At 52.1% G+C, this 110746-nt stretch carries 120 protein-coding genes and 5 pseudogenes (1 of these 125 cut by a window edge); 82 read left to right on the forward strand and 43 right to left on the reverse strand.

What is annotated here, in order from left to right; translation table 11 throughout:
* Window positions 1–183 precede the first annotated feature (183 nt).
* Both D5066_RS18200 and D5066_RS18205 read left to right on the forward strand, forming a co-directional pair.
* Window positions 184–477 carry a hypothetical protein gene (locus D5066_RS18200; RefSeq protein WP_119916887.1) on the forward strand — a complete coding sequence of 98 codons (294 nt, stop codon included), beginning with the start codon at window positions 184–186 and terminating at the stop codon, window positions 475–477.
* 16 nt (window positions 478–493) lie between these two features.
* Entirely contained in the window at window positions 494–1315 is an 822-nt protein-coding gene (locus D5066_RS18205; RefSeq protein ID WP_015572081.1) for a DUF932 domain-containing protein, read from the forward strand.
* 28 nt (window positions 1316–1343) lie between these two features.
* On the opposite strand, the gene D5066_RS18210 is transcribed toward D5066_RS18205, so the two are convergent.
* Complete coding sequence (locus D5066_RS18210) at window positions 1344–1883, reverse strand: lytic transglycosylase domain-containing protein (RefSeq protein WP_119916796.1); 540 nt, start codon at window positions 1881–1883, stop codon at window positions 1344–1346.
* Window positions 1884–2456: 573 nt separating this feature from the next.
* Here D5066_RS18210 and D5066_RS18215 point away from each other — a divergent pair.
* Window positions 2457–2852, forward strand: a complete 396-nt coding sequence (locus D5066_RS18215) for a relaxosome protein TraM (RefSeq protein WP_119916798.1) — start codon at window positions 2457–2459, stop codon at window positions 2850–2852.
* A 32-nt stretch (window positions 2853–2884) separates the two neighbouring features.
* Here the strand turns inward: D5066_RS18215 and D5066_RS18220 are convergent, their stop codons facing one another.
* The gene (locus tag D5066_RS18220; protein ID WP_119916799.1) at window positions 2885–3526 is read right to left on the reverse strand and encodes an Arc family DNA-binding protein; all 642 of its coding nucleotides are present in this window, start codon (window positions 3524–3526) and stop codon (window positions 2885–2887) included.
* Between the two features lie 197 nt (window positions 3527–3723).
* Here D5066_RS18220 and D5066_RS18225 point away from each other — a divergent pair, with 197 nt between their 5' ends.
* The 35 genes from D5066_RS18225 (at window position 3724) to D5066_RS18395 (ending at window position 37217) form a co-directional block, all read left to right on the forward strand.
* Window positions 3724–4077 (forward strand): type IV conjugative transfer system pilin TraA, encoded by a 354-nt coding sequence (locus D5066_RS18225; RefSeq protein ID WP_032645467.1) that lies wholly within the window; start codon window positions 3724–3726, stop codon window positions 4075–4077.
* A gap of 3 nt (window positions 4078–4080) precedes the next feature.
* Entirely contained in the window at window positions 4081–4383 is a 303-nt protein-coding gene (gene traL / locus D5066_RS18230) for a type IV conjugative transfer system protein TraL (RefSeq protein WP_032641335.1), read from the forward strand.
* 6 nt (window positions 4384–4389) lie between these two features.
* A complete protein-coding gene (locus tag D5066_RS18235; RefSeq protein WP_063444076.1) occupies window positions 4390–4971 on the forward strand; it encodes a TraE/TraK family type IV conjugative transfer system protein in 582 nt (193 codons plus the stop codon).
* An 11-nt stretch (window positions 4972–4982) separates the two neighbouring features.
* Window positions 4983–5723, forward strand: coding sequence for a type-F conjugative transfer system secretin TraK (gene traK / locus D5066_RS18240; RefSeq protein ID WP_119916801.1), 741 nt, complete (start codon window positions 4983–4985; stop codon window positions 5721–5723).
* Window positions 5724–5725: 2 nt separating this feature from the next.
* Window positions 5726–7129: an F-type conjugal transfer pilus assembly protein TraB gene (gene traB, locus D5066_RS18245; protein WP_119916888.1), complete on the forward strand. Its 1404-nt coding sequence runs from the start codon at window positions 5726–5728 to the stop codon at window positions 7127–7129.
* 7 nt (window positions 7130–7136) lie between these two features.
* Window positions 7137–7385, forward strand: coding sequence for a hypothetical protein (locus tag D5066_RS18250; protein ID WP_244288152.1), 249 nt, complete (start codon window positions 7137–7139; stop codon window positions 7383–7385).
* Window positions 7382–7804: a hypothetical protein gene (locus D5066_RS18255; protein ID WP_119916803.1), complete on the forward strand. Its 423-nt coding sequence runs from the start codon at window positions 7382–7384 to the stop codon at window positions 7802–7804. The genes D5066_RS18250 and D5066_RS18255 overlap by 4 nt, the downstream gene beginning before the upstream one ends.
* Window positions 7797–8264 (forward strand): hypothetical protein, encoded by a 468-nt coding sequence (locus D5066_RS18260; RefSeq protein WP_133300917.1) that lies wholly within the window; start codon window positions 7797–7799, stop codon window positions 8262–8264. The genes D5066_RS18255 and D5066_RS18260 overlap by 8 nt, the downstream gene beginning before the upstream one ends.
* Before the next feature lie 163 nt (window positions 8265–8427).
* Complete coding sequence (locus tag D5066_RS18265; RefSeq protein WP_119916806.1) at window positions 8428–8823, forward strand: hypothetical protein; 396 nt, start codon at window positions 8428–8430, stop codon at window positions 8821–8823.
* 58 nt (window positions 8824–8881) lie between these two features.
* The gene (gene traV, locus D5066_RS18270; protein ID WP_119916808.1) at window positions 8882–9436 is read left to right on the forward strand and encodes a type IV conjugative transfer system lipoprotein TraV; all 555 of its coding nucleotides are present in this window, start codon (window positions 8882–8884) and stop codon (window positions 9434–9436) included.
* Entirely contained in the window at window positions 9433–9687 is a 255-nt protein-coding gene (locus D5066_RS18275) for a hypothetical protein (RefSeq protein ID WP_119916809.1), read from the forward strand. Before traV ends, D5066_RS18275 begins: the two co-directional genes overlap by 4 nt.
* Window positions 9684–12293 (forward strand): type IV secretion system protein TraC, encoded by a 2610-nt coding sequence (traC, locus tag D5066_RS18280; RefSeq protein WP_119916811.1) that lies wholly within the window; start codon window positions 9684–9686, stop codon window positions 12291–12293. Before D5066_RS18275 ends, traC begins: the two co-directional genes overlap by 4 nt.
* The gene (trbI, locus tag D5066_RS18285) at window positions 12290–12703 is read left to right on the forward strand and encodes a type-F conjugative transfer system protein TrbI (RefSeq protein ID WP_119916812.1); all 414 of its coding nucleotides are present in this window, start codon (window positions 12290–12292) and stop codon (window positions 12701–12703) included. Before traC ends, trbI begins: the two co-directional genes overlap by 4 nt.
* Complete coding sequence (traW, locus tag D5066_RS18290; protein WP_119916814.1) at window positions 12700–13335, forward strand: type-F conjugative transfer system protein TraW; 636 nt, start codon at window positions 12700–12702, stop codon at window positions 13333–13335. The genes trbI and traW overlap by 4 nt, the downstream gene beginning before the upstream one ends.
* A complete protein-coding gene (locus tag D5066_RS18295) occupies window positions 13332–13724 on the forward strand; it encodes a hypothetical protein (protein ID WP_119916815.1) in 393 nt (130 codons plus the stop codon). The genes traW and D5066_RS18295 overlap by 4 nt, the downstream gene beginning before the upstream one ends.
* Window positions 13715–13993, forward strand: coding sequence for a hypothetical protein (locus D5066_RS18300; protein WP_119916816.1), 279 nt, complete (start codon window positions 13715–13717; stop codon window positions 13991–13993). Before D5066_RS18295 ends, D5066_RS18300 begins: the two co-directional genes overlap by 10 nt.
* Window positions 13984–14997, forward strand: a complete 1014-nt coding sequence (locus tag D5066_RS18305; RefSeq protein ID WP_119916817.1) for a hypothetical protein — start codon at window positions 13984–13986, stop codon at window positions 14995–14997. The genes D5066_RS18300 and D5066_RS18305 overlap by 10 nt, the downstream gene beginning before the upstream one ends.
* Window positions 14998–15100: 103 nt before the next feature.
* A complete protein-coding gene (locus tag D5066_RS18310) occupies window positions 15101–15316 on the forward strand; it encodes a hypothetical protein (protein WP_047650740.1) in 216 nt (71 codons plus the stop codon).
* A gap of 54 nt (window positions 15317–15370) precedes the next feature.
* The gene (locus D5066_RS18315; RefSeq protein WP_119916818.1) at window positions 15371–15694 is read left to right on the forward strand and encodes a hypothetical protein; all 324 of its coding nucleotides are present in this window, start codon (window positions 15371–15373) and stop codon (window positions 15692–15694) included.
* Window positions 15691–16689, forward strand: a complete 999-nt coding sequence (gene traU / locus D5066_RS18320; protein WP_032656090.1) for a conjugal transfer pilus assembly protein TraU — start codon at window positions 15691–15693, stop codon at window positions 16687–16689. Before D5066_RS18315 ends, traU begins: the two co-directional genes overlap by 4 nt.
* A gap of 10 nt (window positions 16690–16699) precedes the next feature.
* Complete coding sequence (trbC, locus tag D5066_RS18325) at window positions 16700–17323, forward strand: type-F conjugative transfer system pilin assembly protein TrbC (protein ID WP_119916819.1); 624 nt, start codon at window positions 16700–16702, stop codon at window positions 17321–17323.
* Entirely contained in the window at window positions 17320–19179 is a 1860-nt protein-coding gene (gene traN, locus D5066_RS18330; protein ID WP_119916820.1) for a type-F conjugative transfer system mating-pair stabilization protein TraN, read from the forward strand. Before trbC ends, traN begins: the two co-directional genes overlap by 4 nt.
* Complete coding sequence (gene traF, locus D5066_RS18335) at window positions 19176–19958, forward strand: type-F conjugative transfer system pilin assembly protein TraF (protein ID WP_119916821.1); 783 nt, start codon at window positions 19176–19178, stop codon at window positions 19956–19958. The genes traN and traF overlap by 4 nt, the downstream gene beginning before the upstream one ends.
* Window positions 19959–20077: 119 nt before the next feature.
* Window positions 20078–20296, forward strand: coding sequence for a hypothetical protein (locus D5066_RS18340; protein WP_119916822.1), 219 nt, complete (start codon window positions 20078–20080; stop codon window positions 20294–20296).
* Complete coding sequence (locus D5066_RS18345; protein WP_119916823.1) at window positions 20286–20897, forward strand: type-F conjugative transfer system pilin assembly thiol-disulfide isomerase TrbB; 612 nt, start codon at window positions 20286–20288, stop codon at window positions 20895–20897. Before D5066_RS18340 ends, D5066_RS18345 begins: the two co-directional genes overlap by 11 nt.
* A gap of 17 nt (window positions 20898–20914) precedes the next feature.
* Complete coding sequence (locus tag D5066_RS18350) at window positions 20915–21178, forward strand: hypothetical protein (protein ID WP_032641305.1); 264 nt, start codon at window positions 20915–20917, stop codon at window positions 21176–21178.
* Window positions 21175–21579 carry a hypothetical protein gene (locus tag D5066_RS18355; RefSeq protein ID WP_119916824.1) on the forward strand — a complete coding sequence of 135 codons (405 nt, stop codon included), beginning with the start codon at window positions 21175–21177 and terminating at the stop codon, window positions 21577–21579. The genes D5066_RS18350 and D5066_RS18355 overlap by 4 nt, the downstream gene beginning before the upstream one ends.
* Entirely contained in the window at window positions 21572–22936 is a 1365-nt protein-coding gene (traH, locus tag D5066_RS18360) for a conjugal transfer pilus assembly protein TraH (RefSeq protein WP_047650730.1), read from the forward strand. Before D5066_RS18355 ends, traH begins: the two co-directional genes overlap by 8 nt.
* Window positions 22936–26226 carry a conjugal transfer mating-pair stabilization protein TraG gene (gene traG, locus D5066_RS18365; protein ID WP_119916825.1) on the forward strand — a complete coding sequence of 1097 codons (3291 nt, stop codon included), beginning with the start codon at window positions 22936–22938 and terminating at the stop codon, window positions 26224–26226. The genes traH and traG overlap by 1 nt, the downstream gene beginning before the upstream one ends.
* A gap of 1 nt (window position 26227) precedes the next feature.
* Window positions 26228–26917, forward strand: coding sequence for a hypothetical protein (locus D5066_RS18370; RefSeq protein ID WP_119916826.1), 690 nt, complete (start codon window positions 26228–26230; stop codon window positions 26915–26917).
* 147 nt (window positions 26918–27064) lie between these two features.
* Window positions 27065–27796 (forward strand): conjugal transfer complement resistance protein TraT, encoded by a 732-nt coding sequence (gene traT, locus D5066_RS18375; protein ID WP_119916827.1) that lies wholly within the window; start codon window positions 27065–27067, stop codon window positions 27794–27796.
* Window positions 27797–27986: 190 nt separating this feature from the next.
* Complete coding sequence (locus D5066_RS18380) at window positions 27987–28298, forward strand: hypothetical protein (RefSeq protein WP_032641146.1); 312 nt, start codon at window positions 27987–27989, stop codon at window positions 28296–28298.
* 114 nt (window positions 28299–28412) lie between these two features.
* The gene (gene traD / locus D5066_RS18385; RefSeq protein WP_119916828.1) at window positions 28413–30980 is read left to right on the forward strand and encodes a type IV conjugative transfer system coupling protein TraD; all 2568 of its coding nucleotides are present in this window, start codon (window positions 28413–28415) and stop codon (window positions 30978–30980) included.
* Window positions 30977–36400 (forward strand): conjugative transfer relaxase/helicase TraI, encoded by a 5424-nt coding sequence (traI, locus tag D5066_RS18390; protein WP_119916829.1) that lies wholly within the window; start codon window positions 30977–30979, stop codon window positions 36398–36400. The genes traD and traI overlap by 4 nt, the downstream gene beginning before the upstream one ends.
* 28 nt (window positions 36401–36428) lie before the next feature.
* Entirely contained in the window at window positions 36429–37217 is a 789-nt protein-coding gene (locus D5066_RS18395) for a DsbA family protein (protein ID WP_119916830.1), read from the forward strand.
* A gap of 54 nt (window positions 37218–37271) precedes the next feature.
* Here the strand turns inward: D5066_RS18395 and D5066_RS18400 are convergent.
* A pseudogene (locus tag D5066_RS18400) lies at window positions 37272–37706 on the reverse strand (DDE-type integrase/transposase/recombinase); the annotation flags it as partial.
* A gap of 253 nt (window positions 37707–37959) precedes the next feature.
* Between D5066_RS18400 and D5066_RS18405 the strand changes: the two are divergent.
* Both D5066_RS18405 and D5066_RS18410 read left to right on the forward strand, forming a co-directional pair.
* Window positions 37960–38940 carry a thymidylate synthase gene (locus tag D5066_RS18405; RefSeq protein ID WP_119916831.1) on the forward strand — a complete coding sequence of 327 codons (981 nt, stop codon included), beginning with the start codon at window positions 37960–37962 and terminating at the stop codon, window positions 38938–38940.
* Window positions 38937–39881: an alpha-glutamyl/putrescinyl thymine pyrophosphorylase clade 3 protein gene (locus D5066_RS18410; RefSeq protein WP_119916832.1), complete on the forward strand. Its 945-nt coding sequence runs from the start codon at window positions 38937–38939 to the stop codon at window positions 39879–39881. Before D5066_RS18405 ends, D5066_RS18410 begins: the two co-directional genes overlap by 4 nt.
* A gap of 2 nt (window positions 39882–39883) precedes the next feature.
* Here the strand turns inward: D5066_RS18410 and D5066_RS18415 are convergent, their stop codons facing one another.
* Window positions 39884–40966, reverse strand: coding sequence for an ImmA/IrrE family metallo-endopeptidase (locus D5066_RS18415; protein ID WP_119916833.1), 1083 nt, complete (start codon window positions 40964–40966; stop codon window positions 39884–39886).
* Window positions 40967–41434: 468 nt separating this feature from the next.
* Between D5066_RS18415 and D5066_RS18425 the strand changes: the two genes are divergently transcribed.
* From D5066_RS18425 to D5066_RS18435, 3 genes and pseudogenes are all read left to right on the forward strand, one after another.
* Window positions 41435–41701: a MazG-like family protein gene (locus D5066_RS18425; RefSeq protein WP_119916835.1), complete on the forward strand. Its 267-nt coding sequence runs from the start codon at window positions 41435–41437 to the stop codon at window positions 41699–41701.
* A gap of 157 nt (window positions 41702–41858) precedes the next feature.
* Window positions 41859–41987, forward strand: a pseudogene (locus D5066_RS23140) (AraC family transcriptional regulator); the annotation flags it as partial.
* A 57-nt stretch (window positions 41988–42044) separates the two neighbouring features.
* A pseudogene (locus D5066_RS18435) lies at window positions 42045–42328 on the forward strand (GNAT family N-acetyltransferase); the annotation flags it as partial.
* 156 nt (window positions 42329–42484) lie between these two features.
* Here the strand turns inward: D5066_RS18435 and D5066_RS18440 are convergent.
* Both D5066_RS18440 and D5066_RS18445 read right to left on the reverse strand, forming a co-directional pair.
* A complete protein-coding gene (locus tag D5066_RS18440) occupies window positions 42485–43198 on the reverse strand; it encodes a hypothetical protein (protein WP_119916836.1) in 714 nt (237 codons plus the stop codon).
* 138 nt (window positions 43199–43336) lie between these two features.
* A complete protein-coding gene (locus D5066_RS18445; RefSeq protein WP_119916837.1) occupies window positions 43337–44326 on the reverse strand; it encodes a tyrosine-type recombinase/integrase in 990 nt (329 codons plus the stop codon).
* 247 nt (window positions 44327–44573) lie between these two features.
* On the opposite strand from D5066_RS18445, the gene D5066_RS18450 reads away from it, so the two are divergent.
* The gene (locus D5066_RS18450; protein ID WP_119916838.1) at window positions 44574–45722 is read left to right on the forward strand and encodes a hypothetical protein; all 1149 of its coding nucleotides are present in this window, start codon (window positions 44574–44576) and stop codon (window positions 45720–45722) included.
* Between the two features lie 99 nt (window positions 45723–45821).
* Here D5066_RS18450 and D5066_RS18455 read toward each other — a convergent pair whose 3' ends face one another.
* The 4 genes from D5066_RS18455 to D5066_RS18470 all read right to left on the reverse strand — a co-directional run bounded on the left by D5066_RS18455 (window position 45822) and on the right by D5066_RS18470 (window position 48632).
* Window positions 45822–46322 carry a DUF4411 family protein gene (locus D5066_RS18455; RefSeq protein ID WP_119916839.1) on the reverse strand — a complete coding sequence of 167 codons (501 nt, stop codon included), beginning with the start codon at window positions 46320–46322 and terminating at the stop codon, window positions 45822–45824.
* Window positions 46319–47461 (reverse strand): helix-turn-helix domain-containing protein, encoded by a 1143-nt coding sequence (locus D5066_RS18460; RefSeq protein ID WP_119916840.1) that lies wholly within the window; start codon window positions 47459–47461, stop codon window positions 46319–46321. The genes D5066_RS18455 and D5066_RS18460 overlap by 4 nt, the downstream gene beginning before the upstream one ends.
* Before the next feature lie 431 nt (window positions 47462–47892).
* Window positions 47893–48378, reverse strand: a complete 486-nt coding sequence (locus tag D5066_RS18465) for a GNAT family N-acetyltransferase (protein ID WP_119916841.1) — start codon at window positions 48376–48378, stop codon at window positions 47893–47895.
* Window positions 48366–48632: a type II toxin-antitoxin system TacA family antitoxin gene (locus D5066_RS18470; RefSeq protein ID WP_119916842.1), complete on the reverse strand. Its 267-nt coding sequence runs from the start codon at window positions 48630–48632 to the stop codon at window positions 48366–48368. Before D5066_RS18470 ends, D5066_RS18465 begins: the two co-directional genes overlap by 13 nt.
* Window positions 48633–49287: 655 nt before the next feature.
* On the opposite strand from D5066_RS18470, the gene repA reads away from it, so the two are divergent.
* Window positions 49288–50301, forward strand: coding sequence for a plasmid replication initiator RepA (repA, locus tag D5066_RS18480; protein WP_119916843.1), 1014 nt, complete (start codon window positions 49288–49290; stop codon window positions 50299–50301).
* Between the two features lie 887 nt (window positions 50302–51188).
* The gene (locus D5066_RS18490) at window positions 51189–51992 is read left to right on the forward strand and encodes a DUF4225 domain-containing protein (protein ID WP_119916844.1); all 804 of its coding nucleotides are present in this window, start codon (window positions 51189–51191) and stop codon (window positions 51990–51992) included.
* Here the strand turns inward: D5066_RS18490 and D5066_RS18495 are convergent.
* The 3 genes from D5066_RS18495 to D5066_RS18510 all read right to left on the reverse strand — a co-directional run bounded on the left by D5066_RS18495 (window position 51970) and on the right by D5066_RS18510 (window position 53971).
* The gene (locus tag D5066_RS18495; protein WP_015572034.1) at window positions 51970–52293 is read right to left on the reverse strand and encodes a hypothetical protein; all 324 of its coding nucleotides are present in this window, start codon (window positions 52291–52293) and stop codon (window positions 51970–51972) included. The genes D5066_RS18490 and D5066_RS18495 overlap by 23 nt on opposite strands.
* Before the next feature lie 14 nt (window positions 52294–52307).
* Window positions 52308–53078, reverse strand: a complete 771-nt coding sequence (locus D5066_RS18500) for a TraX family protein (protein WP_119916845.1) — start codon at window positions 53076–53078, stop codon at window positions 52308–52310.
* 368 nt (window positions 53079–53446) lie between these two features.
* The gene (locus D5066_RS18510; protein WP_119916846.1) at window positions 53447–53971 is read right to left on the reverse strand and encodes a hypothetical protein; all 525 of its coding nucleotides are present in this window, start codon (window positions 53969–53971) and stop codon (window positions 53447–53449) included.
* A 141-nt stretch (window positions 53972–54112) separates the two neighbouring features.
* On the opposite strand from D5066_RS18510, the gene D5066_RS18515 reads away from it, so the two are divergent.
* Window positions 54113–54373, forward strand: a complete 261-nt coding sequence (locus D5066_RS18515) for a type II toxin-antitoxin system ParD family antitoxin (protein WP_119916847.1) — start codon at window positions 54113–54115, stop codon at window positions 54371–54373.
* Window positions 54374–54504: 131 nt separating this feature from the next.
* Here the strand turns inward: D5066_RS18515 and D5066_RS18520 are convergent, their stop codons facing one another.
* On the reverse strand, window positions 54505–55260 hold the full coding sequence (locus D5066_RS18520) for a DeoR/GlpR family DNA-binding transcription regulator (RefSeq protein ID WP_007374403.1): 756 nt from the start codon (window positions 55258–55260) through the stop codon (window positions 54505–54507).
* 370 nt (window positions 55261–55630) lie between these two features.
* Here D5066_RS18520 and D5066_RS18525 point away from each other — a divergent pair, with 370 nt between their 5' ends.
* Genes D5066_RS18525 through hxlB form a run of 5 tightly spaced genes read left to right on the forward strand, consistent with a single transcriptional unit; the run spans window position 55631 to window position 58890 of the window.
* Entirely contained in the window at window positions 55631–56167 is a 537-nt protein-coding gene (locus D5066_RS18525) for an RpiB/LacA/LacB family sugar-phosphate isomerase (protein ID WP_004105507.1), read from the forward strand.
* Window positions 56168–56170: 3 nt separating this feature from the next.
* On the forward strand, window positions 56171–57541 hold the full coding sequence (locus tag D5066_RS18530) for a PTS galactitol transporter subunit IIC (protein WP_007374402.1): 1371 nt from the start codon (window positions 56171–56173) through the stop codon (window positions 57539–57541).
* A 21-nt stretch (window positions 57542–57562) separates the two neighbouring features.
* Entirely contained in the window at window positions 57563–57856 is a 294-nt protein-coding gene (locus D5066_RS18535) for a PTS sugar transporter subunit IIB (RefSeq protein ID WP_007374401.1), read from the forward strand.
* The gene (locus D5066_RS18540) at window positions 57856–58314 is read left to right on the forward strand and encodes a PTS sugar transporter subunit IIA (protein WP_119916848.1); all 459 of its coding nucleotides are present in this window, start codon (window positions 57856–57858) and stop codon (window positions 58312–58314) included. Before D5066_RS18535 ends, D5066_RS18540 begins: the two co-directional genes overlap by 1 nt.
* Before the next feature lie 54 nt (window positions 58315–58368).
* Window positions 58369–58890, forward strand: a complete 522-nt coding sequence (hxlB, locus tag D5066_RS18545) for a 6-phospho-3-hexuloisomerase (protein WP_007374399.1) — start codon at window positions 58369–58371, stop codon at window positions 58888–58890.
* Window positions 58891–59112: 222 nt separating this feature from the next.
* On the opposite strand, the gene D5066_RS18550 is transcribed toward hxlB, so the two are convergent.
* Both D5066_RS18550 and D5066_RS18555 read right to left on the reverse strand, forming a co-directional pair.
* Window positions 59113–60348, reverse strand: a complete 1236-nt coding sequence (locus tag D5066_RS18550; protein ID WP_007374398.1) for a MalY/PatB family protein — start codon at window positions 60346–60348, stop codon at window positions 59113–59115.
* A 131-nt stretch (window positions 60349–60479) separates the two neighbouring features.
* On the reverse strand, window positions 60480–61328 hold the full coding sequence (locus D5066_RS18555; protein WP_007374397.1) for a DMT family transporter: 849 nt from the start codon (window positions 61326–61328) through the stop codon (window positions 60480–60482).
* Between the two features lie 187 nt (window positions 61329–61515).
* Here D5066_RS18555 and D5066_RS18560 point away from each other — a divergent pair, with 187 nt between their 5' ends.
* Window positions 61516–62010 carry a thioredoxin family protein gene (locus D5066_RS18560; RefSeq protein WP_007374396.1) on the forward strand — a complete coding sequence of 165 codons (495 nt, stop codon included), beginning with the start codon at window positions 61516–61518 and terminating at the stop codon, window positions 62008–62010.
* A gap of 244 nt (window positions 62011–62254) precedes the next feature.
* Here D5066_RS18560 and D5066_RS18565 read toward each other — a convergent pair whose 3' ends face one another.
* The 4 genes from D5066_RS18565 to D5066_RS18580 all read right to left on the reverse strand — a co-directional run bounded on the left by D5066_RS18565 (window position 62255) and on the right by D5066_RS18580 (window position 65820).
* Window positions 62255–63007 carry an alpha/beta hydrolase family protein gene (locus D5066_RS18565; protein WP_007374395.1) on the reverse strand — a complete coding sequence of 251 codons (753 nt, stop codon included), beginning with the start codon at window positions 63005–63007 and terminating at the stop codon, window positions 62255–62257.
* Between the two features lie 87 nt (window positions 63008–63094).
* Complete coding sequence (locus D5066_RS18570) at window positions 63095–63868, reverse strand: SDR family NAD(P)-dependent oxidoreductase (protein ID WP_042936989.1); 774 nt, start codon at window positions 63866–63868, stop codon at window positions 63095–63097.
* Between the two features lie 62 nt (window positions 63869–63930).
* A complete protein-coding gene (locus D5066_RS18575; RefSeq protein WP_007374393.1) occupies window positions 63931–64632 on the reverse strand; it encodes a DsbA family oxidoreductase in 702 nt (233 codons plus the stop codon).
* Window positions 64633–64713: 81 nt separating this feature from the next.
* Window positions 64714–65820 carry an alkene reductase gene (locus D5066_RS18580; protein WP_045334647.1) on the reverse strand — a complete coding sequence of 369 codons (1107 nt, stop codon included), beginning with the start codon at window positions 65818–65820 and terminating at the stop codon, window positions 64714–64716.
* 370 nt (window positions 65821–66190) lie between these two features.
* On the opposite strand from D5066_RS18580, the gene D5066_RS18585 reads away from it, so the two are divergent.
* Complete coding sequence (locus tag D5066_RS18585) at window positions 66191–66754, forward strand: YbhB/YbcL family Raf kinase inhibitor-like protein (RefSeq protein ID WP_119916849.1); 564 nt, start codon at window positions 66191–66193, stop codon at window positions 66752–66754.
* Here the strand turns inward: D5066_RS18585 and D5066_RS18590 are convergent.
* Entirely contained in the window at window positions 66738–67583 is an 846-nt protein-coding gene (locus D5066_RS18590) for a helix-turn-helix transcriptional regulator (protein WP_165853356.1), read from the reverse strand. The two genes, D5066_RS18585 and D5066_RS18590, sit on opposite strands and share 17 nt — an antisense overlap.
* Window positions 67584–67871: 288 nt before the next feature.
* On the opposite strand from D5066_RS18590, the gene D5066_RS18595 reads away from it, so the two are divergent.
* Window positions 67872–68201 (forward strand): thioredoxin family protein, encoded by a 330-nt coding sequence (locus D5066_RS18595; RefSeq protein ID WP_007374389.1) that lies wholly within the window; start codon window positions 67872–67874, stop codon window positions 68199–68201.
* 109 nt (window positions 68202–68310) lie between these two features.
* Here D5066_RS18595 and D5066_RS18600 read toward each other — a convergent pair whose 3' ends face one another.
* Window positions 68311–69630 carry a 6-phospho-beta-glucosidase gene (locus D5066_RS18600; protein ID WP_007374388.1) on the reverse strand — a complete coding sequence of 440 codons (1320 nt, stop codon included), beginning with the start codon at window positions 69628–69630 and terminating at the stop codon, window positions 68311–68313.
* Between the two features lie 141 nt (window positions 69631–69771).
* Here D5066_RS18600 and D5066_RS18605 point away from each other — a divergent pair, with 141 nt between their 5' ends.
* On the forward strand, window positions 69772–70674 hold the full coding sequence (locus tag D5066_RS18605) for a LysR substrate-binding domain-containing protein (RefSeq protein ID WP_117500371.1): 903 nt from the start codon (window positions 69772–69774) through the stop codon (window positions 70672–70674).
* Between the two features lie 130 nt (window positions 70675–70804).
* Here D5066_RS18605 and D5066_RS18610 read toward each other — a convergent pair whose 3' ends face one another.
* From D5066_RS18610 to vapB, 7 genes are all read right to left on the reverse strand, one after another.
* Window positions 70805–71143, reverse strand: coding sequence for a carboxymuconolactone decarboxylase family protein (locus D5066_RS18610; protein WP_007374386.1), 339 nt, complete (start codon window positions 71141–71143; stop codon window positions 70805–70807).
* A 16-nt stretch (window positions 71144–71159) separates the two neighbouring features.
* Complete coding sequence (locus tag D5066_RS18615) at window positions 71160–71729, reverse strand: TetR/AcrR family transcriptional regulator (protein ID WP_042936984.1); 570 nt, start codon at window positions 71727–71729, stop codon at window positions 71160–71162.
* A gap of 183 nt (window positions 71730–71912) precedes the next feature.
* Entirely contained in the window at window positions 71913–72470 is a 558-nt protein-coding gene (locus D5066_RS18620; RefSeq protein WP_007374384.1) for an OsmC family protein, read from the reverse strand.
* Between the two features lie 208 nt (window positions 72471–72678).
* Complete coding sequence (locus tag D5066_RS18625) at window positions 72679–73701, reverse strand: DEAD/DEAH box helicase (RefSeq protein WP_119916851.1); 1023 nt, start codon at window positions 73699–73701, stop codon at window positions 72679–72681.
* On the reverse strand, window positions 73686–75248 hold the full coding sequence (locus D5066_RS18630; protein WP_119916852.1) for an ATP-dependent nuclease: 1563 nt from the start codon (window positions 75246–75248) through the stop codon (window positions 73686–73688). The genes D5066_RS18625 and D5066_RS18630 overlap by 16 nt, the downstream gene beginning before the upstream one ends.
* A 72-nt stretch (window positions 75249–75320) precedes the next feature.
* On the reverse strand, window positions 75321–75737 hold the full coding sequence (locus D5066_RS18635) for a type II toxin-antitoxin system VapC family toxin (protein WP_007374381.1): 417 nt from the start codon (window positions 75735–75737) through the stop codon (window positions 75321–75323).
* Window positions 75734–75964, reverse strand: coding sequence for a type II toxin-antitoxin system VapB family antitoxin (vapB, locus tag D5066_RS18640; protein ID WP_007853351.1), 231 nt, complete (start codon window positions 75962–75964; stop codon window positions 75734–75736). Before vapB ends, D5066_RS18635 begins: the two co-directional genes overlap by 4 nt.
* Window positions 75965–76282: 318 nt before the next feature.
* Between vapB and D5066_RS18650 the strand changes: the two genes are divergently transcribed.
* Window positions 76283–76543: a type II toxin-antitoxin system ParD family antitoxin gene (locus D5066_RS18650; RefSeq protein WP_013087106.1), complete on the forward strand. Its 261-nt coding sequence runs from the start codon at window positions 76283–76285 to the stop codon at window positions 76541–76543.
* A pseudogene (locus D5066_RS23250) lies at window positions 76530–76821 on the forward strand (type II toxin-antitoxin system RelE/ParE family toxin). Before D5066_RS18650 ends, D5066_RS23250 begins: the two are co-directional and overlap by 14 nt.
* Window positions 76822–77142: 321 nt before the next feature.
* On the opposite strand, the gene D5066_RS18660 reads toward D5066_RS23250, so the two are convergent.
* From D5066_RS18660 to D5066_RS18670, 3 genes are read right to left on the reverse strand one after another with little or no spacing between them, the layout of a single operon-like run.
* Window positions 77143–77451 (reverse strand): YciI family protein, encoded by a 309-nt coding sequence (locus tag D5066_RS18660; RefSeq protein ID WP_119916854.1) that lies wholly within the window; start codon window positions 77449–77451, stop codon window positions 77143–77145.
* Between the two features lie 24 nt (window positions 77452–77475).
* Complete coding sequence (locus D5066_RS18665) at window positions 77476–78087, reverse strand: FMN-dependent NADH-azoreductase (RefSeq protein WP_119916855.1); 612 nt, start codon at window positions 78085–78087, stop codon at window positions 77476–77478.
* Window positions 78088–78099: 12 nt separating this feature from the next.
* A complete protein-coding gene (locus D5066_RS18670) occupies window positions 78100–78885 on the reverse strand; it encodes an alpha/beta fold hydrolase (RefSeq protein WP_119916856.1) in 786 nt (261 codons plus the stop codon).
* Window positions 78886–79017: 132 nt separating this feature from the next.
* Here D5066_RS18670 and D5066_RS18675 point away from each other — a divergent pair, with 132 nt between their 5' ends.
* Complete coding sequence (locus D5066_RS18675; protein ID WP_119916857.1) at window positions 79018–80025, forward strand: GlxA family transcriptional regulator; 1008 nt, start codon at window positions 79018–79020, stop codon at window positions 80023–80025.
* 170 nt (window positions 80026–80195) lie between these two features.
* Here D5066_RS18675 and D5066_RS18680 read toward each other — a convergent pair whose 3' ends face one another.
* The 4 genes from D5066_RS18680 to D5066_RS18695 are packed head-to-tail and all read right to left on the reverse strand — an operon-like array spanning window position 80196 to window position 84170.
* The gene (locus tag D5066_RS18680) at window positions 80196–81194 is read right to left on the reverse strand and encodes a transketolase family protein (protein WP_119916858.1); all 999 of its coding nucleotides are present in this window, start codon (window positions 81192–81194) and stop codon (window positions 80196–80198) included.
* Window positions 81194–82039 carry a transketolase gene (locus tag D5066_RS18685; protein WP_119916859.1) on the reverse strand — a complete coding sequence of 282 codons (846 nt, stop codon included), beginning with the start codon at window positions 82037–82039 and terminating at the stop codon, window positions 81194–81196. The genes D5066_RS18680 and D5066_RS18685 overlap by 1 nt, the downstream gene beginning before the upstream one ends.
* Window positions 82040–82052: 13 nt before the next feature.
* Window positions 82053–82802, reverse strand: coding sequence for an SDR family NAD(P)-dependent oxidoreductase (locus tag D5066_RS18690; protein WP_119916860.1), 750 nt, complete (start codon window positions 82800–82802; stop codon window positions 82053–82055).
* 36 nt (window positions 82803–82838) lie between these two features.
* Entirely contained in the window at window positions 82839–84170 is a 1332-nt protein-coding gene (locus D5066_RS18695) for an MFS transporter (RefSeq protein WP_119916861.1), read from the reverse strand.
* A 213-nt stretch (window positions 84171–84383) separates the two neighbouring features.
* On the opposite strand from D5066_RS18695, the gene D5066_RS18700 reads away from it, so the two are divergent.
* A complete protein-coding gene (locus tag D5066_RS18700; RefSeq protein WP_119916862.1) occupies window positions 84384–85304 on the forward strand; it encodes a LysR substrate-binding domain-containing protein in 921 nt (306 codons plus the stop codon).
* Between the two features lie 168 nt (window positions 85305–85472).
* Here D5066_RS18700 and D5066_RS18705 read toward each other — a convergent pair whose 3' ends face one another.
* Entirely contained in the window at window positions 85473–88715 is a 3243-nt protein-coding gene (locus tag D5066_RS18705) for a P-loop NTPase fold protein (RefSeq protein WP_119916863.1), read from the reverse strand.
* Between the two features lie 277 nt (window positions 88716–88992).
* Here D5066_RS18705 and D5066_RS18710 point away from each other — a divergent pair, with 277 nt between their 5' ends.
* Complete coding sequence (locus tag D5066_RS18710) at window positions 88993–89514, forward strand: hypothetical protein (RefSeq protein WP_133300918.1); 522 nt, start codon at window positions 88993–88995, stop codon at window positions 89512–89514.
* A gap of 72 nt (window positions 89515–89586) precedes the next feature.
* Here D5066_RS18710 and D5066_RS18715 read toward each other — a convergent pair whose 3' ends face one another.
* Window positions 89587–90579, reverse strand: a complete 993-nt coding sequence (locus D5066_RS18715; RefSeq protein WP_119916865.1) for a type II toxin-antitoxin system RelB/DinJ family antitoxin — start codon at window positions 90577–90579, stop codon at window positions 89587–89589.
* A gap of 534 nt (window positions 90580–91113) precedes the next feature.
* Between D5066_RS18715 and D5066_RS22845 the strand changes: the two genes are divergently transcribed.
* From D5066_RS22845 to D5066_RS18725, 3 genes are all read left to right on the forward strand, one after another.
* Window positions 91114–91302, forward strand: coding sequence for a hypothetical protein (locus D5066_RS22845; protein ID WP_133300919.1), 189 nt, complete (start codon window positions 91114–91116; stop codon window positions 91300–91302).
* A 183-nt stretch (window positions 91303–91485) separates the two neighbouring features.
* Entirely contained in the window at window positions 91486–92307 is an 822-nt protein-coding gene (locus tag D5066_RS18720; protein ID WP_119916866.1) for a hypothetical protein, read from the forward strand.
* The gene (locus tag D5066_RS18725; protein ID WP_119916867.1) at window positions 92304–93086 is read left to right on the forward strand and encodes a site-specific integrase; all 783 of its coding nucleotides are present in this window, start codon (window positions 92304–92306) and stop codon (window positions 93084–93086) included. The genes D5066_RS18720 and D5066_RS18725 overlap by 4 nt, the downstream gene beginning before the upstream one ends.
* Window positions 93087–93235: 149 nt before the next feature.
* Here the strand turns inward: D5066_RS18725 and D5066_RS18730 are convergent, their stop codons facing one another.
* Together D5066_RS18730 and D5066_RS18735 are read right to left on the reverse strand one after the other, a co-directional pair.
* The gene (locus tag D5066_RS18730) at window positions 93236–93541 is read right to left on the reverse strand and encodes a ribbon-helix-helix domain-containing protein (RefSeq protein ID WP_119916868.1); all 306 of its coding nucleotides are present in this window, start codon (window positions 93539–93541) and stop codon (window positions 93236–93238) included.
* Window positions 93538–94164, reverse strand: a complete 627-nt coding sequence (locus tag D5066_RS18735; RefSeq protein WP_008502208.1) for a ParA family plasmid-partitioning AAA ATPase — start codon at window positions 94162–94164, stop codon at window positions 93538–93540. Before D5066_RS18735 ends, D5066_RS18730 begins: the two co-directional genes overlap by 4 nt.
* Window positions 94165–94396: 232 nt before the next feature.
* Between D5066_RS18735 and D5066_RS18740 the strand changes: the two genes are divergently transcribed.
* Window positions 94397–95755: a DUF8534 domain-containing protein gene (locus D5066_RS18740; protein ID WP_119916869.1), complete on the forward strand. Its 1359-nt coding sequence runs from the start codon at window positions 94397–94399 to the stop codon at window positions 95753–95755.
* Between the two features lie 300 nt (window positions 95756–96055).
* On the opposite strand, the gene repE is transcribed toward D5066_RS18740, so the two are convergent.
* From repE to umuD, 3 genes are all read right to left on the reverse strand, one after another.
* Window positions 96056–96811: a replication initiation protein RepE gene (gene repE / locus D5066_RS18745; protein ID WP_008502210.1), complete on the reverse strand. Its 756-nt coding sequence runs from the start codon at window positions 96809–96811 to the stop codon at window positions 96056–96058.
* A 443-nt stretch (window positions 96812–97254) separates the two neighbouring features.
* Complete coding sequence (locus D5066_RS18750; RefSeq protein WP_119916870.1) at window positions 97255–98526, reverse strand: Y-family DNA polymerase; 1272 nt, start codon at window positions 98524–98526, stop codon at window positions 97255–97257.
* Complete coding sequence (gene umuD, locus D5066_RS18755) at window positions 98526–98957, reverse strand: translesion error-prone DNA polymerase V autoproteolytic subunit (protein ID WP_119916871.1); 432 nt, start codon at window positions 98955–98957, stop codon at window positions 98526–98528. Before umuD ends, D5066_RS18750 begins: the two co-directional genes overlap by 1 nt.
* Before the next feature lie 231 nt (window positions 98958–99188).
* Between umuD and parM the strand changes: the two genes are divergently transcribed.
* From parM to D5066_RS18845, 17 genes and pseudogenes are all read left to right on the forward strand, one after another.
* Window positions 99189–100160, forward strand: a complete 972-nt coding sequence (parM, locus tag D5066_RS18760; protein ID WP_119916872.1) for a plasmid segregation protein ParM domain-containing protein — start codon at window positions 99189–99191, stop codon at window positions 100158–100160.
* A gap of 2 nt (window positions 100161–100162) precedes the next feature.
* Window positions 100163–100825 (forward strand): plasmid partitioning/stability family protein, encoded by a 663-nt coding sequence (locus D5066_RS18765; RefSeq protein ID WP_119916873.1) that lies wholly within the window; start codon window positions 100163–100165, stop codon window positions 100823–100825.
* Window positions 100826–100828: 3 nt separating this feature from the next.
* Entirely contained in the window at window positions 100829–101092 is a 264-nt protein-coding gene (locus D5066_RS18770) for a hypothetical protein (RefSeq protein ID WP_119916874.1), read from the forward strand.
* A gap of 145 nt (window positions 101093–101237) precedes the next feature.
* On the forward strand, window positions 101238–101618 hold the full coding sequence (locus tag D5066_RS18775) for a hypothetical protein (protein WP_023345614.1): 381 nt from the start codon (window positions 101238–101240) through the stop codon (window positions 101616–101618).
* 447 nt (window positions 101619–102065) lie between these two features.
* Window positions 102066–102533 (forward strand): hypothetical protein, encoded by a 468-nt coding sequence (locus tag D5066_RS18785; RefSeq protein WP_063442869.1) that lies wholly within the window; start codon window positions 102066–102068, stop codon window positions 102531–102533.
* A gap of 522 nt (window positions 102534–103055) precedes the next feature.
* Window positions 103056–103748 carry a DNA methylase gene (locus D5066_RS18790; RefSeq protein WP_119916876.1) on the forward strand — a complete coding sequence of 231 codons (693 nt, stop codon included), beginning with the start codon at window positions 103056–103058 and terminating at the stop codon, window positions 103746–103748.
* Entirely contained in the window at window positions 103745–103966 is a 222-nt protein-coding gene (locus tag D5066_RS18795; RefSeq protein WP_008502213.1) for a YubE family protein, read from the forward strand. Before D5066_RS18790 ends, D5066_RS18795 begins: the two co-directional genes overlap by 4 nt.
* A 55-nt stretch (window positions 103967–104021) precedes the next feature.
* Window positions 104022–104444 carry a DUF1380 family protein gene (locus tag D5066_RS18800; protein ID WP_063136902.1) on the forward strand — a complete coding sequence of 141 codons (423 nt, stop codon included), beginning with the start codon at window positions 104022–104024 and terminating at the stop codon, window positions 104442–104444.
* 356 nt (window positions 104445–104800) lie between these two features.
* On the forward strand, window positions 104801–105229 hold the full coding sequence (locus tag D5066_RS18805) for an antirestriction protein (protein ID WP_119916877.1): 429 nt from the start codon (window positions 104801–104803) through the stop codon (window positions 105227–105229).
* A gap of 42 nt (window positions 105230–105271) precedes the next feature.
* Window positions 105272–105469 carry a hypothetical protein gene (locus tag D5066_RS18810; protein WP_072050670.1) on the forward strand — a complete coding sequence of 66 codons (198 nt, stop codon included), beginning with the start codon at window positions 105272–105274 and terminating at the stop codon, window positions 105467–105469.
* Window positions 105470–105602: 133 nt separating this feature from the next.
* The gene (locus D5066_RS23230) at window positions 105603–105731 is read left to right on the forward strand and encodes a hypothetical protein (RefSeq protein ID WP_074166206.1); all 129 of its coding nucleotides are present in this window, start codon (window positions 105603–105605) and stop codon (window positions 105729–105731) included.
* 498 nt (window positions 105732–106229) lie between these two features.
* Window positions 106230–106502: a hypothetical protein gene (locus D5066_RS18820; protein WP_119916879.1), complete on the forward strand. Its 273-nt coding sequence runs from the start codon at window positions 106230–106232 to the stop codon at window positions 106500–106502.
* A 43-nt stretch (window positions 106503–106545) separates the two neighbouring features.
* On the forward strand, window positions 106546–106911 hold the full coding sequence (locus D5066_RS18825) for a hypothetical protein (protein ID WP_119916880.1): 366 nt from the start codon (window positions 106546–106548) through the stop codon (window positions 106909–106911).
* A gap of 67 nt (window positions 106912–106978) precedes the next feature.
* Window positions 106979–108991 carry a ParB/RepB/Spo0J family partition protein gene (locus tag D5066_RS18830; protein ID WP_119916881.1) on the forward strand — a complete coding sequence of 671 codons (2013 nt, stop codon included), beginning with the start codon at window positions 106979–106981 and terminating at the stop codon, window positions 108989–108991.
* Between the two features lie 37 nt (window positions 108992–109028).
* Complete coding sequence (gene psiB, locus D5066_RS18835; RefSeq protein ID WP_023345470.1) at window positions 109029–109463, forward strand: conjugation system SOS inhibitor PsiB; 435 nt, start codon at window positions 109029–109031, stop codon at window positions 109461–109463.
* The gene (locus tag D5066_RS18840; RefSeq protein ID WP_119916882.1) at window positions 109460–110191 is read left to right on the forward strand and encodes a plasmid SOS inhibition protein A; all 732 of its coding nucleotides are present in this window, start codon (window positions 109460–109462) and stop codon (window positions 110189–110191) included. Before psiB ends, D5066_RS18840 begins: the two co-directional genes overlap by 4 nt.
* A pseudogene (locus tag D5066_RS18845) lies at window positions 110169–110746 on the forward strand (efflux RND transporter permease subunit); its annotated part runs 337 nt beyond the window's last position; the annotation flags it as partial. The gene D5066_RS18840 and the pseudogene D5066_RS18845, both read left to right, overlap by 23 nt.

Below are 110746 nucleotides of genomic sequence, written 5' to 3' on the forward strand. Positions count from 1 at the left end.
GCTTGTAGCACCGTCGGGTCGTCATCCAAGGGGTGAAATGCACTCCGCCAAAACTTTTTGCGTGCCGCAAAAACTTTCGTCTCCGCCCCTTTCCTTCCTCCCTTCGCCGTTGCTCCTTTTGCCCTTTGCCGCGAGAGAACTCACCAGGGAGATGGCCAGCCATCACCACAGGAGAAAACCAGGATGCACACACGAAACGTCAACGTCAAAACCGCCGCTCAAGAATCTACCGGAAGATGTGATTCAAACCTCACCACGTCCCAGTTCACGGATCTGTTTTGCTGGGTCCTGGCTGCATCGGAGGGGGAGCCACAACCGGCAATTTTTACGCCGCCAGAGAATGCCACTGAGCTGACGTTAATAAATGACGAATGCCCGGATTATATCTCTGTCTGGTTTGTAGATGGTCGCCCGGTGGCAGCTGCAATGCCGCTGGATAATTTTCATCGCGTTATTTCTTCATCTCTAACTAAATAATCAGGAGTAAATAAAAATGGTCAGTTTCGCAAGCCGTTATCGTATGCCTACCTCGATCCGTAAAGACCGTCCGCTGACTAATGATGAATTACAGCGCATCGTTCCCAGCGCGTTCTCATCGGATAAACACGATTCACGCTCTGAACGTTATACGTATATCCCGACCATTAACATTCTTGATCGCTTACGTGATGAAGGTTTTCAGCCATATTATGCCACTCAGTCACGTACACGTGACCAGGATAAACGCGACTTTACAAAGCATATGCTTCGCCTGCGCCGTCATGACCAGATTAACGGAAAAGAAGTACCGGAAATTATTCTGCTGAATAGCCATGATGGTTCAAGCAGCTATAAAATGATCCCCGGTATGTTCCGTCAGGTTTGCAGTAATGGTTTGGTTGCATGGAAGGATTTTGGTGAAATCCGCGTACCCCACAAAGGGGATATTGTCGGGCAGGTTATTGAAGGCGCTTACACGGTGCTGAAAACATTTGACGCGGTTGATGAAAATATTGACCTCATGAAAAGCATTCAGCTCACTTTGCCTGAGCAGCGCCTTTTTGGTGCGACCGCCCTGGAACTTAAGTACGATGGAAAACCAGCGCCGATTACACCGGAGCAAATTATTAACCCTCGCCGCGTGCTCGACAGAGGCCAGGATTTATGGACCACGTTTAACGTGGTGCAGGAAAATGTGATCCGTGGGGGGATTCGTGGCAGAACGGAAAAAGGGAAGATGACCAGAACGCGGGAAGTCACCGGAATAGATGGTGACATCAAATTAAATCAGGTGCTCTGGAAAATGGCCGAGGAGTTTGCAAAACTGAAGGCCTGAAAATTAAGCCGCTCACCAGAGCGGCTTTTTACTGTCCGCTATGTGACGATGCTGTTTCTGCAATTTTAATCTCATGCTCCTTTCCAGCAGCTGGCGCGAGACGTTCAGATAGTAACTTTTTTCTGGCCAGTAATACGCGATATATATTTTTGATGTCCTGTGCATAGGCCTTGCGCTGCGCAATGAGCTTTTTGCTCGGCCCCGTATTATACATCCCCACGCTGTCCCAGTTTTTTCCGTATGACCTGAAGTTGTGCGCCAGTACCCATGCACCCGTATAAACGCAGATACATGGATCATTTAACAGGCGCTCACGGGTAATATTGAAGTTTTTAAGTTTACCGTAATGAGAGCTGTTCACCTGCATCCCGCAGACATCTTCTGTCCCATTCCGGTTTGATCCATTTATCGCATCTGGTACCAGATGGCTCTCTTTAATCGAAATTGACATAAGCAGAAGCGGATCAATTTGATAATCTTTCCCGGCCTGATCAAAGCACATCTGCGGAGCTGCGCCAGCAGAAAGTGAAAGAGTCAGCAAAGCAGCAGGCAGTAACGATATTTTCATGATTTGGCCTTTTAGCTAAATAAACGGGCTCTGGAGAGGCGCTTTAAAAAATACCCCGGCGGATCGTCGTAATCAAGTAAATTCACTACAAACGCGCGTGAGCGCTCTCCTGATGGGATTTAACACCTGTCCGAAATAAACATGTCAGAACAGTAGGCGGTATTAACATGCCGCTCTTTACTAACCCTTTAAAACATCACACCCCACGCAAGACTTCGTCTTGCAGATTTTTCTTTTAATTTCAGGTGGATGCCTGCAAGAAATTTGCGCGTTATTGAACTGTGACCGTTTAATGTCGTACATACCGACACTACTCTATCGTATAATCCTGATACCTGTTAGTGTCGGTATGTCACACATGTATCGTACAATTGTAGATATGCTTTAATTACATTGAATTATATATCGCACAGTGTCACACTGTCGCACATCATAGTGCTGGATTGTACTACTGTATAGAGCAGGAATTCACAGCAGTATCAACCCATTACACCTTTGCGCAGCAATCTGATAATCCACCAACAGGCTATATGTAGTGTCGGTTCCGACACTAACTTAAAACAGGTAAGAAATATGGGAAGAGTCGGCATCTACCTTAAAGATAAAATTGAACGTGAAGTTCGCGATATTGTTCAACAAGACCTGCAAAACGGCGCCAATGCTGGAGAAGCAAACATATCAGCCACCTGCAACGAATTAATCAGGCTTGGACTGCTTGTTTATAAGCGCGATGGCGAGGATGGCAACCAGTTTGATATTGAAGGATATCGCAGAGACCTCATAAGAAAAGCAGCCGGCTCACGTGAAGGCACAGTTCTCATTGCAACATTACTCGCTGAAATGTATTTAAAAATGACAGGAAAAGACGGCGATGGCAGCCTGGAAGATACGCTTGATATGATTATAAGCGGCATAAACACAGCTGAGAACGAAGCGGAAGCAAGGCACTTCATCAACGAAAAAGAATAAACCTGCGAGCCGGTCACTCCGGCCCGCATCGATCACTGAGACGGTTTTTCATCCCAGGGGAGGTCACTTTTTTCAACCTCCCTTATTTTTTCCTTAAGGAAAACTTCAAACTCCATACAGAGAACTTTAAGCGCCTGAGCATCCTCGTTCTGGTCAAGCAACCTTTCCGTAAAATAACCCAGCGTATTCATCAGGCGGGTGAGCATTTCGTCATTCAGGCTACGGTTATGCACCTTCGCCATTGCCCTGATTTCATCAGCAAGATTCTCGGGAATACGCATGCTATATCCGGTTGTTTTCCCTGGAAGCAAAATCCGCTCACCCTCACGCCACATCCACAATTGTTCCTGCTTGAGTGGTGTTTTAACTCCAGCCACAACTTCAACGGATTCACTATCAAGTAATTTTCCAAGCCACTCCTCGAATCTTACCGCTAGCGCTATGAGCCGCTCACCCTCCGCAGTTTTAATGACTGGCTTACCCGGCTGATAATTTAGCGACAATAAAAGCCTGGCAATAATTTCCTCATTCACACTCCTGTTGCCAGCTCTGGCACATATTCTCAGCTCCATAAGCAAATTATCCGGAGCACGCAATCGCCACTCCACCGCTTCACCTGGCTGGAACTTACGCGGACGGCCGCGACCATCCCACATTTTCTCTTTAACTTTCATAGCTATAGATCCCGAAGGCCATTTCCGAACTTACTGGTCAACAAAGCCTACTCACTTACATATTCGGATAAATCTGAATGATTCCAAAAAGTGTGACATGCGTCACAGTTTTTTTTTTTTTAGGGTCATGGGACAATTGCGCCCGCGTAAACAAGCACTTACGCGATTCACTTTTGTTTACTTCGGAGAAAACAAACATGTTAACCAAAGGCAGTGCCCTTAACGTCGGTAAGGGATGGGCGGTAGCGTCTTTATTCCGCAAAGCACGCGAAAATCGCAAAGCTAAATTTTACTTAAAGTCAGCAGGCGCTTTTTTAATTGCACTTATGGTCACTCACCCGGCATTCGCATCTGGTACTGACCTTCTTTCCTCACAAAACACCACGGTTAATTCAACCTTCGGTTCTGGTTCTTCACTGGTTAAATGGTTCTACATCGCCGAAATCATCATGGGCCTGTTTATTTACATTAAGGCCCGCTCACCACTGGTGTTCGTCGGTATCGTTATGGCAATCATCTTTACCCGTGTCGCCTTCGGCATCGCGAGCTAAATGATGAATGGGGAAGGAGATAAATATAACTTCCCGGAAACAATGAACCAGCAGGACCGTTATTTAGGCTTACCGATTGACGAGTTAATTGTTACCGCACCCCTATTGATTTTGGGGGTGCTTAACAACTTGTCACTTGAACTTGGTGTAATCGCGGGAATCCTCTGGTTTATCGTCAGATATCTGAAAAAAGGGCAGGGGTCATACTGGTTGCTTAATTTCTGTTACTGGCACCTGCCATCACTTTTATTCAAAGTAACCTTTCGCCAGATACCTGATTCAAGTTTCCGGCACTGGAGGGCATAGTTTTTCATGAAACTGAATATTAAAGGAGAGCGCGATAAACAACTCCGCTATGCGTTTATTGGTCTTTCAGCTTTAACTTTACTCATGGGCGTAGGGAATGTACTGACAGGGTCACTGGCATGGTATTTCGCCACAACCCAGAAAACCATCACCACGCCATTAACGTTTAACCGCCCATTTGCATCAGATTCTAAAAGTGTCGATGCCACCGGTCTGACACAGTTCGCCGCTTCCTTTATTTACTGGCGACTCAACGTTACTCCGGAAAACATCGAACATAACCAGAAAATGATTCTTGGATTTGTCCCTTCCGCCGAACGGGACGTACTCAAGAAAGCCCTGGACATAGAAACTGAGCGCATCCAGAAAGCGGGCATCACCACCCAGTTCGACACGAAAGAAATTCGCGTCATGGATGATGGCTCCGTGCAGTACAGCGGGGTACTGAAATCCTCCACCACAAACGGCGCAATCATCACGCCACTGAAAGACCAGGAAAAAACCTACCGACTGAAACTGAGCTATGACAACGGTGTGATTAACCTCCACAGCTTTGAAGAACTCAAGCCGGTATCTTCCACTAACTGACAGGACTGCCCATGAAATTTCGCATTTCACCGGCAGCTGCTGCTGTGTTTCTGGCAGCGGGATTATTTACCAGCGGCCTCCGGGCCGCTTCCGCACCCGCAGCCATTCCGTTTGAGAACGACGCCGCCTTTAACGTCACCCTCAGCAACACCAACCCGAGCAAGGTTGTTGTAGACGGAGAACTCATTACCAGCATCAGCGGACCAACCGGTGCGTATGACCAGAGCCAGACCGAGGACGGAGCGCTTATCCTGTCTCCGCTTGTCGGCCAGAACTTCACTCTGTTTATCCAGACTGACCACGGTTCATCGCTGAGCCTGAACGTCAGGCCGCAGCCGGGTAACGGCAAAACACTGCGCTTCACCCCGATGTCACCACCACTTCGCAAGAACGACGATGCGAAGGCATGGGAAGAAGGGCAGACCTATGAAAAAACGCTGGTTGCGCTATCCCGCGCCGTAGTCAATGGCCAGGTGCCGGACGACTACCAGGAATACCCGATCAGCCGCATGCCGGCTTACACACCCGCCAGTGATGTACGCCTGACGCCTGAACGCCAGTTTGTGGGCAACCACCTGCGGGTTGTTCGCTTCCGGATGAGCAACCCGGGCAGCATCACCCGCAGCCTCCGCGAGCGCGATTTCTGGCGCAAGGGTGTCCGGGCCGTAATGCTGTCGCAGAATCAGCTCTACGCTGGCGGCGAAGGCTATGCCTGGATTGTGTTTTCAGATGACGGAGACGCCCGCCCATGACCATAAGCCTGAATGAAAACCTGAAAACCCGCCGCAAGCAGCTGGCCATCCTGGCCGCCGTCATCATTGGCGGCGCAGCTGCAGCGGGCGGCGTAATGTGGTACGGGCAATACCAGCAAAAACAAAAGCAACCCGCACCGGTTGCAACACCAAACCTGACCGGCGTTGTGACCGCGACGTTTAACGAACAGGTCAACGATGCCGCGCTGACACAGCAGCAGGCAAAGACCTCCGCTCTTGAGCAAAACCTTGCCACGCTTGCTCAGCAGTTCGCGCAGAACAAGCTCACCACCGAGCAAAAGCTGGCTGAAAAGGATGCTGAAATTCAGCGCCTGAATGACCAGCTTACGAAAGCCCCCGGCAGCAACCAGACCACTGGCCAGCAGACACCACCTGCTGGCCAGAACGGAACACCACTCCCCGGTCCCGTTGCTGCCGGTCAGGCCCGACCACCCGAATACAATGTGACCCCCGCAGGTGCACCGGCCGCCACCGGTGTGAATATGGGGCAGGGCGCAGCGTTCTACCCGGGCGGCTCCGGCCAGCGCATGACAGGTGGCCTGTCGACAACAAAATTCAGCTACGACAGCCTGAAGAAAAAGCCAACCAAACTCCCCTGGATTCCGTCTGGCTCATTCTCTGATGCCGTCCTGATTGAGGGGGCCGACGCGAACGCCAGTGTCACCGGTCAGCAGAATACCAGCCCTGTTACCATCCGACTGCAGGGCAGCATTCAGATGCCCAACAACAAGGAGTTCAACGCTGACGGCTGCTTTATTGTGGGTGAGATGTGGGGCGATATCTCCAGCGAGCGCGGAAACGTCCGCACTCAATCCATCAGCTGCATCCTGAAAAACGGCAAGCACGTGGACATGGAGTTTCAGGGGCATGTCAGCTTCCAGGGTAAAGGCGGCATTCGAGGCAAGCCAGTCATGCGAAACGGCATGATTGTCGGCTACGCCGGTGCTGCAGGCCTCCTGTCAGGTTTTGGTGAAGGTATCAAATCTGCCGCTACACCATCCGTCGGCCTCGGCGCAACAGCGGATGTCGGTGCCGGCGACGTGTTTAAGCAGGGCATAGGCGGCGGGGCCAGCAAGGCGGCCGACACGCTGAGCCAGTACTGGATTAAACGCGCTGAGCAGTACCACCCGGTAATTGATATCGGTGCCGGCAATCAGGTGACCGTTGTATTCCAGAAGGGCTTCCGCCTTGAAACCATCGAGGACGCCGAGGACGCGAAAGCGAAAGAGGAACTGCAGAAAGCCGGCAACGCCGCGCAGAACTCCGTGACTCCTCAACCGGCGAGCCAGACCACGGCATCCAGTACCACCTCAGTCGGCAACATCAACCCGGATGACGTTCTCCGCCAGGCCAGCCAGCTGCGCCTCGGTGACACCATCAACTGATGAGAGAATGAAGATGAAAGCACGGAAAATAATGTTTCGGGCGGAAACCGGATTGATCCCAATGCTGTTATTCACAGTAACAGTATTCATTTTATGGTTCGCGCTGCACTTCAGTATATGGGTAAAGCTCATAGGACTTCTCATCTGCTTTGCAGGTGGTTACTTCCTGATTGAAACCATGCCGGGTGGCTGGATATGGCGTGAGCTGCACTCATCATCTTCAGACGTAACACCGGAAGAAAAGGAGAGCAAATGAAGGGACCACGCATAGATGACCGTATTAGTTTTCTGAGGGGTATTGAACGGGACTGGGAAGACTGGTCCGCAGGAAAAAACACAAAACCCCACTGGCTATTTTTGGTAGGGGGATTAACCGCTACAGGGATGTTGATTTTTAGCTTCTGGTCAGGCAATCAGAGGCTTACCGTGGCTTCCATTGCTGTTGGAATGGCTTTTCTTCTCGCCGCATTGCTACAGGCATGTGAAACACGGGAAGAAAAAATACAGCGGAAAATTCGGGCATATGAGCCGCTTGATATTGATGCCATGCGCACCCTGGCCGTTTCTGTTTTTCACAAGGATAAGCTGACACGGGAAGGACTCAGACAGTGGCTGGACGCGGAGTTCAGCGCCATTTCTGATGCTGCTCTTCGTGGGGGAAGCCGTAATGCGTGATGAAGAGCGTAATAACTCATTGCTCAGGAAAATGCGGATGCATATTGCTGAATGGGAGGCTGGCCGGCCCACTCCGCAAGGAAATAAGTACATTTTCCTTTGGCTTGCAACCTTCATCGTTGTACTGGTAGCTACGGTTTCAGTGTTCCGCCCGTCATTGTTTGCACTGTGTTTCCTGATTGCCTGGTTTTTTCTGAGTCAGGAGATATTTAAGCGAATTATCACGCGTTACAACGAAAGCTGGGAGGAGGTATTCGACAGGTTACTTTCTGATTATGAACCCCTGAACCTTTCTGCCTGGGAACACCTGAAGCACCAGGCTGAAACAGAAGGGCTGACGGCCAGAATTGTCAGCAACTGGCATCGTGAGGAAGCCAGGTCCGTCTGGCCAGAAAAGAAACCTGACCTGAAGTTCCTCCATAAAGTCACTGACGGTAACGAGAAAATCGGAGAGGAATGAAGCGTACCAGAGCCATTGCACTACTGGTAATAACAGCCGGAGCGACCGGTGTTTCTGTTTACAACCATACTGGAGGGCTCACTGTATTACTCACCCTGGTGACCATAGGCGCACTAGCTCATGTCATCAACGTCTTCCTGTAATTCATTTCACTGGAGTGTTTATGTCTGCCAGCATGGCAAGCTACCCATTACTCAAAATCCTGCACAACTACCGCTATATCCTGATTCCAGCACTGGTATTCACTACCGAACTGACAGTGTGGGCAGCGCTCAATCTTAAAGGCGTGGGTGATATGGGCTGGGTCTCCTGGCGAGTGTGCCTGCTCTTTAGCGTGTTCCTCGTATGCTTTAGCGACTCAGCCTTTAACAAACTCGATGGTGGGTTTCTTATGTATGGTTCAGTCGTTCCGTGGGGCGGAATGCTGATAGGGACCATTGCTTATGGCTTTATCCAGATGAACCTGAACTTTCTGACGCTGGATTTATTTTATGCCGGCGTGTTTTGCAGCCTTGCTGTGCAGTTGGTTTTCACTTTGATTCAGTGCAACTGCAAATAATCGAAATTAAGTATTACCCCTCCCTGAATACCGCTTAAATTAAAACCGGAGTTACCCCATGAAAAAACTACTGGGTGCTGCACTGCTGTGCAGCGCACTGACCGGCTGCGCCGGTCTCAATTCTGATTTCGACTGCAACAAGACCGCAACCGACCAGTGCCTGACTACCGGTGAGGCCAACAAGCTGGCCGCTCAGGGTAAAAGTCTGGATGACCTGACGGCAGAGAAAACCGCAAAAAAGCCTGCGGGTGAAACCCTGCCGGCACTGCGCAATTCAGCACCGGTCGTGAATCCCTTCCGTCCTGTTTCCGTCGCAGCAACCGGAACCACCGCCGCTAAGCCTGTCGCACCGCGCCCCCTGACCACTGCGCCGGCGAAATCGTCAGGTTCGCTGGTCACGCCGCTGGACACGTCCAGTCATGCAGCCCCTGTGCCGGTTAACACGGCGGGCCGCGTTCCGGTTCAGCGTATTCCAGACGCCACGCAGCGCCTGTGGATTGCACCCTGGGTGGACACGGACGACAACTTTCATCAGCCGGCTGTGGTCGAGTTCGTGAAAAACAAATCCCACTGGGATGAAAGCTACCGCGTCATCGGGGAGGGAGGGGAATGAACAGCCACTACATTTCCGGCAGGAACGGCGTCGAATATCTGGCGAAATCGTTAGCCCATTCACGGAAAGGAACGACGCAAATCACCGCCACACAGTCAGTCGATACCGATGATGAAACGCTGGCCGTTTTGAGCGTGAGCCGTGACTGGCAGATTAAAACTGCCGGTGATGCACCGTACACCGGCCAGATGAACGAAGAGAAGCTGCGTCGCCTGGAGTTGATCCGGGCCGCTGCGGAGGGCCGAAAATGAGTTTTGTCGACAGCCTGATGGATATGCTGAAAAACGGGAAAGAGGAAGACGGTGCAGCAACGGCCCGCAACAACCTTTCCCAGACCTGGGACTATCCGTCTCTGGTCGCTGCGCTGCCGTACCGGTATTACGACGACAGGAATGAAATTTTCGTCAATGCCGGCTCTGCGGGCTTCATTATGGAGGCCGCCCCGCTTCCTGGCGCGAACGAGCAGGTGATGGCCGCGCTCGATGACATGCTACGTAAGAAGCTTCCCCGCCAGACCCCTGTGACCGTCATTATGCTTGCCAGCAAGTGTGTCGGGGAACGCATCGATCGCGGCGTGAGTAACGACATGTGGAAAGGGGGGATGGCCGATCATCTCAATAAAATCACCCGCGCGTTCTGGCAGCGTTCCGCGCTGCACGGCCTGGCCAACGAACGGGAATACCCGCTCTACCTGCGTAACTACCGTATCTTTATTGTCTACGGTCAGCCCATTAAGCGCGCTTCCCAGGTGCAGCGGGTGATGGATGACCTGATTCAGATACGTAACACCATCCGCGTCTCACTGGGAGCCGCGCGCATCGACAGCATGAACACCGATGTGCACGCATTCCTGTCTGCGGTACGCGAGCAGATGAACTACCGTCAGGAACAGGTGCTGACGTCCTCCGGGGACTACAACGAGGATGAGAAGCTCAACCGCCAGGTGGTTGATCCCGGGATTGACCTGAAGGTGCATCCATCGCATATCCGGATGGAGCTGCCTGAAACCATTGACGCGCGCGGGACACGCCTGCCGGCATCGGCATGTCGCATCATCAACATGCAGCTTGCTAAAAATCCGCGTCGATTCGCGCTCTGGCAGGGGGCTGACAATCTGCAGAACCTGCGTTTTCCCGACCTCGGGATACCCTGTCCCTTTATGCTGACCTGGACGACGGCGCTGGAAGAACAGACCAAAAGTCAGAGCGAGGCTTTCCGTAAAGACCAGGACCTGTCTAAAAAGGCCAACTCAGCCTACGCTGCACTGTTCCCCAACACCAAAAAGGCTGCAGAGGAATGGCGGCGTACCCGAGAGCAGCTTCACAGTAATGAAATCGCGCTCTGCAATACCTACTTCAACCTGACCCTGTTCGCCCCGGATAACAATACCGAGGCACAGAAGTGTGAACTGGCCGCCGTCAACGTGTTCCGTAAGAACGAGCTGGAAATGGTGACGATACAGTACCAGCAGATGCGCAACTGGCTGGCCAGTTTCCCGTTCGTCATGCAGGAAGGGATGTGGGAAGACCTGAAGATGACGGGGGCAACGCTACGCTCCAAGTCATGGAACGCAGTGAGCCTGATGCCGGTCGTCGCCGAACGCCAGCTGTCCAACGTGGGTATGCCATTGCCGACCTACCGGAACCAGGTTGCATTCTACGACATGTTTGGTGAAGAGAACGGCAGTACCAACTTTAACATCGCCGTCACTGGCACGTCCGGGGCCGGTAAATCATTCCTGACGCAGGGCATTCTTCGTGACGTACTGAATGCCGGGGGATACGCCTGGGTTATCGACATGGGGGACAGCTACAAGAACTACTGTCACCAGGCCGGCGGGGTTTATCTCGATGGCTCTAAACTGCGCTTTAACCCGTTCGCCAACGTTAAGGACATTAATCATTCTGCGGAAGGGATTGTGCGCCTGCTGACGGTACTCGCCAGTCCGACGCAGCCGCTGGATGGCGTCTGTGAAGCGATCCTGCAAAAAGCGGTAATGGATGCGTGGGAGAAGAAGGCAAACAAAGCCCGTATCGACGACGTTCATAATTACCTGACAAATGAGGATGTGAACCAGGCGTTCGCAGACAAGCCGACCATCATCGCGCGCCTTGCTGAGCTGGCCATGTTGCTCGATACCTACTGCACCTGGGGGCCTGACGGAGAATACTTCAACGCCGACGCACCGACGCTCGATGGTGAAACCCGCTTCGCGGTGCTGGAGCTGCTGAGCCTGGAAGACAAGCCGAAGCTGCTCTCGTCCATCCTGTTCTCGCTCATTCTGGCGATACAGGAAAAGATGTACCACAGCCCGCGCGACCTCAAAAAAGTCTGCATCATCGACGAGGCCTGGCGTTTGCTGGGTGGCTCCAACCCACACGCGGCAAGGTTTATCGAAACCGGCTACCGCACCGTGCGTCGTCACCGTGGGGCGTTTATCACCATCACCCAGGGCATCAAGGACTTCAGCGCCAGTAAGGAAGCAGAAGCCGCCTGGAACAACAGCTCCACCAAAATCACCCTCTTGCAGGATGCGAAGGCGTTTAAACAGTACCTTGCCGATAACCCGGATCAGTTCTCGGACATGGAAAAAGAAGTTATCCGTGGCTTCCAGCCAGCCCTGCAGACCGGCTACAGCTCCCTGCTGATAAACGCCGGTGAATACAGCTCCTTCCATCGCCTGTTCGTCGACCCCGTGACGCGTGCCATGTTCAGCTCGCGTGGCGAGGACTTCGCTTTCATGCAGAAAGCCCAGAAAGAAGCGGGAGCGACAGCGGAAGAGGCGGCATATCTGCTGGCGGAGAAAAAATACGGTAGTGAACTTCGCGAACTTGAAGAGTGGGTGAAAGCAGCATGAGTGAACAACAGGACAAGCCGTATAACTGCGACACCGTCCGCGACGGTGTAACGATAGCCAGCAAGACATCCCGCTGGGTTAAAGCCAGCATGCTGGGGCTGGCGGGACTTCTGGTTATGACAGGCGTGGCATATGTGACGGCGAAAGCCGTCACCCCGGAGGTGGTGGTCTTCGACATGAAGGGGACTGTGGACCTCTTCATGCAGCAGTCCGCTCAGTTACAGCTCGATGAAAACAGGGCTAAAGCAATGACCCAGCAGTTCAACGCGGCACTGACCGGCAGCCTGGATGCATGGCAGTCCTCACACAACGCCATCGTTCTGGTGAAGCCGGCGGTGATGAGCCCGCAGCGCGATATCACGAATGAAATTCGTGCTGATATTGCCCGACGCATCCAGGGGGGCCAGTGAAAAAACGACTGCAGCTGACGGCCATGATGCTGCTGATGCTTTCCGCCGGCAGCGGGGCGAAAGATCTCGGTACCTGGGGCAACGTCTTCGAGCCTGCAGAGCAGGACATGCTGGCGTTTATCCAGAATCGCCTGAAGGGAGTGGAGCAGACGGGCGAGCTGGACCGCCTTCGCAAAGAGGCAACGGAAAGAGTGAAGGAGCATGCGGTACGTCCGACGCCGGTGGAAGGGCTCACGAAAGCGAAGGAATACCGCAGCTTTGCCTGGGACCCGACATTTACCGTGAAGGAAACGATCACTGACATGCAGGGCAAAGTGATCGCCCGCAAGGGCGATACGGTCAATCCTCTGGATAAGGTGCCCTTCAGCCAGGTGCTCTTTTTTATCGACGGCGATGATAAGGAGCAGGTGAACTGGGCACGACAGCAGCTCGCCGGTCAGACCAGCGTGAAGGTCATCCTGGTGAACGGCAACATCAAAGAAACCAGTGATGCGCTGAATGAACGTATCTACTTCGACCAGTCTGGCGTACTGACCCGTAAATTCGGTTTTGAACACATCCCCGCGCGGATATCGCGCGACGGCCGCGTGATGAAAGTGGAAGAAATTCCGGTATCAGGAGCGAAAAAATGAGTGCAACAACGTTAGGTGACCTGTTTCCCGAAATGCGTCAGGCGGTCACATCCCAACGACGTTACGGCAGAAAAACGCGTAAACCCGCTGAGATAACTCCTCGCATGGGAACAGCAGAACGGCTGAAGACGCTGTACCCCGAAATTGACTCCTGGCATCCGGTACTGGTGACCAAAGCCTGGCTCCACTGGTGTGTGCAGAACCAGCAGGACAGCCGGGAGCCGTCAAAACGTGATGAACGGTTTCCGGACTACATCATTCACCTCTTACTGGAGAACATGCGGGCCGAGGACAGCGCGAAACGTAAAAAGGGTCAGACGATGTCACTTTCCGAGCGCCTCGACAGGTTGTTTGCGGGCGAAGAGCAGGAGAGCGCCGAATGTCACTGATACACAATAGCGCTGTGCCGTCTGTGTCTCAGCATATGACAGGTCACAACGCTGATAACAAAGGCTGTGACGAAACCGTGAATCAACTCTGTCATCTGTACCCAGAAATCGCTTCATGGCAACCGGCGCTGATCGCCGGTGCCTGGCAGCAGTGGTGCGCTGAGAACCAGCTTCAGCCGATAGCGCCGGAAGTACGTGATGAGGCGTTTCCCCTGTACCTCGTCAGGCTTATCCGTAACAGAATGGAGGAGATGAACGCATGGCGTTAATCAGCTGCTTCACCAGCCCTCAGGGGCTGCAGGGGATGCTCACCTGTTTGCGTGATACTGAGGGCATGACCGGTATTCTAGTCGTCGTTGCGCTACTCGCTGGCTGGATTGTTGTTCAGCATCTTGCAGATGCACGCCGTGAACGCCGTGCGTGGGAGAGCAGACCGGGGATACCTGTCCCTCTGGCGCAATTTGGCAGTGCCCGACATGCCGAAGCGGTTCATGCATTTGCTAACCGGGAATACTACCAGTTGCTACTGGCTGAACTGGAAAAGGCATTGACTGAAGAGGGCTATGTACTGACGCGTGATGAATCACTGCGCGTGACGATGCCAGAGGTCGATCGGCAAAAAATCAGCCGCCGGATTTTCCGGGCGCGCCAGTGTTATACATCACCGAGAGTAACTGAGCAGACGATGCAGGACAGCGAAGATGCGGCAGTGAACGATGGGTACGCCGGCACGTGGCTCAGCGTACTTATCCGGGGCAGTGAGCGGGAAGGGTGGTACATCAGCCGACTGATGACAGACTGGCAAAAACAGATGTGGCCCGTCAGGCAGGTGATCATCAATGTGACGTCTGATACGTCGACAATTACACGTGATCTGGTTCGGGGATTGAAAGAGGCCGTGCAAATGGTGAGTCGCACACCGTTCCCTGAAAACGATAATGTTATCAGTCTTTGCACTGTGCCCGTAGCATCCCCGGATCTACAGGTAACGCTGCAGCGTCAGTTGTGCAGTACGCCTCCAGGGTTCTTTCCTGGATTTGCCGGGCGGAACGTACCAGAGGAGCTGGCGAAGTTGATTGCTGTACCACAGGACGAAGAAAAGCGGGTTGTTGCTGTCTTCGCGCAGATAACCTCCCCACATTCAACAGAGATGTTAGTCCGGTATCTGAATGCTGCCGCTGACCGTATTTCCGCCGGGGAGGAGCATACTGCTGAGTACGATGATGACAATGGTTATGCCTTAATTGTCACTCGTACTATCAAAGCTCACTGACTCAACCGCGCGGCCTTTCAGGATGTTCGGTGCTCACTGCGTTGCGCTCCGCCTCAGCCTGAATGCCCCCCCGGTTTCCGATTAACCCCGACCAGGTAACGCCATGAAAAAAGACCCTGTTACTGAAAAGGGCCGGAATGTCACCTCAGTACGTCACGATGAGGGTTCGGCCCGACAGATGGATGAAATCCTCAACGATAATCCACTGTACAAACCCTCGCATGTTCTGCGCGGCGCCATTCTTGCCCTGTACGAAATGAGCCAGGAAGAACGTCTGGCCATCATCATGAAAGCGGCCGGTAAAGCCAATAACCACTGATCCTTTTTAAGCCCTTCCGCCGTCCGGTGGCTGCGGCACTCCCGGAGATACCCCATGACTCACCCTGAACCTGTCAGGCCGGTGACGGTTACCCGTGACCGCAACGGCTTCTGGACGCACCCTCATTATTTTGCACCCGCCAGTGATAAGGCCACACAGACTGAATTTGGCGACTGGATGCGCCAGCACAATCTGACCTGCGCCACCCGCTGGATGGAAAACGACGCGCCTCCCCAGGTGATCGCCGACTGGGAAAAAGGGAAACAAAACATCATTGACTGGCTCCTTTCCGCGCCAGAGGGCGATGGCTGTTTCATTGGCTCCATTCATGACACTGAGGACGGCCCGGTCTGTGTGTGGCTGCGGGAGGTGAAATGAAGCGTTTCTCATGGCTTGCCGGCGTGATGCTGGTCCTGCTGTCCTGGATGCCAGCTCAGGCAACGGCCGCAGCCAGCAACGCGGGTGATGGCCGCTGGGTTAACCCGATAAGCGATGTCTGCTGGAAGTGCCTGTTTCCGATGACGCTCGGCAATATTCAGCTGGCCGCCGGTCCACAAAAGGATACCAACAACCCGGCTTCGCCGATCCAGATTTGTCCATATGGTGTGTTTTATCGTATCGGTCTGGCCATCGGATTCTGGGAGCCAATGGCGATGGTGGACGTAACCCGTGAGCCTGGCGTCATGGTCAACATGGGCGGCTTTAAAATCGATCTCGGACGAACGGGAACGGGAACCGCAGGGCAGAGTGACCGGCCCGCTGCCGGCACGTTCTACCATGTTCACTGGTATAAATACCCGCTGATTTTCTGGCTGAACATCATCACCAGTCTGGGGTGTCTGCAGACCGGCGACATGGATATTGCCTATCTCTCCGAAGTTGATCCTCTCTGGAATGACAGCACCCTCTCGATGCTGATTAACCCCGAGGCAGCACTGTTCGGCAACCTGATAGCTCAGGGGGCCTGTGCTGCTGACGCAGCCGCATCATCAGCTGGCCTTCCTCTGTCGCCGCTGTTCTGGTGCGCAGGTAGTCAGGGTTCTATCTACCCGCTAACAGGCTTTACCAGCGGTGAGTTTTCTCCGCTCGAGGCCTCTCTGCTGGTCGGAGAGCGAATGGCCTTCAAGATGCATCGTGAGGGGCTGGTATGGAACTCTGTGGGCGCGGACGTCGCCGTATGTAACCAGTATCCATCCCCGATCATCCCGAAAGAGCGATGGCGATACCAGATGGTGAACATGTACCCCGAACCGGGCAACTGCCATCCCTTCGGGGCCAGCACGCAGCTGTGGGGCACAACGCATAACTCTCCATCCTCCAAAAAGAACTTCGGCTACCTCTTCTGGCGCAAACGTAACTGCGTATTCCTTTAAGGACATGACAATGAAAAACGCTTATCTCCGGGCGCTGACGATCAGCGTCATGATTGCTTTCGCGCCGCTGGCCCTGGCGAGCGCCCAGACCGATATCTCCGTCTCCGACCATAGCTGGATCAAAGGTCAGCAGGATGCGCTGACAGCGATGAAGGAAGACCAGCAGGGGCATCCGGCGGCCGCACCCGTCTTACCGCAGCAGCAACTGGACCTGATTAACCGCCTGCAGGGCGATATCGCAGCCCAGACTAACAAGATGGGGGAAAAAGACACGTTCCCAGCTATTTACTTTGTGAGCCTCGGTATTCCACGTGAAGGTCTGCTGCCCATGCTGAAGGATGCCCGCCGTTACAACATTCCGCCAACGCTGCGCGGCCTGGTTAATAACGACATGCGACAGACCGCGGCGGCAATGTTTGAGCTGAGTAAGGAGGACAAGGACGCTGGCGTGCAAATCGATCCAACGTTGTTCACTCAGTACAACATCACCACGGTACCCGCCCTGGTGGTGACCTGCCCTGGCCACTATGACGTCATCAGGGGAAGTCTGCCCCTGCAGCAGGCTCTCGAAAAAGTGGCAGAAAGTGGTGATTGTGCGGCAACGGCACGCCATCTACTGGAGGCCGCAAAATGAAAAAACTACTTTCAACGGTGCTGATGCTTTTCCCGCTTCTGGCTGGCGCAGCTGATCCTGCCTTTGAGGCGGGAGCGAGCTTTGGCAAGGGCAATGCTTCCGCCGGGACGGGAGCCCTGAAAAATCCGGATACCGTCACGGGGGCAATACCAGGCTATACCGCTAACCCACCGGAGAAAGGGTATTACGGCGGCGTGGATGGCGGTGACGGTGGGCTCGCCAACAAAGGGCAGGCCGCTCTGCAGGGTAATGACGCAGCGCAGTCGGTTATCAACTCCGGAAAAACGAACCCGACGCCCGCCATCGACCCGAACGCACCTTTTATCACTATCGGTAAAAATGCGGAAGCTGGCGCTGACGGTGTGCTAAACGGGACCGCGAACCAGTGTAAGGAGGTGACGGTATCGAAAACCACCTTTGAAAATTATACCTGCGATAAGGATGTGGCCTCAGTGGAAGCCTGTTCAAGAACGGCAACACCTGGCGGACATACTTCCACCACGACAGTGCAGAAAACTTTCACACTGACGGCGGCCAATGGCGATGTTGTTTTTACGAATAACGGTACTTCCTTAAGTTTTAGTTTTAAAGCGCCGGCATCAGGACCGGTGATCAGCGCGCATTTTTACTGGGCGGATCGCGATGTCAATGCCGGGAAAATCTCCTGGTGGGGCGTCAGTCAGACGATTGTCGGAAAAGCTTTTAACTGGGAAATGCCGGACGCTCCGGGGACACCGTTGTCGCAGGGGGGCTCGTTACCTGCCGGTTCCTATCAAAGCACCGGATGTGTTAGCGGAAAGCAGGATGTCTGTAGAAAACATATCCGGGAGCAAATAGCTGACTTTCAGTCCGGCGCGTCAGGTTTCACGCTGGTCCTCGTCATGAACGCGGTCGAGACCACTTTTGTCCCGGAAGTGAACTGGACTTCATCCTGTGGCCTGGATATGTCGAAGGCGCAAAAAACCACGTCAACCTGCACCTCTCCGGGCGGAAATAAAACCATTGTGAACAATGGTCAGAGCTATGACGTCTACAGCGATTGCTGGGAGTACACCGATAACTATGTCGTACCGTCAGACTCCACGGGAACCTGCGGAACGCTGATGACGAATCCGTCCTGTACTGCGGCAGGAACAACCTGCACCGAGTCGACCGACGGGCAGTGTACCCATATGAGCTACACCTACCAGTGTCAGACCACACATCAGTCTGGCGGCCTGGTCTGCGGTGGCGATTACATCTGTAAGTCAGGTGAGTGTGATGAGACCAATGGTGCCGGAAGCAGTGGTTTTGATACGGCGGTGGCCAAACTGGCAGGTCTTGCCTCGGCAGCTGAAGACGCAAAAGGTGCCAGCAGCGCCATTGATGTAAAAGTTTTCACGGGTAAAGCCATGCGGTGCCGTAAGGCCTTTGCAGGGTTCTCTAACTGCTGTAAAGACTCAGGCTGGGGACAAAGCGCCGGTCTGGCCTCATGTGATGATGAAGAAAAGGCTATAGGGAAGGCGAAGGCGAAGAAAATCACCGTCAGCGTCGGCGAACGGTGTGACCGCCAGGTGCTGGGTGCCTGCATCCAGAAAAGTCAGGTCTACTGCGTCTTTGACGGCAAGCTTGCCCGCATCATTCAGGAGCAGGGGCGTCGCGACCAACTGGGTGTGAAGTTCGGCAGCGGAGACAGTCCGAACTGCCGGGGTATGACAGAAAAGGAATTGGAGCGAATCAACTTCGACAAAATCAACTTCTCTGACTTTTATGAGGATTTAATAAAAAACCAGAAAGTGCCGGACACAAGTACCCAGATTCAGCTTATAAAAGATCGTATCGCAGCGCAGGTGAACCAGCAGGGAGGTGGGAAATGAAGCGCGTCCTCTGTGGCCTGCTTATGGCGCTAACGAGCCATATGGCGCTGGCCGAGGAAATTGTGACGCCGGCAGAACCGTTCACCGGCTGGTCCTGGTACAACGAACCCAAAAAGCCGCCGGAGCAGTCCAGAAAGCCACAACAGCCTGCGCCGCAGGCCATTCCGGATCTCAGCAAAATGTCCCCGATGGAGCAGGCCCGGGTACTGAAAGGATACACCCAGGAGGCGCTTAATCGCGCCATCCTGTTCCCCTCTCGGGAAAACACGGCGACGTTCCTGCGCTGGCAAAAGTTCTGGACCGATCGGGCATCGATGTTCAGCCAGTCCTTTGCGGCGGCGCAGCTGAGCCATCCGGACCTCGACTACAACCTGGAGTATCCGCACTACAACAGCATGGCGCCGTTTATGCAGACCCGCGACCAGCAGACGCGGCAGAGCGCCGTGGAGCAGCTGGCGCAGCAGTACGGTCTGTTCTACTTCTACCGGGGCAGTGACCCGATTGACGTGCAGATGGCGGGCGTGGTGGCGGACTTTGCGAAAACCAACGGTATTTCGCTTATCCCGGTATCGGTTGATGGTCAGGTGGCAGCTTCCCTGCCTCAGAGCCGTCCGGACACCGGGCAGTCCCGGTCGATGAATATCACGCACTTCCCGGCGCTCTACCTTGTTGACCCCCGGAGCAAGAATTACCGCGCGCTGTCATACGGCTTCATGACTCAGGATGACCTGTCTAAGCGATTCCTGAACGTGGCCACCGGCTTTAAACCCAATTCCTGAGAAATTCCTATGCCATACAGACTTTTTACCCTCATCGGTGAAGCCTTGCGTGCCGCCAGGAAACGCATTTCACCAGACACGCATTCACTTTTGGCACGGCAGAACAAGGAGACACTCGAATGAAACCCGGTATTCTCGCAGGACTGATTTTCTGGGGCACGATGGCGCGCGTACTGAGCGAGCTGATGACCTGGTCCGTGGAGCATACACAGCAGGGGCTCTTATGGCTGTGCAATGGAATGTGGGCCGGTGCGGCTGGCATGGTGGTTTATGCCGTGTATCGCTGGTTCCGTTACGAAAGAGGTCAGGCGCATAAGGAAGCCGATCATGAACGTTAAATCCGTATTCACAGCGTTCCTGTTATCCCTGCCCCTGCTGGCTAATGCCGGTGCACGTGAGGAATTAATGGCGCTTGAAGCAACAAAAACGGTGCCATCTGCAGACGCTGCAGCCATAATCGCTTCCACCGTTCCCGTACCCGCGCCAGCCAGCCTGATGGCGCTGCCGGACGGACGTCGGGCTAACATGAAAGATTATGCCGTGGTGCTCTTTATGCAGGCGCACTGCCAGTACAGCGCTAAGTTTGACCCGCTGCTGAAGGGCTGGGCCGATGAGCATGCTATCAGGGTGTATCCGTACACCCTTGACGGGGGCGGGGACGTATCTTATCCGACCCCGATGGTCCCGCGTAAGACTGACCCTAACTCTCCCATCGCAGACGAGATTGTCACCTTCTTCGGAAACGGTTTGCCGATTGCGACACCGACGGCCTTTATGGTCAACGTCAACACCCTGAAAGCCTATCCACTCACCCAGGGCGTGATGGACATCCCCGCACTTGAGAGCCGAATGGCCAGCCTGATTCAGGCAGACATGGATAACGTCGATCCGAAGATGCTGCCGCCAATGCCGGCAAGCGCGCAGGTCACCCCTCAGTAATACAAACGGACTACAAAATGACGACAAATACGTATGCGTTATCGCGTACCGAGCGCGTGTGGCTGTTATTCAGCGTAACGCTGCTTGTGTCCGCAGCGTTCTATGGGGTGCTGGCCCACCGGGTGGTCAGCGTCATGGATCGCCCTGAACTGACAACCTGTCTGCAGGACTTCCCTGTGCTTTTGCTCATCTCGTTGAGCATCGGATTCTTTTTCACAGTTACCGGGTTGTACGTCTGCCGGCAGACCCTGGCCAGGAAACCCCGGGAGGAGATTGCATGAGGCTTATCAGACTGAAGACGCTTATCCGGAACCAGGCTTTCGCGATAGTGAAAGACTGTAGTGCGGATACTGAAACCCGAAAATGGACGGATTTGTTAACCCTGAAACTGTTTTATGCCTTAATTTTTACCGCCGTAGTCGAAAGGGTATACGTGAAATGCGCCATCACAACGCTCAGTGCGATGTCCGTTGAACGCTCCGAACAATTTATGCTCTCACTTCTCATCCACTATCCGCAGTACCTGTTGTGGGGCGTTTTGGCCGCGATTATCGCGCTCATTGCGTTGAATTTACTCGTCTGCGGCTGGCTCTGTCTGGCCAGATATCTTTGCCGCAAAATTAACCGTGCTGACAGCCCGGCAGGCAAGAATATGCAAGCTGTGGAGGTGCCAAATGATTAAGGCGCTTATTACGGCAGGAGTCGTGTTCTTCTCAGGCCTGGCTGCTCTGCCTGCTCAGGCGGACGTCAACGGCGATCTGAACGGTTTCTTCAATAATCTGGGCTACAGCGGCAACGTGACTCAGGCGCAGGCCTGGCAGGGGCAGGCGGCAGGGTATTTCTCCGGCGGCTCGGTATACCTCCGGAACCCTGTAAAAAACGTCCAGCTGATCTCGATGCAGCTGCCTTCCCTTAACGCCGGCTGCGGCGGTATCGATGCCTATCTCGGGTCGTTCAGTATGATCAGCGGCGAGGAAATCCAGCGATTCGTGAAGCAAATCATGAGCAACGCCGCAGGCTATGCTTTCGACCTGGCCCTGCAGACGATGGTACCGGAGCTGAAGCAGGCTAAAGACTTCCTGCAGAAACTGGCCAGTGATGTTAACTCCATGAACATGAGTTCATGCCAGGCTGCTCAGGGCATCATCGGCGGGTTGTGGCCAGTGACGCAGGTCTCCCAGCAGAAAATCTGTCAGGACATTGCCGGCGAAACCAACATGTTCTCCGACTGGGCGGCTTCCCGTCAGGGCTGTACCGTCGGAGGACAGGGCGACAAAGTCACGGCTAAAGCCGGTGATGCTGAGAAGGATCAGGTGCTGAAGAACAAAAACCTTATCTGGGACACCCTCAGTAAGAATGGACTTCTCGGCAATGACCGCGCGCTGAAGGAGCTGGTCATGAGTACCGTCGGCTCCATCATTTTCAACAAGAATGGCGATGTGACAATTCTGACGCCACTGGTTGATAACCGCGACCTGATTAAAGTCCTGATGCGCGGGGGAACGGCGAAGGTCTACGGATGTGACGAATCCGACCTCTGCCTGGGACCTGTTGTCACCAATCTGACGATTTCTGAGTCCAACGCTCTGGTCACTCTGGTTAAAAACCTGATGCTCTCAATGCAGAACAAGCTGGTCGACGATACTGCGCTGACCGATCAGGAAAAAGGCTTTGTGAACACCACCTCTGTACCGGTGCTGAAGTATCTGACTAACGCCCAGAGTATGGGGATGAGCGCCACGTACCTTCTGCAGGTTTCCGACTTCATTGCCCAGGACCTGATGATTCAGTACCTCCAGGAGCTGGTGAAACAGGCAAGCCTGTCTCTGGCTGGCAAGAACTTCCCTGAAGAAGCTGCCGCAAAACTACGCGACAACATTATTCATGCGCAGGGACTTCTCGCCGACATGAAGCTGCAGTCCGCAGCTGATCAGAACGCGCTGGACGGTATCGACCGCAACATGCAGTACCTGCAGCAGCAGGTATCCACCATTGTTTCAGGCTCCTATCAAAGCAACTATCACTGGGGTGATCGCTGATGCTTGAGATATACACCATTTATGGCGGGGGAATGTGGAAAACGGCGCTGGACGCCGTAGTCACCCTTGTCGGTCAGAATACTTTCCACACGTTAATGCGTATTGCCGGCACCTTTGGGGTGCTGGCCGTACTGCTCACTTTCATCAAACAACGTAACCCGATGGTTTTCGTCCAGTGGCTGGCGGTCTTCATGATCCTGACATCCATCCTGCTGGTACCGAAACGCTCAGTGCAGGTCATTGACCTGTCCGATCCAGGTGCAGTCTGGGTTACTGATAACGTACCGGTTGGCCTGGCAGCCATCGCGTCGCTGACGACCAGTATCGGGTATAAGATGGCGTCTGTTTACGACATGCTGATGGCCAGACCCGACTCGGTGACCTACAGCAAAACCGGGATGCTGTTTGGCTCGCAGATTGTGGCGGAAACCAGCGATTTCGCAACGCAAAACCCGGAGCTGGCGCAGATGCTGCCGGATTACGTGGAAAACTGTGTGATCGGCGACATTCTTCTGAATGGTAAATACACCATCAATCAGCTGCTCAATTCCACTGACCCGCTGACGCTGATAACCAGTAACCCAAGCCCGCTGCGGGGCATCTTTAAAATGACCTCCACTTCACGCCAGTTCCTGACCTGTCAGCAGGCCGCAACGGAGATACAGAAGCTGGCCAATACCGACGTCAACCCGGGCAGTGCGACGTTTACCTGGCTGACGAGAAAGGTCTTCGGCAACAAGCTGAATGGCGCGACGCTTCTGGCCAACGCTATGGGGGAAAGCTACGGATATTTTTATTCCGGTGGTATGACTGCTGCGCAGATCATGAAGAACAACATCACGAACAGTGCAGTACGGCAGGGGATCAAGGGGTTTGCCGCTCGCTCATCAGACACGGCTAACCTGCTTAATCTGGCCACCGAGAACGCGGCTACAAAACAGCGTCTCGCCTGGGCTGCAGGTAACGAGCTGGCCACCCGCACGCTGCCGTTTGCACAGTCCCTGCTGATGCTTATCCTGGTGTGCCTGTTCCCGCTGATGATTGCGCTGGCCGCGTCGAATCACACGATGTTTGGCCTGAACACCCTGAAAATATACGTTTCCGGGTTTATCTATTTCCAGATGTGGCCGGTGATGTTCGCCATTCTTAACTATGCCGCCAACTACTGGCTGCAGAGCCAGTCCGGGGGCACGCCCCTGGTGCTGGCCAACAAGGATGTGGTTGCGCTGCAGCATTCGGACGTGGCGAATCTGGCAGGGTATCTGTCCCTTTCCATTCCGGTGCTGTCGTTCTATCTGACCAAAGGTGCTGCGGCGATGGGCTCTCAGGTGGCAGGGAGTGTACTCAGCTCGGGCGCCTTCACGTCAGCTGGTGTGGCAGCAACCACAGCGGACGGAAACTGGTCGTTTAACAACATGTCGATGGACAATGTCAGCCAGAACAAGATGGATAGCAACCTGATGCAGCGTCAGGGTCAGCAAACCTGGCAGGCGGATAACGGCTCCACGCAGACTCAGACGGCCGGTGGCCATACGGTTATCGACGGCTCGGGTGCAATGTCGAATCTGCCGGTGAACATGAAGCTCAGCCAGCTGGCCAGCAGTGGTTTCCAGGAGTCAGCCCGCCAGTCGCAGGTTCAGGCGCAGACGGCGCTCGATGGCTACAACCACAGCGTCACCAGTGGCTGGTCACAGCTGTCCCAGCGTTCTAACCAGACCGGTACCAGCGACAGCCTGATCAAAGGCAGCGAAAACAGCCAGGCCACTAATGCAACACGCGGTGCTGGCATGATGTTGTCTGCCGCTGAAAGTTATGCGAAAGCGAACAACATCTCGACGCAGGAAGCCTATAACAAACTGATGGATATCAGTAATCAGGGGTCTATATCTGCAGGCATTAAAGGAACGGCCGGAGGGGGGCTTAATCTGGGTGTTGTTAAGTTAGGTGCTGAAGGAAGTATATCAGGAGATTTGCGGCATTCGACGGGCAGCTCAAGAGGAATCCAGAATTCAGATTCCCATTCGCAAGATATGCGGCATGATCAGAACAGCCAGGCAGTTAATGACTTCCGCCAGGGGATGGATATGGTTAAAAGTAGCCGTATCACCGATGGCGCGAATCATTCAGAGAATGCTGCAAGCAGTAATGTTCAGCAGCTGGCTGCAACGCTTAATGATGCTGAAAGCCAGTACCATCAGTACACCACCAGTTCGACGCAGAGTAGCGAGTTCAGCAGGATGGCCACCGTTGCTCAGAACCAGAGTGCAAGCCTCGATACGAACTATACACAGGAGTTTGTGGACTGGGCGGCCAATAAATACGGCGATAAGGCACAGTCCATGCTGACAAGTGCGCCGTCGGCGCGCGAAGCGGCGATGGAGTTCGTAAATGAACGGCTCAAACCAGAAATCATGGGGGATTATCAGCAGGGGCGTTCAGATCTTACCAGCGGTCAGGAACATGCAGCATTCAGTGGGGAGCATATCGTTCAGCCAGCGCGTGGCAGTCAAGAGGTATCAGGTTCATCTGGTCATAATGCTGGAGTCAGTTACAGCTCTCAGGATGGCGGTGCTCATAGATCGGGAGGTGTTGGCAGTGCCCAGACTTACGGAACGACTCAGGGCGCTGAATATGGAGGCCCGCAGGGTGGGAATTATTCTGCCAGAACAGACGATTCTGTTTCGCCGGGTATGGAGCAGTCAACTGTTCATCAGGGACAAGCAGCCGGACAGAGAAGCAGCTCGGGTAATATCACCTCTTCGGCAGGCATGGTTGTTGCCGGTGGACGCACCACTGCAGATGAAAGGACCGGTCACATTGCAGAATCGCACCCGGAGTTCCATCATTCAGGAGCCATTAGGGAGAAAGGAAACACGTATGGCCAGGAGAGTGAAGTTACTCATAGCCGTTCAGGAATTAATGTTGGCGGCGAAAAAGTACGTGGTGATGCTATGCAGGAGTCCTACAAAGAAAATCAGGCTAAGTTGCATGAACATTCTACTCAGGGTTTTGGTCCCCAGAATGAATTACAGCGCAGAGTGGCGGAACAAAGATCTGAAAATGAGCATAAAATCAACGAATCTGCTGGAGAAATTGATAAAAAACAATCCACTGTTCAGGCATCCAGTGATATCCTGAAAGGAGAAAACTTAATCGGTCAAGGGCGATTCAAGCTTGGTCGTGCCGAAGCTGAACTGGATCAATCAAGTAAACTCAATCCGTTTAATGATCTCCAACCAGATGAACTGCAACAGAGAGTGGCAGAATTAAGGAAGAAAACTGGAGGGTAAAATGAACAAAAAAGTAAGTGCTTATTGTTGTTTCATTCCAATCGGCATTTATGCAGCTTATTCTTTAAGCATGCAGGTACTTTTTGACGTGCCATTTATGGCTAAGAGCATGCTCTTATCAATTATCCCCAGCGCTATCTATCTGCTCTGCTTTTGGAAGTTACGAAGCAGCCAAAGAGGGATGGGTTTAAAAGCAACTATCCTGAGTAACGGGGTGCTTGCAGTCTTGCTAACCTTCCTGATGGCATTTGTAGGTAATGATACAGAAAGTGCTTTAATAGCAGGCATAGCTGTTCACTCGTTAATAGCTTTTATCCTAGTGGGAGCAGTATTGCGGCCTATTACTTACAAGGATAATACCCTTCTTAAGGATGAAGATAATGGGCGGATATACGTTATCCGGAACGGGATAGCTCATGTTTTACCAGATAATGAGGCTCAACGTCTTAGCGCTAGTGACAACAAAATTATCAGCTTTTCAAGCAGCCAAATGAGTATCCAGGATGCCGGTATAACCCCTGTTCCTTTAAATACTTCCTTCAACGATTCGTTCAGTAATGGAATAACGCTGAACCCAGCATCAGGAATGCCAATGGTTGGTGGCATCTCTGGCCTGGATATACACGGAAACAGTTGGGGAACAAACTTTAACGAACCTTCAAATACGTATGACCCTAACCGGGGATACTGAGAGTAAGGGGGCATTGGCCCCCTTAATTTTTATAGTAATCTAAGCAAACCATCTATTTAACCTAAATTCCCTTTCAAATCAGCCTATAACGTCTCTGTTAGCTATATCTCGCTAACGGGGACGTTTTTCTATGCACAGGATGAATTCATGAAATTAAAACAATTAGCCGTTGTTGGTCTGATCGCGTCTACTCTCGCTCTGTCTGGTTGTGGTGCCATGTCCACAGCGGTGAAGAAACGTAATCTTGATGTCAAAACCCAGATGAGTGAAACCATCTGGCTGGAGCCATCATCAGAGAAGACTATTTATTTGCAGATCCGTAATACCTCTGACAAGGACATGTCTGGTCTGCAGGCACAAATTACAAATGAACTGGCCGCGAAAGGCTACCGCGTCTCCAGCTCTCCGGACACGGCCTACTACTGGATTCAGGCAAACGTACTGAAAGCTGAAAAAATGGATCTGCGCGATGCCCAGGGGTTCCTCAAGACCGGGTATGAAGGTGCGGCAATGGGTGCGGCACTGGGCGCGGGTATTACGGCGTATAACTCGTCGTCAGCTGGCGCAACGCTGGGTGTAGGGCTGGCCACCGGGCTGATTGGTATGGCTGCAGATGCAATGGTTGAAGACGTGAACTACACGATGGTGACCGATCTGCAAATCTCCGAGCGCAGCAAAGCGGCCGTCACTACCGACAATATTGCCGCCCTGAAACAGGGCACGTCAGGTATTAAGCTGCAGACCAGCACGGAGCAGGGCAACCGTGCTAAATACCAGACTCGCGTGGTATCCAACGCCAACAAGGTGAACCTCAAGTTTGAAGAGGCAAAACCTGTCCTGGAAGCGCAGCTGGCCAAGTCCATCGTCGGCATCATGTAATACCCGCGGCTGCGGCGATCGTCGCAGCCGTTCTCCCTCACAGCTGATTTTTAACCGTGCTCATTCCGGGCAGGGTGCGTCGGTGCTTTCTGTCAGTTACCAGTAATTACGCTTCCTCGCATGACTGCGCCTGACGCAGCCCTGTCTGCGGCGAGCGTTGCGTCCTTAATTTCAAAGGAGTTTGTCCATCATGATGCATCAGATATATGAACGTGCAGATTACTCAGCTGAATTCTGGTCGCTTATCCATCTGGAAAGCGAGCTGATGGTGGCGAAGGCCTATCTGAATGTATTTGGTTCACTTCCGGAGGGGCAGGGAATGACCATCATTGCTGGCTGGGCTGGCTATGAATTCACCCTTTATGATCTGAAACCTCAGGAATGGCATTCAGCGGTTTATAAGGATGTGGCCTCTTCAGTCCGTTCTCTGGCCGCATGTATTAATGAACAGGACTGGGAGGACGGGTGCCAGCAGGCCAGATATGAGCTGAGCCTGATGTAATAAACCGGCGCTTTACCCTCGCGATACCACGTTTTACAGCAACCTTTTCAACTTTTCTTCTCTGATAACACACATCACCGCGCAGGTGATGCGATAACTGCCGGACAACACTCTATGAGCTTCGCAGGAAAAAACCTCACACAGGGCGGGCAGATGACCGCCTATCGCTGGCGCATGTTCATTCAGGTGAACAACTGGATAGGATTCTGGATCTTCATCCTGTTCGCCGTGCTGACTACCGCCATTTTTCTCTGGCGAATTCCACAGGAAGCCCTCGATAACGGCTCCCTGTGGTGGTTCGCCAGTATCAACAGCAGTTTTATCGATCTGATGCCGGCAACGGGGACGCCAAAAATTTACGACGTCCACTACTGGTATGCGCCAACGGCGACGATGATGGTGCTCAAAATGACCATGCCGCAGATCTATGCGGACCCGTACATGCAGGCTATGGGTGACCAGTGCCTGACTGAGCTGCAATGGGCGGGTGGCGCCAGTGGGTTGTTCAGTATGGTGGTGTTTATCGCCGTGACATGGTTTATCGCCAATATCGGTCGTAAGGAAAGTGAAGACGAATACATTTCCGGTATGCGGCTGACCGACAAACCTGCTGAAGTGAATAAGCTGCTACGTAAAAACGGTGAATTGTCCGATCTGCGGGTGGCTGATTTACACATGGTTAAACGGGCTGAGGTAATGAACTTCCTCATGCATGGCACCATTAACGTGGGTAAATCAACCATCATCCGCTGGCTCCTAGACTACATACGCAAACGTGGTGATCGGGCCATCATCTACGACTCTGGCTGTACCTTTACCGAAACCCATTACAACCCGTCCACCGATTTCATCCTGAATGCCCACGACGAACGCTGTGCCAACTGGCAGATGTGGGGTGAGTGTATTGATGCAGTCGATTATGACAACCTGGCTGCCAGCCTCATTCCGGTGGAAGGGGAGTCCGATCCATTCTGGGTTTCAAGTTCACGGACCATCTGCGCTGACCTCGCGATACGTATGTCGGTTGACCCGGACAGGAGTATAGAGAAGTTTCTCAAAACCCTGCTGTCACTCAGCATGAAAAGTTTACGTGAATATCTTGTCAATACGCCTTCAGCCAACCTGGTTGAGGAGAAGATCGAGAAAACAGCAATCTCCATTCGCTCGGTGGTGACCAACTACGCCAAAGCGCTGCGGTTTCTTCAGGGGCTGGATGACGGCACCAAACCACCTTTCACCATTCGGGAGTGGATGACGCAGGAGCGTTATGACAACAGCTGGCTGTTTATTTCCACTCAGGCCCGACACCGCAAGAGTGTGCGACCACTGATTTCACTCTGGGTGTCACTGGCCACATTGTTACTGCAGAGCATGGGTGAAAACAGCGAGCGCCGCGTGTGGTTCATTCTTGATGAAGCCCCGAGCCTTCAGCGCATCCCGGAACTGGCTGAAACGCTGGCGGAAGCGCGTAAATTCGGCGGGTGTTTTGTTCTGGGCATGCAGAACATGGCGCAGCTGGTTCACGTTTACGGCCGCGAGCTTGCCAGAAGCATCTTTGACCTGATGAACACCCGTATGTACGGCCGTTCGCCGAGCGCCGAGATGGCCGAAGTGGTGCAAAAGGAGCTGGGCAACCAGCGTAAGCGCAAAATCCGTGAGCAGAACAGCTACGGTCTGGACCAGGTGCGTGACGGTGTGTCCCTTGGCAAGGACGAGGTGAATAACCCGATTGTTGACTACGAGCAGATCATGCGTCTGCCAAACCTCAACTTCTACGTGCGACTCCCGGGTGAGTATCCGGTCGTCCGCCTGAAGCTGAAATATCGTCCATTCAAAAAACGTCATGCTGGCCTTATTGAGCGCAATATCCGTGATGCGCTCAGTCCGGAGCTGGAGAGGGTTATTCAGGAGAACGAGCGCGCAGCTGCAGCTGCAGGTCTGACGTTCCCAACCGGTGATGAAGTGCTGGAGAAGGGGAGCGAGACATCCTCTGCAGATGACGGTCCTGCTCCGGTTTCGTCTGCAGGGGCATCCGGCTCGCCGGCAACATCGGCCGTCGAAAAAGTGGCGCGTACTCCGGCGGAAGAAAATAAACCTTCGCGCAGCGCTGCACCTGAACGGAAGCCAGTACCAGCCAGGGAGCCCGTCACATCGCGAACAGCGCCTGTGGTTACGCAAGTCGTAACTGAAAATCACAGCGCGGTGATAGACCCTGTCACCGAAGACAAAAAAGACAACGTCGTTTCACTTCGGTCTTCTCCTCCTTCAGTAACTCGTCAAAAAGAGACTGCGCCCCTCAAACCGGAAATACCTGCAGCACTGCAAAAAATCCGCAGCAGAACCCAGCTGGATGCTCCCTCCGAGCCAGCTGCAGTCGGCGCGCTGGGGATGCTGAAACGGCGGCTCAATACCGGAGCGACCTCAGGCGGAGGCGAAGATCAGGCCAGCGAGAATGCGGGCGAATCAATGAACCTGGATATGAAGGTGACGGCACTGCCTGACGGCGGCCTGAGTCTGACGACGGCAGGGAATTCAGTGACACCGCAGACCCAGGATGAAGCCCACAGCACCCACCGTCAGCTGGCGCAGGAAGAAGAGAACATTTTACTTCACCGCCACGCGGACGACCCGGGTTACGACGAAAACGACCATCACTATTACGAGAGAGAGCATGACCTATGATGTCTGTCGCCCCAGTAGCGTCAGCCGGTGAGGCTGCAGGCTACTACAGCAATTCCGATAACTACTATTTTCTGGGCAACCTGCAGAGCCTCTGGATGGGGGAAGGTGCAAAAGAGCTGGGCCTTGAGGGCAATGTTCGTGGCGATGATCTGACGGCCGTGCTCGAGGGCCGCCTGCCGGACGGCTCACGGCTTGGCAAGGAGGTTAACGGACAGCACGTCCACCGCCCCGGCCATGACCTGACTTTTTCCGCCCCCAAAAGCGTGTCCATTCTGGCACTCATCGGCAACGATAAAGAAATGGTGGAAGCACATAACCATGCCGTCCGCGTGGCGGCTGGCTATGTGGAGAAGCTCATCTCGGCCCGCGACACGAAAGACGGCGTTACGTCCATCGTACACACCGGCAAGATGGTGGCGGCCGCCTATACGCATGATACCTCGCGCAATCTTGACCCTCAGCTGCACACCCATCTCCTGATTGCCAACATGACGGAGTATGCGGGCAAATGGAAAGCCCTGGCCACGGACTATATCCATAACGCCGGCTTTATCGAAACCGTCATGAAGCACCAGGTCACGCTCGGCAAAATCTATCGCAGTGCGCTGCGCGAGCGGGTTGAAGCGCTCGGTCATGAAGTGGAAGAAGTAGGCAAGCATGGCATGTGGGAAATCAAGGGCGTTCCGGAAGAAGTCAGGGACGAGTATTCCTCACGGGGCCGGGAAATTCAGGGGGCCGTGGGGGCTGAAGCCACGCTGCGCAGCCGGGATGTGGCTGCCAAAGACACCCGCAGGGCGAAAGTCGACCCTTCGAGGATGCGCCTGATGGAACGCTGGCTGGGACAGATGAAGGAGAAAGGATTTGACCTGAAGGCGTATCAGGAAAGCGTGGTGCCGCGTGATGCAGGTCTTCGTGAGACCGCGCCTCAGCCGGAACGAGATCACCAGGCTAAAGCGGTTCCCGCCGTGCCTGAACAGGCTTCTTTGCAGACGTCGTCCAGGGCAGAAAAGAGCGTCGATACACCTGCTCAACCCGCAGAACGGGAGAGCCTCTCCCGTCAGCCAGTACCACAACAGACTGACACGCTGAGTCAGCCGGCACAGACCGGTCCCGAAAAGACGTCGGCGACCAGGAGCTTTCCTGCCGCGCAGCTGGACACTGAAATACCCCGCCCGGAACTGACTGAGGCTGTCCGGCTGGCCATCTCGCAGCTCATCGACAGTAAAACGCGCTTCACCTTTGGCGAGCTGATGATGACCACCGCTGAGCTGAGTGAACGGCTGCCGGAGATTAAGGATATTCGTGTGGCCATCGATGCAGCGCTGAAGGACGGCATGATTGTGCCGCTGGACAGTGAGAAAGGGGTTTTCACCTCCCGTATTCACCTGCTGGATGAACTCTCGATCCAGGCGCTGAGTCAGGAGCATCTCAAATCCACAAAAGTCGTCAGTTTCACCCGCCCGGCGCAGTACGCGCCGGCGGCTCTTGAAGTTGTGGAGAAGGACGCCCTTGTACTGATGAATGCCCCGTCAGGCGTGGCGGGCATCCGTGACCTGACCGCGCAGCTGGCCGGTATTGCCGGCGCGAATGGTCGAGACGTGCAGGTGTTGGCCAGCTCTGCCGAGCGCGCCATTTCGCTGGCGAAATCCGACGATTTGCGTGAACGGATTATCAGCCGGCAGCATGTTCTGAGCGGTGATTTCCATCTTAAACCCCAGAGCACGCTGATTATCGAAGGGGCAGAGCGTCTGGGGCTAAAGGAGACGCTGGTACTGCTGGGCGAAGCGCGCGCGCAGGACGCACAGCTGGTCTTTCTCGACAGTGCCGGCCGTCAGGCGAACGGTAATGCCATGTCCGTACTGGAGTCCGCGGGGGTTGCCCGCTCCCGCCGCACTGAGCCGGCACCCGGGCTGGAAGCCGAAGTGGTCAGTATTCCGAACAAACGCGACCGTTACGAGGCGCTGGCCAACCGGTTTGCAGAGCTGAGCGGAGGAACTGATAACGTCACCGCCGTAGTGGTCGGCAAACGTGAACAGGCACAGCTGACGGGCCTGGTACGTGAGGCGCTGCAGAACGCAGGGCAGCTGGGCCGCGATGGCGTGGAGATAGAGGCCCGGCAGCCTGTGTGGCTCGACAGCAAAACCCGTCGCATGTCAGGTTCGTACCGTCCCGGCATGGTGCTTGAAGATCGCACGGACGCAAAAGAGCGTAAGTCCTATGTAATTGACCGGGTGCATGAGGACACGCGAGTCCTCTCGCTCATCGACGGGGATGGCGTGCTGACCCGGATGAAAATCGGTGATATCAGCGCTGACTGGCGTCTCTTCAGCCGTGAAACCCTCAGCGTGGCCACCGGCGAAAAACTGCTTTCCGTGGCGGGCGACCGCGAGCACAGCATGAAGGCCAAAGATCGTCTTGAGGTGACCGGGATAAGTGAAAAGGGGATTGAGGTTAAACGGGGGGAAGACACCCTGACGCTGCCAAAAGACCAGCCGCTCTATCTGTCACATGCTTACGTGACCGCGCCGGGCGGACGGGATAATGACACCGGCGTGGTACTGGCCGCGCTCAACAGCCGCGACATATCGACCCAGACCATGAACTCGCTGGCACAGAGTGGCCACCGGGCGGAAGTGTTCACCGCCGAAGTGCAGGACCGGGCTGAAGCCCGGCTGCAGCGCATGAAGACCAATGCCTCTCCTGTGCAGCTGGTCAGAAACCTGAGCGGTCACCAGGACGTCAGTCAGGCGGTTGATTCACTGCATGACCGCGTCCGGACGGACGCGGGCCTGGCCGTGTGGCGTGCCATTAACGACCAGCGCACCGTGGTGATCAACGAGCTTAAGCTGGCGGCGGAAGCGCAGAAATATCATCCCGACCTCGAGGCCATCGGGAATGAAATTGGCGCGATGATTAAAAATGGCGAGCTGTTGTCCGTATCCGCAGGGGGAGAGCCGGTACTGGTGTCCCGGTCCACCTGGGAGATGGAGAAAGCCATTCTGCGCGTGGTGGAGGAAGGAAAAGGTACACAGCAGCCGTTGCTGGAACAGGTACCGGAGGCAGTGTTGAACGGACTCACCGATGGCCAGAAAAAGGCGACCACCTTGGTGCTGGGTACCACAGATCAGTTTATCGGGATTCAGGGCTATGCCGGCGTGGGGAAAACCACGCAGCTGAAGGCGGTGATATCTGCACTGGAGACCCTGCCGGCGGATGTTCGTCCGGTGATGACGGGGCTTGCTCCTACGCACCAGGCGGTGAAAGAAATGAGCGACGTCGGTGTCCGGGCGCAGACCATCAAATCTTTTGTCGTTGAGCATGACCAGGTGACGGCCGCAGGCGGGAAACCTGACTATAAAGGACAGGTGTTTCTTATCGATGAGTCCTCAATGGCAGGCAACCAGGATACGGCGGCACTGTTCCAGGCCATTGCCAGCGGCGGCGGTCGCGCGGTCTCGATGGGGGATATCGACCAGTTTGAAGCGGTCGACGTGGGCGCGCCGTTTAAGCTGATGCAGGAGCGCAGCCCGATGGATGTGGCCATCATGAAGCAAATCGTCCGCCAGAAAGATCTGCAGCTGCGCGGTGCCGTTCACGACATCATTGATAACCGGATCGATGCTGCCCTGCAGCGGATAGAAACCCAGCCGGCTGACCGTGTGGCGCGTAGCGATTCAGCCAGGCTCCCCGGGAGTGCCATTCAGGAAACGGAGATGCCAGTTATCGATATCGTTGCTGACTGGACGGGCCGGACACCAGAGGCACGGTCCCGCACGCTCATCATTGCGCAGCTGAACGCCGACCGTAAGGCGATAAATGCCGGCATTCATGCCACGCTGGCTGAGCGGGGAGAACTGGGGGAGGAGGCCATTAAGGTGCCTGTGCTCGATAAAATCACCCATACCCGCCATGCGTTCAATAAAACAGAGGCCTGGGAGCCGGGAATGGTGGTTAAACGCGGTGACCGCTACCAGGATGTGGTGGCCGTTGACCTTAACGGCAGAACGGTGGCAGTACGAGATGAGGAGGGGAAGATTGGCTTGGTTTCACCGAAGGAGCTGATCACCGGTGACGTGCAGCTGTTTCGCCGCAGCGAGATGGAAGTTCGCACCGGCGATCTGCTTAAGTTCACGGCGACCGATCGCGAACAGGGGCAGATGGCCAACCAGCGCTATACGGTGGAGTCGGTCAGCGAGGAGGGAAATATCCGTCTGAAGGGGGAGAACGGTCGCGTCACCATCAATCCTCAGGCCGTCAGGGCGCAGCAGCATATTGACTACGGCTGGGCTGTCACCGGGTACGGTGCTCAGGGGGCCAGTAGCGATTATGTCATTGCGCTTGAGGGTACGAAGGAGGGACGTAAGGCACTGGCTTCCCGTCGTGCCTTCTACATTTCAGCCTCACGCGTGAAAGAGCACGTCCAGATATACACCGACGGGAAAGCGGACTGGGTTAAGGCGGTAAAAACGCCGGAGCGTGATATCAAAACCGCGCACGATGCGCTGGCGCCAGAAACGCAGCGTAAACAGGCGAAAGCCATCTGGGCAATGGGACAGCCGGTGAATAAAACGGCCATTGGTCGCGCCTGGGTGCGCCATCAGGGTATGCAAGACGCGTCACTGACGGCAAAAATCATCCCGGCCACCCGGCGCTTTCCCGAACCGGCGCTGGCGCTGCCGGTGTATGACAATAACGGCCGAAGTGCGGGCCTGGCCCTGGTTTCCCTGGTTGCAAGCCCGGAAGGACGGATGACGCAGGGTGAGACCCGGATGGTCATGACAGAGCGTGCCTGTGGCGCCGTGCTGCAGCGGAGTCAGTCCGGAAACACGATAGTGGCCAGCGAACTGACGGCCGCACTCGATGCAGTACGAAATCATCCAAAGGACGGCGTGGTCTGGCAGACCGGTGATGAACCGCCCTCAGCATGGCTGCTTAAGGTAAGCGGTGGGACAAAACAGGATGTTTCCCCGGGTATTGTCTCCACGCTGTCGGACGAACAGAACGTACAGCAGCTGCGCGAGCAAATGCTGGCAGACCAGGTTCGCAATGAAGAAGCCGGACGGCGCAGGCAGCCGGAGTCGTTGCTGGCGGAAGTTCCACATGAAGAGGTGATCAGACTGAAACCGGAAGACATTAACCCGCGTAAACCGGAACCACTCAACCCGGATGCGGATGTGATCGCCAGGGTGAGAGGTCAGGAAAACACCGATGGACAGGAAATGAAAATCGCTGCAGGCGTCAGAAGCGAGCTGGAAAGTGCTGACAAGGCATCCGGTGAACTGTCGCGGGCATCACGTGTGATTGCAGATCTGGCAAACGCGGAGCGCGACATGCTCAGGGTGGCAGAAAATACTGAACGCGGCCGCACGCTGGAGCGTGAAGAACAGACCCTCACCCGAACCATTCAGAAAGAACGTTAATCCCCCTTTTAACAATGAGAATCAGGCTATGAAAGCAAACAAATTAGCAGCAATAATAGTTACAACATACATTGGCTTTATTTCAATGGCACACGCTTCAGCCCCGCAGCCGGCATTCAGCCAGGAGCAGGAGGCACGTATCGGCGAAATCGCTGCTGACTACCTGGTGTCGCACCCGGAGATACTGGTGACGGTCAGTCGTAAGCTGCAGGAACAGCAGGAGACACGTAAGCAGAAGATGTTTGCACTCAGCGTGATGGAGAATCAGGCGAACCTTCTGCATGATCCGGACACCCCGGCTTACGGGCCTGATAATGCAAAGGTCGCGGTGATTGAATTCTTTGATTACCAGTGCGTGTTCTGCAGCCGCTTCGCGCCGGAGCTGGAGAAGGTCATGAAAGCGCAGCCGGACGTCCGCTACCTCTTTAAGGAGTGGCCAATATTTGGTGGTCGCTGGGAAGCTTCACTTCAGGCTGCACAGCAGGGGCTGACGGTCTGGCAACAGAAAGGGCCGCAGGCCTATGTCACCTATCACAATGCCATCTACGCCACCGGCCATAATGAAGGCAAACTGACGGCGCAGGATATTCACGGGGCAGCGTCAAAGGCGGGACTGGCCGCCCCAGGTCCTGGCGACCATACCGCGTCCATTGAGAAAAACAGTAACCTGGCAGAGGCCCTGGGACTCACCGGAACGCCGGGGATCATCGTCATGCCCGTTAGCGGGGCGACTACCTACACCATCACGGTTTTCCCGGAAGCCGTTACTGCTGACAGACTCCAGACAGCAATCCGTAAAGCCACCCCCAGTCAGTAAACCCCAACTGATAATTTGAGGGAGCCCGGATTGCTCTAGGCTCTTCTTTAGTGGTCAACTAAAATTGGCCACCACATTAGAGATTTTCCAGTATCGGCTTTGGGTGTAACCCACCATTATAATCATGCGGCCTTAGCAAGCTGTAATCACCGACGATATAGTCTGTGATTGCATTAGCAGTTTCGCTAAAGCTTATATAACCTGTCATTGGCACCCAATCCTTATTCCGACATCTGATAAAGCGTTCCATCGGGTTGTTATCCCAACAGTTCCTAAGTCGGCTCATATTCTGCCTGAGCCAGCAACGCCATAGTAACTGCTGGTACTGCCAGCTTGTATAGAGGCTACCCTGATCACTGTGGAGCATCACTCCAGCGGGTTTATCGCGAGTTTCCCATGACATTTCTAGCGTGTGATGGTCAGCTTACTGTCCGGTGAGAATGACACTGCCCAGCCTACCGGTTTCCTTGCGAACGGATCGAGAACAACAATGCGGCTGAATAGCTTGCGGATTGCCTTAGATGGTCAGGTTCTTCTTATACTTCATGCCGGCCCCGAAAACACTAGCAAAACAGGCTTTGTATATAGCGATCTCTTCTTTGGCGGATTGCCGGGAGTGAAAGGCACAATTATGCGGGATACTAACAATAGCATCTATAACCCTGTTTCTACCAATGTCATATTGACTCTTTATTATCCAGGTGGTAATGATTTGTTACATTCATAATATAACAGGCAGTATATGACTCTTCTGGTGACAGCTGAATGTGTTGACGATCTGTTAAACGATGCCCATAAGGCTATCCTGACTGACGGACTCTGGAATACTCCCACTAAAGGAGCAAATATTGAGATTCTGGGAGCACACCTGATTCTCACCGATCCTCGCCGCAGAATAAGCAGGACAGAATCCCGCGGTAAAATTATCAGCTGTCTGGGGGAATTGCTGTGGTACCTCTCAGCCCGGAACGATCTCGATTTCATCCGGCACTTCATACCTCGCTACGTAAAATACGCTGAATCCGATGGCAGAATACACGGGGGATATGGTCCAAGATTATTTAATATGCACGGGCTGTATAATCAGCTGGAAAATGTCATCAGTCTGCTGCAGGAGAAAAGAACTACTCGACGCGCACTGATACAACTGTTTGATGCCTCAGATCTGGTTGCGGATAATCCAGAACAGAAAGAATATGCCGATATTCCGTGCACAATATCGTTGCAATTTATTGTCAGACAAGACGCACTGCATCTTTTTGTCTGTATGCGCTCTAACGATGCCTTTATGGGCTTACCACATGATGTGTTCGCCTTCACAATGTTGCAGGAACTGGTTGCCCGCCTCACTGGGTGCAAACTAGGGCATTATCATCACTTTGTCTCAAGCCTCCATATCTATAAAGAACATCTTGAACAAGTAAAAGCGCTACAGCAAGAAGGCTTTATGAGTACCTTGCCGGTGATGGGTGATATGCCTGAAATTCAATCCTTAAAGGACATTACAGTCATCCTTGAAGCAGAAAAGGCTCTGCGGGAAAACAAGGAGTTTGATATCGATACTATGCCCCTGAGTGACTACTGGAAGGATCTGCTGCGCGTGATAAAGATCCATTTTTTGTTGCGTTCACATACGTCTGCACACGATGAACTGGCACGCCAGGAGCTTACTGCACTGAATAATCAGGAATACCTATTTCTTTTTGACGGGAAAATTGAATGAACAGACACAGTCAGGCCAGCCAGTTGGTCGCCGCTCTTCAAAACTTCAGTCGCTATAAGCACCCCCTGAACGGACTGAGTTCGCCGGCTCACTATAATGTATTAGCCTTTCAGATTATCGACAGTATTCGCCGCATCCGCTATATGGCAACTCTGACATCACAGACCGATTATATGAGTCCGCTAAGAAAAGAGCCGAACTCAGATTTATTTGATCCTCTTCGTGCTGCGTGTCTTCATCTGCGTGACAACAACTATGACGAAGCCTGCTGGCTGGTTTTCCTGGCCACTAATTTTGGCCGGAGTAATAAAACTGGCTGGGTTTTGTGCCGCGATATTTACAGTGGACTGGGTACACAGACGTGGACATGGGAGGCCATAACGGATGACTTTGATGCCTTTGAACAGTGGTTTGCCAGCGTATCTGATGAGCTTACTCAACATAGCAGTCTCAGACAGTATGGTAACCACCGCAAATATGAAACAAAAAAATATCATTCACGTCGTTCTATACCTGTCGTTTTTCGTTCTTATCTCGGATTCATTGGAACAACATACAGCCACGAGGCCCGGTTTGCAGAAGCAAGGAGTCTCGCGGCTACACCTGCTACTCTTTTCGAATTGCTGTATTCAGGTCTGAATGCGGTAGTTTCATTCGGACGAACAGCCCGATTTGATTACCTGACTATGCTAAAAAAAACCGGGCTCATCGAGGCAGAACCGGGGCATGCTTTTTTGAAGGGAGCTACCGGACCTCTTCAGGGAAGCCGACTGCTGTTCAGTAACAGCCGGAGCGCAGGTGACAGGATTGAGGCTCTGAATGATAAACTAGCAGAGCTTGCCGAAATTATTCCTGCACCTTATCTGAGGATGCAGGTCATTGAAGACGCGCTGTGTAACTGGCAGAAGTCACCTGATCGCTACGTCTATTTTGGCGGCTGAGCTTATACTATATCTTCTTTACTGAATCTCACCTTAAGTCGGTTAAGGTGAGAAAAAGGAATGTTGCCCTCATGCTGTAAGTACCCGAGCACAATCCCTTTTGATACGCCCATTTTCCGGGCAGTGCGGACGATATCCCGCCAGTGGCGAACTCCATATCGCCTGAGTTGCTGCCTGTATTCTTCCGGAATGAGGACGTCTACCGCAAACGTATCTGCTTCTTTTTCCTCTTCTGTCGTCAGACCTTCTTTACCTTCCGCACGGACCCGCACTGCCTCATGCAGAATGAGATGCCCGATCTCATGAAACAGCGTAAACCAGAAATGGTCATCGGTGAGATAACGGAAACTCATGACTAGCGTGGCGCGGTCTGGAGTGAAAAAGCAGGTGGCACCACTGGCCCGACATCCCCTGGGCGTTGGCAGCACGATCAGTGATACCCCGGCAGTCGCAAGTAGCCGGCGAATATGGGGGATAAAAATGCCCATATCAGGTTCGTTTGTTGCTCTGCGAAGTTCCGGCAAAAGCGCCTTCAGCGCCTGTTTATTCCATTCTGCGCAGACCTGCTTTGCACTCAGTTGTTTTGCTCGGGTCAGCCATACCAGATCTGCGACAGGCTCAGTTGTCAGATTCAGTGATTTACGAAAGGCGACCAGTGGAGCATCAGAATGTATTTTGTGAAAAAACTCACTTACGGAGTGTATACCGAAGAACGACAGACAGTGCTGGAGTTTACTTTCCCGCGTTGTGGTTCTCGGGATCCAGCCAAACTCCATCATATCGCGTACGGGTAATGAATCCAGCCAGTCACTGTTCACTTTCTGAATATGCTCTATTTGCTGTCGATAAGCATCTTCGCGCCTGATCCAGAAGTCCGTCGATACGCTGAACAGTTCTTCGAGTTTGTCGGCCAGGGACGGATTAAGTCGAAGTTTACCTTCAAGAAGTTGCTGACCCCGCTCAAGAGACAAGCCTATTTTCTTACTCAGTTCCTCATCAGAAATCCCGTGTTCATCCATCAGATCTATAATCGTATCACCGGGTGGAGATACCCAGTCAGGCTGGAAGTCCTGCATTACCATCATTTCACATCACCTATGAACACTAACCGTATCCGGCTCACCTGGGACCAGTCAATCGTATTGTCTTGATTTTTGGGCTGAACCGTATTCCCACAAACAAATCCCATTTTTTTATCGCCCAAAAGGGTAATTGTAATACACTCTTCCCCTTCCTCAAAGCATACCTCCGGCGAACCGACGGGCAACGCTAATATGTTGTCGGCCACGATGATATCGGAAAGGCGTGAACGTAGCCTAGATGCCAGTTTTTCACCAAGGTTCTCATTTGCATTGTGCATACTCTCACAAAGAGCTCTTAACTTTTTGCTTTGAAAGGTAATGAACAAGGTTATCCACTTATAATTTTTCTCATTGATACGTTTATAGCAAACTTACCGTTCAATCACAAAATGCGATGCGCCATCGCAATGGACTCAGCATATATTTAATGTTAATGATAGCGCTTAAAATGACGGATACGTAGCGGGAATCATGAAAGATAAACATCAAGAAACCGAAGCACTGAAAGATGTGTTAGCTGAAATGCAACGGCAGGATGTCAAATGGGGAGCGGACCGTAATATGGATCCTTTCATCTGGGGTGCCATCCTTGGGGAGGAAGTGGGAGAGTTTCATCAGGCCGTTCTTCATGACCGTTTTGGAGGAAAAGCAGCCGGTACCAGCAGAGAAGAAGCAGTGCAGATTGCTGCGGTAGCGCTGCAAATCATCGAATATTACGATCGCATAAAAAACCGCTGACCCGGTTCTTCACTGACCTTTAGAAGACATTCATTGCACAAATCAGTCCAAGCTTCACCGGAGTCCATCCAGTTGATCAGAGAGCAACTGTCGATCATGACTAGGTCATTGATTTTTTCGATGGATGACCTCTTAGTTCGAGGACTGTGAACAATACACATTGCTATCGCGCCTCGGCTATGCCTCACAGGCAGCGTTTAGCAGAGCTTTTAAGCGCATCAACGTATATCCACCGGGCACTATGCGGCAACGTTCAGCGAGAAGCGTTAATAACGTAAATGAGTGAACACTATATCTATCATTTTCTAGATTCGCTGCAGGGGGTCGTTGAAATCGCAGCAGGAAACAGGTTGACGGTTGTTACTCTCTGGCCACCGGTAGCGTCACCATACCGAAGCCACTGGCAGCCTCAGGCGAAACATGTCCGATCCCATTCCTATGATGCTCCTGACCCGTCTTGCGGTCGACGTATCATTACGTGGCACAGGGCTAGGCGCTGATTTACTGTAAGATGCGGTGCTTCGCAGCTACCGGGTTGCTGAGAATATCGGGGTACGAGCCATCATGGTTCTCGCTCAGACGTAAGAAGCCAAAAATTTCTATATTCACCATGGTTTCAGTATCTAAAAGACTCTGCAGCGGACATTGTTCCTGAAACTCCTCCAATAGTATCCAACAACTTGATGCCAAGAACTTTATAAGTAACGACGGGATGACGCACCTGTGGCTATTTAAGTTCGCCACGACAAAGAGTAACCGAGCCGTCTTGAGTCAAAGAATCACTTATCTGGAACCAAGGAATGTCAGAAGCGGTGTGGCCACAAATGGTATCCCCTGCGCCACTGTGACCGCGTTGGCAACCAGTGAGACAATATCCCCAATTTTTTTACCGATGCCCGTGTCCTTCAACGCTTTGCTGTATTCCTCATTAAGCGCGGCGCGGCCAATGATGGATTCCATTGCCTCCATGATCGGCTCCACGCCTGTGATCTGATAGCTCTCAATCGCACTGAGTATTTTATTAAGGTACTGCAGAATGGTGGTGCGCATCTCAATGGATAAATCTGCGGCGATAGTGTCTTCTTTGAGTGCTTCAATCTTCGCCTTAAATTCACTCATCTCACTTTGGTCTAAGAGGGCCACTTCCCCTTTGGTTCTGAAAAGCAGTGATAACATGTTGAGTTCTGACAGCGTTCTCTCATCAATCGGAGACATGATGCCTCCCCACATTGAATTCAGGCTAATCTGGTTAAACGCACGAGAAACTCTGTCATTCCAGTGAGATAAACCGTTATCAGGGAAGTGGTTTTCAAGCTCTCGCTGCACCTTTCCAGGTAGCTCAAGTAAACCCGCAAGACCCCGATAAAGTTCATGATCAGGTACCCCGGGCATATTCAGAAACTGCTGAAGTACCCAGCGGGTGTCTTTGCTAGTGTTGATATTGTGGGTTCGAATCAGAAAATCATGAAGTCTCGCGGCCGCGTTATCGATTTTCACATTCTGTCCTTACTGAGAATAGTCTGAAATTAAAAAGAATTTAACCACCTGATAGCCGCAAATCAAAGGAGTTTTTACGGATACTGGATTATTAACTTATTAAGTTGATAACCTGTTAAAAGATCATGTTATTAAATGTCACGTCAGGTTCAGGCGATCGCGGGCTTCGCGCAAGCGGTTTTCACCGCGGCGATCATACTGCTGAGTGGTGGTGACGCTGGCATGACCCATCGCATCCTTTACCGTGATTAAGTCCTCGCCGTTATCCAGCATGGCCGTGGCAAAGGTTCGCCTCAAATCGTGCGGAGCACACTTTGCAATGCCGGCCTGGCGCTGGCGCACTTGCAGGACATGGTACACCGCCTGGTCGGTGAGACGGTCGTTGGTCAGGGTGTCAAAGCGGCGGATGCGGGTGAATAGAGGCCCGTCTTTTTCCCCACGAACTTCTTCAATCCACTTCTGCAGCCGCTGCCAGGTGCCAGCCGGCATGTAGGCCAAGCGCTCCTTGTTGCCCTTGCCGAGCACCCGCAACGCCCGCTCATCTGTGACAACGTCACTAAAGTCCAGCCCCACGGCCTCGGAGCGGCGCAGGCCGCAGCCGAGGATAACGGCCAGCATCGCCGCATCGCGTACTCCGATGCTGGAGCCATCGTCCTCACAAGCACGGAACAGCGCACGGATCTCGTCCGGCGGCAGAGCCCGGCCGCGGGGCAGACGGCTGCCTCGCAGATTACGCACCGCCCGGATGTGCTGGAAGCTCTCCACGTCCATCAGTTGGAGCATCCAGGCTTCCTTTGCGACGCCCTTGAGCGCAGAAAGGTAGGTGTTGACGGTGGCCGTGGCCCGGCCGGTGTCGCGCAGAAGCTCGGTCACGGCCATCACATGATGACGCCGCAGGCTGCCCCAGCTGCAGGTATCGAGGGACGTGGCGCCGAGCATGCCGGCGACAATACCCAGGAACGAGGCCATGGTCTGCCGGCTCCGGGGAGAATTCAGGGAAAGCAGGTACGCCCGGGCGGGACTGACCGGACCCTCGCCGCCTGTCAGCGCCGGTAGGAAATCCCCATCAGGTGGAATGACCGCCGGCGACATGGACAGGTCAGGATCATCATCAGGCATCTGTGTCATCCGGGGCTCCGTCCGGGCCGGAAACCGTCCGGCGCGCTGCGTGAAAAATCGGGGGAAATGTACCGTCAGAGCGTACCGCAGAGAGTCTACTTTTTCAAAGATACATTTTAATAAGTAGAAGAAACTGAAACCATTCTTCGGACATCGCCGCACAAACAGCTGTTGACGGTCAGATTCGGGTAGGTGCCTGTACGCTGTAACGCTGCTAACTTAGCTTAACCACCATAATAAAGAGGGAAGGTTAACAATGAATCAGAAATGGAAGACGCTGTTAATTTCGGTATTAACTCCGTCTGGCATCATATCAGGGATCGCGCTGACTGTACTCTGGGGATATTTCAGTCGTCTGGACAGACTAGATGTTTTTTTTGAGGTCATGAGTATCAAGAGTATTTTTGTTCTGGTTTTCCTCGCAGCAATGCTTTCGTTAGCTCTCCTGTTATTTATATTTTTTGTGATCTCGCTGTTTATTCCTGTTGTTATTCCTCAGGAAATGAATAATTTACCTGGTTATGATAAAATACAAAATAACCTTTTAACGGTACTGATGATTGCCGGTATCCTTCCTGTTATCTTTATTTATTTTTTTTACTACGTACTCCATGTCAGTCAGACAGTTAAAGATTATTCCGGCTGGATATCCATGATAAGTATCGTTCTGATGGCCATCATCATTTCTGCTTTGATGACCAGAAAACATCTTGAACGGGATTTATCATTTAAAAACAGGAAGATAAAGTGGATTCGTAGAGGGCAGATTTACCTGTTAATCCCAGTGTGCATTGCCTTTCTTGCTCATTTACAGGTGTTCCCACTGGAAATAATATTCAAAAATATCAGTGCATCTGATGAGAAAGTTAACTTCTGGACACTAACCGGACTGGCCTTCATTTGTTACATGATATATTTCGTATCACTTTTACCGGGCCTCGTATATCTTCGCATGGATGCAGAAAGTAATCTCCAGAAGAAAATAACCACTTCCCTTATCGCCTCATTGATGGTTTTATTACTCATATCAATAAAAATCACCGTGGTCCCGGTAATTTTTACTCATGCTGTCATAAAACTTTCCGGTATAAGTGACTTCACTGCACACACTTATATCATTAAATCTGATGAATATCCGGAGGAATTTTTCAGTAACTCGATCTGGAAAAAGAATTCAATTAAGCCAGAAAAGTATTATTCGATTCGGGCTGTGTCCATGTTTACAACCAATCAGTTCAATCTTCTTTGTCCCGACGAAATCATGGATGCCTATCGTGAAAGCTGGAAATTCAACCCCTGGAATGCGGAGTTCGATAACGATGTAAGGCGGAAGCTTCAGAAAAAAGCTTCTTACTGTGTACCGCTATCAGCATCATCTTTAAAAAGATGGGATGTTCCGTTATAAAAGGGTATTCATTAAAACTGCGGCTGGTTAATGACAGGAAATCGGTCGCACATCCCTTTGCTTGTTATCAGATCATCTATCTTGAAGATAATCCAGTTTCTAACTGACCGGAGTTTCCAGAACAAAACGGGCATTCAGTTCACGCAAAAACTGAAATGTATTTATACAGGGAACTCCAAGCTGACGGCATATATTAGGAACTTTTACTTTTTTCGTTCCTTCACTCAGGAGTGCTTCGTGAGTGACGACGACTGCGCCTGTAGTTTTAGCTTTAGCAATTATCCATGGATCCGCTTTTGCGAGGAAATTATCCCTGTTGCCTGGATTATAATTTCCCTCCATCACTGACTGGACGAGTTCAATGTAAACCGCCTGGGTTTCATCATCATCATTTTTAATGAAATGTTCAGGACGCGACTTGACCCATTCTGCGAGTTCGTCATTGCCATCTCTCAGTTCGCGTCCAATCATATCAACACTGCAGAGATTTCCCAGTTCAAACTGAAGATCAAGCCAGTGCCAGTAAGCAGGGCAGATATCCATCCCATAATACTGATTTTTTGCCTGAATATATGTATTGGCATCCAGCAGGTATCTCATACACCAAGTTCCTTCGCAAACACAGGGATTTTAGCGGGTTTTATCCCATCAAGCAGAGCGCTGGCCTCCCGCAACAGAAGCTGGCCACTCAGAGCCTGTCCGACAACAGCACGAGAAAACGGCTGGCTGATTTGTGCCTTTTTGGTCCGGTAATATCCAGGACCTTTGCCTTTTTTTTCTCTTTCCATCCATTCTGCTTTAAGACGCGCAATGTAACGGGCATAATCTTCATGGGTTATGAAGTCCATTGTCAGCGCCCGGCGGGAAATAACCCAGCGGCTGACCCTGAATTGTTGTTCAAGTGGACCCAGATTTTCTTCCCAGAACTCAACGTCTTTTCGCCAGGACTGCACGAATTCATCTGCCGGTACAAGAAATTCTGCAGCCACGGCATTGCACAGGATTTCTTCCTTACGTGATGTCCGCGCATCCCCGTCCGAAATACCGGGCTGGCCAATCCATATATGACTCAATTCGTGGATGAGAGTAAACAGTCTTGCTCCAGGCGCATCCGCATGATTGATAAATATGACAGGGGCATAGTCATCAGTAAGAGCAAAGCCGCGAAACTCTTCAACCTTTAAGGGGCGGGTGAAATGCCCTAGGCTTGCCTGGCGCATAACTAAAATGCCGAGAGATTCAATACGGTTAACTAGATCACGGTAATATTCATCGCTGTGCCCGCGTTCAGGAAACAACTTGACGTCGAGTGCCTGCCGCATATCCTTCACGATAGCATCAGCACTATGTCGTACAGATAAGCGGCCAACAAAAGGATTAGGGCTTTCTAGCTGTTGCCGGAGGTAATCGCTGTACCATTCCTGTCGTTGCTGCATCAGTTTAATTAGATCAAGAAGTTCAGCACTCGGTTGCTCTACGGGCCGGCTGTCCTGAGTCCGCAAATCCGGAATAGGAAGGGACTCAACTGGGGGAGCCGGTAAAAACAGGTATCCGAAAGGAATATGAGATTTATCAGCAATAACCATTGCCTGGTTAAACGTTACCTGCTGTTCACCGGATTCCCACAGACTCAGGCGCTCCTCGGTCACGGAACATTTGGCTGCAAATACGGACAAGGAATAACCCGCACGCTGTCGCGCCCAGGTGATCATTGTATGGTTTATATTCGCGGCTGCCATGCGTTTTCCCTCTGACTTGAGTCACGCCTGAAGAGCGCGCAAGTCGTAATAGTTTTAAGCATAACCAAAGTAATCAAGAATTCGTAGTATTTTCTTGGATTTAAGCCTCGTCAATATAAGTATTCATCACACAATAGATCTTATCATGAGAAATTTAATAGAAAACATCAGCGATGCTCACAGCCATCAATCTGGCAATCTGGATGAGTTCTCCGGTGCAGGCCCGACGCGGTCGTGGCTGATGCACACGAGGCGGCCGTAACTTGCGGGGGATCCATAAACCAGCCTGTGTCATCAGCTTGCGTACTTGGACATCTCAATTTAGCTACTACACAGTAACTACGCATAACAAAGATTATGTTAAACCAATTAATTATACTCTTTAATATCAATGTCTTAGTGTAATGCGCATCCCTTTCTTGCCAATGAATCTATTGCGGCAGCTTGAGAAACAGAGTCCGTTCCTGGGTTTGCGATGCCTTAAAACCATGATGAAGATAAAACCCTTTGGCTTTTTCTGTCAGCGCATGAACCATAATTGCACGAACGCCTATATTTTCAGCCACACGATAACAGCGCAATACTGCATCGTGCAGTAAATCAGCCCCCAGCCCTTGTCCACGGAATGAGACATCGACAGCCAGGCGAGCAAGTATGATTACCGGGATTGGATCTGGCATATTGCGCCTGAGACTTCCCGTCGCTTCCACATGGTTAACGCTGCCTGTGGCCAGGGAGTAAAAACCGGCAACCTGTTTGGTGCTAGTTTTACAAACAACGAACGTTCTTGCGGCACCAAGAGTCTGATTTTTCAACCCTCGCTGTTTAAGCCAGTCATCGAGAACGGCCTCCCCGCTGACGAACTCAGCCAGTTGATGTGAGCTGGATAAAGGTTCCGGTGCTGTTACACGTCCCACTGAGGTTTCCTTGCCAGCAGTTTATTGATGGCAGCTTCATCCGCAACTGGCGCATCGAGCATATCGATAAACTCTGCATACTGCTCATCATTAAAATTAAATACACGCCGATCAAGGATCACATTCTCCGCAGCCTGGCATGCCATTTCCAGAATGAAGTCCGTACGTGATTTATGAAGTATCTCTGCAGCAGCATCGATGAGTGCTCTTTGAGATTCTTTGGCTCTGAGATTGAGCTGAACATCTGATTTCATTATTGCACCCCTTGTATAGCAATTGCTTTACAAGCATAACACAAGAATAGTGTATAGCAAATGCTATACGCATTTTTTCACTGTAGATATAAGCCGAAAGCATCACAGTGTAACGACCTGAGTTAAATGCCCTGAACGCAGATTTCTCTTCTCTCGGCTGGTTTCCCTGATTACACATAATGCCCTGACATTTCAGCGATCTCTGTCGGTTAAAAATATCTTAAGGACAATAAGCTCGCGCCGATGGATGGTAATCTGGCCTAACATCTGGAAAATTAACTTACGAGAAGGTAGTATTTGGAGCGTCAGCAATCGTCTTGTGGTGGGACAGATTGTTGATTCAGATTACTTTTGTGACCTAATTCAAACTGACGGTTTGACTGCTTTGTGGTGAGGCAGGCTGGGGACAAAGATGGTTTTACGGAAGAAATGCGGACTTCCGGAAACAAACAGGGACAGGACGTGTCCGTTAAAACGTTCAGGAGCAGGTAACGGGATTTCCCGGAGCCTGAATGCACAAACCCCCCGATAACTGTCATCATCTTGGCGGAAGACACAGGTATCAGGGGGTCCAAAAGCAGGCGCGTTGCCTGTGAAGGATTATAACGCATGCACCACATAACACAACACCCGGCCGCCATAAGAACAGGCCGCCGTGAATGACAATCAGATTTCTGTCCACTGGTCAGATCTACCGAAAGATGAGCTAACCCGTTTCTGGCAGGATGTCGATGCCGGCACGCAGGGTAATTTCCTCATTGCACCGGTCAAAAAACTGACCCGCCGCAAACGCGGTGAGCATTCCACAAAAGCCAAATGTGAGAACCCGGCCTGGTATCGCCCGGAGCATTATAAAAAGCTCTCCGGACAGCTCGGTTATGCCTACAATCGCCTGGTGAAAAAAGACAATGAAACCGGGCAGGTCAGCCTGCGCATGCATGTTTCTCGCCACCCTCTCTATGTCGCCGGACGCCGTAAAGCGGGACGTAAATATGGCTTCCGTCCGGAACGTCAGCGCCTGCTCGATGCGCTCTGGCCAGTGCTCATCAGCTTCTGTGATGCCGGCAAGCATACTGTCGGCATGTGTATCTCCCGTCTTGCAAAAGAGCTGAGTGCAAAGGACGCCAAAGGCAATGTCATTCCGGAAACGGAGGTGACGGTGTCACGCCTTTCACGGCTTATTGAGGAACAGGTACGGTTTGGCGTTCTTGGCCTTGCGGAAGAACGTACCTGGGATCGTGAATCCCGCTCCTGGCTGCCAACGTATGTCTATATCACCCCCGTGGGATTTCAGATGCTGGGCGTCGATATGGACAAGCTGTTTAAAGAGCAGGAAAAGAAGCTCCGCCAGAGCGCCGAGCGTGAGCAGCTGATCCGGGAAGGGATGATGAGCGAACATGATGATGTTCAGCCCCATTCCGCACGGAAATGCTGGTCCGGCCGTAAGCGCCGGGAGGCACTCGTTTACCGTCGCAAAAAAGGCGCGGAGCGTAAACGTGCTAACAATCTGATTAAGCTGCCGGCAGATGAACGACTCCATGCAATGTCTGAATGGATTTACCGCACCCTGCCGCCTGACGAAGCGTACTGGTGCACATCTGAGCGCCTGAAGGCTCTGGCCATCCAGCATCTTTACCAGCTGGATCTGGCGCTTTCTCCACCTGACTAGTCACAGACGAAACAACAGTTTTTCTGTTTACAGGCCCCTCACCGGGGCTTTTCGTGCTGGTTTTTTTCGGCCATTCTGCTCATTTTTCATCCTTTACTCCTTTCTCCTTCCGGTCACCATGACGTTCTGCCGGTCGTTATGGACCGCAATGGCCACCGTCTCTTTTTTTTACACAGAAATTCGCAAACGAATAAGTGAAGTAACCCGGAAATGAATAAAAGACATTCCGCAAAATAGTCTTACTTCACCGTTTTTATCTCTCTGTTCATTACATTCCAGAGTAGATCTTTGTCTTCGGCCACTCTGTGGATAACGTAAAATGCCTTCGCATGCACCTGCCTCACGGCCGCGCGCTCAGAACGAAATCAAAAGTACCTCCCGTCGCAGGCGCCGGGCCCCGTCCTGGCCAGAACCCGACACTGCATATTTACCTGACCCCTGCTAAACCGACGCCGCCCCGGCCCGAAGGGCCGGAACACCCTCGCTTTAAGAGGGATGTTGTAACTAGAGGTAAGAGCTGCTGCAGTTAGCGTCGCGGCAAGCCAGCTGTACACGCTCGTAAGCGCCTCACGGCGCTAACGCGGAGATACAGCCCGTCAGCGGCCTCTGGCCTCGACGTGCTAACTCCGACCGCGCACATCCTACCAGGCGTGGCGGTTAACGGGTATGGCTTTGCAGGGTAAGGGATGGGACAGGCAGAACTTTTCAACCCGCAGCGGCTTACGCCGGTCACGGCGCCCGTCGACTTTCTCTCCCTGTCTGGCCTCAGCTGGCGCCTCCATGCCGCGATGCGGCCTAGTGAGTTCTGCAGGGCAGCGTGCCCTTTTTTTGTTGTCAAAACTCGTTTCGGGAATATGCTTTCAGAAACATATAAGCGAGGCGATAAAATGGACACGTTGCTTTTACCCGGCCAGAATCCCCGTGCCTGGGCCGAAACCATGATAAACCTTGAGGCCCGGAAACTGGTGAATACGGCCAACACGGTGGCGGCTATGCATCTCCAGGATGGTTTTATCCGGATTCAGTTTGTGGATGAGATCAGGGCATTCATCATGGCCCAATTTGAGGCCGCGCGCCGGGCGAAAACGGATGATGACTGTATGGCCTGTCTGCGGGCCTTACGGGCTGAAAATACCAGCCTGCTGGAGCAGTCCCGATCGCTCAAAACCGGCTATGCAAAACTCTATGCTGAGGTGAAGGTTGTCCGGGACGAGAACAAAATTGTGGGCTACATCATTTCAGCGGTCGACGTCGTGGTGGCCGGTGCGGCCATCTTTGGTGGGATCGTCATGATGTCCTCAATGACGCCGGTGGGCGTGGTGGCCGGCGCGGTGATTGTCGTAAATGGCTTTAACACGATTTCACGGGAAGCCGCGCACAACCTCCTCGGTGATAAGCAGACGGAGGGAATATTCGCTGACGGCTCGATGGAGATCGCTGAATTTCTGGGCTTCAGCCGGCAGCAGGGGCTGGGGACGTATAAGGCTGTCACACTCTTCAGCGAAGTCTACGGCGCGTATGGCCTGAGGCTGAAACCCGAAGCACAACGGCTGTGGTACTGGACCAGGCCAGATTTCTTCAGGAAAGTATCCGGCACGCCCCATTCCGTAATGGCGCTTAAAATTGCGGGATGGGGGGTTAAAGCCAAAGTGGCGCTTGATTTACTGACTATTGAGCCTTCCGGGAAATAGTTTTCTGCAGGCGGAAAGCTTTCCAGCCCAGCGCAGGTGGAAAGGTCACCCAGGCAATGATCAGGACAACAAGGGAACTCATGCCCCCGGAAAGAATGTGTGTCCGGCTGCCGGCGATGAGGGTGACCAGCATAACCAGAACCAGCGCGACCGTGATCCATGCCGACACCCGGAAGCGCCGTGAGAGCGCTTCGATGAGATGCTGCATGGTGCCTCCGCCTGCTGCAAGCCGGCCCTGTAAGTTGTCCACTTCGCTCTTGCTGAAACCTGCCTCAAGCAGGTCTTTCTCACTGATAGCCATTACGTCCTCCCTAATCAGGCGAAAGTATACTGTATCAGACCAATAATCCCCAGGTGGCCAGCGTAAGCATAGTAAAAGAAATTACGCGGCATGAAACGCTGGCGGCCTTCCGGACAGATTTCCCTGCAGAAACAAACCACCACCAGGGGGAATACCAGAGTAGGCAGCGTGGCCAGTAATAATGTTTCTGCGGGCATATCCAGGAGATGCGATAACCCGTTTAAACAAATCTGTGACAGCACGGCAGTGATGGCTGCCAGCCGCTGCACTCCGGGTGTATCGCTGCCAGAAACCGTTGCCATACTGATGGCCAGCGTTATTCCTGCCAGCCCGTAGCTTGCCGGCTGCAGTGGCCAAATCATGAGGGCCAGGAGCAGATATCCGGCGAGCATTCCTTTCCGGCCGTGCCGGTACTGCAGGGCAAGCAGCTGCGTGACGCCGGCAAACACGAACAGAATGTTCAGGGCCCACCAGGGCTGGTGATGGCAGAAGGCCAGGCTGAACATCGGCTGCGTGATGACTGCCCAGACCCACAGACGACTGGCTCTCTTCTGCAGTCGTTCCGGGGTACGCTGTACGTTCATCGCCCATATAAGCGTGAACAGGGGGAAGGCCATCCGGCCAAGCGCATACATCACCGGCCAGGCTGGCGACAGAAACACCGTATTGGTGTGGTCGATAATCATGGCCAGAAGTGCGAGAAGCTTGACCATATCGAGAGCAGCGGGACTGAGCTGGCTGGCGTTCCGGATAGTGGGAAGAACGTCGGGTACTGAACGATTCATGCTGTATATTCCCCTGGCGACACGCGGTTAACAGCCAGCCCTGAACATAATGCCAGAATGCCCTGCCGGTTTGCGTTGTGACCCTGACCCTGAGTTTCTCCAGAATCTTGCGCACCGCAAATTCTGATTTATCACGCAGCACGCGCATTGCACCTGCCACATCCTTATTCTGAATACAGATATTTAAAAAATGAAAATCGTTCATCACTCTCCCTTCCTTACTATATATATCGGCAAAGATATTGATATATTTAGATTAAGGAGTGTAATTGGTTATTATTTTACCATATTTTGCAGGGGCAGATGTTTTATAATTATAAAATATGCTGCTGCAAAATAACTTCATATACATCTCAACCAAAAACCGGTTATACCTGGCTGATATCCGAAGAGGGAGCTGGATGAAGCTTTGCATAATCTTCTCGAAGCGATTTTGCCGCGGGTTTCCAAGCTTTCGCCCACTCATCATCCATTCTTCCTACACCTACAATCTTCAGTGCGACAGCATAGGGAGTACGCCCTTGCTGCTTTGAAAGCCACAGGATGTGATCATCAATTCTGTCATCAGGTAAATCGTCGATAATGGAATGGATAACATCGAGGTCCTCTGGCAGCCACGGCTTTCCTGTACGGGGAAACACCAGGTCCGGTTCGCGCGGTTTCTTTAACTTCTCGTTTTTAGCGATCTGCCTGGCTTCTTTCTCCGCAGAAACGAGTCGTAGTCGCTCCTTAAGCCCACCCAGTGTGGCAACCGTTTTAATTAAATTTTCTCGCTGTTCGCGAGTAATACTTTGCTCATCGCAGATAAGGTCGTTCAGGGTATCTATGAGTGTATCCACACGATTTTCTGTTAATTTCATTTCCAGCTCTCGCTTAAGGCTATAACTCAGCATTCTATTAGATATCTATCCGATTTCGCATCCCTGTTGATCTCTTAAATACAGTCCATAGTCTCGATCACTAAGCAGGCAATCCTGATGTAAAAATAATATACTGATGTAAGAACAAATCTTACATCAAGAAACGGAGGGGTTATGGCACGTACGATGACGGTGGACGTGGGTGAAAAGCTGCGCGAATTTATCGATTCTCTGGTTAAAGCCGATGATTACCGTATACAGAGCGAGGTCATGCGCGACGCGCTGCGGCTGCTGTGCGAAAAGCAGGCTGAATCCCGTCTTCAGGAACTGCGCGATCTGCTGGCCGAAGGGATAAGCAGCGGCAAGGCGAAACCATGGAACAAGGATGCATTCCTGAATAATGCCAGGGCCAGGGTGGTAAATGAAAGAGATTGAGCTGACTCCCAAAGCAGATGTCGGGGACGATTCCTTCTAAATGAAGGATTGTGTGGCACCGTCCCTTCCTGACTCACGAGATAACATCCGTTTCATCCTTATCGTAAATATTGAAATTATTGAATTCAGAATCAACAAGTTACAACTGTCGTATGCTTCGCAACCTCGGCAATACCGTCTTTATCAGCAATATCATTCGTTATCAGCGCGGTAATCTCAGACCAGTCGCAGATCTTAAATAAGCTACTTCGTTGGAATTTAGTATAATCGCCCAGGATATATTTCTTCTCGGAATGGGCAATGATCGTTCGATCCAGAAAGGCATCCGAGGAGGACGGAGTTGATGGACCTGTCATATTGTTGAAGCCATCAGTGCCGATGAAGCAGAGATCAACGTTAATATCATTAATCATTGACACAGCCCACCCACCAAAGACAGAAGAGCTTTTCTTCCTCAGTTCTCCGCCGAACAAAAAGACCTGGTTTTCTGACTCGATCAGCACGCTGGCCACGGGCAAAGAATCGGTAAAAATTTTAAAGCCAGATTTCATGCACAACAAATTGGCCAGTTCATAGTTAGAACTCCCGGTACCAATGATCATTGAGCTATTGGGGGGGATAAATTCCAGAGCTTTTCTGGCTATGGCTTGTTTGAAAGTACTGTTTTCCTTTTCCCTTACCTGGAAAGGATGCTCGACAGCGCCCTGTTTTAATGTCGCCCCTCCGTGGCTTTTAACCAGCAGACCTTTTTTTTCAAGATGGGTGAGATCTTTACGGATGGTTTCATAAGTGACCTCATACTTTTTGGCAAGGTCGCTAACATAAACGGTACCCGCCGAAATAATCTCTTCAAGGATCAACTTTCTCCTTTCTTCAACCAGGTACATCCTTCCCCCTATAACCTTTCAACTCAATGTAATGAAGCGAATCATAGCACATAAGATGCAAACTAAAACAAACCAAAGGGAAAGATGAGTAGTCAGAGTTCTGGGAACTGTCGTTCGTGAGAACAAGGGTTAAATCCATTAAAACTCATTAAAATCAGACAATTAATAAATTTACATCAATTTACATCAACACAGCCGGTAAATCTCTCCCTCCTGTATAACACCATCAAATTGGCTAATATTAGCTTTTATTGGTTTTTAATTCGATGTAAATCAATAAGTTAGAAATTTTGTGATTTTGATCTCAGTTGACAACCAATATATACCAACATCATACTTGGCTTAAGTTCTTAATGACAGGTTGTTTGAGATGAAAACGAAAATTGCAATCGCATGTGATGATGTTGGATTTGATCGTAAGGAGGAAATTAAAAAGTATCTCGAAGAAGAGAAAAATGCCGAGGTCGTGTACGATCCCGTGAAACGCAAAGAAGACGGTTTCAACAATTTCGCTCGTCTTGCGGATGAAATGGCAGGTGTGATTCAGCGGGACGAATGCCGCCTCGGTATCTACATTTGCGGTACCGGAATTGGCTTTACATGCCAGATAAATAAGCACTGGGGGATCCGTGCTGTCGCCGTCACCAATCCCTACTCGGCCAAGCGAGCAAGACTCAGTAACAATGCACAGGTGATTGGACTTGGCTGCAGAGTTAATGATCTTGAATACACAAAAATGATCGTCGATGCCTGGTATGACAACGCGTTCGACTTTGCAACTGCAAGGGAAAATTCCAAAAAGAATCTACTGGAAGCAGAACGGAGTGACAACGCATTACTGACGAAACCTGAAGATGTTCGATGGAATATGGGTTTCAGACCAGATGATGAGAAATCTGAGGGCTAAAAAATGGAACTGATCACACAGTTTATCAATGACCTGGGTAATTTTATTTTTATACCGGTCATCTTCCTTATTCTGATGAAACTTCTGGGGCGCCCCCTGTCAGAGTGTATATCATCAGCCATTAAAGTCGGCATCGGCTTTATTGCATTAACCATGACCATCAAGCTGATGCTTGAAAAAATGCAGCCAGCGGTTACGGGACTTGCTGAGGCTACCGGTTCCTCACTGAGCGCCATTGACGTTGGTGGCGCAGCCACCGCCGTAATGGGTTTTGGCTCAAACATGGGGGCGATAATTATTCCTCTGTGCGTTGCCGTGAATATTGCCATGTTGGTGGCCCGTCTAACGGACTGTGTAAACGTTGACGTGTTTAATCTTCATCAGAATGCCTCTATGGGAGCGATCGTTGGGGTTTATTCCGGCAGCTTCCTTTATGGTGTTCTTACGGCTGCATTGTTCCATGTCTGGGCACTTATTGCGGCTGACCTGGGTGCCAAAAACAACGAGAAATTCTTCAACCTGCCAAAAGGCGTTGCCATCTCCCATCCGGTTGCAAATACCTATTTGCTTTTCGCTTATCCGTTTAACTGGATTTACGATCGCATACCTGGGTTCCGTAATCTGAACGTTACAGCGGAAAGCATTCAGAAACGCTTTGGTATCCTGGGCGATCCGACCATGGTTGGTTTCATTATTGGTATTCTTCTTGGCTTCTGTGGTTATGGTTGGGAATCTCCGTATCACACCATTATCGCCAGCCTGCAGCTGGGTATGTACCTTGCCGCAGTGATGCTCCTGCTGCCACGCATGACCTCAATCATGATGGAAGGTCTGGTTCCGTTGTCCAACGTGGCGCGTAAGAAACTGGTTAAACGTTTCCCGGATCGTGAGATCACTGTCGGGATGGATACCGCGTTGATTGTTGGTCATCCTTCAGTTATTGCGCCTGCACTGCTGCTGATCCCGGTCATTGTTATCCTCGCCGTTGTTCTTCCTGGCAACCGCGTGATGCCGCTGGGGGACCTCTCACAGTTCGTATTCTTTATTGCCTGTATGGTGCCTGTTTTTAATGGCAACATTATTAGAACCTGGGTGACCTCCATCATCCTGTTTGGCAGCGGCTTATACATCGCTTCCTGGATGGCTCCGGCAACTAATGAAGTGTTCCAGAAATTCGGCACAAATCCTGATGCCAGCGTGATGTACTCATCGCTTAACCCGTCAGCTAACCCGTTCACCGGCCTTTTTGCTGGCCTCAGCCATGTTGGTATCGCAGGCTATGCTCTCGCCGCTGTGTTGTTGTTGTCCGTTGGCTACTTACTCAAACAGAAAGCGCGCCGTCAGTTGAAAACTGAGGCAGAAAAAACGGCTTAAAACCTCAGAAGGTACCTGAAAATGAAAAAGATTTTAGTTGTATGCGGAAACGGTATTGCCTCCTCTTCCATTATGGTTTCTGTCCTGCAGGACTATCTGAAAGAACAGAATATCGAAGCGCAGGTAGATAAATCCTCTTTAATGGCCTGTACCACGGACACGTTTAATAGCTATGACCTGATCGTTTCTTCAACCAAGCTGGATAACCCGGGCATCACCACGCGTGTGATTGTGGGAGCAGGCCTGTTAACGGGTCTGGGCGAAGATGAAATCTTTGATGCTGTTAAAGAAGAAATGCTTGGCCAGGTGAAATGATGAAACTTGAGATTCTGGTAAACGACGTCGAGGGTACGATCGCTGACTGGCATGCTGCAATTGAGTTTGCAGGCCAGAAGCTGCTGGAAAAAGGCTATATCACGCCCGTCTATATACAGGCCTGCCTGGAGCGTGAGAAGACTTATCCAACCGGTTTATTGATGGCGAATGGTCAGGGTATTGCCATTCCACATGCGGACTATACGCTGGTAAAAACCAACAGCATAAGCATTGTACGTTTTGATAAAGAGGTCGTGTTTGGTCAGATGGAAGATGCTGACCTCACAGTTGAATGCAGCATTATGTTTAATCTCGCATTCGCCACAAGCGATCAGCATATGTCTGTGCTGCGCCGACTCTTTACGCTCTTCCAGGATATTTCGTTCATCGAGTCGTGCCGTAACCTTAAAACGCACGAAGTCGGGAAATATGTTGAAGAAATGCTCGACGCATCCTGATAAACAAAAGGCAGATATACCCTGTCTGCCTTTTTCAATAAAAGAATGACCATAATGAAAAAGTACTCCCTCGTTTTGAAAGAGTTATCTTCACTTGTGGATAAAATCGATGAGAAAGAATTTAGCACACTTGTTGATTCTATTATTACTGCCGGTCATGTATTTCTTGCCGGTGCTGGACGTTCAGGGCAAATGATAAACGCTTTTGCTAACCGGCTGATGCATCTTGGCCTGTCCGTCAGTGTGGTCGGGGAAATCAGCGCTCCGCATTCCCGCAAAAACGACCTGATGATCGTTGGTTCAGGCTCCGGAGAGACCCAACGCCTGATCAACCAGGTGAAAATTGCTAAGAATAATGGCGTTTATATTGCGCTCATCACTACCTCACCAGATTCAACTCTGGCGACCCTGGCGGATTATGTGCTCACTATCCCGGCAGTCCATAGCGTTCAACCGATGGCCTCTCTCTTCGAACAGGCTTCCCTGCTGACCTATGACAGTATGGTTCTGGCATTAATGGCCAATCTTAATGAAACGAATGAGACAATGAAGGAACGGCACGCCGATATTGAGTGATTCAGACGAGGCGGCTATTACCCTAGGAGCCTAATAGCCGTATCAAAATCAGCAATCAGCACATTTAAGAGCGTCAATAATACCTTCGTCTTTTTCGCCCCCAACGACCCCAATCAGTTTCTTTGTCGCACACAATTGATACGCTGGCATGCTAAAATCAGAACTGTTCAGCGTCCTATCCAGTCTCTCTGGTCATAGTGTTTCGTCATCCTGTTCTCCTGGCTACATTGTTGTGGTTATGGTTCCGGTAGAACTGGCACTCAATGCGTTGCTTATGCGGCTAAGCCCTTCGGCAAGCACGGCGCGTGGACAAGCCAGATTAAGACGTATGTACCCGTCTCCGTTACTGACAAACATTTGTCCCCCTTCAAGCAATACACCCGCATGTCTGGCAAAAAATAGGGTTACTTCTTCCTGATTACTGACATCCAGCAGAGGAGAGATATCAATCCATGCCAGATAGGTCCCTTCCGGAATGATAAAACGGGCCAGCGGATGATATGTTCTCAGATAGTCCTGTAGAAAACGGAAATTCTCGTCAATGTAGAGCCTGAGCTGAGTCAACCACTCATCGCACTCGGACCAGGCGGCCTTGTTAGCCACCAGACTCAACGGTGAGATAAAATCATCATGCAGGCGAAGCCATTCTGCTCTCACTGAGGCATCAGGGATCATGATATTTGCAAGCAGATTACCCGCCAGGTTGAACGTCTTGCTGGTCGACATGCAGGTGATAATTTTATGATTTTCAGGAAAAACTGACGCGGCGGGGATGTGCGTGACGCCCGAGCGGGATAAATCACAGTGGATTTCATCAGAAATAACCCACACATCATGTTTAATGCATAACGCTATCATTTTCTGCAACTCATCACGTCGCCAGACACGTCCGGTCGGATTATGCGGGTTACAGAGGAAGAAGGCTTTAATTCGCAGCTGGTAATCGCACAGAGTTTGTTCCATTGCCTCAAAATCTACCGCCCATTCGCCTTCGTTGTTGCTAAGCGGGCAATCGACGACACGACGACCGCTATACTCTCCAGCTTTTTTAAACGGTGCATAAGAAGGGGTCAGGATGAGGATGCTGTCTTCTTCATGGGTCAGTAACGGAACAAGGCGGTTAAGCGCAGGGATAATACCAGGGGAGAAAACAATGCTCTCTTCCGGAAACCGATATCCGTAATTCCTTTCACACCAGGCCCCAAAAATATCATAGTAATCTCTGTCATAAACGCGGGTGTAGCCAAGAATTTTTTTATCTAACCGGGAACGTATGGCTTCAAGCACCGGATCGGGTGTGGGAAAAGCCATGTCTGCTACCCAGAGGTTTATAAAACCAGTGGCCGGTACTTCCGGCAAGGGGCTTTCATGGTCACCGAACATATATTCGCGCCAGCCGTCGACGGTTAAGCTATCTGTTCCAGTCCTGTCCACTACTTCATCAAAATCATATTTCATAGAGGTTACCCGGTTAGTTTATCAAATGAGGTTACAGCGCCACTGACTTTTGCTAACAATTAGATATTCCATTGCTTTAAAATCTAAAAAACCATTTGCAGAGTGATCAAGTCATGACTGGCACGTTAATATCAGTGCCGTATTTTCCGAACCGGAGCCTTGATCACCAACAGAATGCCTGCAAGAACTGCCAGGGTTGAAAAAGCCATTCTGAGGCTCATTGACTCGCCCAAAAATGTGACGCCTCCCAGCATCGCCAGACAGGGCACACTCAACTGAACCGTACTGGCTGTAACAGACTCAAGACGAGGTAAAAGTGAATACCACAACACATAGGCTCCGGCAGAAGCACCCGCACCAGAGAGTACTGCCAGGAGAATTCCAATACCGTCGAAGTGCGCTCCCTGGCTAATGAACGGCGACAACACCAGGGCAAAAGGTACAGCAAGGATGAAGTTTGCCGCAGTGGCCTGCGTAGCATCAGGAGAGCGCTTTCCGCAGAGGGTATAAGCCGCCCAGGCAAGGCCTGAAAGCGCCATCAGAACAGCGCTGCACAGGGGGGGCTCTTTGGCACCAGGTAAGAGGAGAGCAGCCATGCCGGCTACAGCCAGCCCAAGCCCCGTTGCTCTGGAAAAAGACAGCCTTTCCCCATGGAAAAGGCCATGGGCCACCATCGCCAGCTGCACAACGCCAAACAAGAGTAAAGCACCTGTTCCTGTATCCAAATGGATATAGGCAAGGGAGAAACACAGGGCGTAGGCCATAAGAAAGAACCCGCTTTTCAAGCTCCAGACGCCCTGCTTTTTCCCCTCACGTCTCAACAACAGTGGTAATAAGACCACCGCCCCGCTCATCAGGCGAAGGTCACTGAACGTCACCGGATCAATATGTTCGCCTTTCAACGCAATCCGACAGAGCACAGAATTGGCTGCGAATGCCATCATTGCTATCACTATCTTGAATCCAACAGACCGGCCCATTAGCTTGACGCCTCAAAATTAACAAATTACGTGATAATCTATCAATTAGTAGGTAGGATGACAATATCTACTTATGGCAGCCAGACACTAAAATGGTACGCTTTTTCAGGTCATGCCTGGAGAATTGTCCTTTATCATTGCCAGATTTATGTGAAGCCGTAGACCCGTTACTAACAAAGGAGAACATATGCAAGATTTCAACGTACTGCTCGAAGCAGCATCAGATTATAACGAATTTGTTGGCAGCGGAGCAGAAGAAGACCGCAATGCATTACGGCATTTTGAGGGGCTTGCCAACGAGGCATTACCTGACGATGTCATCAGTAAGCTCTCACAACTTCCGGGTTCGTACAGCATTCTGGTAGCTGCTGAAATGTGGTGCCCCGACTGCCATAAAAACCTGCCCGTTATCCATGCCATTGCCGCGTCAGCGCCGGCAATACGTCTGGGTATTATCACCCGCGACAAGGCTGAAGCCGTCTTTAAGGCACACTTTGGTGTCGATAAAGTCAAAATTCCGTTTGCCGTGGTACTGGATGAGAACGCGACTCCTCTGGGGCAGTTTATTGAACGACCTGAAAATGCTACCGGCAAGAACGGAGAAGTGAGCGAGATGTACAAAAACGGTGAGCTTCTGGTTGATACCGCCCGCGAATTGACTTCAATTTTTCCAGGAAAATAAGAGAGCGTTAAAGTTAAATTAATTGAATCTCAACCTGAAGGTAATAAACCTGGAAGTTGAGCAAGGCCAAGGAAATAATAAAAATAAACCGTAGCTACTGTGCCCTTAGCCCAGCATCTAAGCAGGGCTTTTTTCGCGTAAAGAAAGCATGCTACGCAGTTTTGTATGTGCAACCAAAATGCTATGCCCATTTATTCAGTGGCCAACGACAGCACCTGCAGCTTCACGAAACTTTACACGCCCTCTAAATGTAAGCAGAACTCCAGGCAACGATAATCCCGGCAACATATTCCGCATCCTGAGGATGCGTCAGAAGATGATCTGCTTCACCCAGTGAAATAAAGCTTTTGGGGTGTCTGGCGGCTTTAAAAATTTTCTCTGCCTGTTCAATCAGCACAGTATCATCATTGGGAGCATGAAAAATCAGCAGTGGCTTATTCATGGTAAATACCTTTTCCGCTATTTTATGCTCCTGAATGTTATCCAGCATTTGCTTTTTTAGCGTGAATACCCGACCTGCAAGCTCTACCGGGAAAGCGCCATGGTTCCTGATATCTTCGATATTGTCTTTAAACAACCGCTGTACATGCGTCAATTCGCCTGGCGAACCTATGGTTACGACCGCTCTGGCTTCAGGCACTTTGGCTGCAATAGAGAGGATTGCCGAACCGCCAAGGCTATGACCAATCAGCAGCGAAGGAGCCTCGTATTCCCGACGAAGATAATCGACCGCGCACAGCAGGTCAGAAATATTCGAGGAAAAATTGGTATTGGAAAAATCGCCTTCGCTGTTGCCTAACCCGGTGAAATCAAAGCGAAGCACCGCAATTGAATTTTCTGTCAGTTTCCTGGCAATGCGTGCAGCACCTTTCAGATCCTTCCCGCAGGTAAAGCAGTGCGCCAACAGGGCAAAGGCTTTTGGATTTTCTGGCAATTCAAGCAACCCGGCAAGTTCCTCACCTTCTGCATTTTTGAAGGTAAATTTCAATTTTTTCATTATGTTAACTTTCAAAATGGTTGAGTTACAAGCAAGATACCTGTCAGCCGCCCCATCATGGGGCGGCTTTGCGAGGTTACGACGAGCTTATCTGCGAACGGCCATGATACCGGCATCGACATCCCAGATTGCGCCTGTCACCCAAGAGGCTTTGTCGGACAACAGGAAGAAGATGGTATTGGCCACATCTTCCGGCGTGCCGACACGCCCCAGCGGATGGAAAGCGTTCAGCGATTGCATTGCGCCAGCAATGTCTTCTTTCGCCATAAAACCCTCATAAATCGGGGTATGCACGATCCCTGGCGAGACCGCGTTCACGCGGATACCCGCACCGGCCAGCTCAATGGCCAGATTACGCGTAAGCGCGTGCAGGCCGGCTTTGGCCATGGAATATGCGGAAGCCGGTGAGTCGCCGAGTGCTGCTTGCGCCCCAATGGAGCCCACGTTCACAATCGCCCCTTCACGGCCGTCGGCCAGCATGTTCTTCACCACGTCCTGCGTGATGAAGAAGGTTGCCCGGTTCAGAGTCAGGTACATGTCGTAATCCGCTTCCAAATGCTCGGTAAAGCCTTTTGGCATGAATATCCCGGCCGCGTTGACCATCAGGCTGATATCGCGATGATTGGCATTAATCTCCTGACGAATGGCGTTCATGCCCTCTTCGGTCATCAGGTTTGCCGCAATCACGGACACGGAACCCAGTGGGCTCAGTTCTTTCTGAACCGCTTCTGCCTTGTCTTTTTTATTGCCCGTCAGTACCACGCTGCCACCGGCTTTCAGCACCATACGCGCCGTTTCCAGACCCATACCGCTGGTGCCACCCACGACAAGCAGTTTTTTGCCTTTAAAATAATCGCTCATTTTGAACTCCGTTATTTGCAGGGTAGATTTGCCGGCAGTCATGCAGCCGGCTCGTTCAGGTGTCAGATGCTGCAACCGTCAGCGCCGCAGGTCTGGCCGTCAGTTTTTGCAAGTTCAGCCGCTTTTTCTTCCCAGACTTGCTTCAACACGTTCAGGAAGTTGTCCGCAGATTGCGCGCCGCTGATAGCATATTTTTCATTGAGCAGGAACAGCGGGACCCCGCTGACCCCGATCGACCGGGCATGGGCTTCATCTTCGGCCACCGATGCACGGAAGGCCTCATTGGCAAGGGCACTTACAGCGTCGGCTCTGGACATGCCCACTTCTGTAGCTAACGCAATGAGCTCCAGCGGATCGAAAATGGAACGCCCCTCAGTCACACTGGCCCGATAAAACCGTTCTGCCATGGCGTCGCCCATATTGGCGTGACGCGCAGCCGCGAGCAGCGTATGGGCATCTTCGGTATCGCCAAAAAGCATGGTGTCAAAGTTATACTGGAGCCCTTCTGTCTTCCCGGCCGTGCCCACCTGATTCATCATCAGTTCCGCCCCATGTTCCCCGCCAAACTTCTTGTAAAGGGCTTTGCGGAACGGCACGGCAGGCCGGTCGCCGGAAATACGGAAACTGTGGTGGCGGACCACGACCTGTTCCTTGTGTTCAAAGGCGGCAAGGCCCTGTTCGAAACGCTTTTTGGCAATCCAGCACCAGGGGCAGACCAGATCTGACCAGATATCTATCGTAATAATCGGCTTAAGGGTTTGCATATTGGCTCCTGAATACCCTATTAATGTAGTCTGGCGGTGCCTGTTTATGTGGGCACCGCAAATACCACCGGCTTCGTGGCGTTAGTTGGCTTCCCAGGCGGGATAATCGGTGTAGCCTTTCTCTGGTGACCCCGTCACGCCGTAATACGTCGTGCGATCGCTTTCGGCCAGCGGCCAGCCGTTCTGCATTCTTTCGACCAGATCAGGGTTGGCGATATACGGCACGCCAAACGCGACAAGATCCAGTTCGTCTGCCTCAAGTGCCGTTTCGGCAATCTCGCGGGTGAAGCCGCCGGCGGCAATAACCGTGCCCCCCAGAGTTTTACGGAACGCGGCTTTGAACCCGGCAGGTACCGGTGCCTGGGTATAAACAGGCTGATAATAGAGATGTACATAAGCCAGCTGACGCTGGCCGAGAGCCGCTGCGATACTGGCCCAAATCTCTTCTTCACCTTCATAAGGCGCCAGGTCGTAAATCCGCCCGAACGGTGAAATGCGCAAGCCCACCTTATTGCTACCAATAGCCGCAGAGATGGCATCAACCGTTTCCAGCAGGAACCGCTGACGGTTTTCCACAGAGCCACCGTATTCATCGGTGCGAGGGTTCAGCTCACTGCTGAGGAACTGGTCGAAAATGAAGCCGTTCGCCGCCATGATTTCCACGCCGTCAAAACCGGCCTCCATTGCCAGACGCGCTGAATGGACAAAGTCAGCAGTAACGCGTCGAACTTCTGCGGTTTCCAGCGCACGCGGCTGGCTTGGAACGACAGGTCCCGGTTCGCCAGACTCGGTCAGTGCAAAGACGGTGGTGTTAACCGCTTGTACGGTACCGGCGGAAACTGGCGCGATGTTGCCCGGCTGAATTGAGGTATGAGACATCCGGCCCACATGCCACAACTGAGCAAAAATACGCCCGCCCTTCGCATGTACCGCATCGGTCACTTTGCGCCAGCCCTGAACGTGTGCAGCGTTGTAGATCCCCGGGGTATACAGATAGCCCCGCCCTTCTTCAGAAACAGGCATGCCTTCGGTGATAAGCAGCCCCGCAGAGGCACGCTGGGCGTAGTAAAGTGCGACGACGTCATCCGGCACGTCGTTCATGGTGCGGGTGCGGGTCATCGGGGCCATGACCACGCGGTTTTTTAACTGCATGCCTGACAGATTGTAGGGTGTGAACAACTTACTCATCATGTACCTCGCAAGGCGAAAGAGAGAAAAGCCCCGCTGGGGCCGGAGTTAATACTTAGCGGGCCGGGGAGCTGACGATCGCTACCTGATGCCGGTTAAGAGTATGGTTGCACTATACCTACCTACTAGTTGATTGGTCAATAGGTAAAAGAACAAATCATGCTGTTCTTTTGTCACAGCAGACAGGCACCGGGAATACCGCGTAAGGTGAGCTGCCGTCGGCGAGATGGTCGTCATCCTGTGAAGTCAGAGAATTACAAATATCATTTTTGGGCGTTATGGAGCTAAGACTGGCCGGTTCAGGGCGGCGCGGGGTCTTTCTCTCCTCTTATCATTGGGATATTAATCACCCCCCTATGGAGAATAGTAAATGTCCAGCTATCACCTTACTTTTATCAGTACATTATGCCTGGCGTTGTCTAGTCAGGTCGCTTTTGCAGCCGGATTTACGCTGACAAGTCATGAGCTTGAAAAAAACCATTTCCCCGTGGCTCAAACCCTGAGTTCACCTTATGGATTTGGGTGCAGTGGTGGAAACCTTGCCCCCTCTTTTAACTGGAGTGGCGCGCCGGCAGGAACCCAAAGCTTCGCTCTCAAAATCTATGATCGGGATGCGCCGACAGGCCTCGGTTGGATCCACTGGCAGGTGGTTAATATTCCCTCATCGCTTCATTCGTTACCGGCGGGGATAACGGCGGATAACAAAAATCTCCCGCAAGGGGCTCTTCAGACCAGGACTGATTTCGGTATCCCGGGTTATGGCGGCCCTTGCCCGCCGAAGGGTGAAACGCACCGTTATGAGATCACGCTGACGGCACTTCGTGTCGACAAACTTCCGGGAATAACGGCGGACTCGACGCCCGCCCTGGTCGGCTTTATGGCAAAAGCGAACTCACTGGGCGAAGCGCATCTTCAGATTACGCAGGGCCGCTAACCGCAGCCAGGTTGCCGATAGCCTGGCCGGAAACCCGGACCAGGCTGGGGCTGAATCCGAAGCGAGTTCGAAATCTGGCGGCGAACTTAGACGGATTTTCATAGCCGACTTCCAGGGATATGCGGGTGACTGAAAGATCTGTCACCTGCAAAAGTGTCAGGGCGCGGCACATGCGAATGTCAGTCACCAGATGGGTGAATGACGTATTTTCGGCATGCAGATGGCGTCTCAGGGTGGTGGCCGACATACCAAATGCAGCCGCTACCTGCGCAGTATTCCAGTCTTGTGATATGTCTGCTGCAACGAGTTTGCGGATTTTTATCGCCAGTCCGGTATGTTGTTTCAGCGCGAAGAAAATGCGGTATTCATCCAGCCAACTCAGCATCTCTTCCATACGCCTGGCCACGATACTTTCAGGTATGTTTTCAGTATCTGTAATGGCCTGTGCAGTGTGATAAAAGGCCTGGCGAAAACTGTTGCCTGGCTCCGCCATTTTATTTGCTTCGCGCATGCTCATACGTGGGGCATGCATGAAGCAGTAGTTTTGGACGAAATCGGCACAAAAACTCAGCCATGATGCTTCGTACGTACCCGTTAAAGGTGATGGTGTATTGATGATATCAAAAGAGTGCCCCTCCCCGATGACCACCGCGTCACCCGCTTCCAGCGTTATCTCCTCTTGCGCCCAGCGGATTATTTTCCTGCCATAGCGGACCAGGATGATTGTGGGTTCATCTATAGTGATATGGCGCATCATCAGGGGCTGCGTATGCAGCACATGCGCTGTACTCCCCACATTAATACGACTGGATAATGTTCTTTCCATCATCGCCTTACGAAAAGGAATAGGCCAGCCCTGTAGGCCGACACTTTATGGATGGGCTTGCTTTTTTATAAAGTAATCCCGATGTTACAATACGTCAGTTTTCTCATTCAGATGGAGTGAAATATCACAATTCTCAGCACGCCGTCCACATAAGATGACGCTTAACCATTGATAAAACATGGCATTGTCTTCGCTTAAGTACCTTTCAATTAATGATAGCTTTTTATGTTAATCAGTTCTACCAACTGGTAGGTAGAATTGTTCACAAGTTACAACGTACTGGAGTGAATGATGCGTGAATTAGCCCTTTACAATGAAGATAATTTTAGAGAAATCGAGAGGCATGAAGGGGTTGCGGTGGTGCGCTTCTCTGCCCCCTGGTGTCCGCCTTGCCAGATGAGCGAAGACATTTTTAACCATTTTGCCGAGCAGACTGACAGCGACGTCAAAGTCGGCAAAGTGAATGTGGATCTGGCACCGGTGCTGACCACCAAATATGAAATTTGGGGGCTGCCGTCCGTACTGATGTTCAAGGATGGGCAGTTGGTCCAGCGTATACCGGGTGTTAAATCGGCAGGGTTTTATCAGCAAGCATTGTCAGAGCTGAAAAAAGGGCAGTAATGCCTTTTTATCTATCTCTTAGCGGTCTGATGCATCATCGGCAAGCGGTTCCCCCTCGTTCAGAGTGATAACCGCTTTGTTATAAAATAACCGACCAGTCTGCTTAGCGTTATTTATTGCGCTGGAAGGCCGGCATCAACGCTTTGTTATGTTCGATCACTTCATCCAATGCATTTTCAAGCAGTTGACCGCTTTTGACCAGGGGATTAATAACCAAGGCGCGCCATGCCGTATACCGATTACCACTGATGGCTGCCTCAATGGTCAATTGCTCAAAGCTTTTCATCAGTTGAATCAGACGAAGTACATCTTCCGGGAAAGGTTCGACATTCAGTGGTATAGGTCCTGAACGGGTGATCATTGAACTGACCTCAACCGCACAGTCATCCGGCAGGCCCGCAATCGCACCATCGTTTCGCGTATTGACATGCATGATGATGCGTTTGTCGTTATATATTGCGCTCATCAATTCACATGCCGCATCCGAATAGTACTGCCCTCCCCGACCTTCCAGCGCTTTCGGTTTCTCGGCGAGTTCCGGGTTTCGATAAATTTCGAATAGTTCTCTTTCGAGCTCCTTTACGATCTCACCACGAGTCCCTTCCCCTTGTGCTTCGCCAAGCTCCTGACGGTACATGTCGTCGCTCATGTAGTAATAACGCAGGTAGGGGCAAGGTATCATTCCCATATTCGCCAACAACCGATCCGGCCATTTGAAAGGAGGAATATTTTTAGGCACCAACGGATCATTCCCCTCTGAAATCAGCTCAATAACCTGAGGCAGCTTATCCTTACCTTCATGAAAAATATGGCGCGCAAAAATGAAGTGATTAAGTCCCGCGACCTGCATGATAAATTCATTGATGTCACTGACACCTAAGGCACTGGCAATACCTTTTTGCATGATAACAGGCACATTGCACAGCCCTACGGTTTTGACTTTGCTGTATTTCAGTATCGCTTCAGTGACCATTCCCGACGGGTTGGTAAAGTTCAGCAACCAGGCATCCGGGCACAGTTGTTCCATTTCTTTCGCTATAGCCAATGCAATCGGGATAGTGCGGCATGCATTGGCAAACCCACCCAGCCCATTGGTTTCCTGACCGATCATGTCGTATTTCAGCGATATCCTTTCGTCGCTGATCCGTGCTTCCAGGCAACCGGCCCTGAACTGAGAACAAACAAAATCGGCACCGGGCAGTGCTTCTGTGCGGTCAAGGGTTTCATAAACCGGTATATCCAGCCCATTTTTTTCCAGCATCCGTCGGGTGAGGCCCGCAATGATCGCCATTTTTTCACGGCCATCCTCAATATCAACCAGCCATAACTCGCGAATCGGAAATTCATTTTGACGCTTGATAATGCCTTCCATCAGTTCAGGTGTGTAGCTTGAACCCGCTCCAATAACCACTAACTTAAGACCCTTCATTAGATATTCCCCTCATCGTTGTTGTCAGGACGTCTGTTGGGCCAATTAAAGAGGACAAGGGGCTTAGTGGACAAACGATCAATTCCGGGGTATGCATTACTGTAAATAATGCATAAGAAAAATTAAGAAGGAAAATAATGAATGCTCGCTCAACAGAACATACTGGCACTATTGCATACGTTTGAAACGGCAGCACTGCATATGAGCTTTACTAAGGCGGCGACAACCCTCAATCTGACGCAAGGGGCCGTTAGCCAACGCATTCGTTCTCTTGAATCCATGCTCGGATTCAGACTGTTTATCAGAATGACCAGAAAACTTCAGTTGACCGATGAAGGGGAGCGTTTACTTGGCGTACTCGCGTTTTCACTTAAACGCATCAGTGATGAAATAGAAGATATTCGCGTGCAGGGGTTGAGAGGAACCTTGTCTGTCGGCCTTCCACCTACCTTCGCTTTTCTCTGGCTGATGCCGCGCTTACCGGTATTTACCGAACGGTGGCCAGGGCTGAATATCAATTTCAGAGTGAGGGCCGGTCTGGTAGATTTTAATCTTGAACGGGTAGATGTCGCTATCTACTACAGTAATCTGAAATACCCCGATCTCTACTGCGAACGGTTATCTGAAGAGATGCTGGTTCCCGTCTGTATTCCATCTCTTGCAAAAAAAATCAGGCAAGCAAACCATTGGTTAGCTGAAGTCCCGTTCATTCATACCTCTGAATCCGTTGACTCCCAGAATGTTTTTTCAGAATGGCGAGAATGGTGCAGGGAGTCTGGCAAAAACCTGCCCGTTGAAGATAATTTTTTAAGCTTCAACAATTGTCAGATGTCGATTGAAGCGGCACTCAATGGCGGCGGTATCATCATGGGCAGAAAACGACTCATTCGACATTACCTCGATGAGGGCCGACTGGTCGCCCCTTTTGAAATAGAAATACCCGCCGGGCGAGGATATGACCTCATTATGCCACGAGAAAACCTTAACCGACCGGGCGTTCGGGCTTTGGCCGAATGGGTGAGAAATGTGTTTAACGAGAAATAAAGTCTGTTTTCGTTCTGAAAAGGGGCAATGAAAGCCATATCAGACCTAATGCCAGAGAGCATGATGACAATGTCTGTCAGAAGTGAAAAAAGGGCAGTCATGCCCTTTTATATTTTCAGCGCGATAACTATTACGCTTTCAGTTGCTTAATCGCATCCAGCGTACGTGCTGAATAGACAACTGCAGCGCCTGCATTCAGGTTGATCGCCACACCCAGGGCTTCAGCAATTTCTTCTTCTGTGGCGCCAGCTTTAACGGCAGCTTCGGCATGGACGGCGATGCAACCATCACAGCGAGTCGTCACCGCACAAGCCAGTGCAATCAGTTCACGCACTTTCGCGCCCAGAAGGTTGGTCTTATTGCCGGCGTTGCCCAAAGCCATGACGCCTTTTAGCGTTTCCGGGGTCAGCTTACCCAGATCACCAACACGTTGCATCACTTCTGAGCGGTATTCATTCCAATCTAACATGGGGTCATCTCCAGAATTATTTTCTTTTAACAATCATTAGGATCTGTTCAAGCGTATCGTTGAAAAGCTCAGGCTTATTAATCGCCCGGGAAACAACGCTAGCGCCCTCGCATAAATTCAAAATAAGCAGCGCCATTTTTGATGGCGGCAAGTCAGCAGTCAGTTCCCCTGCATCAACGCCACGGCTGACAATTTTGGTCAACCAGGCAATCTGCATATCGAAATATTCGGTCGCCTGAACTCTGATATTCGGTGGCAGATTGGCCATTTCCGCAGACAAAGCACAGCACAGCGGCATACGCGACGTGCGATAGCTCTCGATGAAAAGCTCCACGTAAGCGGTAAGCATCTGCGCAACCGTATTCTCCGTCTTTTCAATCTGTTCAAATCGGTTTTTGGTATCGGTATGGGCCTGAATCACCACTTGTTCGCCCAAAACGTCTTTGGTTGGGAAGTGGTGATGAATACTGGCCTTAGTGATACCAATACTCTTTGACAAATCAGCATAGCTGAATGCAGAGTAACCCCGTTCGCGCATCAGATGGTCCGCTTCATTCAGAAGCCTTTCTCGTGTCATGACTGACATATAATCCTCACAATTATAATCTACTAGTTGGTAGATATTATCTGCGCCTGTTGTTCCCTGCAAGGGGACATCAGTTCACAACAGTAATTTAACCTTCTCTGATAACGCGTTTTGGTCGGAGTTAATAGCCATCAGGCAGTAGGGAAATGACAGTGTTCAGGCATTTCCCTCTCTGAGTTTTACCTACACCAACCGGGTATCAATACTGACCGGGTTCGCCAGGGTATCGTGGATCGGCGAGCTTTCTGGGAGAGCACGAACCATTTCTTCAAGCTGTTCACGGCTGGCGGTCGGACTGGAGAGCTTAACGCCAACACGGATCGCTTTCGCCCCATTGCGAACTTTTTCGTCAAGACCCAGGAAACCGTTCAGATTAATGTCGAAATTCAGGTCAAGTTCAATACCATCAAGTTCAATGCCCTTTTCTGCCGCCATCACAGTCAGAGTCGCGGTATAACAACCGGCAAGTGCCTGCAAAATGTATTCAGCTGGGCCCATACCGCTATCAGTACCCGATAAATCAGCAGGTTCATCGCCAACATTAGCAAATTTTCCGGAGCGACTGGTATCAACCTTGCCGTTCTGGATAGTCGCATGAGTTTCCACTCGGACGGATACTCCACCGTTGGATTTACTCTTCATGTTAAAGGTGAGATTGCCCAGTTCTGGATGCTGGCGAATAGCTTCTCGTGTACCGCGAATAACATTAGCGTCAGCAAAAGGTTTTTTTAAATCAGTCATTTTAACTCCTGAGATACAGTGCGGATTTAATTAATGATTAATTGAAAATCAACCAATCAACTAGATGGTAGATTACACGCAGAAACAGGCATTGTCTACTACATCCGGAGTGCTTATGAAATCCCTTCCGAATCTGAACGAAATACAGGTGTGTGCGGCCAAGAAGAGCTTGTTTTACTGGATATTGCGCAATGGAGGATCAACTGATTCAGACCCTGAATCGGCGCAGATGAGTTTCTGAGACAAAATAAATGTTGCCGCGCGCCCGTGAGCATGCCACGTACAGCCTGTTACGGGACGACGGCGGAAGGGCTGCCAGTTCCTGACGATTCAGAAGCTTCCAGTGTGTGGGTCCCATCACAATGCAGACATCCTGAAAGTGGTCGAGCCCTTTACTGACGCCCCAGTTCAGCGAGTAACAGCCGTAACGGTGATGTTCACGATAGAAGAGCTTAATCACCGTATTATCAGCGTGCAGGGTGGCAGCGCGCTCTGCATCTGCGATCGTTTCAATCAGGGTGGCATGTGTCCCATGGGCAGCGATACGGATGTTCAGCTGCCCGGTGATAAACTCGCACACTGAAGCCGAGCAACGCCATGTCCGGTTGAGCGTGTCCCGGTCAACCGTGAAACCGGCTGCATCGAAGCGGGCCTCATATCGCGTAATGTCATCGTGCAGCGTTGAATTAACGTTGCCGTCATGGCTTGTGTCAAAGGTATGCTGATAAAAATCGCCGCAACAGAGCACAGTGATTTCCGCGCGGCAGAGCTCCAGCAGAAAATTAAAGTCATGTCCGGCAAAGTCCTGGACTTCATCGACAAGCAGTTCATCGTAGTAACGGGCAAGCCGGGTACGGATATCCGGCAGCAGCCCCCGGGCTGTCAGCAGGTGTGCGAGCCGCCGGTGATACAGCCGTCCGGCGGGATCCTGATAATGCCGGGCATTCGTGCGCGGTATTCCGGGTGGGGGCTGGTCGAAGCTCAGGCCACGCGATGCCAGCTGCTCCTGCAGGAAAGGCCGGAAGCAAAAACCGTGCAGAAACTCAAACCAGGTCATCACCCTGATCCCGTCCGGGATAAAGCCAAAACGTCTGATAATCTGCGCCCGCAGATGCGCTTCATTATTCACTGTGAAGCTCAGGAGCAGCGTCCGCCGGTCCTCACTCAACCGTCGTATCAGCAGCGTGGTCTTGCCCGAGCCGGCAACCGCAAATATCACTCTCTTATCCATGCCAGTGCCCTCTGAATATAATCAGGTACTGTCAGCTCTTCGGCGTGCAGCTGTAACAGCCGGAATGCTGCTTCTGCCTTATTGGCCAGCATGTATTCCTGCACCGTGAGTGTCCGGCGGGTTCCGCGGAAAAGCGCATCACACAGACCAGCGTTATCCTGATACAGGCAGATTTCAAATGTGGATCGGGTGTTGTCGCGATCGGCAAATACCCGGGTGCGGGAACAAAGCACGTCAGCATAGCGTTCATCGCAATTTTGCTGGTAGTTGCCGTCATTATCACGAAGGGCCGCGACGCGATTTTCCAGAAGACGGGCCAGCTCAAGATAACGACGGAAACTCGTTCCGCCGATAGCGATGATGTGAACCCCGTCATCCTCCGGCGCCCTGCCATACAGGCGGCGATAAAAGGCCTCGATCAGAATAAACTCAGCATCCCCCTCCACGAGCAGCACACGTCTGGCCAGCGCAAATTCCAGCACGTTATTATCCGGTGCTTTCATAAAGAAGGCGGCAGTCTCAGCGGAAAGTTCATTCATCAGTACCGGCCGGGCAGGCCCGAGGAGGATTGCCTTACGCAGATCGAGGCGGGAGGAGATATGGCTGCTGTGTGTGGCAATAAACACCTGCGTCTGCCGTTCAGCGGCAAGCTGATTAACCAGCCTCTTCATACTGACATGGCTGAGATGATTCTCCGGCTCCTCAAGCAACAGTGCGTGGAGCTCTCCCTGCTGCTGATGCCGCTGCAGTGCAAACTCCGTTTTGATGAAGCACTGCCTTCCTTTTCCACGGTGACGAATGGAAATACCGTCCTCGGTAATGTCCAGATTCGCCTCAAGACCTGATTTGGCACCGGAACGCACGCCAAACTGATACGTTTCCAGCGTGTCGTTTATGGCGGACAGATGCCGGGTGCAGAAGTGCATTTTCTGTTGCCGGTAACTGTTTTCAAGCCGGTACCGATCGGCCACCGGCACATTGACGCTGTAAACCGTGCGCGTATATTCCTGTGCGGCGTGCTCGTTATCGATGCGTGCACTGTCTAACAGCAGATGGCGCAGATAGCGTCTGAAGCCGGCGAAATGACCGCCGGAGAAGGTGCTGAACCGCACGGAATAGTATTCATAGGGAAAATTATCGGGATCCTGCTGCAGGACATGGTGAATATCCTGAGCGTATTCCTCCGTCATGGGTGCAATGCGCATTCTGAGACCATCCGCATCGATACCCGCCAGATTTTGCCTGCCGTTCAGGTCAGGATCTCCCCCGTTACTCAGGAAAACGTCAGCTGTCAGCACGGGTAACCGATCGGCGCGGCGCTCACCTTCCTGAAACTGCCTGACGGCTGACTGGGACAGGAGCGATTCCACACCCAGTGCCTCGACCCGGTGCCGGCTGTCACTCAGCACAAGGTCAAGGGCCAGCAGAATCGTGCTTTTCCCGGACTCATTGTCCCCGACCAGAATGTTACGGTCATGAGTGAAGCGCAGGTCCAGTTCCGGAAACTTTTTAAAGTTTTGCAGCATAAGCCGCGTGATCAGAGGCATCTTTTATTCCTTTATATACCGCTGACTGAAAGAGTGTCCGGCAGCGCCAGACCGCCTGTTTTGTTTTCAGCGTTATCTTACCCAGTCTTCCAGCACAAGACCCGGCACCCGCTCAAATTCCCGCGTATTATTCGTCACCAGCACGGCGCCGGCGGCGATGGCGTGTCCGGCAATCGCCGTGTCGTTCGGGCCAATCGGCGTGCCGGCCATGCGCAGCGCCACCTTAATCTCCGTGGTGGCGTCCACCGCGGCGCGATCCCAGGGCAGGATGGCATCGAGGCGGGCGCAGAACGCGTCAACCAGCTGGACGTGACGCGGCGCGGCCTTCGGCCCGGTGGCGCCGAAGCGCATCTCGGCGTAGGTAATGGCCGAAACCACGATGCGGTGACCCCGCAGCACCGCCTGCTCCAGGCGCTTCAGCACGGCTTCCGGCTGCTCGCGCATGATGAACGAGCAGATGTTCGTGTCGAGCATATAGATTTTGTTCACAGGTTAACCCGTCCTTCGTCGCTGACAACGTCCTCGCGCTCCGCCATAAAGTCCGGGTCAGCTTTTTCGAGCTGCGCGAACGAGCCCCAGGTCGGCCGGACGGGACGCAGGATGATGCTGTCCCCTTCCCGGACGATCTCCAGCTCGCTCACCCCCTCAAAATCCAGATCGCGGGGCAGACGGATGGCGCGGTTGTTGCCGTTTTTAAAAATAGAGACTGTGCGCATGGTTTTTCCTCATATGCTGAGTGTGCCAGGGAGTATTCCCGCATAGGTGAAGTATATGCCTCCGGAACAGATCTGTATAGGTAAAGCATATGCAGATGGTGAGTATATGCGTATGCATTACCTATGCAGATGTCAGGCATATGGATATGCATGACCTATACGCTTTCTTCTCTTTTTCCGCTGAGATCCGAAAAAAGGTAAAGTCGGATCTCCAGACTACAGATGGGTTATTTTGGCTAACATGCCGGACATGGAAGCAGGGGAGTAAACTGATATAATGATGTAAGAACATATCTTACATAATGAAACGGAGGGGTTATGGCCCGTACAATGACGGTGGACGTGGGTGATGAGCTGCGTGAATTTATCGATTCCCTGGTTAAGGCCGGTGATTACCGAACCCAGAGCGAGGTTATGCGAGACGCGCTGCGGCTGCTGCGCGAGAAGCAGGCTGAATCACGCCTTCAGGAACTGCGCGATCTGCTGGCCGAAGGCATCAGCAGCGGCGAGGCGAAACCATGGAACAAGGATGCATTCCTGAATAATGTCAGGGCCAGGATGGCAAATGAAAGAGATTGAGCTGACACCAAAAGCAGAAGAAGATCTGGAGGCTATCTGGGACTACAGCTTCCGGCAGTTCGGGGTTGTTCAGGCGGATGCGTATATCGGCCGTATAGCAGCAGTGTTTGATGTGCTGGCCATGCATGACATCGGCACGCATCGCGCAGATGCTGGGAGAAGATATCTGCTCGCTGCCGGTGGAACAGCACATGATCTATTTTGTGCCATCACATTCGGTGGTTACGATCATTCGTATTCTCAGCCAGTCTCAGGATACGGTGCGGCATGAATCCTAGAGGTGATCGGCGCGCAATCAATTAATTTGTTATGTTTCAATAGCTTAATTCGTGTAATCTATCTTATGTTAAATGACCTGTTTGGGTAGATTATTTCATACGCCCAGATTCGCTGGCATCGATTTCCCGAAGTGAAAATGTTGATTCAGGCCCGGAACCGACGTAAAGACGCTGAAATACAAAATAGATATGGTCGTGAGTTTGTGAGCAGGCGATAAAATCTTGTTTCGGGACTTCGTAACGCCGTAGGTAATAATAATAGCCTCTGCCAGTTCAGGAATCAGCCCGGCAAGAGCTTTTCATTACCGGGCTGGTTTACAGTCAAATGACTGAGGCTGTGGGTGCAAGTTTTATGGGGAAATCAGGTGAAATCAGCGCGGGTTCGATACTCCTGAAATCAACCATGACTAATTCATTAATGACGAAAGGATCTTTATTAATATATTCAGCTACCACATCCTTTTTATCATGGTTAATAAGGATAAATCCGCCGGTGCTATCAATCAATGGCCCTGCCAGGACAACAAATTTTTGTTTAAAACCTGCCATCAGCCAGCTTTTGTGTTCTTCAAGATGGGCATTAAGCTCTTCTCTGGAACATAAGTAATTCAACGTTACCAGATGTAACATGTCAGTGTCCTCGGGTTGTCAGGGTTACAGAATTTCATTAATAGAAAGGCACGCCTTGGCAATTTCCTGCTGTTTTATCTCCTCGCCTCTGGATACCCCTTCAGCACGAATAAACACAACATCTGTAATACCCAGAAATCCAAAAAATGTCTGAAGATATTTTTCCTGAAAATCCATACCCGCCATGGGCGTTTTTTCATAAAAACCGCCACGTGCAGAGGCAATGATAATTTTCTTCCCGCCCGACAGTCCCTCCGGCCCGGTCGCTGTATAACGGAACGTTTTTCCTGGCTGTGCCAGCCTGTCCAGCCAGGATTTTAACTGAGTAGGAACGGAGAAATTGTACATAGGTGTCCCGATCACAACGACGTCGCTTTCGAGAAACTCTTTCAACAGTATTTCAGAAAGGAGGCGCTCATTGCCCTCTTCTTCTGTGGAATGTTCTTTCCCTGGCACCGGCCGGAAGCCGGCGGCAATGTTAGCGCTCAGATGATGGATCTCATCTTTAACCACATCACGATAAGTCACTTCTTCATAGTTCCCGGATTCCTTCAATTTACGCACCACCTCACCGGATAAGTGGCGGGTCACGGAAAACTCATCATTAAAACTTGAATCAATGTGCAGGATCTTCATCAGTTTTTACCTTTATCGGGATGTTTTATTCAGGTCACGGGCTGCTTTATCAATCATCTGAACAACGGCATCTGGTTGAGAAACCATGGACATATGGCTTGAGTTTAATGTGGTGACTGTCGCGTCCATCTGCATTGCAAATTCCCGCTGGACTGAGGGGTTAAGGGCATTATCATTTTCTGTGAGCAGATACCATGAAGGTTTGTAATGCCACGCGGCGCGTTTTACTTTTTCACTGAAAGCACCGGCTGCGACAGGCTGCTGAACGGCAGTAAGAATCTCCACCTTATCTGACGGGACATCGTTGGCCATCACATCATGAAAGGCTTGCGCGTTATCGAGCCAGATGAATCCCTCTTTATCCGGCGCCATCCCCTCCATGGGCGCTTTCAGACGAGCTAGTGCGTCAGCGACCGACTCACCGCTGTCAGGAGCCAGTGCAGAAAGGTATACCAGCCCCCGAACGTTAGCAGCATTACCCGCTTCGGTAATAACAGCGCCAGCCCAGGAATGTCCGACCAGCAATACATCACCCTGCTGACGGGCAAGTATGCGCTGAGTCGCCCTGACATCATCTCTGAGTGATGTAAGTGGGTTCTGTACGGCCGTGACATGATAGCCAAGCCTCTGAAGCCGTGTAATAACGTCATTCCAGGATGAACCATCCGCGAATGCGCCATGAACCAGAACGATATTTTTAATTTTGAGTTCCTCCGCATGCAGGCTGCTACTGAGTGTCATAAAAAGACAAAGGCCTGTAAGTGCTCTTCTCAACATCTCTCGGAATACTACGCCCATGATTAACTCACCCTGCCTGTAATAACATGTCTGAATTATTCCTATTCTAATTGGATCCCCTCCTGCTCTGGGAAGTGTCAATCCAGACAGGTATCATGCAAAATCTGACATTCTTACCCGAAGGACAATGAAATGCGTATTGCGCTCCTGGCGTTGCCCGGAAGTATGAAGTCATCGCTGGCAGGGATTTCGGATATGTTCTGGCTTGCAAATCAGATCATCACACAGAGCAGGTCCCACAGCGGCATCCAGCAAGAGAGGAAACCCTGCTTTTCTGTCAGCGTTATCACGGCCGATGGTAAGCCCGTCAGTGACGCTCAGGGACGGCATATCGAGAGTGACGGTGCTTTCACCGGGCTGCCAACATTTGACATGATTATCTCGGGGGGGATGCGACTTGATGAAGAAAAAAATCCACTCGCAAAAGAGGCCGTAAAAGAGGCTGCGGCATGGATACAGAACCAGTATCAACAGGGAGCGCGTATTGCCGGTGTCTGCGCCGGAGGCTTTGTTCTGGGGGAAGCTGGCTTACTGGATGGCAGAACATGCACCACAACATGGTGGCTTTTCCATACCCTCAAAGAACGCTACCCCTTAGCTAATCCGGTATGGGGGAAGTCGCTTGTCGAGCATGATAACGTCATGACATCAGGCGGCCCACTCTCCTGGGTCGATGTGGTACTGAAAGTCATCGGGCAGGAGGCCGGACCTGAGATCGCAAGGCAGACTGCAGATATAGCCGTTGCGGACAGCCAGCCCTTATCTCAGCATATTTATGCCCCTCAGGGCTTCCTCAATTCAGTTGATCCGATTTTGATGAAAGCAGAAAATCTGGTGCGTTATGTTAATCCCGCAATAACGGTTGAAGAACTGGCGGCAAGAATGAACATGTCCACCCGGACACTGCACCGAAAGATGGAAGGTCTATTGCGGGAAAGCCCAAAAACCTTTATCACCCGTGTGCGTATTGAGACAGCTCTGGTATTGCTCGAAAAACCTGATAAAAACCTGTCACAGATCGCCCATGAGATTGGTTACAGCGATGAAACGGCATTCAGAAGAGCCTTTAATAGCATAATGGGCATGTCTCCTGGCCGTTACCGGGAATGGATCAGGCATCGCCGGACAAACCATTCGTGACGGTGTATACCCGGAGGGCATACTGTGCCCGAATGATGTCGCGAACAGTATCCCTGCGGCGCCCCGTCGCGCTGGCATGTCGTCGCAGCAGGGAAGGATGCTATACGGGCGGGTTAACAACGTCGTTACTGAAATAATCAAGGGGCAAGTGGATATCCGCCCCTTAAAAATCAGAGCCTGCGCCGGATCTTCTCCACTAGGGCGGTGGTCGAAATCCCGTAGCGGTCGTGCAGAGTCGGCAGCGCGCCCGCATCAAGGAACACATCCGGCAGGGCGACGGTATCGAAATCTGCATTAATGCGGTTGCGTATCAACAGCGACGCAACAGCCTCACATAGCCCGCCCACGCTGCTGTGGTTTTCCGCCACAATCACCAGCCGTCCCGGCTTCGCCGCCTGGGCCAGTATTGTCTCTTCATCCAGCGGCTTAATCGTGGGCGAGTGCAGCACCGCCACGCTGACGTTATCCTTACGTAGCTGCTTCGCCGCCTCCAGGGCTCGCATGGTCATCAGGCCTGAGGCGATGATCAGGACGTCGCGCCCCTCTTCCAGCAGTGCGGCTTTACCAATCCTGAACTGGTAATTGTACTGGTCCAGCACAATCGGCACCTTACCGCGCAGTAGGCGCATATAAACCGGACCATCGTGCGTCGCCATCATCGGCACCGCCTGCTCGGTGTCTATCGCGTCACAGGGATCTATAATCGTCATGCCCGGAATACCGCGCATAATCGCAATATCTTCCGTCGCCTGGTGGCTCGGCCCGTAACCGGTGGTTAGTCCCGGCAGCGCCGCGCAGATCTTCACGTTCAGATGCTCTTCAGCAATCACCTGATGGATAAAGTCGTAGGCGCGGCGGGTGGCGAAGACGGCATAGGTTGTGGCGAAAGGAATAAAGCCCTCTTTCGCCATGCCGCCCGCGGCCCCCATTAACAGCTGTTCGGCCATGCCCATCTGGAAGAAGCGTTCCGGGTAGGCCCGGGCAAAAATGTGTAGATCGGTGTACTTCGACAGATCCGCCGTCATGCCGACGACCTCCGGTCGCTGTTCCGCCAGCTTCACCAGCGCGTGGCCAAACGGTGCGGCGCGCGTCTCCTGGCCTTCTTCTGCTATAGAGGCAATCATCGCCGACGTGGTTAAACGCGGTTTTTTCTCCGTGGTCTGGCTCATTACAGCACTCCTTCAGGTTTGTTGGCATCCAGCACGGCGAGTGCCTTTTGCCACTCGTCAGCATCCACGCGAATAAAATGATTCTTGTCACGCTTTTCGAGGAACGGCACGCCCTTGCCCATCAGCGTGTCGCACAAAATGACGCGAGGCTGGTTTTCCGGATAGCGTTTAGCATTATCAAACGCCGTCACCAGCGCCGTAACATCGTTGCCGTTTACACGCTGCACGTACCAGCCGAAGGAGGTCCATTTATCCTCCAGCGGCTCAAAGCCGAGGATCGCATGCGAGTTGCCGTCCGCCTGCTGACGATTAATGTCCACCAGAACGATCAGGTTCGAAAGGCCATGGTGTGCCGCCGACATCGCCGCTTCCCAGGTTGAGCCTTCATCCAGCTCGCCGTCCGACATAGAGTTAACGACCCAGGCAGGGTTCTGCTTGTGCTTCAGGCCCAGCGCCATACCAACACCAATGCTTAAGCCCTGTCCCAGTGAACCGCCGGAGATCTCCATACCCGGCGTATAGGTTGCCATGCCGGACATCGGCAGGCGACTGTTGTCCGCGCCGTAGGTCTCCAGCTCCTCTTCAGGAACGATTCCGGCTTCAATCAGGGCCGCATAACAGGCAATGGCGTAATGGCCGTGAGAGAGCAGAAAACGGTCACGGTCTTCCCACTCCGGCTCGCCCGGCTTGAGATTCATCCCGTGTGCAAACGCGGTGGCCAGCACGTCGGCATAGCCCAGCGCCTGCCCGATGTAGCCCTGCCCCTGCACTTCCCCCATACGCAGCGCGTAGCGGCGAATGCGCCAGGCCGCGGCGGCAACCCGTTGAACTGTGTTATCCGTCATCGTCGTTGTCTCCTTAATGGATTAGCATCCCGCCGTTCACGTCGAGCGTGATGCCGGTGGAGTAAGAAGAGAGGTCGCTGCCGAGGAACAGCGCGGCGCGGGCAATATCCTGCGCGTCCCCGAGGCGGTTAAGCGGAATGCCCGCCAGAATGGACGTTTTCATCTCATCGCTCAGCTTGCCTGCGGTGATGTCCGTCTGGATAAGACCCGGTGTGATGCAGTTTACGCGCACATTGTCTGGCCCCAGCTCACGCGCCATGGCTTTTGCCAGCCCCAGCACACCCGCTTTTGCAGCGCTGTAGTGTGGGCCGCCGAAGATGCCGCCGCCGCGCTGGGCCGATACCGATGAAATGCAGACGATGCTTCCCGACTTTTGCGCGCGCATAGTGGGAATAACCGCCTGGGACATTAGCAGCGTGCCGCGCAGGCTGACGTCAAGCACCGCATCGTAATTCTCACGTTTAATATCCATCAGCCTGATCGGCTGAGTAATGCCGGCGTTATTCACCAGAATATCGATGCGCCCGTATTTCCCCAGTACCTGCTCAATGGCGGCATTAACCTGTAATTCATTGCTGACGTTCGCCGCGAGGCCCAGATGTTCGTCGCCCAGGTTCGCGGCGGCGGCCCGGCTGGCTTCAGCGTTTAAATCAATAATCACCACTTTCGCACCCTGTTCGGCATATAATTTCGCCGTAGCGAAACCCAAACCGCGTACGGAAGCCGCGCCTGTAATAACGGCGACTCTATTTTTCAGTAACATATATTTACTCCATTAGGACAAGAGAGGTTCAATAATTTATTTCGGCTCTTCCAGAAGCATAATCATAATTAAGCCAATGGCTGCGCAAATACCGAAATAAATAAACACGGAATTAAAACTACCTGTTTTATCCAGCAGATAACCTGCCAGCATAGGGGAAACAAATCCGCCGAGATTACCGCCGCTATTGATGATGGACGCGGCAATGGGATAGGTTTTACTGTCCGCAACAGCCATGCCATAAGCTGTAAAAGCGGGCCAGCCAATATTCAGACAGAGGCCGACAAAAAATAGCCCGACGCAAACTGCCACGGTGCTTTGCGGAATATTCAGCATAATGACCATCATTAAAACGGTGCTGATGGCGGTAAACATCATGGTCGGTTTACGTCGGCGGCCGAGTAGTTTGTCGGAGACGTAGCCGCCAAAAATCGCACCGATCAATCCGCCGATACACGGCATGCTGGCGACCAGCCCCATGCTCATAAACGTAAAGCCTTTCTCTTTCACCAGATAGAGCGGGATCCACGTCAACAGTCCGTACAGCACGCTGACCATCATAAAATAGGCCAGGCAGTCGCCGAGAATATTCTTCGAGGTAAACAGCCCTTTCACCGTGCTTATAGGGGCTAACTCACGCACGCGGATCAGCCGATCAAAGCGTGCAAAGCCCGGTGAAATCAAGATGTTTTCACGTCTTGCGTCCGGCGTCTTCTGACCGGCGGTAATGGTCTCCAGCTCCGCTTTTGAGACGAATGCGCTCTCGGACGGTTTAGTGCGCACCAGTAAATACCACAGGACGGCAATAACCAATCCTGGTATCGCAAAGGAGAAGAAGACCCAGCGCCAGCCCCAGGTCATGGCGATCCACACGGCCAGCGGCGGCACGAGGATGGGTGCGAACATGGTAGCGGCGATGTAAACGCCCGTGGCCGTGGCCTTCTCCTTAGGCGGAAACCAGTTATTGATGGTGGAGGCCAGCCCGACCGGGCACGGCCCCTCGGTTAACCCCAGCCCCAGGCGGATACACTTCAGGCCCAGAACCGAAGTTGCGGTGCCCATCAACCAAGTAAAGGCAGAGAAGCCGAATATCGACAGCGCTACCATGCCGCGAATCCCCTTTTTGGCGATAAAAAAGCCCGCAGGAATTTGGCTCAGGGCGTATCCCAAAAAGAACATGCTGGCGATGGCTCCGGCTTCAAAATTATTGATATGAAATTCATCAATGATAAACGGGAGTACGGCACCAATATTTGTTCGGTCAGCATAGTTAATGGCATAAACAATAAAAATCATTGCCAGCACAACGAAACGGTAACTACTTTTTTTAGTACTTATGTAGGGGACAGCCTGTTCTATACGAGACATAACTTACCTCATTATTCGAACACTGTGAGTCGTTTATTATTGCGTTCCACATCAATATATCGGCTCACTCATCGAACACCATTCAATAAAACTCATTTATTGATGAGATAAATTTGATTCGCGATGCAGTTCAAAAAATAACATTGGGTTAAAATTGCCGGCAAGTAGTCACAATGTTATGTTTTTTATCATTAAACCGGTAAGGAGTAGGCTATGCCCGCGCAGGATCGCCAGACGTTATCACTGCCTTCGCTCAGAAATCTGCAGTCTTTCATTGCCGTCGCTAACGCATTGAGCATCCATCAAGCCGCTGAACAGCTCAATGTCACGCCCTCAGCGGTGAGCCATCAGATCGCCTCACTGGAATCGTGGATGGGCAAGAAATTGTTCATCCGCAGCGGCAAAGGCGTTCAGCTAACGCCGACGGGAGAAAAGTATCTGCGGGAAGTTTCTGCGGCAATGAGCGCCATCGGCCGTGCCACCGATCAGATCGTCAAAGAGAAAGATAACGCCGTGCTTCGTGTGCACTCCTCGCCTACCTTCGGCTTGTCATGGCTGTTGCGCCGTCTGGGCAGGTTCCGCGCTGAATATCCCGATATCACTATCATCCTCACCTGCTCCTATGAGAACCTGCAGTTCGCCAGAGACAATATTGATATTGATATCCGCCACGGCATCCCGGACTGGGATGCTTACCGGGTGATGACCATCAAAAACGACACACAGGTAGTGCTGGCCTCAGCGGAGTATGCTGAAAAACATCCCATCGCCACTCCCGGCGATTTGCTGCAGCAGTCGCTCATTTCGTCAACCAGCACTCTGGTGAACTGGGAAAAATGGTTCGCCTGGCACAATATAGACAGGCCGTGGCTCAACTTCAGCCTCAGCTTTGACCGCTCTTATATGAGCTTTGAAGCGGCGCGCATGGGGCTGGGATTTATTCTGGAGAGCAAAATGATGGCCACAGACCACCTGAATGATGGTTCACTGGTGCAGGTTCTTCCTGATGAGATGGGGATCGCCATTAACGCGCACCATCTGGTGATGCCGCATATGAATGAACGCGCATGGAAGATACAGCAGTTCGTCGAGTGGATGGACAGAGAGCTGAGGTTGTTGGGGTATCATCTGTAACGCCCTCTAACGACTGTGGTTTATCAGGATGTTAGTAGTTGCTGCTGATGCCTCCCTCTCTGCCTTAACCAACCTCTACATTTATCCTTTGCCCGCAGCACAGATCCGAATTCCATGATAACCGGAAATACCATCACAAGCCCCCGCAGGGGGCTTGTTTGTGCTGAGCTAAGAATTTTGAATTAAGCGTTTCTTGATGTATTGAGACGACTCCGTTAAGCCAGGGAACAGATCAAAATTTTCACATACGACATGACTGACGCTCTCGGCATCCTCGGCACTCCAGCTGCTCAGCGTCAGATTCTGCGCATCAAGCCATTCACGAAGAACAGCGTCATCGAGAGAGCGCGGGAACAGTGCGGCGATTGCCCGGCGCGATGTTTTCTTTTCTGGTTCGCTAAAGACAAGCACGTCATGAAAGTCACGTATAACTGCAATTCGTCTTTCAATGCTTCGGTCACCTTCGAGTAAAATGTCATGGAGTTCGCGAAGTATTTCTGTGCGCTGGACGGGATCCATAACTGACCATAAGAAGCGTATATTCTTACCGTTATCAGACTTGGACACGTCTGATGTACGATACCATTCGGCAAAAACATGCGTAACGGCGTTTGAAGAAACAAATCTCTCCGACTCTTTCATTCTGGAAAGAACGAGTTCTCTGTTTTTATTCAGCACACCGAAAGCAGTATGCAGGGCTTCTGCATCAGCAAAACAAGACTCACTCAGGGTGATGATTTTCTCCTGCACTAATGGCAACGATTGTGTTCTGAAGATATCATCGATAAACTGACGATCCAGCACCTCTAGGTTTTTTTCGTTAATATTGGCAGCCAGAGCCTCCTCCCTCTCGAACATCGGTCTTAATATATCTACGTCATCTGATAATGTATGAATGGCTTGGTAATATGTACTTACATACTGGACAGTATGAATATATCCAAGCTTGTTGTCGACGAAGATAGAAGTAATAGCCTTGCGTACATACGGCGCTGCGATATCATGGCTCAATGATTTTATCACCGTCTGGAATGAGTTCATATAGATGAAATAGTAAGAAAGGTATCTGTTAAAGTCTTCATTTTCGGTGAACTCATCGGCATAAATGGAAATTGATGTGTAGTCATTGATCGCCACCATATGTGCCACAACCTGAGCTGCAAATTCCTCTGGATGAGAAGCCTGAATCTCTTTCTGGTGAGGTATGAGCTGAAGGTATCCGGCTGAATACCATTCTTTGTTAAATATCAAATTTCTGAATTGATAAATATCATTAAGAGGTAAGTGTTGGGTAAAATCAGCATAATCTTTAGAAACCGCAACTGGTAAAAAACCGCTTTCATTTTCAATTAGTTCTTTAATAACTTTACTGCCTAAATCAAAGAACCGGATAACATTTTTGTTAAATATGTCACTATCGGTATGAGAGAGTTCAAAGCAAAGCATCTTATTGCTCTCAGATTCCACCAACGATAATGTGTTTATGTGTAAGTTGGGATATTTTTTTTCTCTGTTCAACAGATATATCGAGTAAACCTCACCAGAAAGATCAGCAGTGATCTCACTTAACAAATTTCGCCCGGTCATACCTGAATAAAAATCTGCTTCCGTAAGCAATTCGGTAACATAATTTTCATCGTTGCTGGGTGTGGCCTGCAGAAGCGTAAGCTCCCTTACCAAGTGTTCACTCTGACGAACGATAAAGGCTTCCTGTCCAATGTAACCACCCGCAACTAAATTAGCGACACTTTGACTAAAGTTCTGCCGGAAAGCAACGCGGTCTTTAATTGCATAAGTGGCATTCAGTATTCTTACTGAATCGCTAATTTCCTGGCGGATTTGATTGATACCTTCTGCAGTTAGTTTAGCGACGGTCTCCAGCCAGTCCTGCATTGAAATTTGGGCAGAGCAACGCCTCCATGCATGGCTGAAGCCATAAAAACCTGACAATTTTTCAAGGGCAACGGAATCGCGGTTTTTAATAGCTTCCGTCAATGGGGTATCAAACAACTCAGATCGTGCCAGTGCCACAGATGACTGGAAATGGATACTCATCAGGTATTCACTCCATCGCTGTGTGTCATTTAAAAACAGACGATTCAGCTGCTCCTGTGTCGCCTGCACTTTATCCTCAAAATCGTTTGGTGCTAAACCAGCATCGTTGCCTGTATTAGAACGAAGCAGGGAAGTTACCTCTCTTTCATTGTATCTGACAAACACGATATAAAGTGCGAGCAATACATATTCTTCCTGGCATGATGCAGATACCGTTAATTGAAGGATATGAATGTCATTAACCAGCTTTTTCAACAGCCTCGGTGTGATTCGCGGATATTCATTCGGACGCCACCGTTCAAGTATTAAAATGGCTTCTGAACATGATAATTCACCTTGTTCATATACTGTTTCTTTCCACATTTCCTGAAACGCATCCTGCCAACCGGCAGTGATTAATGGTGGCACAGTGAATGTAACGGGGATACGTTTTGCAATGAATTCGCGGCCAGAGTGTCCTTCAACAAGAAGTGATTTGGCCACCTGCCGTGCTGAATAGGGTACAATGATCCTGAACTGCTTGTGCGTGGTACCGGAAATAAGCTCCATATCACTCCACAGTTCCTTAACCTTATCTGAGTTAATTCGGTCCAGATTATCAATTATCAGAATGAATTTTGCATTATTAGGAACTGTTCCGCATTCTGTGAAACCTGCCAGCGCATTTATCAGTTCAATCGTTCCTATTTCTCTGCTGATAAGCCATGTCTCAGAAATTTTGTCCACACTATTCTGTTTAAATAGATCGCCGACGGTTACAATATCTTCTATTTTTCCGCGTTTTTTTCTTATTTTAGGATGAATGAGTTTGAGCCACAATAGTAGTAGACCGGGAGACAGTGCAGCAAGCAGTTCAAGGCCGATAATAGGCGGTGAAACTGCGCCCGTGCTTTTCAGATAACCATTCAGATCCAGGAGGAGATACCGAACCATCTGAACAGAAAGAAGGCACAAAAGTATGAAACTCACCGTCCACCAACTTAGCCTGCTTTTGACTTGTTTATCATATTCGACAATGTTACCCAAAGCTTTATTTTTGAGTGTTTCTAGTTTTTCCTTGTTCACGCCTCTGCTGTTGTTTATTCCCTCATAGATAACCTCTATTAATGCTTTTTTTGTATTTCCATAATGGTATAGTTCTGCATCAAAGTTAATAAATGTATACTCAGGAGATAGTGTTTTTTTCAGAAAATGAATGATGGTAGATTTTCCTGACCCTAACTCCCCTTCCAGGCCAAGAATATTTATGTCTTCTGTTTTAATAACTTTTGTCATCTGATCAGCAACTTTTTGGTGGCTTTCGCCCCGAAAAAGGTCGCTACCAGCTGGGATTTCTTGCTGAAGTTTAAGTGTCACAGGCTCTCCTTTTTGCCATTAATTTAATGAGCTTCTGGTAAGTTGGGTAAACGAGCAGCAGAGGAATTACAGACGTGCTTACCTTTTCATCATAAAACCACTGACGTGCATTTTTCCAGCACCTTCCTTCATATTTCTCTCTTGCGTCATAATCCAGATTACACGCCACCTGAAAACCCTTTCGCTAATCCGGAAAGCAATAATTTTTTCCTATCTGATCTTTTCGTTGCGTCTTTATGCGACCATCCACCTGTGCACATAGGGGGAGGGCCTATCAGTGACGCCTGAATCAGATGAGCTGGCTGCCCAGCTTGCTTGCAATAAAACAACAGCTAATAGGAACATGTGGATGTATCTAGAAAAACCAGTCAGTGAATGGCCTGCACTCCAGATTACGTGGAGTGAAGAACCAGATGAAAGGTATTGGGCTTTTGATGGGGATATTCCTGACTGGGCAGTTCCGGCCGGGAAGCTACGTCTGGGGTATGCATTAATATCTGAAATACATGCGCATCTGATCTTTGTCAGCAAAATCCACTCTGTCGAGGAACTCAGGGAGGGGGCCGTTGATGATAAGATTGAAGACATCATCAATTGCTGGAAAGAGGGTAAGGCCCTGACGCCGCCCGCGTTAAGGATAGTAAATGATGAAAGCGTTCAGAAAATCCACATTGCAGGGGGGAATCACCGGTTTAATGTGGCGTATCTCACCGGGCTAAAATTGATAGCTTTTCTTGCTTGTCCTGCGGATGCAGCATACCTGACGGCCCTGATTCCGTCATTAGTATGGAAGCCTTAAGATAGGACTCAGGGCGAACTCTAGGCCTGTTGATGCCAGATGTTCGCCCGTCATCACCGTCGGAAATATCGCTTAATCAGCCGACCCCAGTGAGTCAGAGTTACGGATGGATTCACCGTCCCCCGCGATAAGCTCCAGCTGATCCCCGGCCCGCGACCTGAAGGTTTCGAGTAACTCTCCCGCCAGCACAATAAGCTCATCGTTCGGTATATACCCGCTGATTTTACCGTGACGCAGTGCCTCATCCCGCTCCAGATACACATCGAGCGCTGTCAGCTTTTCACACAGGTCAGTCAGGGCTGCGGTGGAATCCGATGCACCGACCCGGAGCTGCATAGCCCGAACGCTTTCGAGGTGTTTTCTGAAGCGCTCAAACCACATGGTGAAAGTATAAAGCGGAATACCTTCCCCTTTGTCATCCAGCGCCAGCGCCTCTTTTGCGCACGCTATAGCTTCAGAGCTATCGCGGATGATCATCTGATTCAGAGTATGGTCGGACACGGCTCCACCGCCTATTTTTTGCAGCTCGTTAATATAGCCTGCGGCCTCTTCAATAAAATCTCGGGTGATCTGAAGATGCTCGCGGGTCAGGACCGCCAGGCTGGTCAGATTACCGATCGCCAGGCGCATAACCTCGGATAACCGGTTAATACCATCGAGGCTCACCGGGAAATGATTGTAGCCTCCGGCTGGTGAAGCTGTACGTTGTCCCGGCGCGGAGAGGATAAGATCTTCGTGGTTGCGGTAAAAGCTGTAAGCTTCCTCGATATCTTTCATGGCCATAGCGACAGCATTATCAGGGAGGGACTGGCCCGGCTGCACCGACTGAGTAAAGTGCTTCAGCCGTCCCCAGACAGTTTTAAACTTCTGCAGGGCTTCGGAGAAGACTTCCTGCGGATTGACCGCCGCCGGTTTGTAGCGGATCTGGAACGGCAGACTGCCGGTATCAGCGATATAGTCGGTGAGGGCAGAAAAATAACTGCTGAAGGTATAGCCGGCAGCCAGCAAAATAGGCTCAGCCTTTTCTTTGGATTCATCTTTGACGCGTGTATTCAACTGAGCCATGTTACTTCTCCGTTATCATGTATCCACTATCTCATCGTATATCGTTTTGCTATACATGTATACATATAATTGTTGATTTTGATTTGATTTACATAAAGCGAATCAGGTTTAAATCTCGTTTTGTTCTCCATCCTTCATTAGGATCCGAAAACCCCAAGTTCCGGATCTTCTCAGCTCCCTCCTGTCCGCAGCGGCGCAGAAACACAATATGTGCCACTCTCTCAGTTGCGGTTTCTGCTATATATAGTGTTTACCCCCTGCCCCGTGACCGCCCGATCAGCACCAAAAAAGGGCGGTGTGGTTATTCCCTGACCGTGTTACACTTCCGGAAATTGTAAAATTTAGGAAAAGTCGGATCATCATGAAGCGGCCATCCGGTAATTTATAGTTGTTGTTATATGGCTGCTTATAATCATTCCTGTGATATTTACAGTAGGAAAGATAAGCTGGGAAATATTAAGGCGGGTGACTGATATAATCCTGTACGCAGTCAGTTGTTCTGCCCATCTTAATTACTATGAGTGACTATTGCGGATGAATACATCATCACATGAAAGCGAGCGCGTCCAGGTTTCACTTGAAACCGTCTGGCGGGCGCTGACCGCCCTCGGTCATCAGCGGCTCTGGCTCCGCCCTCCGGATGAGCGGAGCGTGAACACCTGGCTGATCGTCACCTGGGACGGACTGACAGTGGCTGAGCGAATCAGAAATTCCGGAACGTAGTGGCTGACCGGGGATGCGAACGCCATCTACACCAATCCGGAACGGATCGTTCCGGACGGACTGGAAGAGCTCACCTGGCTGTCGGTGCAGCGGCGAATGAAGGACGGATTCTGAAGCCGACCAGGGACAAGCGGCAGGGCGGGATTTCTAACTTAAAGAACAACACAGAAGGGGACTGGCCTTATGGGAAGCATGAAAGAGCAGATGATGGATATTGAATCTGAACGATTTGATGAATGGCTTGCGGATAATTACCCGGATGTTGTCCCGAACTCTGAAGAATGGGAGCAGGCCGCGAACCTTTACTACTGGGAGCAGGAGGCGATTGCCGATCAGGCTCAGTGGGATCATGAACACGGTCTGTTTGTGGCTTCCCTGAACAATGTTCATCAGCGTTACCTGCACGCAAAGCAGGAACTGAAGAATCTATATACCTTGCTCGATAAGGAGCAGCCTGAACTGGTGTACAGGATGTCTTTCGTCCATGCAGTGACGGTCATGGAGGCGTACCTGATGTACTGTGCCAGGGCCCTGCTGGAGCATGACTGGCCGCTTACACGCTTCAGGGATGAGTTTTATATGAAGTCCGATAAAATCAAAAATCCGGTAAAACATGCTGCACGTGAAATGGATCTTTCACTTTTCCGGCCTGCGGCTCAGAATTTTGTTTCCCGGATGACCTTTCATAACGTGAAAACCATTGAGCGCTATTTCGGCGCCGTGCTGCACATTCCGCCCGTCTGGCCGGTTCAGCCGCTGGGTATCATCGCAGACTGGCGAAACGACCTAGTACACCGTAACGGTGTGGATGAACACGATGAGCCTCGAGTGATCTCAGCACAGCAGCTGCAGAACGCCCTGCAGAAAGTGTCAGAACTAATTGATGGTGCAGATCTGTCGATGCGGCAGGAAATTGACTTGTTTGGTAACTGGCGTAATGAAGAAAACCGGGAAATCATCGCGTCAGCACTGCGCATATCTCCGAAGGGAGAGTCATCCTCATGACCGGACTCGTTACCCTGGGAGGGCATTCGGCAGCAGGTGCTCAGTTACCTGTGTCTATCGACTATCCAGCCGCTCTGGCCCTACGTCAGATGGCTCTGGTCCAGGAGGAACTGCCGAAATACCTGCTGGCGCCGGAAGTGAGCGCCCTGCTCCATTACGTACCGGATCTGCACCGCAAGATGCTGTTTGCGACCCTGTGGAATACAGGTGCAAGGATTAATGAAGCGCTGGCCCTGACCCGGAGTGATTTTTCACTGGCACCGCCCTACCCGTTTGTACAGCTGGCCACGCTCAAACAACGGACCGAAAAAGCCGCCAGAACGGCCGGCCGCTCGCCTGCCGGCAGTCAGGCGCATCGCCTGGTTCCGCTTTCTGATGCGAACTATGTCAGCCAGCTGGAGATGATGGTGGCCACTCTGAAAATACCTCTTGAACGTCGTAACAAGCGAAGCGGCAGAACCGAGAAGGCACGTATCTGGGAGATTACCGATCGGACGGTCCGCACTTGGCTCAGCGAAGCGGTTGAAACGGCTGCGGCCGATGGGGTGACGTTCTCCGTGCCGGTGACCCCGCACACATTCCGCCATTCCTACGCGATGCACATGCTGTACGCAGGCATACCGCTGAAGGTGCTGCAGAGTTTAATGGGACATAAGAGCATCAGCTCGACGGAGGTGTATACGAAGGTGTTTGCGCTGGATGTGGCAGCACGGCACCGGGTGCAGTTCCAGATGCCGGGCGATGAGGCGGTGGCGTTGCTTAAAAAAACAGGTGACTAAGATAGAAAGGTAACAAGATGGTAAGTTACTATCTTACTATCTTACTATCTTACTATCTTACTATCTTACTATCTGATTAACTTAGTAACCATACCACCTTTAACTACCAACTTCACAAGTTAATCAGTTATTAAGTTATTAAGTTATTATTACTTTAATCTCGATTTTTCAATCAGTTGAGAGATTTCTTCTCGTGATAAATTTTCTAATGCCATCACTGCAGCTCTAACTACATCGGATCGATTTACTCTCCTGTTCCCTGATAACATCTCTTCCTTAATGACATTATCGATTGAGTTAAGATTCTCTTCAGCAAGAGAGATACTGACTGGTTTTGCTCTACTAGTCGCAGATTTATTACTTGGTTCATCTGGATTTTTTGCAGTGAGGCCAGCTGTGCCTCCGTTTATAAACGAAGCTTCGTCTCTTGGCGGTGTATGTGCTCTATTCCTCACAGAATGATCTCCTTAACCAGAGCTTCAATTTCTTCTTGGGCTTTGATGTTCTGTGTTTCAAAAATAGTCATTGATTCGGCCCAGGCATCCCTGTGAGCTTTTCTGTCACACACGCGAGCATTAGACAGATTCATTTCCGGAAAGTCTTTGAGAACATCCGCTGCCTGATTAGCTTCATTAACGAACATGTTAGTTGGTGTCATATTCAACACTAAATACCCACGTACAGACTCGTTGAAATCTTTAGCTGCAGTAAAAACAGAGCATGTATGTGGTACGACATCCAAATCCATTTGGGACGGTCGTAAAGGGGAAATAAACACATCTGCAGCCATTAATCCGCTTCGCATCTCTGCACTGTCACGGCCAGCACAATCGGCGATTACAAAGTCATAAGATTTTTCATGCTCTTTTAGCATGGCTTTGATGTTGCCGGACGCTCCAGTCACAGGCATATGAGGCAAGTTCTCTGGTCGATTGTTATACCAGGTCAGTACTGATTTTTGATCGTCGGCATCGACAATGAGAACTCGCTTTCCTAGCGCCATAAGATATGCAGCGATAGAAACTGCGAGCGTACTTTTACCTACTCCACCTTTTTGACTACCAAGAACAATGATCATATTCCGCACACCTTGTTTGTTATCTTATTAAGATAATAGGATATTAAAAAATATTTTTCAATATCTACGGCGCTTGCATTTTGCTATCATGTTAACTTGTTATGTTAATAAGTCAATGTAATTCAACAAGATATTATTAGTTTTAAAACGAGTTGCAACCTTAACAAGTTGTTATGATATCAAGATATTATCTTGATATCATAATCACACTTTTGAGTGAAGGAGTAAATCAATGGACCTTGTGTGGAAAAAAAATCCAAGGGGAAGGCTTGAAAGGAAACTGAATCTGGCAGAGAGAGAGGCATTGCTGCATGTTTTCAGCAACAGTCGAAAACCCGCTCAGGCTGATTTACGTATAGCAAATTCTGTGCTTGAAGAAATGGACCGCCGTAAGCTGTGGTTAAAATGTGATTGCGTCGAACATGACCCGAACATTGAAGGTCCTTTTAACTGCGAGGTTAACGTTGCCAGGTTACGCCACGTCAAGACGACAAGACAGCATGATGAACAGTGCCCTTTGTTCAGGCTAAAGAAAAGTAAGGATGCTGATAACACTATCACTGAAGGAAAAACCAGCCCATTAAATCCGGTTGGCGGGAATGACTGGTTACCTGACAAGAAGAAAGACAACAAAATCAACGCTGTGGAAGGGCCGGTAGTGCCCCGTAAGCGTCGACGCAAAACACTTAAACCCATTCCGGCTCTGGGCCGAAAATTGCTGACTCTCATTCAGGCAGCTGGCCTGAACCAACTTGAACTAGTACCTGAATATAAAAGTCCGGGGTTAGTCGGTTCGGTCAATAGAATAAAAGAAGTTCTGGATGAACATACAATGGGCAATGGAAGACAGCTTAATATGCTGTTCAGTTGCGCGCCCTGGCTGTCCCTCGAACGGATTAACGACATGCTGACTCAGCTGGAAATTTCACTGCAGACTGATAGCAGTGATAAGGAGGCATGCGTGTATATCATTGGTATTGCGACCGATGCCAATCGGGAAGAAGTAACCTTTAGCGTTCGTAGTAATACTTTTATCCATAGGCCTGAAGCCCGAGTCAGTATCAATGGAGAAAGCACCTACAACACTGGCAGTCGGGCCCCATACTGGGCAATTCTGGAATACCGCAGAGGTAGGGATGGTAAGGTTTACTGCCATGAGGGCTATGCGCATGCCGCGTATACGCTTGATAATCCTGTGCCTGTGGATAGCAACAAAGAACGCGATACACTGAAGGTAATAATAAACGCCAGCAGCTATGCTGGCCGTCAGGAAAATCATCCGGATGCTATCAGCCTCAGCAAGCCACTTTTTACGTCTAAAAGCACTAAAAATGGGGTGGAGGAGGTCATTCATCCTGACTTCATACTGAATGTGGTTCCGAGCAAAGAAAACACAGTTACCACTTTCATCATCGAAACAATGGGCTCTGAATCCGAGGAGTATGTCGAGCGTAAACTACAAACACATAGCTGGATGGAGCAGGAAGGTGTGCTCTTAACTGATCCTCCGGGCTGGCCAGAACATTCAGACAGGACATTTAACAGCTGCCTGCTCAAACACATTTTTAGTGCAGGGAAAATGCACCAATAGTTACAGGCAGCGGTTTTGAATTCAAATAGTGACAATACACCCTCAGCCAGAAGTGGAAAGGGCGCTCTTAAGTGTGACAAACGACACTCAGGGCTGAGGGGAAATGTGACAAGCTGCACTGAACTAAGTGTGACAAATTGCCCTTATTAAGTGTTTCTAAAGCACAAAATAGGTACCATTTAGTTCCTGAAAACCAGTCAGGGCAAAGGAAGGCAAACTTTTCTGTGACAAATCACCCTGAGAGCTTTAACTCTAGTGTGACAAACCACCCTGCTAATTGTGACAAATCACCCTCAAAGCTCACTCAGGTGTGATCGACATTATGTCGCTGAAAGAAAAGACTATATGAGTCGTCTGGCGGCCTTTCTTTTTCTCGATATAAGACAGGCGCATTGGCGTTCTGCTGTTAATCTCATCGACACTCGCCTGCAGAAACCGACGGCGAAAGTCCGGCATACGCTGATAACTTTGCGGAAGCTGATAGCGCTCCATGATCCAGTCTATTTTCAGGGATACCACGCCAGAGCCATCCGGCTTACGGTACTGGCATAGTGACTCGTACAGGCGCATGGCATAGGGATTTGTGATCTCTTTCGTTTCACTTAGTCGGAACTGTGTGAAACGGTTCTGAAGGCCAATAAAGAAAGGAATGAGGTACGGGTTAATATGGACGCTGTAAAGCCCTCTGGAGGGACTATGGGCACGTTTGATGAACCAGGGAAAGGACTCATAACCTTTTTCTTCCCCAGCATCCTCTTCAGGCCGATAAAAGACCACTTCTTTACCCGCGAATCCCTTGAGAGCCTGACGGATATCTTTGCTGGCCTCGGCGGAGGTCAACCCGAAGGTTTCCGCATACTTGGCGACCTGAATTTCACATATCCCGTCATGCTCCTGGAGCGTACCGTCAGATTTTCTGATCTGGTCCACAAAGAGATAAAGCATACGCTTTTGATCGCGAGAAAGACTGTATGCCGCCTCAGTCAGTTCGTTTGACTGGACAATTCGCGGGCTATTCTTACGTTTTTTATGGTTGATAACCGCAACTTCCGTCATGACAGGTCCGTGTAAAGTGTGACAGGAATTTAGATTGTCACACTAATTGAAAAAGAGTCAACAGGTTGGGATAACTTTGTGGAATACAGCAAATCATGAGGGCAATTTGTCACAGGGTTAAGGGCAATCTGTCACCCTTTAAGAGGGAGGTTGAGGGTGATTTGTCACACTGAAAGGGCAAATTGTCACAATGATCCTTCTCAAACCCGCATGAATAAAGGGCTGAGAGGAGTTCTAAAAAGGTAAACCTAACAATCTATTAAAAAGATCTTATAAAAATATGTCCGTGGATAAGTGGATAAACTTTAAGGAGCTAACCTTTAGAATTCGAGCGTAAGCAGAATTTGTCAGTGCAGTTACCTGGTGCTTCCTCGCTCACTCGCGGGCTTCGCCCTGTCGTTCGGCTGCGGCGAGCACTACTGGCTCTCTCTGAAAAGCGAAATTTAACTGATCCTCGCTATGGGGATATCTTTCCAGCGGGTGGTGTACGCAGGGGAGAGCATGTCGCGTTTCATTTGCCATGATGGCGCTATCCCTCGTCCGGCAAACCAGACCTGTCCCAACCCGGAATGATTAATGCCATCGAGAACCTTCATCAGCTCAGCGCTGTGAGGACGTGGAGGACGTTCGTCGAACAGCTGCAGCTGCGAAACGCCGGAGCCGGTGAAGTCATTCAGCATCACACCGGCTTTAGCATACCGGTGCCCATCCTTCCAGATACGCTCCAGAGCCGTTGTGGCGGCCGCAATGATGTCCCGGGTGTCCTGAGTGGGGGTAAGCAGTTTCTCCGTGGCCACGTTGCCGTAGTAAGGCTCTTTAACGGCGAACGGAGACGTTTTGATGAATACGGAAATATGCCGGCAGTACTGGCGCTCTTTACGCAGCTTTTCTGAGGCCCGCTCTGAGTACTGACAGACAGCCTGGCGGAGCGAATCGTATTCAGTGATCTTCTCGCCAAAACTGCGGCTGCAGACAATCTGTTGTTTAGTAGGCGGTGCTTCCTCAAGCGACATGCAGCTTTCCCCGTTCAGTTCGCGCACTGTTCGCTCGAGAACGACGGAGAATTTTTTGCGGATGAAGGCCGGGTTCGTCAGGGCCAGATCAAGCGCGGTCCTGATGCCAAGAACATTGAGCTTGCGTGCAATACGGTTTCCCACGCCCCAGATCTCTTCGACCGGCTGCAGTGAAAGCAGTTTCCGCGTTCGCTGAGGATTCCCCCGGGTCAGGGCGAGCACGCCACGAAACTGTTTCCACTCCTTTGAGGCCCACTGGGCTGATTTTGCCAGGGTTTTCGTCGGCCCGGCACCCATGCCGATGGTCAGACGGGTACAGTCATACACGTGCTGGCGCAGCTGCCGGCCGAAGTTCTCCAGGTCCATGCAGTGCTCAACGCCGGTCAGGTCGAGGAACATCTCGTCAATCGAATACTGTTCCACCCTGGGGGCCAGCTCCTCCAGGCAGTTCATCACGCGCGCTGACATCGAGGCATAAAGTTCATAGTTGCTTGAGAACGCGTATATTTTTTCCGGGTACTTTTCGTTTTTCATCTGAAACCACGGCGTGCCCATTTTGATCCAGGGCTTTGCCTCGGCACTTCTTGCGATGACGCAGCCATCGTTATTACTGAGCACCACAACCGGCTTTCCTTTCAAATCCGGGCGGAAAACACGTTCGCAGCTTGCATAAAAGCTGTTCACATCGGCCAGGGCAAACATCAGTACATCTCCCTCGGGCGGTGGATGATGTGCGTGACGACGCCAAAGATATCCAGATCGTCCGGGTCGGGATAAATCGGCGACCAGGCGGCGTTCATTGGCTGCAGCGTCAGTCGTGGCGTCAGCAGAAGCCGTTTAACCGTAAACTCTCCCTGCACACTGGCCACAACAATATCGCCGTGCCGGGGCTTCTCTGCACTGTCCACAACCAGCAGATCGCCATTGTAAAGGCTGCCGTCGGACATGCTGTCACCGCTGGCACGGAGATAGTAAGTCGCGCTCGGGTGCCGTATGCAGTAATCATGGAGATCCAGGTCGGACTCGACATAGTCAGCGGCAGGGCTGGGAAAACCGCAGCTGGCCAGGTCTGCAAACAACGGATGGGCCTGTGGCGGGAGTGCTTTCCCGGTGCAGAAAAGCTGCAGTTTCATCTTTCCTCCTGACGTCTAAATGCACTGGTTATGCATACAGTATATTTAACAGCGTGAGGATAATCCAGATCGCCTGCGCCATGAACAGGGTGAGTAACCTAAGTTACTCAAAATGCTAATTAATATCATTTTGAACCATTTATGCTTCTCATAATGAGAAATAAGGCTTTTGTTTTTCCATTTTGCTCTTATAATATGTATCAAATTGAGTTTAATTGATGGAGCATAATGATGAATATTTACTGCGATGATGGTTCAACTAATGTTAAGCTGGCATGGTTTGAAGGAAACGAGCTGCAGACCCGGGTTTCAGCTAACTCCTTCCGGCATGGCTGGAAAGTGGCGGAATTCAGTGCCGCAACGTTCAACTATCAGGTGGGCACGCTGAAATACACCTGGGACAGCGTCAGCCGGGATGCCATCCCGACGACAAACGTGGAATACCAGTACGGTGATCTCAACCTGCTGGCCGTGCATCATGCCCTGCTGAACAGCGGACTTGAGTCGCAGCCGGTGAGCCTGACCGTGACGCTGCCCCTGAGCGAGTATTATGACGGGGACTGCCAGCGGAACGAGGGGAACATCCGACGCAAACGGGAAAACCTGATGCGTGAGCTGGTTCTGAATAAGGGCAGGGCATTTACCGTAACGGACGTGAAGGTGATGCCGGAATCACTGCCGGCGGCGTTCTCCCGTCTCGCGGAGCTGAAGCCCGAACCCGCTGAGACCACCCTGATTATCGATCTCGGCGGAACCACGCTCGATGCCGGCGTGATTGTCGGACAGTTTGATGATATCAGTGCGGTACACGGCAATCCGTCTGTCGGCGTGTCACAGGTCACCCGCGCAGCTGCAGGCGCGCTGCGGGCTGCAGACAGCGAAACCAGCGCGCTTATTGCTGACACGGTCATCCGCAACCGCAATGATCGTCAGTATCTGCAGCGAGTGATCAACGATGCCGGAAAAATTGACGATGTTCTGAACAAAATTACAGAGGCAATCACTTCCCTGGGCGCGCGCGTCACCAGTGAGCTGACGGCCTTCAGGAACGTTAACCGGGTATTCCTGGTCGGGGGAGGGGCATCCCTCATTGAAGAGGCTATCCGTCAGGCCTGGCCTCTGGCTCCTGACCGTATCGAGGTTATAGGCGATCCGCAGCTGGCGCTGGCCAGAGAGATTGCCCTTTACAATAAAGAGGACTAAACGTGCCGGACGGCCAGTATTCTTTCTATCTGCACAGCGACGATCGCACCGACATCGCGGCGATGGCGACCATCAGCACCATCTCACAGCCCCTGCGCGGTGACTTCATCCGGACCGCCGCCACCGCCGGGGCGGTGATGTACCAGACGGATGCCCGTTTACCGGCATTGATCCCGGTGTTCTTTGACGGGCATCTGAGCACCATCCGGCTTTGCGCCGTGATGGCGCTGGTATCCGGCACCTGGTCTTCACTCTCAGGACTTCCTGATGAGCCTGACGGTGGCGTGGCGGCTCTGGCCATGTCACCGGATACGGAATACCAGCGCCGGCGTTACACCCTGACGCTTCAGGATGACCGGAGCAGTGAACGGGTTGAGCGTGTGCTGACGGGCGTGTCATCCCGTCTGCGCGGAGAGCTGCTGAGAAACCTGATTATCACCGGTCTGGCCCTGCATACGACCGCACCGGAGCTGCCGCGTCTGCTGGCCAGCATGCCGGTACCGCCCGGCACGGTCAGCGAGCTGCAGGTTCTGGTTCAGCAGATGGCCGGTACGGCTGGCGTGAGTAAAGCTGCAGTACCGGAGAAACCAGCAGAGCCTGCCGCACCGGTAACCGGTGAAGCGACCAGGATAAAGAAAAATATGCAACGGGCATTCGGAGACTAAAACATGTCAGTGGTTAAACAGAAGGCAGAGCAGTGCATTCATAACTTTCTGCGTGCCCGGAACGTGCCTGAATCTCAGTGGCCCGATCTGGTCAAAAAGACCGGCAGGGGAATGATACTGGCAGGCGTGGCCGTTGTGGTTCCCGGAGTTCTGGTTGATAACATCTCCCTGCCGGTGACAATCGCGATGCAGGTCTGCTACGCCTCACTGATCGGCCTCGGGGTTCTCCTGGCGTTTGACGATAAAAAGCCGAAGAACCGATCCTGAGCAGGAACATCATTCAGAATGGTAACCAGACAGCCCGGGAGGGACTGATGCAAAAGGTTAAGAGAGCGGGGCTGACGCTGGCGGAGGCCAGCGAGCTGTTGAACTGTCAGGAAATAAAGGAGATGAACAACAATGAGGAGGACAAATGAAGTGTAATACTGCAATTTTGTTTGTGGCGCTCACACTGGCAATACCCGGTGCGGTGAATGCCGCAGCCACAGTGGCGGTTCTTGACCAGATGGCCACGAAAAAGCAAAAGGAACGTGAAGACCAGCTCGAAGCCGTGGAACGTGATGCTTTAGCTCAGCCAGATGCATGGAAAGCATATCTACAGGTGTCTGACGCAGTGCCTGCTGATGCCCCCATCATGCTGCAAAACCGCTACCGCAGCCTCGCCATTTCACTGGCACTGAAGGCTGCAATGGCCTGTTCGTCAGACGCTCTCAAGCTTCTCGAGCGTAACGACGTAATTGAGTTTCGCGTACTCCGATCATCGTTAGTCTCAGCCTGCAAAACAGCTAAATAAGTTTCGTGCCAGCTGCCCACTTCCAGATTCCAATCTTCGGCTGGCATTCTCTCAATCCTGTAACCCTCTGTCCTGCATTATCCTCTTCAGGACAAAAAAAACGGCAGGGTGACATCTCATCCCTGCCGTCAAAACTAATCGCTTAATTTTTCGGCGATTATAATGTATTGTTTTGTGATGTAAATCACATTTTAATTTAATGTGAAATTTTCCCTCCGCTTTATATCTCCCGTAAGAAATTACCCGCCGTGCCTTCACGCTAACCCGGCCGCTGCGGTCGCAAGGGTTCACGTTGTCTCCGTCCTCACCCGTTCGCGCCCTGCACGGTGCATTCAGCCCGTGAAGGGCTTGCGCTGCGGCTTCGGCGTCGCCCTGGCGTCCTCCGCTTTACGCCGTGTTTTTGTGGCGGCACGGCGCAAGAGGGTGCCGGATGCTGAGGACACAACCATGTTCAGACTGACCTGTATTGAACTCGATAACGGCGAGTTTGCCGTCTATATCAATCACCATTACCTGGGGAGTGAAGATGCCAGCGGAGAGCGACTTTCTCTGGGGGAGGTTCTGGAGCAGCTCTCCCAGCTGCCGGGCGTGGAATTACAGACCCTGCTGGAACCCGTACCGGAGTGCGATGACTGGTGCTGGAACGACATCGCCGATCGCGTCCTGCCGTCGCGTCCTGCATGTCGTGATGATGTGACGGTGGCAGGGCTCATCGCCAGGCTGAAGCAGTACCCACCGGATGCACTGTGTATGGGGACGTTCTGGCTGGAAGATGATTTTCTGTCGCTCGATGACAGTCTGTCGGAGGAAGAAATTGCAGAAGCCATGCGTATCTGCGACCACAGCCACGATGCAGGCATCGGTTTTAACTGGGACACGCTGCAGTTCGCTATCGACCACGTGAAGGGGCGCTGAAAAAAAGGACACCATCCGGGGAGGGGGTGTCCTGAAGCCATGCAATTCGTTACAGGTGAAAACCCTTAAGATGTTTTCGGCGCTGATAATCACATAATCACTTCGCACTTTCACCTGCCATATATCCGACTCAAAAAAAAGACGTCTCCGGTTGGGGACGTCCTGAAATCAAAGGCACACATGTCAGATAACGGCGCGAATCCATTATCAGTGTGCATTCTGCCATACACTCACGGACTCATCAGCTACCAGAACCGGTACCGAAGGATGTCGGTTCCCTCCGCCTTATTGCCGCCAGCCGGCGGCGTGTTCAACGCCGTGCCTTCACGCTAACCCGGCCGCTGCGGTCGCAAGGGTTCACGTTGTCTCCGTCCTCACCCGTTCGCACCTTTCACGGTGCATTCAGCCCGTGAAAGGCTTGCGCTGCGGCTTGCGGCGTCGCCCCTGCGCCCTCCGCTTTTCGCCGGGTTTTTGTGGCGGCACGGCGCAAGAGGGTGCCGCATATCAGAGAGGAGTGTGTCTATGTCCCGTTTTATTCTGGGTGACTGCGTGCAGGTGATGTCCCGTTTTCCGGCGCGTGCCGTCGATTATATTCTTACCGACCCACCGTACCTGGTTGGCTATAAGGACCGTACCGGCCGCACCCTGGCCGGGGACAACTCTGCCGAATGGCTCCAGCCCGCCTGTCATGAAATGTACCGCGTGCTGAAAAATGACAGCCTCATGGTGAGTTTCTATGCCTGGAACCGCGCGGATCTGTTTCTGAATGCGTGGAAAACGGCCGGTTTCCGGGTGGTTGGCCATATCGTCTTTGCCAAGAGCTACGCCTCAAAATCGACGTTCGTGGGTTACACCCATGAGAGTGCCTACCTGCTGGCAAAGGGAAGGCCGCAAACCCCGGACCGTCCCATCCCGGACGTGATCCCCTGGAAATACACGGGCAACCGACATCACCCGACGGAGAAGCCGGTGCAGAGCCTGCGGCCGCTGATTGAATCGCTCACGCGTCCGGGGGCTATTGTCCTTGACCCGTTCGCCGGCAGCGGCTCCACCTGCGTGGCCGCCGCCGAAGCCAGCCGCCGCTATATCGGGATCGAGATGCTTGAACAGTACCACGCCGCCGGCGTTCGACGTCTGGCACAGGTTGAACGGGCAAGAAGGATGCCGGCGGCCAATGACGGCGCGTTTTACCCCGACTGGCCGGAGGCGGCATGAACTACCCGGGCCTTGAAAACCTGCGCGCGGACGTGGCCGCGCTCAGCAATGCCATGTGTGACGTGCGGATGCTGCTGAACCGCCTCGAATCGCAGCACCGGCACGACGCGGCAACGCTTACCGAACGTATGGCTGCGCAGACTCTGCGCCGGATCAACACCCTGCTTCTTGAAGCCTACCGCGAAGCCCTGGTGCTGGACGAAACCTTTCAGGACTGACTGACCCTGCCGGGCTGATGCCCGGCCTGTAACCCCTTACAAGAGAGAACAAACGATGTACGGAACCCGCGAAGAACTTTGTGTACAGCTTGAAAACATGTTCACGTTTGACGAACCCCTGGTCCTGCTGGTCTGGACGGAAGAGGGGATTAGCGTGGCCTGCCGTGAAGCCCAGCCAGAACCGGACGGGGCTGAAATCCGGAATCTGATGAAGGCGATCGGCGAAATGAAAATGACGCAATACCGCCAGGAGGGGGTAAATAATCTGACTGTCAGCGACCTCCTGGCCCGTCAGCGGGAAGCGGCAAACCGTCAGGTGAGTGTTCCGGCGGTACTCCTGTCCCGCGTCCTGCGTAACTATGAATGTGAGCTGGAAAACCGGATCGGTATGGCCTGGGAAGCCGGGCGGCAGGAGCCTGAATCCGTCAGGAATGAGCTGAAGGACGTTCACGCCTTACAGGAGACGCTGGCCGCGTAAGGGAAAGAGCCGGGGTAACGCCCCGGCAACCGGTGGACATCCACAGCGAAAAGGATGTCAGTTCCTTCCGCTTCTATCCGCCGCTGCCCTCCGGGCCACGTCGGGACAATGAAACTCCCCTGAAGCTCCCTGCGGTGACGGCATGCGCCGTGACTTCACTGTAGCCCGGCCGCATCGGCCACAAGGGTTCGCTGACGCCTCCGTCCTCACCCGTTCGCACCCTTCACGGTGCATTCAGCCCGTGAAGGCTTTGCGCTGCGGCTTGCGGCGTCGCCCCTGTGTCCTCCGCTTTTCGCCGGTCTGTCGTGTCGTCACGGCGATGCCGGAACCGAGAATATGTTAACCGTGGAGGATCTATGAACCAGACTATGACCTGTGATGCTGTTCGTCTTGAGGGTGCGCAGCGCCTGACTTTCCTGCCTGATTTGTTTGGCGGCGATTTTATGACGTCCGAGGCATCCGTGTACGCCTATGCCCAGCGTTACTGCCCTGAGTATCAGGGGGGATTCTGGCAGTTTTACCGGCTGCCGGAAGGTGGCGGATATATGGCGCCTGACGTGGAGAGTCTGACCCTGTGCAATCCGGACAACTGGTTTGAGCAGACTGTCCGCGGGGAAGTGGCGGGGATCATCCTCACGGCGCTGGTACTGAATCACCGGAGCTGGCACCACAGTAACCATGACCATGAGGAGCTGTGCCGCCACTTCTGCCGCCGTTATGAGCAGCTTATGGCATTTGCTGATACCCATCCGGAAAGCGCCACCATCTGGCGCGCCCTTGACTGACTGACCACGGGCGGCGATGCCGCCCGACTAAAGGAGAACACCATGCAACTGTCACCGGAAACCCGCAGTATCCTGCGCCAGTATAAAACGCTCATCAACGAGCGACGTCGCGAATCCGGACTCAGCCCCGTTACTACAGCTAAAGTGCTGGAAGAGATCTGCGAATCTGCTACCCGCCAGTGCGCCGTCTATCTTTGCGGCCACTTCATTCTCCAGGGCGGTCAGGGCGACGGACAATAAATAATCCGGGCGGGGCATAGGCGCCGCCTGTTCGCGCGCGAAAACCCTGTCATCCCTTCGGGCTGACGGACGGCAAGGTCAGCGCCTGCGGCGCTGCCCCCTCCCGCCCTGATGTAAGCCCGTGGAGATGTACATGAAAGGTATTGTGAGGGCAAATTGTCACGGATACGGTCCTGCGTGGCGTGGCGTGGCGTGGCGTGGCGTGGCGTGGCGTGGCGTGGCGTGGTTGTCGGCTCTGAAACCCGATCAGCAAATCCTCTGAAAACACCAGAATCCCATTTCTGGCCCCCTTCGGCTCCCGGCCAGCGCTGCTGTCCGGTCGTCGAGCACCATTCCGCCAGGGCGGCCGCTGCGCACCCGCCAGGCTCCGCCGAACCCCTCCGGGTTTCGGGCCATACGGCTAGGGTCTGATGGCGAAGGTCAAGGGCTGCGGCTTCTCCGGCCGTGCAGTCCGGAACGCCTTCACCGCGCCGGCTGATGCCGTCGCTTTAATGGCGCCACGCCGTTCCGACGTGTCGGGTGTGTGCATCCTGTTCCCCCGGTGAAGCCATCCCCCGTGCGTCCTTACGCGGAGGGCTTGTCGTAGCACCGTCGGGTCGTCATCCAAGGGGTGAAATGCACTCCGCCAAAACTTTTTGCGTGCCGCAAAAACTTTAGTCTCCGCCCCTTTCCTTCCGCCCTTCGCCGTTGCTCCTTTGCCCTTTGCCGCGAGAGAACTCACCAGGGAGATGGCCAACCATCACCACAGGAGAAAACCAGGATGCACACACGAAACGTCAACGTCAAAACCGCCGCTCAAGAATCTTCCAGGAAGATGGGGGAAGAACAAAACCCTGTTTCTGTCGCACGGGAGTGGGTGGCTCAGGCCACCTCGCTGAAAGCGGGGGTCACCGTCACTCTGTCCGATGTGTCCCGATACGGCGACGTTCAGGTGGAGATCCGCACCAACGGAACGCTTAACTGGCACGCCTGGTCGTTTGAACCGGATTTTCTTATTGAACTGAAACGCAACCTGCAATACGTGCAGCTTTAACCGGAGGCCGGATGTCCGGCCTTAACCCAGAGAAGGAGGAAACATGCAGAACCTTAACACCCGTCCGGCGACCCGTAAGGTCGGGCAGAGCACTGAAATCGTGAAGCTGCTGCGCATTCAGGCCAGCGACACCCACGTGGTCGAGTTTGACAACGTGGACACCCGATTTAATGACTGCAACAACTGGCAGGTGATGGCAGGAGGCAAACGCGTCCTGTACAGCAACCGCATGTATGAGAGTTTTTCAGATGTGAAATCGGGGATCGTGGCAACGATCAACGTGTGTGAAAACAGCGGCAGCGTAACGGATAAAGCGATGCTGGAAGGGGCAAAAGTCATGATGCAGGTTCTTGATGGCTATCCGTCCTTTGCAGCACTGGCAGCACACCCGAAACGCATTACCGGTTAACCGAGTGCCGTGACCGGAGGGCAATCCGGCCACGGCTAACCACAACTGTCACTGAGAGGTAAAAATCATGGTCGCCACCAATTCTACGGCAAAAAAACAAGCCAAGACCACCCGTCAGACAAAATCTGCGGAAAAAATCGCGCAGTCTACCGAGCAGAAGCTCGTCCAGCTGCTCGCTGATACGCCTGTGCAAATCTTCCCGTACTCCCGCCTGTCACGCACTGACTTAAACACGCGCATCATTCCGCATACCGATCAGGAAGTGGAAGAGATGGCAGACAGCATTCAGGCAATGGGCATCCTGCAAAACCTGATTGGTGCAGAACTGCCGGACGGTACGATCGGCATTGTCGGCGGGGAAGGTCGTCGCAGAGGCACAGGCATTCTGGTGATGCGCGGTGTGCTCGATGCGGACACGCCGTTTGTTCCGGTGAAAGTCCTGCCCGTTGAGATGGCGGTAGCGGCCTCGATGATCGAGAACGGTCGACGTAAAAACATGCATCCCGCCGAGCAGATTATCGGTTTTCGTACCCTTCAGCAGGAAGGTAAAACGGCCTCTCAGATCGGCGCACTGATGGGCTACCACCCGCGCCACGTTCAGCGCTGCCTGAAGCTGGCGAATCTTGCCCCCTCCCTGCTGGATGCGCTGGCGCGGGATGAAATCTCCCTTGAACAGTGTGAAGTCCTGACACTTGCTGATACCCATGAGCGTCAGGAGCAGGTCTGGAAAGAGGCTGTTGTACAGTGGCGCGATCCTGCTGTACAGACTCTGCGCAAAATGGTGACCGACGACAAGATGGCCATCAGTCACCCGATGTTTGAGTATGTGGGCGAGGAAGCCTATACCGCCGCTGGCGGTACGCTGACCGCCGACCTGTTCAGCGACAAGGACAGCACCTTTGCCGATGCAGCGCTGGTGAAATCTCTGCTGGCTGGCAAGCTCACCGTGCTCGCCGCTCGCGTTAAGCAGGAGCAGGGCTGGAGCTGGGCTGAGTACCGTATGACGGAACTACGCTTCAGCGGTGAGGACGCTGAACTGTACCGTTTTGCCATGCCGAAAGCTGTCCTGACGGAAGAAGAACAGAAGCGCGTCAGTGAGCTGGAAAAACAAAGAGATGCTACTGAAACCTACGATGACGAATACGAGCTTCAGCAGCAGATCGATGACATTTACTGCGAGGCGCAGTACCGCGAAGCCACGCCGGAATTTCGCGCCGCCCACGGTATCTGGGTGTCATGGGATGGTAACAATTTTCGGGTTCAGCCAGGTATCCGCAAGCTGACCGACGAAGACCGGGCAGCTGAAGAACAGGCGCGTCAGGAGCGTGAAAGCAATGTGATCAGACACACCACGCCTGACATTCCCGCTGACGCCTATCCGGCAACGCTGGTTAAGGCCATGTCTGCGGAGCGCACTCTTGCCGTTCAGGCGGAACTGGCGGGTCGCCCCGATGTATCGGTGGCGCTCCTGACGTGGACGCTGTGTCTTGCGCTCTTTTATCGCACCTACGGCAAGCGCAATGAACCGCTGAAAGCCTCCGTGTCCTCGAATCAGTATCACCTTGCATCACTGGCTCCATCCGGTGATGAAGGGAAGGCGCTGACGGCGCTCAAAGCACAGAAAGAGGCGCTTCAGGCAACGCTGCCCGAAAACTGGCATCTCGATTTCACCTGGCTGCTGTCATGGTCAGCAGAGCAGGTGAACACCCTGCTGGGATTCTGTGCGGCACACGGTATCAACGGCATTCAGGAACGTATGTACAACCATACGCAGAAAAGCGAACTGGACGGGCTGGAAGCGGCGCTGGACTTTGACCTGCGCAAATGGTGGCAACCGGATGCTGAGAGCTACTTCGGTAAGCTCACGATTTCCCAGATTGGCAAAGCCTATGAAGAAGCCGGACTCAGCGCCCGTGCGGGTGAAGTTGTGAAGCTCAAGCGCCGCGATGCGGCGAAGGCCGCCGAGCAGGATCTGAATGCTCAGGGCTGGCTGCCTGACTGGATGGTGCGCACAGCGCCAGCCGCTGAGGCTGAAGAAGCCACTGAATCTGACGCTGATACCACTGACCACGCTGCTTAATTCCGGAGGCCGCCGCCTTCGGGCGGCGGGAACAGACATGACCATGCAATATGACCTGAACCGAATCAACACCCTGACCGCCACAGACCTGGAGTTTATCCGTCAGCAGGGGGAGGACGCGCGCCGCGCCCTCAGCGATGCCGTGACCGGCCTCCTGTCGACACCTGAAGGATGGCGCGTCTGCGCCGAATACCGCAGCGAGTTCGGCGGCTTCTTCCCTGTCCAGTGCCGCTTCAGCGCGGACGGCAGTGATGACTGGCATCTTTGCGTGTGCAGCCCGGGCGAAGTCTCGCCTTACTGGCTTCTGGTGCTGCTGTCCTCCGGCGGTGAAGTGGTGCGTACTCTTTACCAGAGCGACACGCTTCAGCCTGAACGGATAAACCAGCTGATCGCGCAGCTGGCAGGTATGCGCCGCTTTAACTGCACTGCCCGCACCGTGGCGAAGCTGATGAATGTGGAGGTGACAGCATGATCCCGTCCTCACACGCGCTCGTTTCCCTGAAGCCCGCCCGTCAGGCTGCAATACAGGCTATCAGCCATGTTGAGTCTGCCCGTGAACGCGGCGCACGACTGCCCGCCATGCCGTATGTGCGTACCTTTCTGCGTCTTCTCACGGGCAGCGGACGCCTCAACGCCACGGTGGCCAATAAAATACTTGGTCCGCACTGGGTGCCAAATAACCGTCATTCGAACCTGAAACAGGTCGAGGAGGCGCTTAACACGATGATCGCCACCAGTGGCGAAGCCTGCCCGCTGCCGCTCACAATTGACGTACAGGCCGAACTGTTTCCTGAGGTCATGCACACCCGCACGGGTCGACGGCTGCACAGGTCCGGCATTAAGACCACGCGTCAGATGCGCCGCCAGTCTCGTGAGTACGAACAGCGCTGGAAACTGCGCCAGAACCTGCTGGAGCAGGCGAAAATCGACCTGAATTTTCAGTCTCCGGAAACCGTCTGCACCTGGTACACCCGGTGGAGCGACGAGTTTGACGCGGCAGAGCTTGCCGGACCGTTCTGGCGCTGGCAGTCGCGGTTCACGTCGCTGAAGGAACTTGACTGGCTTCGCATCAGCGGTGAGCCGCTGTATGCAGTGATGTACGAAATCCCGTTCATCGTGCGGGAGACACCGGAACCTGTCCGTACTGCTGAGCGCTGGCAGGTACCGAACAAGCTGCGGTACCGCCCGCACGGCCGGTGACAATATTGCCCTGCGCGTCAGTGGCGCGTTCAGCAGCGAAGAGAGCCTGCGAGCGGTGACGCTTCGGGTCAACAACCGCTATATCCCGCTTACGGGCATTGCCAGCATTGTACGCAGGCCGGCAGAGCCGCCGGCTCCGCTTTTTCGCGTCAACGGCCAGCCTGCCGTTGGCCTTGCCGTCTCGATGGCGCCAACCGGAAACATGCTTGATTTCGGGCAGGCGCTGCGGTCGCGCATGAACAGCGAAGCCGCACAGCTGCCGCACGGTATTGAAATGACCCGAATTGCCGATCAGTCTGCCGTAGTGAAGGAGGCCGTCAGCGGGTTTGTGCACGTGCTGGGGGAGGCAGTCATTATCGTGCTGGCCGTCTCTTTCGTTTCGCTGGGGCTGCGTGCCGGGCTGGTGGTGGCGGCAGCGATCCCGCTGGTGCTTGCCATGACGTTTGTCTGTATGCATCTTGCTGGCATTGGCCTGCAGCGCATCTCCCTTGGCGCGCTGATTATCGCGCTGGGCCTGCTGGTTGACGACGCGATGATCACGGTGGAAACCATGGT

The sequence above is a fragment of the Enterobacter chuandaensis genome (assembly GCF_003594915.1).
GTDB lineage: Bacteria > Pseudomonadota > Gammaproteobacteria > Enterobacterales > Enterobacteriaceae > Enterobacter > Enterobacter chuandaensis.

What these genes read in the sequence shown, in the direction of transcription:
- D5066_RS18200 (WP_119916887.1), top strand. Translation starts at nt 184, where the DNA reads ATGCACACACGAAACGTCAACGTCAAAACCGCCGCTCAAGAATCTACC.
- D5066_RS18205 (WP_015572081.1), top strand. Translation starts at nt 494, where the DNA reads ATGGTCAGTTTCGCAAGCCGTTATCGTATGCCTACCTCGATCCGTAAA.
- D5066_RS18210 (WP_119916796.1), bottom strand. Translation starts at nt 1,883, where the DNA reads ATGAAAATATCGTTACTGCCTGCTGCTTTGCTGACTCTTTCACTTTCT.
- D5066_RS18215 (WP_119916798.1), top strand. Translation starts at nt 2,457, where the DNA reads ATGGGAAGAGTCGGCATCTACCTTAAAGATAAAATTGAACGTGAAGTT.
- D5066_RS18220 (WP_119916799.1), bottom strand. Translation starts at nt 3,526, where the DNA reads ATGAAAGTTAAAGAGAAAATGTGGGATGGTCGCGGCCGTCCGCGTAAG.
- D5066_RS18225 (WP_032645467.1), top strand. Translation starts at nt 3,724, where the DNA reads ATGTTAACCAAAGGCAGTGCCCTTAACGTCGGTAAGGGATGGGCGGTA.
- traL (WP_032641335.1), top strand. Translation starts at nt 4,081, where the DNA reads ATGAATGGGGAAGGAGATAAATATAACTTCCCGGAAACAATGAACCAG.
- D5066_RS18235 (WP_063444076.1), top strand. Translation starts at nt 4,390, where the DNA reads ATGAAACTGAATATTAAAGGAGAGCGCGATAAACAACTCCGCTATGCG.
- traK (WP_119916801.1), top strand. Translation starts at nt 4,983, where the DNA reads ATGAAATTTCGCATTTCACCGGCAGCTGCTGCTGTGTTTCTGGCAGCG.
- D5066_RS18250 (WP_244288152.1), top strand. Translation starts at nt 7,137, where the DNA reads ATGAAGATGAAAGCACGGAAAATAATGTTTCGGGCGGAAACCGGATTG.
- D5066_RS18255 (WP_119916803.1), top strand. Translation starts at nt 7,382, where the DNA reads ATGAAGGGACCACGCATAGATGACCGTATTAGTTTTCTGAGGGGTATT.
- D5066_RS18260 (WP_133300917.1), top strand. Translation starts at nt 7,797, where the DNA reads ATGCGTGATGAAGAGCGTAATAACTCATTGCTCAGGAAAATGCGGATG.
- D5066_RS18265 (WP_119916806.1), top strand. Translation starts at nt 8,428, where the DNA reads ATGTCTGCCAGCATGGCAAGCTACCCATTACTCAAAATCCTGCACAAC.
- traV (WP_119916808.1), top strand. Translation starts at nt 8,882, where the DNA reads ATGAAAAAACTACTGGGTGCTGCACTGCTGTGCAGCGCACTGACCGGC.
- D5066_RS18275 (WP_119916809.1), top strand. Translation starts at nt 9,433, where the DNA reads ATGAACAGCCACTACATTTCCGGCAGGAACGGCGTCGAATATCTGGCG.
- traC (WP_119916811.1), top strand. Translation starts at nt 9,684, where the DNA reads ATGAGTTTTGTCGACAGCCTGATGGATATGCTGAAAAACGGGAAAGAG.
- trbI (WP_119916812.1), top strand. Translation starts at nt 12,290, where the DNA reads ATGAGTGAACAACAGGACAAGCCGTATAACTGCGACACCGTCCGCGAC.
- D5066_RS18295 (WP_119916815.1), top strand. Translation starts at nt 13,332, where the DNA reads ATGAGTGCAACAACGTTAGGTGACCTGTTTCCCGAAATGCGTCAGGCG.
- D5066_RS18300 (WP_119916816.1), top strand. Translation starts at nt 13,715, where the DNA reads ATGTCACTGATACACAATAGCGCTGTGCCGTCTGTGTCTCAGCATATG.
- D5066_RS18305 (WP_119916817.1), top strand. Translation starts at nt 13,984, where the DNA reads ATGGCGTTAATCAGCTGCTTCACCAGCCCTCAGGGGCTGCAGGGGATG.
- D5066_RS18310 (WP_047650740.1), top strand. Translation starts at nt 15,101, where the DNA reads ATGAAAAAAGACCCTGTTACTGAAAAGGGCCGGAATGTCACCTCAGTA.
- D5066_RS18315 (WP_119916818.1), top strand. Translation starts at nt 15,371, where the DNA reads ATGACTCACCCTGAACCTGTCAGGCCGGTGACGGTTACCCGTGACCGC.
- traU (WP_032656090.1), top strand. Translation starts at nt 15,691, where the DNA reads ATGAAGCGTTTCTCATGGCTTGCCGGCGTGATGCTGGTCCTGCTGTCC.
- trbC (WP_119916819.1), top strand. Translation starts at nt 16,700, where the DNA reads ATGAAAAACGCTTATCTCCGGGCGCTGACGATCAGCGTCATGATTGCT.
- traN (WP_119916820.1), top strand. Translation starts at nt 17,320, where the DNA reads ATGAAAAAACTACTTTCAACGGTGCTGATGCTTTTCCCGCTTCTGGCT.
- traF (WP_119916821.1), top strand. Translation starts at nt 19,176, where the DNA reads ATGAAGCGCGTCCTCTGTGGCCTGCTTATGGCGCTAACGAGCCATATG.
- D5066_RS18340 (WP_119916822.1), top strand. Translation starts at nt 20,078, where the DNA reads ATGAAACCCGGTATTCTCGCAGGACTGATTTTCTGGGGCACGATGGCG.
- D5066_RS18345 (WP_119916823.1), top strand. Translation starts at nt 20,286, where the DNA reads ATGAACGTTAAATCCGTATTCACAGCGTTCCTGTTATCCCTGCCCCTG.
- D5066_RS18350 (WP_032641305.1), top strand. Translation starts at nt 20,915, where the DNA reads ATGACGACAAATACGTATGCGTTATCGCGTACCGAGCGCGTGTGGCTG.
- D5066_RS18355 (WP_119916824.1), top strand. Translation starts at nt 21,175, where the DNA reads ATGAGGCTTATCAGACTGAAGACGCTTATCCGGAACCAGGCTTTCGCG.
- traH (WP_047650730.1), top strand. Translation starts at nt 21,572, where the DNA reads ATGATTAAGGCGCTTATTACGGCAGGAGTCGTGTTCTTCTCAGGCCTG.
- traG (WP_119916825.1), top strand. Translation starts at nt 22,936, where the DNA reads ATGCTTGAGATATACACCATTTATGGCGGGGGAATGTGGAAAACGGCG.
- D5066_RS18370 (WP_119916826.1), top strand. Translation starts at nt 26,228, where the DNA reads ATGAACAAAAAAGTAAGTGCTTATTGTTGTTTCATTCCAATCGGCATT.
- traT (WP_119916827.1), top strand. Translation starts at nt 27,065, where the DNA reads ATGAAATTAAAACAATTAGCCGTTGTTGGTCTGATCGCGTCTACTCTC.
- D5066_RS18380 (WP_032641146.1), top strand. Translation starts at nt 27,987, where the DNA reads ATGATGCATCAGATATATGAACGTGCAGATTACTCAGCTGAATTCTGG.
- traD (WP_119916828.1), top strand. Translation starts at nt 28,413, where the DNA reads ATGAGCTTCGCAGGAAAAAACCTCACACAGGGCGGGCAGATGACCGCC.
- traI (WP_119916829.1), top strand. Translation starts at nt 30,977, where the DNA reads ATGATGTCTGTCGCCCCAGTAGCGTCAGCCGGTGAGGCTGCAGGCTAC.
- D5066_RS18395 (WP_119916830.1), top strand. Translation starts at nt 36,429, where the DNA reads ATGAAAGCAAACAAATTAGCAGCAATAATAGTTACAACATACATTGGC.
- D5066_RS18405 (WP_119916831.1), top strand. Translation starts at nt 37,960, where the DNA reads ATGACTCTTCTGGTGACAGCTGAATGTGTTGACGATCTGTTAAACGAT.
- D5066_RS18410 (WP_119916832.1), top strand. Translation starts at nt 38,937, where the DNA reads ATGAACAGACACAGTCAGGCCAGCCAGTTGGTCGCCGCTCTTCAAAAC.
- D5066_RS18415 (WP_119916833.1), bottom strand. Translation starts at nt 40,966, where the DNA reads ATGATGGTAATGCAGGACTTCCAGCCTGACTGGGTATCTCCACCCGGT.
- D5066_RS18425 (WP_119916835.1), top strand. Translation starts at nt 41,435, where the DNA reads ATGAAAGATAAACATCAAGAAACCGAAGCACTGAAAGATGTGTTAGCT.
- D5066_RS18445 (WP_119916837.1), bottom strand. Translation starts at nt 44,326, where the DNA reads ATGACACAGATGCCTGATGATGATCCTGACCTGTCCATGTCGCCGGCG.
- D5066_RS18450 (WP_119916838.1), top strand. Translation starts at nt 44,574, where the DNA reads ATGAATCAGAAATGGAAGACGCTGTTAATTTCGGTATTAACTCCGTCT.
- D5066_RS18455 (WP_119916839.1), bottom strand. Translation starts at nt 46,322, where the DNA reads ATGAGATACCTGCTGGATGCCAATACATATATTCAGGCAAAAAATCAG.
- D5066_RS18460 (WP_119916840.1), bottom strand. Translation starts at nt 47,461, where the DNA reads ATGGCAGCCGCGAATATAAACCATACAATGATCACCTGGGCGCGACAG.
- D5066_RS18470 (WP_119916842.1), bottom strand. Translation starts at nt 48,632, where the DNA reads ATGAAATCAGATGTTCAGCTCAATCTCAGAGCCAAAGAATCTCAAAGA.
- D5066_RS18490 (WP_119916844.1), top strand. Translation starts at nt 51,189, where the DNA reads ATGGACACGTTGCTTTTACCCGGCCAGAATCCCCGTGCCTGGGCCGAA.
- D5066_RS18495 (WP_015572034.1), bottom strand. Translation starts at nt 52,293, where the DNA reads ATGGCTATCAGTGAGAAAGACCTGCTTGAGGCAGGTTTCAGCAAGAGC.
- D5066_RS18500 (WP_119916845.1), bottom strand. Translation starts at nt 53,078, where the DNA reads ATGAATCGTTCAGTACCCGACGTTCTTCCCACTATCCGGAACGCCAGC.
- D5066_RS18510 (WP_119916846.1), bottom strand. Translation starts at nt 53,971, where the DNA reads ATGCTGAGTTATAGCCTTAAGCGAGAGCTGGAAATGAAATTAACAGAA.
- D5066_RS18515 (WP_119916847.1), top strand. Translation starts at nt 54,113, where the DNA reads ATGGCACGTACGATGACGGTGGACGTGGGTGAAAAGCTGCGCGAATTT.
- D5066_RS18520 (WP_007374403.1), bottom strand. Translation starts at nt 55,260, where the DNA reads ATGTACCTGGTTGAAGAAAGGAGAAAGTTGATCCTTGAAGAGATTATT.
- D5066_RS18525 (WP_004105507.1), top strand. Translation starts at nt 55,631, where the DNA reads ATGAAAACGAAAATTGCAATCGCATGTGATGATGTTGGATTTGATCGT.
- D5066_RS18530 (WP_007374402.1), top strand. Translation starts at nt 56,171, where the DNA reads ATGGAACTGATCACACAGTTTATCAATGACCTGGGTAATTTTATTTTT.
- D5066_RS18535 (WP_007374401.1), top strand. Translation starts at nt 57,563, where the DNA reads ATGAAAAAGATTTTAGTTGTATGCGGAAACGGTATTGCCTCCTCTTCC.
- D5066_RS18540 (WP_119916848.1), top strand. Translation starts at nt 57,856, where the DNA reads ATGAAACTTGAGATTCTGGTAAACGACGTCGAGGGTACGATCGCTGAC.
- hxlB (WP_007374399.1), top strand. Translation starts at nt 58,369, where the DNA reads ATGAAAAAGTACTCCCTCGTTTTGAAAGAGTTATCTTCACTTGTGGAT.
- D5066_RS18550 (WP_007374398.1), bottom strand. Translation starts at nt 60,348, where the DNA reads ATGAAATATGATTTTGATGAAGTAGTGGACAGGACTGGAACAGATAGC.
- D5066_RS18555 (WP_007374397.1), bottom strand. Translation starts at nt 61,328, where the DNA reads ATGGGCCGGTCTGTTGGATTCAAGATAGTGATAGCAATGATGGCATTC.
- D5066_RS18560 (WP_007374396.1), top strand. Translation starts at nt 61,516, where the DNA reads ATGCAAGATTTCAACGTACTGCTCGAAGCAGCATCAGATTATAACGAA.
- D5066_RS18565 (WP_007374395.1), bottom strand. Translation starts at nt 63,007, where the DNA reads ATGAAAAAATTGAAATTTACCTTCAAAAATGCAGAAGGTGAGGAACTT.
- D5066_RS18570 (WP_042936989.1), bottom strand. Translation starts at nt 63,868, where the DNA reads ATGAGCGATTATTTTAAAGGCAAAAAACTGCTTGTCGTGGGTGGCACC.
- D5066_RS18575 (WP_007374393.1), bottom strand. Translation starts at nt 64,632, where the DNA reads ATGCAAACCCTTAAGCCGATTATTACGATAGATATCTGGTCAGATCTG.
- D5066_RS18580 (WP_045334647.1), bottom strand. Translation starts at nt 65,820, where the DNA reads ATGAGTAAGTTGTTCACACCCTACAATCTGTCAGGCATGCAGTTAAAA.
- D5066_RS18585 (WP_119916849.1), top strand. Translation starts at nt 66,191, where the DNA reads ATGTCCAGCTATCACCTTACTTTTATCAGTACATTATGCCTGGCGTTG.
- D5066_RS18590 (WP_165853356.1), bottom strand. Translation starts at nt 67,583, where the DNA reads ATGATGGAAAGAACATTATCCAGTCGTATTAATGTGGGGAGTACAGCG.
- D5066_RS18595 (WP_007374389.1), top strand. Translation starts at nt 67,872, where the DNA reads ATGCGTGAATTAGCCCTTTACAATGAAGATAATTTTAGAGAAATCGAG.
- D5066_RS18600 (WP_007374388.1), bottom strand. Translation starts at nt 69,630, where the DNA reads ATGAAGGGTCTTAAGTTAGTGGTTATTGGAGCGGGTTCAAGCTACACA.
- D5066_RS18605 (WP_117500371.1), top strand. Translation starts at nt 69,772, where the DNA reads ATGCTCGCTCAACAGAACATACTGGCACTATTGCATACGTTTGAAACG.
- D5066_RS18610 (WP_007374386.1), bottom strand. Translation starts at nt 71,143, where the DNA reads ATGTTAGATTGGAATGAATACCGCTCAGAAGTGATGCAACGTGTTGGT.
- D5066_RS18615 (WP_042936984.1), bottom strand. Translation starts at nt 71,729, where the DNA reads ATGTCAGTCATGACACGAGAAAGGCTTCTGAATGAAGCGGACCATCTG.
- D5066_RS18620 (WP_007374384.1), bottom strand. Translation starts at nt 72,470, where the DNA reads ATGACTGATTTAAAAAAACCTTTTGCTGACGCTAATGTTATTCGCGGT.
- D5066_RS18625 (WP_119916851.1), bottom strand. Translation starts at nt 73,701, where the DNA reads ATGGATAAGAGAGTGATATTTGCGGTTGCCGGCTCGGGCAAGACCACG.
- D5066_RS18630 (WP_119916852.1), bottom strand. Translation starts at nt 75,248, where the DNA reads ATGCCTCTGATCACGCGGCTTATGCTGCAAAACTTTAAAAAGTTTCCG.
- vapB (WP_007853351.1), bottom strand. Translation starts at nt 75,964, where the DNA reads ATGCGCACAGTCTCTATTTTTAAAAACGGCAACAACCGCGCCATCCGT.
- D5066_RS18650 (WP_013087106.1), top strand. Translation starts at nt 76,283, where the DNA reads ATGGCCCGTACAATGACGGTGGACGTGGGTGATGAGCTGCGTGAATTT.
- D5066_RS18660 (WP_119916854.1), bottom strand. Translation starts at nt 77,451, where the DNA reads ATGTTACATCTGGTAACGTTGAATTACTTATGTTCCAGAGAAGAGCTT.
- D5066_RS18665 (WP_119916855.1), bottom strand. Translation starts at nt 78,087, where the DNA reads ATGAAGATCCTGCACATTGATTCAAGTTTTAATGATGAGTTTTCCGTG.
- D5066_RS18670 (WP_119916856.1), bottom strand. Translation starts at nt 78,885, where the DNA reads ATGGGCGTAGTATTCCGAGAGATGTTGAGAAGAGCACTTACAGGCCTT.
- D5066_RS18675 (WP_119916857.1), top strand. Translation starts at nt 79,018, where the DNA reads ATGCGTATTGCGCTCCTGGCGTTGCCCGGAAGTATGAAGTCATCGCTG.
- D5066_RS18680 (WP_119916858.1), bottom strand. Translation starts at nt 81,194, where the DNA reads ATGAGCCAGACCACGGAGAAAAAACCGCGTTTAACCACGTCGGCGATG.
- D5066_RS18685 (WP_119916859.1), bottom strand. Translation starts at nt 82,039, where the DNA reads ATGACGGATAACACAGTTCAACGGGTTGCCGCCGCGGCCTGGCGCATT.
- D5066_RS18690 (WP_119916860.1), bottom strand. Translation starts at nt 82,802, where the DNA reads ATGTTACTGAAAAATAGAGTCGCCGTTATTACAGGCGCGGCTTCCGTA.
- D5066_RS18695 (WP_119916861.1), bottom strand. Translation starts at nt 84,170, where the DNA reads ATGTCTCGTATAGAACAGGCTGTCCCCTACATAAGTACTAAAAAAAGT.
- D5066_RS18700 (WP_119916862.1), top strand. Translation starts at nt 84,384, where the DNA reads ATGCCCGCGCAGGATCGCCAGACGTTATCACTGCCTTCGCTCAGAAAT.
- D5066_RS18715 (WP_119916865.1), bottom strand. Translation starts at nt 90,579, where the DNA reads ATGGCTCAGTTGAATACACGCGTCAAAGATGAATCCAAAGAAAAGGCT.
- D5066_RS22845 (WP_133300919.1), top strand. Translation starts at nt 91,114, where the DNA reads ATGAATACATCATCACATGAAAGCGAGCGCGTCCAGGTTTCACTTGAA.
- D5066_RS18720 (WP_119916866.1), top strand. Translation starts at nt 91,486, where the DNA reads ATGGGAAGCATGAAAGAGCAGATGATGGATATTGAATCTGAACGATTT.
- D5066_RS18725 (WP_119916867.1), top strand. Translation starts at nt 92,304, where the DNA reads ATGACCGGACTCGTTACCCTGGGAGGGCATTCGGCAGCAGGTGCTCAG.
- D5066_RS18735 (WP_008502208.1), bottom strand. Translation starts at nt 94,164, where the DNA reads ATGATCATTGTTCTTGGTAGTCAAAAAGGTGGAGTAGGTAAAAGTACG.
- D5066_RS18740 (WP_119916869.1), top strand. Translation starts at nt 94,397, where the DNA reads ATGGACCTTGTGTGGAAAAAAAATCCAAGGGGAAGGCTTGAAAGGAAA.
- repE (WP_008502210.1), bottom strand. Translation starts at nt 96,811, where the DNA reads ATGACGGAAGTTGCGGTTATCAACCATAAAAAACGTAAGAATAGCCCG.
- D5066_RS18750 (WP_119916870.1), bottom strand. Translation starts at nt 98,526, where the DNA reads ATGTTTGCCCTGGCCGATGTGAACAGCTTTTATGCAAGCTGCGAACGT.
- umuD (WP_119916871.1), bottom strand. Translation starts at nt 98,957, where the DNA reads ATGAAACTGCAGCTTTTCTGCACCGGGAAAGCACTCCCGCCACAGGCC.
- parM (WP_119916872.1), top strand. Translation starts at nt 99,189, where the DNA reads ATGAATATTTACTGCGATGATGGTTCAACTAATGTTAAGCTGGCATGG.
- D5066_RS18770 (WP_119916874.1), top strand. Translation starts at nt 100,829, where the DNA reads ATGTCAGTGGTTAAACAGAAGGCAGAGCAGTGCATTCATAACTTTCTG.
- D5066_RS18775 (WP_023345614.1), top strand. Translation starts at nt 101,238, where the DNA reads ATGAAGTGTAATACTGCAATTTTGTTTGTGGCGCTCACACTGGCAATA.
- D5066_RS18785 (WP_063442869.1), top strand. Translation starts at nt 102,066, where the DNA reads ATGTTCAGACTGACCTGTATTGAACTCGATAACGGCGAGTTTGCCGTC.
- D5066_RS18790 (WP_119916876.1), top strand. Translation starts at nt 103,056, where the DNA reads ATGTCCCGTTTTATTCTGGGTGACTGCGTGCAGGTGATGTCCCGTTTT.
- D5066_RS18795 (WP_008502213.1), top strand. Translation starts at nt 103,745, where the DNA reads ATGAACTACCCGGGCCTTGAAAACCTGCGCGCGGACGTGGCCGCGCTC.
- D5066_RS18800 (WP_063136902.1), top strand. Translation starts at nt 104,022, where the DNA reads ATGTACGGAACCCGCGAAGAACTTTGTGTACAGCTTGAAAACATGTTC.
- D5066_RS18805 (WP_119916877.1), top strand. Translation starts at nt 104,801, where the DNA reads ATGAACCAGACTATGACCTGTGATGCTGTTCGTCTTGAGGGTGCGCAG.
- D5066_RS18810 (WP_072050670.1), top strand. Translation starts at nt 105,272, where the DNA reads ATGCAACTGTCACCGGAAACCCGCAGTATCCTGCGCCAGTATAAAACG.
- D5066_RS23230 (WP_074166206.1), top strand. Translation starts at nt 105,603, where the DNA reads ATGAAAGGTATTGTGAGGGCAAATTGTCACGGATACGGTCCTGCGTGG.
- D5066_RS18820 (WP_119916879.1), top strand. Translation starts at nt 106,230, where the DNA reads ATGCACACACGAAACGTCAACGTCAAAACCGCCGCTCAAGAATCTTCC.
- D5066_RS18825 (WP_119916880.1), top strand. Translation starts at nt 106,546, where the DNA reads ATGCAGAACCTTAACACCCGTCCGGCGACCCGTAAGGTCGGGCAGAGC.
- D5066_RS18830 (WP_119916881.1), top strand. Translation starts at nt 106,979, where the DNA reads ATGGTCGCCACCAATTCTACGGCAAAAAAACAAGCCAAGACCACCCGT.
- psiB (WP_023345470.1), top strand. Translation starts at nt 109,029, where the DNA reads ATGACCATGCAATATGACCTGAACCGAATCAACACCCTGACCGCCACA.
- D5066_RS18840 (WP_119916882.1), top strand. Translation starts at nt 109,460, where the DNA reads ATGATCCCGTCCTCACACGCGCTCGTTTCCCTGAAGCCCGCCCGTCAG.